105 protein-coding genes and 4 tRNA genes (2 of these 109 only partly in view) are annotated in these 114542 nt (G+C 66.5%); 76 read left to right on the top strand and 33 right to left on the bottom strand.

The genetic code is table 11. From position 1 onward, the window contains the following. A protein-coding gene (locus ACZ6IE_RS12135) for an efflux RND transporter permease subunit (RefSeq protein WP_464608151.1) crosses the window boundary here: on the top strand, positions 1–3670 show its 3' portion. 209 nt of this gene lie to the left of the window's left edge; only the last 3670 of its 3879 coding nucleotides appear in the window; its start codon lies beyond the left edge, outside the window; its stop codon occupies positions 3668–3670. Positions 3671–3722: 52 nt separating this feature from the next. Further along, entirely contained in the window at positions 3723–4193 is a 471-nt protein-coding gene (locus ACZ6IE_RS12130; protein WP_077055004.1) for an NUDIX hydrolase, read from the top strand. Here ACZ6IE_RS12130 and ACZ6IE_RS12125 read toward each other — a convergent pair. Continuing rightward, positions 4190–4822, bottom strand: a complete 633-nt coding sequence (locus ACZ6IE_RS12125; protein WP_079728542.1) for an antibiotic biosynthesis monooxygenase — start codon at positions 4820–4822, stop codon at positions 4190–4192. The two genes, ACZ6IE_RS12130 and ACZ6IE_RS12125, sit on opposite strands and share 4 nt — an antisense overlap. 167 nt (positions 4823–4989) lie before the next feature. Between ACZ6IE_RS12125 and ACZ6IE_RS12120 the strand changes: the two genes are divergently transcribed. Together ACZ6IE_RS12120 and ACZ6IE_RS12115 are read left to right on the top strand one after the other, a co-directional pair. Then, entirely contained in the window at positions 4990–5214 is a 225-nt protein-coding gene (locus ACZ6IE_RS12120) for a hypervirulence associated TUDOR domain-containing protein (RefSeq protein WP_464608150.1), read from the top strand. After that, positions 5211–6206, top strand: a complete 996-nt coding sequence (locus tag ACZ6IE_RS12115; protein ID WP_464608149.1) for an SDR family oxidoreductase — start codon at positions 5211–5213, stop codon at positions 6204–6206. The genes ACZ6IE_RS12120 and ACZ6IE_RS12115 overlap by 4 nt, the downstream gene beginning before the upstream one ends. Position 6207: 1 nt before the next feature. Here ACZ6IE_RS12115 and ACZ6IE_RS12110 read toward each other — a convergent pair whose 3' ends face one another. Further along, entirely contained in the window at positions 6208–6708 is a 501-nt protein-coding gene (locus ACZ6IE_RS12110; RefSeq protein WP_464608148.1) for a GNAT family N-acetyltransferase, read from the bottom strand. Positions 6709–7000: 292 nt separating this feature from the next. Between ACZ6IE_RS12110 and ACZ6IE_RS12105 the strand changes: the two genes are divergently transcribed. After that, positions 7001–9331 carry a DEAD/DEAH box helicase gene (locus ACZ6IE_RS12105; RefSeq protein ID WP_464608147.1) on the top strand — a complete coding sequence of 777 codons (2331 nt, stop codon included), beginning with the start codon at positions 7001–7003 and terminating at the stop codon, positions 9329–9331. Between the two features lie 89 nt (positions 9332–9420). Here ACZ6IE_RS12105 and ACZ6IE_RS12100 read toward each other — a convergent pair whose 3' ends face one another. From ACZ6IE_RS12100 to ACZ6IE_RS12065, 8 genes are all read right to left on the bottom strand, one after another. Further along, positions 9421–10605, bottom strand: coding sequence for an Rv2578c family radical SAM protein (locus ACZ6IE_RS12100; RefSeq protein ID WP_464608146.1), 1185 nt, complete (start codon positions 10603–10605; stop codon positions 9421–9423). An 81-nt stretch (positions 10606–10686) separates the two neighbouring features. After that, on the bottom strand, positions 10687–11223 hold the full coding sequence (locus ACZ6IE_RS12095) for an SHOCT domain-containing protein (protein ID WP_464608145.1): 537 nt from the start codon (positions 11221–11223) through the stop codon (positions 10687–10689). 15 nt (positions 11224–11238) lie between these two features. Further along, positions 11239–11721, bottom strand: coding sequence for a DUF6325 family protein (locus ACZ6IE_RS12090; protein ID WP_464608144.1), 483 nt, complete (start codon positions 11719–11721; stop codon positions 11239–11241). A 150-nt stretch (positions 11722–11871) separates the two neighbouring features. Further along, the gene (locus tag ACZ6IE_RS12085; RefSeq protein WP_464608143.1) at positions 11872–12705 is read right to left on the bottom strand and encodes an energy-coupling factor transporter transmembrane component T; all 834 of its coding nucleotides are present in this window, start codon (positions 12703–12705) and stop codon (positions 11872–11874) included. Beyond that, positions 12702–14567, bottom strand: a complete 1866-nt coding sequence (locus tag ACZ6IE_RS12080; RefSeq protein ID WP_464608142.1) for an ABC transporter ATP-binding protein — start codon at positions 14565–14567, stop codon at positions 12702–12704. Before ACZ6IE_RS12080 ends, ACZ6IE_RS12085 begins: the two co-directional genes overlap by 4 nt. After that, a complete protein-coding gene (locus tag ACZ6IE_RS12075; protein WP_464608141.1) occupies positions 14564–15211 on the bottom strand; it encodes an ECF transporter S component in 648 nt (215 codons plus the stop codon). The genes ACZ6IE_RS12080 and ACZ6IE_RS12075 overlap by 4 nt, the downstream gene beginning before the upstream one ends. Positions 15212–15355: 144 nt before the next feature. After that, positions 15356–16321 (bottom strand): pirin family protein, encoded by a 966-nt coding sequence (locus tag ACZ6IE_RS12070; protein ID WP_464608140.1) that lies wholly within the window; start codon positions 16319–16321, stop codon positions 15356–15358. Between the two features lie 16 nt (positions 16322–16337). Continuing rightward, positions 16338–16760: a GNAT family N-acetyltransferase gene (locus ACZ6IE_RS12065; protein WP_464608139.1), complete on the bottom strand. Its 423-nt coding sequence runs from the start codon at positions 16758–16760 to the stop codon at positions 16338–16340. A gap of 170 nt (positions 16761–16930) precedes the next feature. Between ACZ6IE_RS12065 and ACZ6IE_RS12060 the strand changes: the two genes are divergently transcribed. The 5 genes from ACZ6IE_RS12060 to ACZ6IE_RS12040 all read left to right on the top strand — a co-directional run bounded on the left by ACZ6IE_RS12060 (position 16931) and on the right by ACZ6IE_RS12040 (position 23777). Beyond that, positions 16931–17608 carry a hypothetical protein gene (locus ACZ6IE_RS12060; RefSeq protein ID WP_464608138.1) on the top strand — a complete coding sequence of 226 codons (678 nt, stop codon included), beginning with the start codon at positions 16931–16933 and terminating at the stop codon, positions 17606–17608. Positions 17609–17686: 78 nt separating this feature from the next. Then, positions 17687–18436 carry a YcnI family copper-binding membrane protein gene (locus ACZ6IE_RS12055; protein ID WP_464608137.1) on the top strand — a complete coding sequence of 250 codons (750 nt, stop codon included), beginning with the start codon at positions 17687–17689 and terminating at the stop codon, positions 18434–18436. Positions 18437–18439: 3 nt separating this feature from the next. Then, on the top strand, positions 18440–19201 hold the full coding sequence (locus tag ACZ6IE_RS12050; protein WP_464608136.1) for a copper resistance CopC family protein: 762 nt from the start codon (positions 18440–18442) through the stop codon (positions 19199–19201). A 281-nt stretch (positions 19202–19482) separates the two neighbouring features. After that, on the top strand, positions 19483–21339 hold the full coding sequence (gene recQ, locus ACZ6IE_RS12045) for a DNA helicase RecQ (RefSeq protein WP_464608135.1): 1857 nt from the start codon (positions 19483–19485) through the stop codon (positions 21337–21339). Between the two features lie 152 nt (positions 21340–21491). After that, complete coding sequence (locus tag ACZ6IE_RS12040) at positions 21492–23777, top strand: acyl-CoA dehydrogenase family protein (RefSeq protein WP_464608134.1); 2286 nt, start codon at positions 21492–21494, stop codon at positions 23775–23777. Here the strand turns inward: ACZ6IE_RS12040 and ACZ6IE_RS12035 are convergent. Next, complete coding sequence (locus ACZ6IE_RS12035; protein ID WP_464608133.1) at positions 23743–25359, bottom strand: MFS transporter; 1617 nt, start codon at positions 25357–25359, stop codon at positions 23743–23745. The genes ACZ6IE_RS12040 and ACZ6IE_RS12035 overlap by 35 nt on opposite strands. Before the next feature lie 82 nt (positions 25360–25441). Here ACZ6IE_RS12035 and ACZ6IE_RS12030 point away from each other — a divergent pair, with 82 nt between their 5' ends. Beyond that, the gene (locus tag ACZ6IE_RS12030) at positions 25442–26005 is read left to right on the top strand and encodes a MarR family winged helix-turn-helix transcriptional regulator (RefSeq protein WP_464608132.1); all 564 of its coding nucleotides are present in this window, start codon (positions 25442–25444) and stop codon (positions 26003–26005) included. Positions 26006–26116: 111 nt separating this feature from the next. Next, entirely contained in the window at positions 26117–26683 is a 567-nt protein-coding gene (locus tag ACZ6IE_RS12025; RefSeq protein WP_464608131.1) for a TFIIB-type zinc ribbon-containing protein, read from the top strand. A 110-nt stretch (positions 26684–26793) separates the two neighbouring features. Here the strand turns inward: ACZ6IE_RS12025 and ACZ6IE_RS12020 are convergent. The 4 genes from ACZ6IE_RS12020 to ppa form a co-directional block, all read right to left on the bottom strand. Then, positions 26794–26869: transfer RNA gene (locus tag ACZ6IE_RS12020), tRNA-Phe, on the bottom strand. Positions 26870–26923: 54 nt separating this feature from the next. Beyond that, positions 26924–27000, bottom strand: a tRNA-Asp gene (locus ACZ6IE_RS12015). A 147-nt stretch (positions 27001–27147) separates the two neighbouring features. After that, positions 27148–27220, bottom strand: a tRNA-Glu gene (locus ACZ6IE_RS12010). Positions 27221–27398: 178 nt separating this feature from the next. After that, on the bottom strand, positions 27399–27893 hold the full coding sequence (ppa, locus tag ACZ6IE_RS12005) for an inorganic diphosphatase (RefSeq protein ID WP_077055020.1): 495 nt from the start codon (positions 27891–27893) through the stop codon (positions 27399–27401). Positions 27894–27934: 41 nt separating this feature from the next. Here ppa and tilS point away from each other — a divergent pair, with 41 nt between their 5' ends. The 22 genes from tilS (at position 27935) to ACZ6IE_RS11895 (ending at position 47448) form a co-directional block, all read left to right on the top strand. Then, positions 27935–28966 (top strand): tRNA lysidine(34) synthetase TilS, encoded by a 1032-nt coding sequence (tilS, locus tag ACZ6IE_RS12000; RefSeq protein WP_464608130.1) that lies wholly within the window; start codon positions 27935–27937, stop codon positions 28964–28966. A gap of 34 nt (positions 28967–29000) precedes the next feature. Then, on the top strand, positions 29001–29552 hold the full coding sequence (gene hpt, locus ACZ6IE_RS11995; protein WP_077055022.1) for a hypoxanthine phosphoribosyltransferase: 552 nt from the start codon (positions 29001–29003) through the stop codon (positions 29550–29552). Between the two features lie 133 nt (positions 29553–29685). Continuing rightward, positions 29686–31689, top strand: coding sequence for an ATP-dependent zinc metalloprotease FtsH (gene ftsH / locus ACZ6IE_RS11990; protein WP_464608129.1), 2004 nt, complete (start codon positions 29686–29688; stop codon positions 31687–31689). 5 nt (positions 31690–31694) lie between these two features. Further along, the gene (folE, locus tag ACZ6IE_RS11985) at positions 31695–32291 is read left to right on the top strand and encodes a GTP cyclohydrolase I FolE (protein ID WP_464608128.1); all 597 of its coding nucleotides are present in this window, start codon (positions 31695–31697) and stop codon (positions 32289–32291) included. Beyond that, on the top strand, positions 32291–33106 hold the full coding sequence (gene folP, locus ACZ6IE_RS11980; RefSeq protein WP_464608634.1) for a dihydropteroate synthase: 816 nt from the start codon (positions 32291–32293) through the stop codon (positions 33104–33106). Before folE ends, folP begins: the two co-directional genes overlap by 1 nt. Continuing rightward, on the top strand, positions 33099–33506 hold the full coding sequence (gene folB / locus ACZ6IE_RS11975) for a dihydroneopterin aldolase (RefSeq protein WP_464608127.1): 408 nt from the start codon (positions 33099–33101) through the stop codon (positions 33504–33506). Before folP ends, folB begins: the two co-directional genes overlap by 8 nt. Then, entirely contained in the window at positions 33503–34048 is a 546-nt protein-coding gene (gene folK, locus ACZ6IE_RS11970) for a 2-amino-4-hydroxy-6-hydroxymethyldihydropteridine diphosphokinase (RefSeq protein ID WP_464608126.1), read from the top strand. Before folB ends, folK begins: the two co-directional genes overlap by 4 nt. Further along, the gene (locus ACZ6IE_RS11965) at positions 34045–34521 is read left to right on the top strand and encodes a DUF3180 domain-containing protein (protein WP_464608125.1); all 477 of its coding nucleotides are present in this window, start codon (positions 34045–34047) and stop codon (positions 34519–34521) included. The genes folK and ACZ6IE_RS11965 overlap by 4 nt, the downstream gene beginning before the upstream one ends. After that, complete coding sequence (locus tag ACZ6IE_RS11960) at positions 34490–35098, top strand: PH domain-containing protein (protein WP_464608124.1); 609 nt, start codon at positions 34490–34492, stop codon at positions 35096–35098. The genes ACZ6IE_RS11965 and ACZ6IE_RS11960 overlap by 32 nt, the downstream gene beginning before the upstream one ends. Beyond that, on the top strand, positions 35095–36681 hold the full coding sequence (locus ACZ6IE_RS11955; protein ID WP_464608123.1) for a PH domain-containing protein: 1587 nt from the start codon (positions 35095–35097) through the stop codon (positions 36679–36681). Before ACZ6IE_RS11960 ends, ACZ6IE_RS11955 begins: the two co-directional genes overlap by 4 nt. Next, positions 36678–37397 (top strand): Rossmann-like and DUF2520 domain-containing protein, encoded by a 720-nt coding sequence (locus ACZ6IE_RS11950; RefSeq protein WP_077055030.1) that lies wholly within the window; start codon positions 36678–36680, stop codon positions 37395–37397. The genes ACZ6IE_RS11955 and ACZ6IE_RS11950 overlap by 4 nt, the downstream gene beginning before the upstream one ends. Before the next feature lie 107 nt (positions 37398–37504). Continuing rightward, the gene (locus tag ACZ6IE_RS11945) at positions 37505–37768 is read left to right on the top strand and encodes a hypothetical protein (protein WP_464608122.1); all 264 of its coding nucleotides are present in this window, start codon (positions 37505–37507) and stop codon (positions 37766–37768) included. A gap of 33 nt (positions 37769–37801) precedes the next feature. Continuing rightward, positions 37802–39391, top strand: coding sequence for a lysine--tRNA ligase (lysS, locus tag ACZ6IE_RS11940; RefSeq protein ID WP_464608121.1), 1590 nt, complete (start codon positions 37802–37804; stop codon positions 39389–39391). 16 nt (positions 39392–39407) lie between these two features. Then, positions 39408–39554 carry a hypothetical protein gene (locus ACZ6IE_RS11935; protein WP_179100270.1) on the top strand — a complete coding sequence of 49 codons (147 nt, stop codon included), beginning with the start codon at positions 39408–39410 and terminating at the stop codon, positions 39552–39554. Between the two features lie 95 nt (positions 39555–39649). Continuing rightward, entirely contained in the window at positions 39650–39826 is a 177-nt protein-coding gene (locus tag ACZ6IE_RS11930; RefSeq protein ID WP_179100271.1) for a hypothetical protein, read from the top strand. Positions 39827–39905: 79 nt separating this feature from the next. Beyond that, positions 39906–41369, top strand: coding sequence for a cardiolipin synthase (gene cls, locus ACZ6IE_RS11925; RefSeq protein ID WP_464608120.1), 1464 nt, complete (start codon positions 39906–39908; stop codon positions 41367–41369). A gap of 99 nt (positions 41370–41468) precedes the next feature. Then, the gene (locus tag ACZ6IE_RS11920; RefSeq protein WP_464608119.1) at positions 41469–41756 is read left to right on the top strand and encodes a hypothetical protein; all 288 of its coding nucleotides are present in this window, start codon (positions 41469–41471) and stop codon (positions 41754–41756) included. Further along, a complete protein-coding gene (locus ACZ6IE_RS11915; RefSeq protein ID WP_464608118.1) occupies positions 41756–43015 on the top strand; it encodes a putative T7SS-secreted protein in 1260 nt (419 codons plus the stop codon). Before ACZ6IE_RS11920 ends, ACZ6IE_RS11915 begins: the two co-directional genes overlap by 1 nt. A 20-nt stretch (positions 43016–43035) precedes the next feature. Continuing rightward, a complete protein-coding gene (locus ACZ6IE_RS11910) occupies positions 43036–43563 on the top strand; it encodes a hypothetical protein (RefSeq protein ID WP_464608117.1) in 528 nt (175 codons plus the stop codon). After that, entirely contained in the window at positions 43556–44224 is a 669-nt protein-coding gene (locus ACZ6IE_RS11905; RefSeq protein WP_464608116.1) for a hypothetical protein, read from the top strand. The genes ACZ6IE_RS11910 and ACZ6IE_RS11905 overlap by 8 nt, the downstream gene beginning before the upstream one ends. Next, positions 44221–44778, top strand: coding sequence for a hypothetical protein (locus tag ACZ6IE_RS11900; RefSeq protein ID WP_464608115.1), 558 nt, complete (start codon positions 44221–44223; stop codon positions 44776–44778). The genes ACZ6IE_RS11905 and ACZ6IE_RS11900 overlap by 4 nt, the downstream gene beginning before the upstream one ends. A gap of 141 nt (positions 44779–44919) precedes the next feature. Next, positions 44920–47448, top strand: coding sequence for an ATP-dependent Clp protease ATP-binding subunit (locus ACZ6IE_RS11895; protein ID WP_077055606.1), 2529 nt, complete (start codon positions 44920–44922; stop codon positions 47446–47448). 184 nt (positions 47449–47632) lie between these two features. On the opposite strand, the gene ACZ6IE_RS11890 is transcribed toward ACZ6IE_RS11895, so the two are convergent. Then, the gene (locus ACZ6IE_RS11890; RefSeq protein ID WP_179100272.1) at positions 47633–47806 is read right to left on the bottom strand and encodes a hypothetical protein; all 174 of its coding nucleotides are present in this window, start codon (positions 47804–47806) and stop codon (positions 47633–47635) included. A gap of 168 nt (positions 47807–47974) precedes the next feature. On the opposite strand from ACZ6IE_RS11890, the gene ACZ6IE_RS11885 reads away from it, so the two are divergent. The 3 genes from ACZ6IE_RS11885 to ACZ6IE_RS11875 all read left to right on the top strand — a co-directional run bounded on the left by ACZ6IE_RS11885 (position 47975) and on the right by ACZ6IE_RS11875 (position 54626). Further along, entirely contained in the window at positions 47975–48499 is a 525-nt protein-coding gene (locus ACZ6IE_RS11885; RefSeq protein ID WP_464608114.1) for an amino-acid N-acetyltransferase, read from the top strand. A gap of 253 nt (positions 48500–48752) precedes the next feature. Continuing rightward, positions 48753–53792 carry an ExeM/NucH family extracellular endonuclease gene (locus ACZ6IE_RS11880; RefSeq protein WP_464608113.1) on the top strand — a complete coding sequence of 1680 codons (5040 nt, stop codon included), beginning with the start codon at positions 48753–48755 and terminating at the stop codon, positions 53790–53792. Positions 53793–53933: 141 nt separating this feature from the next. Then, entirely contained in the window at positions 53934–54626 is a 693-nt protein-coding gene (locus tag ACZ6IE_RS11875) for a hypothetical protein (protein WP_464608112.1), read from the top strand. A 24-nt stretch (positions 54627–54650) separates the two neighbouring features. On the opposite strand, the gene ACZ6IE_RS11870 is transcribed toward ACZ6IE_RS11875, so the two are convergent. Together ACZ6IE_RS11870 and ACZ6IE_RS11865 are read right to left on the bottom strand one after the other, a co-directional pair. Continuing rightward, positions 54651–55778 carry a tyrosine-type recombinase/integrase gene (locus tag ACZ6IE_RS11870; protein WP_464608111.1) on the bottom strand — a complete coding sequence of 376 codons (1128 nt, stop codon included), beginning with the start codon at positions 55776–55778 and terminating at the stop codon, positions 54651–54653. Further along, positions 55775–56350 carry a helix-turn-helix domain-containing protein gene (locus ACZ6IE_RS11865; RefSeq protein WP_464608110.1) on the bottom strand — a complete coding sequence of 192 codons (576 nt, stop codon included), beginning with the start codon at positions 56348–56350 and terminating at the stop codon, positions 55775–55777. Before ACZ6IE_RS11865 ends, ACZ6IE_RS11870 begins: the two co-directional genes overlap by 4 nt. A gap of 88 nt (positions 56351–56438) precedes the next feature. Between ACZ6IE_RS11865 and ACZ6IE_RS11860 the strand changes: the two genes are divergently transcribed. The 9 genes from ACZ6IE_RS11860 (at position 56439) to ACZ6IE_RS11820 (ending at position 60131) form a co-directional block, all read left to right on the top strand. Continuing rightward, positions 56439–56663, top strand: coding sequence for a helix-turn-helix transcriptional regulator (locus tag ACZ6IE_RS11860; protein WP_464608109.1), 225 nt, complete (start codon positions 56439–56441; stop codon positions 56661–56663). Positions 56664–56680: 17 nt separating this feature from the next. Further along, positions 56681–57040 (top strand): hypothetical protein, encoded by a 360-nt coding sequence (locus tag ACZ6IE_RS11855; protein WP_464608108.1) that lies wholly within the window; start codon positions 56681–56683, stop codon positions 57038–57040. Then, positions 57033–57548, top strand: a complete 516-nt coding sequence (locus ACZ6IE_RS11850) for a hypothetical protein (protein ID WP_464608107.1) — start codon at positions 57033–57035, stop codon at positions 57546–57548. The genes ACZ6IE_RS11855 and ACZ6IE_RS11850 overlap by 8 nt, the downstream gene beginning before the upstream one ends. Further along, positions 57545–57718, top strand: coding sequence for a hypothetical protein (locus ACZ6IE_RS11845; protein WP_464608106.1), 174 nt, complete (start codon positions 57545–57547; stop codon positions 57716–57718). Before ACZ6IE_RS11850 ends, ACZ6IE_RS11845 begins: the two co-directional genes overlap by 4 nt. Positions 57719–57796: 78 nt before the next feature. Then, on the top strand, positions 57797–58420 hold the full coding sequence (locus ACZ6IE_RS11840; RefSeq protein WP_464608105.1) for a hypothetical protein: 624 nt from the start codon (positions 57797–57799) through the stop codon (positions 58418–58420). 25 nt (positions 58421–58445) lie between these two features. Beyond that, entirely contained in the window at positions 58446–58811 is a 366-nt protein-coding gene (locus ACZ6IE_RS11835) for a hypothetical protein (RefSeq protein ID WP_464608104.1), read from the top strand. 49 nt (positions 58812–58860) lie between these two features. Next, entirely contained in the window at positions 58861–59184 is a 324-nt protein-coding gene (locus tag ACZ6IE_RS11830; RefSeq protein WP_464608633.1) for a helix-turn-helix domain-containing protein, read from the top strand. A gap of 67 nt (positions 59185–59251) precedes the next feature. Next, the gene (locus ACZ6IE_RS11825) at positions 59252–59578 is read left to right on the top strand and encodes a hypothetical protein (RefSeq protein WP_464608103.1); all 327 of its coding nucleotides are present in this window, start codon (positions 59252–59254) and stop codon (positions 59576–59578) included. A 13-nt stretch (positions 59579–59591) separates the two neighbouring features. Beyond that, the gene (locus tag ACZ6IE_RS11820; protein ID WP_464608102.1) at positions 59592–60131 is read left to right on the top strand and encodes a hypothetical protein; all 540 of its coding nucleotides are present in this window, start codon (positions 59592–59594) and stop codon (positions 60129–60131) included. Between the two features lie 100 nt (positions 60132–60231). Here the strand turns inward: ACZ6IE_RS11820 and ACZ6IE_RS11815 are convergent, their stop codons facing one another. Next, the gene (locus ACZ6IE_RS11815; protein ID WP_464608101.1) at positions 60232–60948 is read right to left on the bottom strand and encodes a hypothetical protein; all 717 of its coding nucleotides are present in this window, start codon (positions 60946–60948) and stop codon (positions 60232–60234) included. 35 nt (positions 60949–60983) lie between these two features. On the opposite strand from ACZ6IE_RS11815, the gene ACZ6IE_RS11810 reads away from it, so the two are divergent. From ACZ6IE_RS11810 to ACZ6IE_RS11785, 6 genes are all read left to right on the top strand, one after another. Further along, a complete protein-coding gene (locus ACZ6IE_RS11810) occupies positions 60984–61409 on the top strand; it encodes a hypothetical protein (RefSeq protein ID WP_464608100.1) in 426 nt (141 codons plus the stop codon). Between the two features lie 86 nt (positions 61410–61495). Then, entirely contained in the window at positions 61496–61768 is a 273-nt protein-coding gene (locus ACZ6IE_RS11805; protein WP_464608099.1) for a hypothetical protein, read from the top strand. 114 nt (positions 61769–61882) lie between these two features. Continuing rightward, positions 61883–64558 (top strand): phage tail tape measure protein, encoded by a 2676-nt coding sequence (locus ACZ6IE_RS11800; protein ID WP_464608098.1) that lies wholly within the window; start codon positions 61883–61885, stop codon positions 64556–64558. A gap of 750 nt (positions 64559–65308) precedes the next feature. Then, the gene (locus ACZ6IE_RS11795; protein WP_464608097.1) at positions 65309–65821 is read left to right on the top strand and encodes an ImmA/IrrE family metallo-endopeptidase; all 513 of its coding nucleotides are present in this window, start codon (positions 65309–65311) and stop codon (positions 65819–65821) included. Continuing rightward, entirely contained in the window at positions 65814–66251 is a 438-nt protein-coding gene (locus ACZ6IE_RS11790) for a hypothetical protein (RefSeq protein WP_464608096.1), read from the top strand. Before ACZ6IE_RS11795 ends, ACZ6IE_RS11790 begins: the two co-directional genes overlap by 8 nt. A 314-nt stretch (positions 66252–66565) precedes the next feature. Continuing rightward, positions 66566–67987, top strand: coding sequence for an ATP-binding protein (locus tag ACZ6IE_RS11785; protein WP_464608095.1), 1422 nt, complete (start codon positions 66566–66568; stop codon positions 67985–67987). A 248-nt stretch (positions 67988–68235) separates the two neighbouring features. Here the strand turns inward: ACZ6IE_RS11785 and ACZ6IE_RS11780 are convergent, their stop codons facing one another. Next, on the bottom strand, positions 68236–68457 hold the full coding sequence (locus tag ACZ6IE_RS11780; RefSeq protein ID WP_464608094.1) for a DUF2188 domain-containing protein: 222 nt from the start codon (positions 68455–68457) through the stop codon (positions 68236–68238). Positions 68458–68541: 84 nt separating this feature from the next. On the opposite strand from ACZ6IE_RS11780, the gene ACZ6IE_RS11775 reads away from it, so the two are divergent. Further along, positions 68542–69405 (top strand): hypothetical protein, encoded by an 864-nt coding sequence (locus ACZ6IE_RS11775; RefSeq protein WP_464608093.1) that lies wholly within the window; start codon positions 68542–68544, stop codon positions 69403–69405. Positions 69406–69446: 41 nt separating this feature from the next. On the opposite strand, the gene ACZ6IE_RS11770 is transcribed toward ACZ6IE_RS11775, so the two are convergent. Both ACZ6IE_RS11770 and ACZ6IE_RS11765 read right to left on the bottom strand, forming a co-directional pair. After that, positions 69447–69710, bottom strand: coding sequence for a hypothetical protein (locus ACZ6IE_RS11770; RefSeq protein WP_464608092.1), 264 nt, complete (start codon positions 69708–69710; stop codon positions 69447–69449). Between the two features lie 200 nt (positions 69711–69910). Then, the gene (locus ACZ6IE_RS11765) at positions 69911–70258 is read right to left on the bottom strand and encodes a hypothetical protein (RefSeq protein ID WP_464608091.1); all 348 of its coding nucleotides are present in this window, start codon (positions 70256–70258) and stop codon (positions 69911–69913) included. A gap of 177 nt (positions 70259–70435) precedes the next feature. Here ACZ6IE_RS11765 and ACZ6IE_RS11760 point away from each other — a divergent pair, with 177 nt between their 5' ends. Further along, positions 70436–70867, top strand: a complete 432-nt coding sequence (locus ACZ6IE_RS11760; protein ID WP_077055037.1) for an SseB family protein — start codon at positions 70436–70438, stop codon at positions 70865–70867. A 76-nt stretch (positions 70868–70943) separates the two neighbouring features. Here the strand turns inward: ACZ6IE_RS11760 and radA are convergent, their stop codons facing one another. Continuing rightward, the gene (radA, locus tag ACZ6IE_RS11755) at positions 70944–72299 is read right to left on the bottom strand and encodes a DNA repair protein RadA (protein ID WP_464608090.1); all 1356 of its coding nucleotides are present in this window, start codon (positions 72297–72299) and stop codon (positions 70944–70946) included. Between the two features lie 94 nt (positions 72300–72393). Between radA and ACZ6IE_RS11750 the strand changes: the two genes are divergently transcribed. Continuing rightward, positions 72394–72483, top strand: a tRNA-Ser gene (locus ACZ6IE_RS11750). 23 nt (positions 72484–72506) lie between these two features. Here the strand turns inward: ACZ6IE_RS11750 and ACZ6IE_RS11745 are convergent. Continuing rightward, positions 72507–72707: a hypothetical protein gene (locus tag ACZ6IE_RS11745; RefSeq protein WP_464608089.1), complete on the bottom strand. Its 201-nt coding sequence runs from the start codon at positions 72705–72707 to the stop codon at positions 72507–72509. Between the two features lie 82 nt (positions 72708–72789). Between ACZ6IE_RS11745 and ACZ6IE_RS11740 the strand changes: the two genes are divergently transcribed. Next, on the top strand, positions 72790–74715 hold the full coding sequence (locus tag ACZ6IE_RS11740) for a hypothetical protein (RefSeq protein WP_464608088.1): 1926 nt from the start codon (positions 72790–72792) through the stop codon (positions 74713–74715). A 70-nt stretch (positions 74716–74785) separates the two neighbouring features. Here ACZ6IE_RS11740 and ACZ6IE_RS11735 read toward each other — a convergent pair whose 3' ends face one another. Next, complete coding sequence (locus tag ACZ6IE_RS11735) at positions 74786–76126, bottom strand: peptidoglycan DD-metalloendopeptidase family protein (RefSeq protein WP_464608087.1); 1341 nt, start codon at positions 76124–76126, stop codon at positions 74786–74788. A 189-nt stretch (positions 76127–76315) separates the two neighbouring features. Between ACZ6IE_RS11735 and ACZ6IE_RS11730 the strand changes: the two genes are divergently transcribed. Both ACZ6IE_RS11730 and ACZ6IE_RS11725 read left to right on the top strand, forming a co-directional pair. Continuing rightward, positions 76316–76471 carry a hypothetical protein gene (locus ACZ6IE_RS11730; protein ID WP_179100273.1) on the top strand — a complete coding sequence of 52 codons (156 nt, stop codon included), beginning with the start codon at positions 76316–76318 and terminating at the stop codon, positions 76469–76471. Positions 76472–76551: 80 nt separating this feature from the next. Beyond that, the gene (locus tag ACZ6IE_RS11725) at positions 76552–77454 is read left to right on the top strand and encodes a hypothetical protein (RefSeq protein WP_464608086.1); all 903 of its coding nucleotides are present in this window, start codon (positions 76552–76554) and stop codon (positions 77452–77454) included. Positions 77455–77470: 16 nt separating this feature from the next. On the opposite strand, the gene ACZ6IE_RS11720 is transcribed toward ACZ6IE_RS11725, so the two are convergent. After that, positions 77471–78040, bottom strand: a complete 570-nt coding sequence (locus ACZ6IE_RS11720) for an NUDIX hydrolase family protein (RefSeq protein WP_077055041.1) — start codon at positions 78038–78040, stop codon at positions 77471–77473. Between the two features lie 101 nt (positions 78041–78141). On the opposite strand from ACZ6IE_RS11720, the gene ACZ6IE_RS11715 reads away from it, so the two are divergent. The 3 genes from ACZ6IE_RS11715 (at position 78142) to ACZ6IE_RS11705 (ending at position 84619) form a co-directional block, all read left to right on the top strand. Continuing rightward, entirely contained in the window at positions 78142–78939 is a 798-nt protein-coding gene (locus ACZ6IE_RS11715; protein WP_464608085.1) for an alpha/beta hydrolase, read from the top strand. A gap of 81 nt (positions 78940–79020) precedes the next feature. After that, positions 79021–83850 carry an Lhr family ATP-dependent helicase gene (locus ACZ6IE_RS11710; protein ID WP_464608084.1) on the top strand — a complete coding sequence of 1610 codons (4830 nt, stop codon included), beginning with the start codon at positions 79021–79023 and terminating at the stop codon, positions 83848–83850. Then, a complete protein-coding gene (locus tag ACZ6IE_RS11705) occupies positions 83843–84619 on the top strand; it encodes a DNA-formamidopyrimidine glycosylase family protein (RefSeq protein WP_464608083.1) in 777 nt (258 codons plus the stop codon). The genes ACZ6IE_RS11710 and ACZ6IE_RS11705 overlap by 8 nt, the downstream gene beginning before the upstream one ends. A 209-nt stretch (positions 84620–84828) precedes the next feature. On the opposite strand, the gene ACZ6IE_RS11700 is transcribed toward ACZ6IE_RS11705, so the two are convergent. Further along, positions 84829–86478: a DEAD/DEAH box helicase gene (locus tag ACZ6IE_RS11700; protein WP_464608082.1), complete on the bottom strand. Its 1650-nt coding sequence runs from the start codon at positions 86476–86478 to the stop codon at positions 84829–84831. A 293-nt stretch (positions 86479–86771) separates the two neighbouring features. Next, a complete protein-coding gene (locus ACZ6IE_RS11695; protein WP_464608081.1) occupies positions 86772–87353 on the bottom strand; it encodes a hypothetical protein in 582 nt (193 codons plus the stop codon). Between the two features lie 169 nt (positions 87354–87522). Here ACZ6IE_RS11695 and ACZ6IE_RS11690 point away from each other — a divergent pair, with 169 nt between their 5' ends. From ACZ6IE_RS11690 to ACZ6IE_RS11680, 3 genes are all read left to right on the top strand, one after another. Beyond that, positions 87523–87996, top strand: coding sequence for an EVE domain-containing protein (locus tag ACZ6IE_RS11690; protein WP_464608080.1), 474 nt, complete (start codon positions 87523–87525; stop codon positions 87994–87996). 42 nt (positions 87997–88038) lie between these two features. Continuing rightward, a complete protein-coding gene (locus ACZ6IE_RS11685) occupies positions 88039–88584 on the top strand; it encodes a 2-phosphosulfolactate phosphatase (protein ID WP_464608079.1) in 546 nt (181 codons plus the stop codon). 98 nt (positions 88585–88682) lie between these two features. Beyond that, a complete protein-coding gene (locus ACZ6IE_RS11680) occupies positions 88683–88985 on the top strand; it encodes a DUF427 domain-containing protein (protein ID WP_464608078.1) in 303 nt (100 codons plus the stop codon). 234 nt (positions 88986–89219) lie between these two features. Here ACZ6IE_RS11680 and ACZ6IE_RS11675 read toward each other — a convergent pair whose 3' ends face one another. The 5 genes from ACZ6IE_RS11675 to ACZ6IE_RS11655 form a co-directional block, all read right to left on the bottom strand. Further along, positions 89220–89831, bottom strand: coding sequence for a DUF1697 domain-containing protein (locus ACZ6IE_RS11675; protein WP_464608077.1), 612 nt, complete (start codon positions 89829–89831; stop codon positions 89220–89222). Then, complete coding sequence (locus ACZ6IE_RS11670; protein ID WP_464608076.1) at positions 89828–90325, bottom strand: SprT-like domain-containing protein; 498 nt, start codon at positions 90323–90325, stop codon at positions 89828–89830. Before ACZ6IE_RS11670 ends, ACZ6IE_RS11675 begins: the two co-directional genes overlap by 4 nt. 61 nt (positions 90326–90386) lie before the next feature. Then, positions 90387–90905 (bottom strand): hypothetical protein, encoded by a 519-nt coding sequence (locus ACZ6IE_RS11665; protein ID WP_464608075.1) that lies wholly within the window; start codon positions 90903–90905, stop codon positions 90387–90389. Positions 90906–91091: 186 nt separating this feature from the next. Continuing rightward, a complete protein-coding gene (locus tag ACZ6IE_RS11660) occupies positions 91092–91946 on the bottom strand; it encodes a spermidine synthase (RefSeq protein WP_464608074.1) in 855 nt (284 codons plus the stop codon). An 833-nt stretch (positions 91947–92779) separates the two neighbouring features. After that, positions 92780–93892, bottom strand: coding sequence for a hypothetical protein (locus ACZ6IE_RS11655; protein ID WP_464608073.1), 1113 nt, complete (start codon positions 93890–93892; stop codon positions 92780–92782). Between the two features lie 118 nt (positions 93893–94010). Between ACZ6IE_RS11655 and ACZ6IE_RS11650 the strand changes: the two genes are divergently transcribed. From ACZ6IE_RS11650 to ACZ6IE_RS11595, 12 genes are all read left to right on the top strand, one after another. Further along, positions 94011–96035, top strand: a complete 2025-nt coding sequence (locus ACZ6IE_RS11650) for a hypothetical protein (protein WP_464608072.1) — start codon at positions 94011–94013, stop codon at positions 96033–96035. Positions 96036–96172: 137 nt separating this feature from the next. Continuing rightward, positions 96173–96943, top strand: coding sequence for a DUF5819 family protein (locus ACZ6IE_RS11645; protein ID WP_464608071.1), 771 nt, complete (start codon positions 96173–96175; stop codon positions 96941–96943). Further along, on the top strand, positions 96940–98265 hold the full coding sequence (locus ACZ6IE_RS11640) for an HTTM domain-containing protein (RefSeq protein ID WP_464608070.1): 1326 nt from the start codon (positions 96940–96942) through the stop codon (positions 98263–98265). The genes ACZ6IE_RS11645 and ACZ6IE_RS11640 overlap by 4 nt, the downstream gene beginning before the upstream one ends. A 200-nt stretch (positions 98266–98465) precedes the next feature. Continuing rightward, a complete protein-coding gene (rpoB, locus tag ACZ6IE_RS11635) occupies positions 98466–101957 on the top strand; it encodes a DNA-directed RNA polymerase subunit beta (RefSeq protein WP_464608069.1) in 3492 nt (1163 codons plus the stop codon). A gap of 48 nt (positions 101958–102005) precedes the next feature. Beyond that, a complete protein-coding gene (locus tag ACZ6IE_RS11630; protein ID WP_077055055.1) occupies positions 102006–105887 on the top strand; it encodes a DNA-directed RNA polymerase subunit beta' in 3882 nt (1293 codons plus the stop codon). A 170-nt stretch (positions 105888–106057) separates the two neighbouring features. Next, positions 106058–106828 carry a hypothetical protein gene (locus ACZ6IE_RS11625; RefSeq protein ID WP_464608068.1) on the top strand — a complete coding sequence of 257 codons (771 nt, stop codon included), beginning with the start codon at positions 106058–106060 and terminating at the stop codon, positions 106826–106828. Between the two features lie 99 nt (positions 106829–106927). Next, on the top strand, positions 106928–107614 hold the full coding sequence (locus ACZ6IE_RS11620; protein WP_464608067.1) for a hypothetical protein: 687 nt from the start codon (positions 106928–106930) through the stop codon (positions 107612–107614). Between the two features lie 213 nt (positions 107615–107827). Beyond that, positions 107828–108640: an amino acid ABC transporter substrate-binding protein gene (locus ACZ6IE_RS11615; protein WP_464608066.1), complete on the top strand. Its 813-nt coding sequence runs from the start codon at positions 107828–107830 to the stop codon at positions 108638–108640. A 258-nt stretch (positions 108641–108898) separates the two neighbouring features. Next, a complete protein-coding gene (locus ACZ6IE_RS11610; RefSeq protein WP_464608065.1) occupies positions 108899–109561 on the top strand; it encodes an amino acid ABC transporter permease in 663 nt (220 codons plus the stop codon). Beyond that, complete coding sequence (locus tag ACZ6IE_RS11605) at positions 109548–110369, top strand: amino acid ABC transporter ATP-binding protein (RefSeq protein ID WP_464608064.1); 822 nt, start codon at positions 109548–109550, stop codon at positions 110367–110369. Before ACZ6IE_RS11610 ends, ACZ6IE_RS11605 begins: the two co-directional genes overlap by 14 nt. 93 nt (positions 110370–110462) lie before the next feature. Then, on the top strand, positions 110463–111746 hold the full coding sequence (locus tag ACZ6IE_RS11600; RefSeq protein WP_464608063.1) for a hypothetical protein: 1284 nt from the start codon (positions 110463–110465) through the stop codon (positions 111744–111746). A 57-nt stretch (positions 111747–111803) separates the two neighbouring features. Continuing rightward, a protein-coding gene (locus tag ACZ6IE_RS11595; protein ID WP_464608062.1) for an FtsK/SpoIIIE domain-containing protein crosses the window boundary here: on the top strand, positions 111804–114542 show its 5' portion. It continues 1800 nt past the right edge of the window; only the first 2739 of its 4539 coding nucleotides appear in the window; the start codon lies at positions 111804–111806; its stop codon lies beyond the right edge, outside the window.

Raw genomic sequence — 114542 nt, 5'->3', positions numbered from 1 at the left:
GGCCATCCGCGGTGTGCCCGACCTCGAGTCCACGAGCGCCACGTCCAGCACCAACCAGTCGGTCGTCTCGGCCACCTTCACCTACGGCACCAACCTGGCCACGGCCGAGCAGAAAATCGATCAAGCGATCAACCGCATCGAGTCGCAACTGCCCGACGGTGTCGACCCGCAGGTCATCTCGGGCAGCATCGACGACCTCCCCGTCATCCAGATCGCGGTCACGTCGAACGCCGACACCAAAGAGTTGGCCACCCAGATTCGCGAGAACGCGCTCGCCGAGATCGAAGACACCGAGGGTGTGCGCGAGGCGCAGCTCATCGGTGACGTCGGGCAGCGCATCACCATCACGCCCGATCAGGGCAAACTCACCGAGCGCGGCCTCTCCACGCAGGCCATCTCTGACACGCTCGACGCCAACGGTGTGCTCATCCCCGCGGGTGACGTCACGCAAGACGGCAAGACCTTCTCGGTGCAGACGGGCTCGAAGCTCGGATCGGTCGACGACATCGCCGGCCTGCCCCTGCTGGCTACCGACCCGCAGCCCGGCCAGGCCGTCACCAAGCTCAGCGACGTCGCCACGGTCGCGTTGACCGACGACCCGCAAACCTCCATCTCGCGCGTCAACGGCGAGCCCGCCCTGACGATCGCCGTCACCAAGTTGCCCGCCGCCAACACCGTCGAGGTGTCGAAGGCCGTGCGCGCGCTGCTGCCGAGCCTCACCGACTCGATCGGCTCCGACGCCAAGCTCACGATCGTCTTCGACCAGGCGCCCTACATCGAGCAGTCGATCGAGACCCTCACGGTCGAGGGCCTGCTCGGTCTCGTGTTCGCGGTGCTCGTCATCCTGCTCTTCCTGCTCGACATCCGCGCCACCATCGTCACGGCCATCTCCATCCCCACGTCGGTGCTCATCACCTTCATCGGGTTGCAGGCGGCCGACTACACGCTCAACATCCTCACGCTCGGCGCCCTGACGATCGCCATCGGGCGCGTGGTCGACGACTCCATCGTCGTGATCGAGAACATCAAGCGCCACCTGGCCATGGGGTCGCTCAGTGACCGCTCGCCCGAGAAGCGTTCGCGCGCCGTGCTCGAGGGCGTGCGCGAGGTCGCCGGTGCCATCACGGCGTCGACCATCACGACCGTCGCGGTGTTCCTGCCGCTCGCCTTCGTGGGCGATGTCACGGGCGAGCTGTTCCGGCCGTTCGCGCTGACCGTGACGATCGCGCTGCTCGCGTCGCTGCTCGTCGCGCTCACGATCGTGCCCGTTCTGGCTTACTGGTTCCTGCGGGCACCCAAGGCCAAAAAGGTTGCGGCAACCGATTCGGCATCCGCCACGTCGCCGTCTGAGACCGGCACCCGTGCAGCCGGCGGCCCCGATTCCGCCTCGCCCACCACGTCGTCCATTCCGCTGCCCGGCTCTCGCCGCGCGCGTCGCCAGAGCGAGGACGACGTCGACGATCTCGACCACCCGACGCGCCTGCAAAAGGGCTACCTGCCGGTCATCCACTGGACGATCAAGCACTCCGTCTCGACGCTGCTCATCGCCGTGTTCGTGCTCGTCGGCACGTTCGCGCTGACACCGTTCATGAAGACCAACTTCCTGGGCGACTCGGGGCAGAACACCCTCACGGTCACGCAGACGCTCGACGTGGGCGCCAGCCTGCAGGCCCAGGATGACGCGGCTTCGGCGGTGGAAGACGAGCTGCGCACCATCGACGGCATCGACACGGTCCAGCTGTCCATCGGTTCCAGCGGTTCCACGCTGCGCGACGCCTTCTCGGGCGGCGGCGCCGGTGCGATCACCTACTCGATCACGTCCTCGGATGACGTCGACCAAGAGGCGCTGCGCAACACCGTGCGCGACGAGCTCGAGAAGATCGACGGCGCCGGCGAGATCGAGGTCTCCGGTTCGGCCGGCTTCGGCGGCTCGAGCGATGTCGAGATCGACATCGAATCGCCCAACAGCGACGACCTCACCACCGCGAACGACACGCTCGTCAAGGCCGTCACGGGTCTCGAGGGTGTCACGCAGGTGGTCAGCAACCTGAGCGAGACGCGCCCCTACATCGGCGTGCAGATCGACCGTGACAAGGCGGCCGAGGCAGGCTACTCCGAGGTCGCCCTCGGCGGTTTCGTCGCCCAGGCCACGCAGCCCACGACCGTCGGCACGGTCGAGATCGACGGCACAACGCTGAACATCTACGTGCAGTCCGACAACCCGCCCACGACCGAGGCCGAACTCGCCGAGCTCACCATCCCCACCGTGACGGGCCCCGTGCGCCTCGACTCGCTCGCGACCGTCGGCCTCGTCGACGGCCCGGCGTCGATCTCCTCCTCCGAGGGCAAGCGCACCGCGACCATCAGCGCCACACCGGCCAGCGACAACATCGCGGCCGTGAGCGCCGAAGTGCAGACCGCCATCGACGATGCCGACCTGCCCGCCGGTGTGACGGCGTCGCTCGGCGGCGTCTCGTCCAGCCAGTCCGACGCGTTCGGCCAGCTGGGGCTCGCGCTCCTCGCCGCCATCTTGATCGTCTACATCGTCATGGTGGCCACGTTCCGGTCGCTCCGCCAGCCGTTGCTGCTGCTCATCTCGGTGCCGTTCGCGGCGACGGGCGCCATCGCGCTGCAGGTCGTCACGGGCATCCCGCTCGGTGTCGCCTCGCTCATCGGTGTGCTCATGCTCATCGGCATCGTGGTCACCAACGCCATCGTGCTCGTCGACTTGGTCAACCAGTACCGCCGACGCGGCATGACGGTGGCTCAGGCGGTAGAGCACGGTTCGGCCCGACGGCTCCGCCCCATCCTCATGACGGCCTTGGCCACCATCCTGGCGCTCACGCCCATGGCGCTCGGCATCACGGGGCACGGCGGCTTCATCTCGCAGCCGCTCGCCATCGTGGTCATCGGCGGCCTGCTGTCCTCCACGGTGCTCACGCTCGTCGTGCTGCCCACGCTCTACAACCTCGTCGAGGGTGCCAAGGAGCGCCGCAACGCGAAGCGCGCCGCACGCGCCGACCAGGTCGCCCGCTCGCGCCCCATGCTTGCGGTCGAAAGCGGCCGTCGGTCCGGCGCGGAGCACGTGCCGGCCCATGCGGCCGGTGTGGTTGCGGGCGCGGGCGCCGCTACGGGCACGGTCGATGCGCCGCGCGCTGCTGACGCTGAGCCGGGCGAACGTGTCGTGCAGGCTGACGACGCGGAGCAGGCTGAGGACGCGGAGGAGGCGAAGCAGCCAGAGCAGGCTGAGGTCGCCGGTGGCACGGAGCAAGCCGAGACCGCTGCGCACATCGTCGAATCCGAAAACGATGAGGTCGTCGAAACCACGGACGAGCATGTCGACAACGCAGCCAGCGGCGTGCACGCGGATCAGCAGGCGAGCGACGTCGACAACGGCGAGCGAGCTGACGAACATGCAGAGAACCTCGGCCACGTCGAGGACCCCGAGCACCCCGAGCACCCCGAGCACGCCGAGCACGCCGAGGATGCCGATCACGCCGAGCACGCCGAGGATGCCGACCAAGCCGAGCACGGTGAACACCTCGAGCAGGCCGACAACGCGGATCAGGCCGACCAGCCCGACACTACCGAGCGCGTCGACCAGCCCGAGGACGGCGAGCAATCGGGCGACGACGAGCACCGCGAGGGTGACGAGCGTCACGAGCACTAGCGGCTGAGCTGGAGGGCGGCGGAGAGACATCCGCCGCCCTTAGGCTTGTCCCATGGCTACCCCGGACTTCATCCTCGAGCTGCGCGCGAAGATCGGCACCCACCCTCTGTGGCTGTCGGGCATCACGGCGGTCGTGCAGCGCGACAACGGCGACCTGCTGCTCGTGCGCCGGGCTGACAACGGCAACTGGACGCCCGTCACGGGCATCATCGACCCGGGCGAAGAGCCCGCCGTCGCCGCCGAACGCGAGGTGCTCGAAGAGGCCGACATCCGCGCCACCGTCGTGCGGCTCGCCAGCATCCAAACCACGGCCGAACACGTGTACCCGAACGGCGATCGCGCGCAGTACATCGACTTCACGTTCCTCTGCCGCTACGACGGCGGCGAACCCGCCCCCGCCGACGGCGAGAACCTCGAAGCGCGCTGGTTCGGCCGCGACGACCTGCCGCCCATGCCACCCGAGTTCGCCGAACGCCTCGATGCCGCACTGAGCGGCGAAGAGGCCGCCCGCTTCAAGCGCTAGGCCTCGAGCTGACCGCGCGAACGTGAGGGTGCCTGCAACCATGGTCGCAGCATCCGCGTCACCCACGGCAGCACCCAGTAAGCCATGATCGGCGTCAGGACGAGAGTCGACACGAGCACGTGCAGCAGCACGCCCCACGTCTCCCACCCGGGCACCAGCCACGTCACGAGGAACGTGAAGACGAGGTTGACGGGGAAGAAACCCAGCCAGATGCTCACGGCCTGCTTCCAGCGCGGGGGCGCCAACGGCACGGTCACCTGAGTTCCCGTCGCTTCGGGGCCACCTGGCCCGTGCGCGGCCGAGACGCTCGTGGCGAAGGGGGCGTCGAACCAGCCCTCGATGCCCGTGCGCTTCTCGCTGCGGCGATGCTGCATGAAGTCCTTGCCGCTCGACAGCCACCAGGCGCGTTCGGAGGAGTTCTCCCACGCCAGCAACGTCTCGTCGTCACGGAACCGGTACAGCATGTACCAGATGTCGGATGTCTCGCCGGCCCTCACCCAGCCGGAGCCGAGGAAGCCGGGGTACTTGTTGGCGAGGTTGATGCCAGCCTGTACCCAGATGGTGGCTTCACCGATGCGGGCGGGGTCTACCGTCCGTTCGATGGAAACCGTAATGGGTTCGTGTTCCATGCCTCCAGCATGCCGGATGACTGTTTCGGCGCGGTAACGGAAGCGTCCCCGGGGTCAACTAGTCGAGCGTGCCTCAACTCACAAGGGGCTGGCCCCGAAAAATGCTCGGCGTAGCGTGGGGTGCACCCCTTCCCATCCGCCCCGCACCACCGAAGCGAAAGGATGCCATGAGCATCAAGATCGGCGACCGCGTGAGCTGGTCGACGCCGCAAGGTCGCACGCAGGGCGTCGTGCGCGAGAAGAAGGACAAGGACTTCACGTTCGACGGGCAGAAGTTCACCGCGACGAGCGATGAACCGGCCTACATCGTCGAGTCGGAGAAGTCGGGAAAGAAAGCGGCCCACAAGGGTTCCGCCCTACGCACGTTGAAGAAATCGGAGAAAAGTTCATGAGCCGTGGAGTCGCAGTCGTCACCGGAGGGTCCGCCGGACTCGGTCGCGCCATCGTGCGCGAGTTGGCCGCCCGTGACTGGGATGTCGCCATCCTCGCGCGTGGCCAGGAAGGTCTCGACGGTGCCGTCGCCGACGTCGAAGCGCTCGGGCGCCGCGGCCTCGGAGTGCCCACCGATGTTGCAGACCGCGAGGCCGTCGACAGAGCGGCCGACCGCGTCGAAGCCGAACTCGGCCCCATCGACCTCTGGGTCAACGACGCCATGGTCGGCGTCTTCGGCGAATTCATCAGCACTGACCCCGAAGACTTCGAGCGCGCGTTCGCCGTCAACTTCTTCGGCTTCGTGAACGGAACGCGAGCCGCGCTCGCCCGGATGACGCCGAGGAACGCCGGCCACATCATCCAGATCGGTTCGGCGCTCGCGCACCGCGGCATCCCGCTGCAGGCCTCTTACTGTGCCGCCAAGCACGGCATCCAGGGCTTCACCGAGTCGGTCACGGCCGAGCTCACGCACAACAAGTCGAACATCTCGATCTCGACCGTCGACATGCCCGCCATGAACACCATGCAGTTCAGCTGGGTGAAGTCGCAGCTGCCCGACCACCCGCAGCCCGTGCCGCCGATCTCGCAGCCCGAGGTGTGCGCCCGCGTCGTCGCCGACGTAGCCGAGAAGCCGCGCAAGCGCACCTGGGTCGGCGAGGCCACCGTCGGAACCGTGCTCGGCAACCGTTTCGCGGCCGGTTTCATGGATCGCTACCTGGCGAACTCCGCCTACAGCGGCCAGCAGGCGCCCGAGAAGAAGAACCCCATGCTGCCGACGAACCTCTACGAGCCCACGCCCGGTGACCACGGCGCGCACGGCATCTTCGACGACAAGGCGCACGGCGAGACGGTTCAGACGTGGGCGATCCGCCACCGTCCGCTCGTCTACTCCGTCGCGGCCGGCGCCGCTGCTGTGCTCGCGGCAACGGCAGCGAAGGTCTTGCGCAAGTAGCTCAGGCGGCGGGGTGAAGCGACTTCGCCATGCAGAGACTCGACGCTGCTCCCACATAGGGGCCGTATTGCGGGATCTCGACGTAACCGCAGCGCGTGTAAAGCGCCTGCGCCGCGTTATGGAGCGTCCCCGTCTCGAGCACGACACGCGTGAACCCGGATGCCGCGGCGTCGGCTTCGAGGCGATCCATCAGGGTCGTCGCGATGCCCTGGCCGCGGCCGTCCGGGTGCACGAACATCCGCTTTACCTCGGCTTCGGTCTCGCCTGGAGTGCCCGTGCCTGAGGTGTCGTCGGTCAGCGGAACGAGCGCCACCATCCCGAGTGCGCGGCCGCTGTTATCGCGGGCGACGTAGACGATGATGCCCGGCACCTCGAGTTCCTCGACGTCGAGGAGGAAGTTCTCCTCTGGCGGGTACAGGCTGTGTGCATAGGCCGCGCCCGCCTCCATGAGCTCGACGAGTTCGGCCTGGCGTGCGGGTTCTGGAGTGATCGTGATGCTCATGGTCACCAGCATGGCGCAGACATGTTTCGCGGCGGTTTCCGTCGGGGTGATGACATCCGTGCCCCGCTCGTGTAACGTATGTAGGTCGGCTCTAGACACCGCGGTTGTGACGCGGAGAGGGTTTGTAAGTCTGGTGGGCCGGTTTCACTGCGAGAACGCAGATGAATTTCACACGATGTGAACGGTCCCCGGCCACTGATCGCCCGGGTATGAGAGAGATTGCCGCGCTTCACGTATGCGGCTCTTCTTGCTTGCTGTTTTCACGCAAAAAGAGATAACCCGGAAAAGTATCATGCCTAAAAAGAAGCCTGTCGGCGGACGACCCGCCAAGAACTACGACCCCAACTACGCCGCAAAGCGCCCCGCCGGAAAGCCGGGCAGCCTCAGCGAAGGCCACCGCGGATTCCGCGCCGCCGATCCCAACGCCCCCAAGAAGGCCCGCTGGAACGCCGACGAGCGTGCCGCGAAGCACGCCGGCCGCTACTCGGACGAGCCCCGCGCCAAGCGTTCCGACGACGACCGCGCCCCGCGTTCATTCGACCGTGACGACCGCGCGCCCCGCCGCGACAACGACGCCCCGCGCTCGTTCAACCGCGACGACCGCGCCCCTCGCCGTGACAACGACGGCCCCCGCCGTTTCGATCGGGATGACCGCGCCCCGCGCTCGTTCAACCGTGACGACCGCGCGCCCCGCTCGTTCAACCGCGATGACCGCGCGCCCCGTCGCGACAACGACGCGCCTCGCCGTTTCGACCGCGATGACCGCGCTCCGCGTTCGTTCAACCGTGACGACCGTGCTCCCCGTCGTGACAACGACGGCCCGCGTTCGTTCAACCGTGACGACCGTGCGCCCCGCTCGTTCAACCGTGACGACCGCGCCCCGCGTTCGGCCGGCCGGGATGACCGCGCTCCGCGTTCGTTCAACCGTGACGACCGTGCGCCCCGTTCGTTCAACCGTGACGACCGTGCGCCCCGTCGCGACAACGACGCTCCCCGCCGTTTCGACCGCGATGACCGTGCTCCTCGTTCGTTCAACCGTGACGACCGTGCCCCTCGCCGTGACAACCACGCTCCCCGCTCGTTCAACCGCGATGACCGTGCTCCGCGTTCGTTCAACCGCGACGACCGTGCTCCCCGTCGTGACAACGACGCTCCGCGTTCGTTCAACCGCGACGACCGCGCGCCCCGCCGCGACAACGACGGCCCCCGCCGTTTCGACCGCGATTCCAAGCCCGCGTTCCGCGACGACAAGCCCGCCTTCCGCGACGCCAAGCCGCCCCGCACCTTCACGCGCGACGGCCGCCCCGAGAACGAGGGCCGCGCGAGCGACTTCTACCCGAAGCGCGACGCCGCGAACCGCCCCGGCTTCTCCGGTGACGAAGACGTCGTGCTCGAGCGCCTCGAGGCCCAGGCCACGACGGCGACCGACGTCGAGGGTGTGACCTTCCAGGACCTCGGTCTCGGCGGCAACATCTCCGGCGCCCTCGCCGAACTCGGCGCGGCAAGCCCGTTCCCCATCCAGGCCGCCACGATCCCCGACGTGCTCGCGGGACGCGACGTGCTCGGCCGCGGCCGCACCGGCTCCGGCAAGACCATCGCCTTCGGTGCTCCGTTGGTCGAGAAGCTCATGGAGAACGGCGGCGGCAAGCGACGCGAAATGGGCCGCAAGCCCCGCGCGCTCATCCTGGCCCCCACGCGTGAGCTCGCCCTGCAGATCGACCGCACCGTGCAGCCCATCGCCCGCAGCGTCGGCCTGTTCACCACGCAGATCTACGGCGGCGTGCCCCAGGGCCGACAGGTGGGTGCGCTGCAGCGCGGCGTCGACATCATCATCGGAACGCCCGGCCGCATCGAAGACCTCATCGAGCAGGGTCGTCTCGACCTTTCCGAGGTATCCATCGTCGTGCTCGACGAGGCCGACCACATGTGCGACCTCGGGTTCCTCGAGCCCGTTCAGCGCATCATCCGCGAGACCGCTTCGGGCAACCAGAAGCTGCTCTTCTCGGCCACGCTCGACAAGGGTGTTGCAGCCCTCGTCAACGAGTTCCTCGAGAACCCGGCCGTGCACGAGGTCGCCGGTGAAGACCAGGCCTCCTCGACCATCGACCACCGCGTCCTCGTGGTCGAGCACCGCGACAAGGATCAGCTCATCGAGCAGCTGGCCGACCGCGAGGAGAAGACCCTCATCTTCGCCCGCACCCGCGCCTACGCCGAGCGTCTGACCGATCAGCTCGAGGATGCCGGCATTCCCGCCGTCGCCCTGCACGGTGACCTGAACCAGGCCCGCCGCACGCGCAACCTCGAAAAGGTGACCAGCGGTCGCGTCAAGGTTCTCGTGGCCACGGATGTCGCAGCCCGCGGCATCCACGTCGACGACATCACGCTCGTGGTGCAGGCCGACGCGCCCGACGAGTACAAGACCTACCTGCACCGCTCGGGTCGCACGGGCCGCGCCGGCAAGGAGGGTGTCGTCGTCACCCTGATCCCGCGCAGCCGTCAGCGTCGCATGACCGAGCTTCTCGGCCGCGCCGAGATCGAGGCCGATTTCGTCGAAGCCCGTCCGGGCGACGACATCATCGAAGGTCTCGCCGGCCGCATGACCCTCGCGGACATCACGGCGTAACACCCGCGTTTCGCACAAGAACGGGCCGTCCTTCAGGGGGCGGCCCGTTCTTGCGTTGATGAGGCGCTAGCTGACTCTGCAGCGGGCCTTCAGAACAGGGTGGGCGGCGGCTCTTCCGGGTTGGGTTCGAAGCGCGGCCCGCTGGGCACGGGTGCCCCCACCGTCTTGGCGCCCACCGTCTTGGCGCCCGCAGATGTCGCCGCCGACGACCACGCCATCTTCGACGGATCGGAGCCGGCCGGGCGCCGTCGACGTTCGCCGTCGCCGCCCGTGTACATGCCGAGCGCGGCGGAACGGATGCCGCCCGTCACGGGGTCTTCCTCGCCGCGCGTGAGCCCGTGGGTGCGCATCAGCGGCCCCATGCGCTCGGACAACCACCGCCGGTACTCTTTCGGCGCATACGACGACTCGGCGTACATCTCGGTGTACGAGGCCACGAGGTGCGGATGATTGCGTTGCAACCAGTGCATGAACCACCCCTTCACGCCCGGCCGCAGGTGTAGAGCCGTGTAGAGCACCGACGTCGCACCCGCTGCGGCGCACATGCGCAGCGCGTTGTCGAGGTGTTCTCGCGTGTCGGTGAGGTGCGGCAGGATCGGCATCAGGAACACGCTGCACGGCAGGCCGGCCTCGCGTGCCGCCGTCACGGTGGCGAGCCGGGCCGTGGCCGACGGGGTGCCCGGCTCGATCGACTGCTGCAGCTCGGGGTCGTAGATGGCGATCGACATCGCCAGATCGACGGGGATGGTTTCGGCCGCCTGGGCCAGCAACCCCAGGTCTCGCCGCAGCAACGTGCCCTTGGTGAGCATCGACAGGGGAGTGCCGCTCGCCGCCAGGGCCTCGATGATGCCGGGCATGAGCGTGTATTTGCCCTCGGCGCGTTGGTAGGGATCGGTGTTTGTGCCGAGAGCCACCGGATGGTGTCCCCAGCTGGGCTTGGCGAGCTCGGTGCGCAAGACATCGGCCACGTTGACCTTGACGACGACCTGGTTGTCGAAGTCGGCGCCCGCGTTGAGGTCGAGGTAGGTGTGCGTGGGGCGGGCGAAGCAGTAGACGCACGCGTGCGAGCAGCCGCGGTAGGGATTGATGGTCCAGCCGAACGGAACACTCGACTGCGAGTGGACTTTGTTGAGCGCGGACTTGGCGAGCACCTCGTGGAAGGTGACGCCGGCGAACTCGGGAGTCTGCACGGTGCGCACGAGGTTGTTGAGCTTGGCGAGGCCGGGAAGCGCGTCGGCGTCTTCCGTGGCGATTGCCTGCGCGTTCCATCTCATACGTCTAGTAGAACATATGTTCGATGGAATTGCGCGACGGAAAGAGACGCGGGGTCGAGCGCGTTGCCTGAGTCAAGCAACCTACAGGCCGAGCAGTTTGCCCTTCGCGGCGGCGAACTCCTCGGCGGTAAGCGCGCCCTGCTGGTGCAGGGCCGCGAGCTGTTCGAGTTGCTGCATCAGGTCGGCACCGCCGGCATTGCTCCCAGAACCGGTAACTGGTCCGGGGCCACCACCCACGGTGCCGGTGAAGCCATCCACACCGGCGTCTCCGCCCGCAGCCGCCGTGCCCGCGGGATCGTGCTCAGCCGCCTGAGCGGGCGTCGGCAGCGTGCCAGAGGCGGGCTGGCCGTAACCCTGCTGGCCGTAGCTCTGCTGGCCGGAACCCTGCTCGCCATAGCCCTGCTGGCCGTAACCCGGTTGCGCATAACCCGGTTGCGCATAGCCCTGCTGCCCGCCGCCCTGCGGCGCTGGTTCGGCGGCAGGTGCCTCGTCGTAGCGGTCGCGCTCCTGAAAGCGCCTGATGCCGCCCGATACGGCCGTGGCGGTGCCTGCAATGACGGCGGTCCTCGCGGCGGCCTGCAACAGACCCCCGCGTCCGATGCGTCTCAGGAAAGGCATGTTCGTCTCGTTTCGTCAGAGTCCGGATGCTTCGGCGACGATCTCGTTGACCACGGCCGCCGGGATCGTCTCGACGTGGCGGATGGCTCCGCCGCCCGCCGAGATGGTCGCCGCCAGTTCCTTGGCCCACAACATTTCTACGACCAGTATGGCGGCCGATGAGCCGGCGGTCACGAGGGGAGCGAGGTCGGCGACATCCGTTTCGCCGGTGAGGCCGTGGGCGGCCAGGTCGAGTGCCGCCACGATGTCTCGGAACGCCTCGAAGTCCTCGGGCGCGTTGTGGTGGAATTCGTCCCATTCGAGGATCGACACCTCGCCTGCCTCGGATTTGCTCACGAACACGAGGTCGAGCAGTCGCACCGAGTCGACATCGGCGAGTTGTGCCACGGCCTGGGCGACGGAGGGCCCTGGCCCCGCGTCGGGGAAGGCGAGTACGAGGACCTCGACGGGGCCATAGTCGTTTGCGGGCACTGATGCGGCGTCGCTGTGCTCGGTCATGGTGTCCCCTTGCTGGCTTCGTCGTGTTGTCGTCCGTTGCTGGGGACTGTAGCACCGGCGGGAAGGCAGCCGCTGACTTTTCTCGGATGTTGGCGCAGCGCGGGCTCGAATGCGCCGAGGTCACCGCTCACAGAATGAGGATTCGTCGCTTCAGCGAGACGCCAGGAAAAAGATGGCTACCGTCGCGAGCAGCACGATTGCCACGAATACGGTGTCCCGGTGTCGCCAAGGAACCGAGTAGCGCTCAGTTCTGTGCCGAGAGGCGCCGAACGCTCGAGAATCCACGGCGAAGGACATCCGCTCGGCGTGTCGGATGCCACCGGCCAGGAGTGGCACGACCATGCCGACGCTGCGCCCCACCCATCCGACGGGCCCTCGCCGAACCACCGAACCACGGACGCGACGGGCCGCCCGCAGCTGCTCGAGGTCCCGCCCGAATCGTGGCACGAACCGATAGGCCGCCAGCGCCGTGTAGCCGAAGCGGTAGGGCACCCGCAGATTCTGCACGAGCGACCGCACGAGGTCGGGCCCGGCCGTCGTCAGACCGGCAATCAGCGACAGGGTCAGGATGCTGCACAGCCGCAACGAGGTGGCCAGCCCGACGCCCAGCGCGGCCACGGTGTAGCGGTAGTCGCCGAGCTGCAGGATCACGGTGTCGGCGGGCGCGCCGAACAGGCCCTTGGGCAGGAGTGTCGAGCGCAGGGCGGCCGCCGGGTCGGTCCACGCGCCGAAACCCAGCGCGAAAACGACGATCAGGGCGGGCAGCGCGACGCCGAGCAGCAGGGCCGTGCGCCGGCCGACCCGAGCGCCCGTCACGATGACGATCAGGGCGAGGGCGAGGAAGAGCAGCGGGGTCAGGATGTCGCGCGTGAACAGGAGTGCCGCCATGGCGGGCAGCACGGCCACCAGTTTGGCGAGCGGATTCAGGGCGTACAGATAGTGGCGGGGACGGGCCGATGTGAAGCTGCGGTAGGGGTCTGTCACGCGTCGGCCCTCCGGCCGCTGGTGCCGTGCTCGCCGCCGCCGTGACCCGCTGTGCCCGCGATCTGGTCGAGCCGCCGCACCTGTCGCCACTCGGTATGCGTGGTCACCGCCTGGAACGCGCGCGCGAGCGGCGGCAGGCGCAGTCCGTTGCGCTCGAGGATCGCCTCGTCGCCGAGGATCTCGTCGACCGTGCCCGCCTCGACGAGCCGCCCGTCGGCCATGACGGCGAGGTGATCGGCGTGATCGACCGCCAATTGCAGGTCATGCGTCACGACGACGACGGTCGTGCCCGCGCGGTTCAGTGACCGCAGCAGGTCGAGCAGTTCGTCGCTGCGCTCGCGGTCCTGCCCGAACGTGGGTTCGTCGAGCACCAGGGTGGAGGCACCCGCGATGAGCGCCGTGCCCACCGACAGCCGCCGCTTCTGCCCGCCCGACAGAAGGAATGGATGCACGTGGGCGGCGTCGGCCAGACCGAAACGCTCGAGCATCCCGGTCACCTGGCGCTCGATGGTCGACTCGTCGACGCGCCGCGCCCGCAAACCGTAGGCGAGCTCATCGAACGCGGTGTGGGCGACGAATTGGTGTTCGGGGTTCTGGAAGACGAATCCGACGTGTTCCGAGAGGCGGCGCGCGTCGGTTCGGGCGGGGTCGAAACCGTGCACGCGCACGCGGCCAGAGGAGGGTGCGGTGATGCCGACCATGGTCTGCACGAGGGATGACTTGCCGGCCCCGTTGACGCCGACGATCGCCCAGAATTCGCCCCGCCCGATGGTCAGCGAGACGTCGTGCACGATGCGGGTGCGGCGGCGCGTGACCGAGACGCGGTCGAGCACGACGGCCGGCTGCGGATGTTCGGGCGCGGCGTTCGTGGCGGCCGTGATCGCTCGTGCCGAAGCCGGAGCTGAAGCCGGAGCCGACGTTCCGGCTGCCGCCGGGGCGGGCAATGAGGCCAAGGCGCGCCCCCGAGGCACCGTGTCCAGAGCCGTCGTCAGCTCCTCGCCGGTCAGTGGCAACGGCTCGTCCGCATCGAAAACCCCGGCGTTCCGCAACCGCCGCCCCGCCTCGGTCGCGGGCGGCAACCACACGCCCAGCTGGTGCAATTCGTCTGCGCGCCCCGCCAGCACCTCGCGCGGCGTGCCGTCGGCCACCGGATGCCCGTCGCGATCGATCACGATGACGCGGTCGACGATGCGCACGGCGCGGTCGAGGTCGTGTTCGATGAGCACGAGGGTGTGCCGCCCGTCGGAGGCGATCTCGGCGAGGGCGTCGTACACGTCGTCGGCGCCGGCCGCATCGAGGTTGGCGGTCGGTTCGTCGAGCACGATGGTGTCGGAGTCGAGCGCGAGTGCCGCGGCGATGGCGACCCGCTGGCGCCCGCCGCCCGACAGGATGTCGGGGTTGCCGACCCGCCGCTCCCACAGGCCCACGCGGCGCAGGGCGGCCTCGGCACGGCGCAGGATCTCGGGCACCGGCAGGCTCAGATTCTCGGGCCCGAAACACACCTCGTCGAGCACGCTGCCGGTCACGATCTGGGCGTCGGCGTCTTGGAACACCATGCCGACGCGCTCGCTCAGGGTCGCCACCGAAGCATCCCTCGTGTCGACGCCGTCTACGCGCACGCTGCCGTGCATCTCGGCCGGAACGGCGTGCCGCACCAGCCCGTTGAGCGCCAGCGCAAGCGTCGATTTGCCCGAACCGCTCGGCCCCATGAGCAGGACGACCTCGCCCGCCCGCAGGGTGAACGTCACGCCGTCGGGGCTGAAGCGGTCCCGTCCGTCGTGGCGGATGCGCAGCCCGTCGACGACGAGCCGCGGCCCGGACGTCTGCGGGACCTCGGGCGCGGGGATGAAGGCATCCGTCACGTGTGAGCCAGGCGGGGGAGGCGCGAACCGGGACCGGAACCTGAGCCCGAGCCCGTACCCGTGCCTGTGCCCGAGCCCCTGCCGGACGTCCGCGACGGACGGCGATCGATATCGTGCTGCAACCCTCGCGCGGCACCCGTGCGATCGATGCCCGCGGCCACGAGACGCGCCAGCCACGTGACGAGGAGCGGCGTCAGCACCCACACGGCGATCGAGACGATCTCGGCGACGGGCGCGAAGTGGTCGACGCCCAGCGCGATCAGCACCACGCCGCCGAACACGACGCCCGCGATGGCGGCCGCGAGGTAGAACACCCACGCCTTCCAGTAGCGGTAGCGCGACAGGGCGAACGGCAGCTCTTGCAGCAAGCCGATCAGCAGCCCCGTGCCAATGTGCCGCCACACGTTGGTGGGGTTGAACGCCGAGGCGGTCAGCCCCGCGATGACACCGGTGACGACGGCGACGCCCGGGCGGCGCAGCAGCGATTGAGCGACGACCCCGGGGAAGAAGTAGACGCCGATGAGCACGCCATAGACGACGGGGATGGTGGCGAGCACGACAACGTGCAGGTAGCCGGTGACCGCGAACACCAGGCCGCCACCCACGCCGATAGCTGCACAGGTGAGAAGGAGGCGGGTGTTCATGCTCGTCATGGTGAGTCCTGGTGTCGAGGCGGGGGCGCGTTCATCCAATGTAGTTGAGGCCTGTGACCGGAGCCACGGAGAGGGTCGCGCGCGTGTGGTCTGACCACAGTTTACGCCCAATCATCCCCGCCTGCCAGGGCGAGATCAGACGGCGCGGGGACGGCGGCGACGCCGCGGAGTCAAACGCACATTCGGCAGCGGCGGTGCCGGAATCCGCGCACCCGCGTGCCCCTCGACCTGCCCGAAACGGCCGTCCTGCGCCTCCCAGTCATCCCGAGCGCTCACGATGTCGTCGTGGCTGCGGCCCACGAAGTTCCACCACATGATCAGGTCCTCGGCGAAAGGCTCGCCACCCAGCAGGATGAAGCGGGCGTCACCCTCTGCGTGCACGGCCACGTGATCGCGGCCCAACCCCAGGTAGAGCATGGGCCCCGAGGCGAGCAGGGCGTCGCCCACGCGCAGCGCGCCCGACAGGACCGCGATCGCGTATTCGAACCCGGGGAGGAGGGGGATGGTGGCGCTCGCCGCATCAGACAACTGCGCGTCGGCGCCCACGATCGGAGTGTGCGTCGTGGCGGGGGAGCTCACGCCGCCGAGTTCACCGAGGAAGACGGTGGCCCGCAGTGCGCCGTCGACGAAGACGGGCAGGTCGGCATGTGTCTCGAAGGCGGCATCGCCCGCGGCGGCCTCGGGCGGCAACGCCACCCAGAACTGCAGGCCCTCGAGCGGCCCAGCCGTCTCGCCGATCGAGAACTCTGAGTGCGACACTCCACGCCCACTCGTCATGAGGTTGAGCTCGCCCGGCCGCAGCGTCACATCGCTGCCCACGCTGTCGCGGTGCCGGATATCGCCCAGCAGGGGCCACGTCACGGTCTGCAGACCCGTGTGGGGGTGCGGCAGAACGCGCATGAGCGCCTGTTCGTCGAAGCGGTCGAAGAAACACCACGCACCCACCATGGGTAGCGCGCGCTGCGGCAACAGACGATGTACCTGGATGCCGCGCACCCCGCCCAGCGGAACCTCGCGCGGCTCGAGCAGCAGCATCTCGGGCCCCTCGACGTCGGGGCGCCGGCTCACGCTCTCGGTGTTGTGCCCGTCGAGCCTCGTCATCGCGCTGCGCCCGCCATCAGAGGGTGTCGGGCGAGACCAGGTGCTCGTCGAATTCGTGGTGCTCGGCCACGTAGTCGGCGACGAACGAGCAGCCGGCGACGATTTTCTCGCCGCGTGCCACGGTGTCCTCGAGGGCGGCCTTGACCAGGATGGAGCCCGCCCCGGCGCCCTGGAACTCCGGGCGGATTCCCGTGTGGGTGAAGACCGTCGCGCCACCCATTTCGCGCACGTCGGCGACGCCGACCAGGGTGTTGCCACGCCACAACTCGTAGCGCTCACGCTCGTCGTTGCGCACGACGCGCTCGTCATCGGTGGGCGACTCGGTGTTCGACTCGGCGTCGGCGTCGGAGTTCGCCGCGCTGGTCGCCTCCGGGCTCGCTGAGCCGTCGGTCTCGATGCCCGTCTCGTTACCCCGGTCGGGCGATGTTTCGTCAGTCATGTTGCACGCTCCTTCGTGTGCCACAACCTACTCCGCGCGGTGCTTGTTCCGAACGGGTTGCGCTCGGCACCCACCCATCCACGCTATCCGCTCCGAATCAAGCCCGACCCGTCGATGTCTGGCCCGAACCCGCCCTCGACTATCGTTGACGACAGGAACAGGAGGAACGGATGCATTCACGCCCAGCCCGCGTGGCACGTGGCCTCGTCGCCGCATCCGTTTCCACTTTCGTCGCCGCCCTCTCGCACGCGGCCGCCGGGTCGCAGGCTCCCAGCCTCGTAGCCGTGGCGCTGTGCCTCGTGGTCGCGTCGTTCGCCTGCATCGCGCTCGCCGGCCACCGCCTCACGCCCTGGCGCACGGCCGCCGCGGTTCTCGTCAGTCAGGCCGTCTATCACGCGCTCTTCACAGCCATTCCGGCGGTGTCGGGCAGCGCCGAATCTGTGTTCGGGATGTCGGGGGCGCACGTTCACGGGCAGGCTCACGCCGCGGCATCCCCGTCGTCGTTGTCGTCATCGGCTGCCGACGCCGCCATGGGCATGGGTGCCGCGGGTCCTCACGCGCATGCGGCAGGCCACTCCGACGCACTCATGTGGGCCGCCCACGGTCTCGCGGCCCTCGTCACGGTCGCCGTCGTGCTGCACGGCGAACGCGTCTTCTGGGGCCTCTTCGACACCCTGCGCCTCACCTTCCTCACACTCTTCCGACCCCTCGCCGCGGCCAGCACGCCGTTGTCGGTGTCGGTTCCCGTGGTGGTGCGCCGCATCCTGGCACCCATTGCACCTCCCTTCTTGTCCTCTGTGAAACATCGCGGTCCGCCGTGCGGAGTCTCGGCTGCCTTCGCGGCCTGACCCGCACGTCGCATCATCCCCATTTCACAGTTATCGGTCGCAGGCTCTGCCGTGACCACCAGACAAGGACTTAATCGCATGAAGAAACGCACCCCCCTGCTCGCCGTCGGCTCCCTCACGGCCGGCGTCGCCCTCGCGCTCGGCGCCCCGCTCGCCGCGAGTGCCCACGTATCGGTCACCCCGTCCGACACGGCCGCCGGTTCTTACACGGTCCTGAGCTTCGCGGTCGGCCACGGCTGCGACGGCTCGCCCACCACGAAGCTGAGCTTCGACATCCCCGAGGAGATCGTCGCCGTCACGCCGACGGTCAGCCCGAACTGGGACATCGAGAAGCAGATGACCGACCTCAAGGACCCGATCACCGACAGTCACGGCACGTCGCTGGCCGAGCGTGTGGGAACGGTCGTCTACACGGCCAAGACGCCGCTGGCCGACGGTTACCGCGACACCGTGTCGTTCCAGGTGCAGCTGCCGGAGGATGCCGCCGGCAAGACCCTCAGCTTCCCCGTCGTGCAGACGTGCGAGCAGGGTCAGACCGACTGGACCCAGGTCGCGGAAGACGGCCAGGACCCCGAGGAGCTGGAGTCGCCCGCACCGCAGGTGACCGTCACCGAGGCGTCGGCAGCGGGAGCCCACGGGCACTCCGACGCCGATGGCGATGAGGATGCTTCGGCCGCTTCCGCATCATCTGAAGCTGCTGCCGCCACCACCGCCGAAGCCGGCCCGGATGTCGTCGCCCGCACGCTCGGAATCCTCGGAATCGTCGTCGGCGCCGCCGGTGTCGTCACGGCCGTCGTCGCCACCCGCCGTCGCACCCAGAAAGGCTGACGTATGACTGTCACCACTCGAAAGAAGTCCGGTCTCGCTCTCGCCGGGGCGCTCGCGCTCGCGGTCGGCACGCTCCTCGGTGTGTCCCCGCTCGGCGGTTCGGCGGCCGAGGCGCACAACTACCTCGTGTCGTCCAGCCCGGCCGCGGGTTCGACCGTCACCGAGCAGCCGGGCCAGATCGTCATCACGACGAACGACGCCCTGCTCGATCTCGGCGGCGAGAGCGGCTCGAACCAGCTGCAGCTGAAGGGCCCGGGCGAGACCTTCTATGGTGACGGTTGCACGACGGTCAACGGCCCGGCGCTCACGATGCCCGCGCAGCTCGGGCAGCCGGGGGAGTACACGGTGATCTGGCAGGTCGTCTCGACCGACGGGCACCCGATCTCCAACGAGTTCACGTTCACGTGGGCCCCCGATGCCGCCCAGACGCTCGCCGAGGGGCAGACCAGCGCCCCGGTGTGTGGCCAGGCGTCGTCCCCGGCGGCGTCCGAGCCGTCGACGGATGCTGCCACGACAGCGCCTGCGCCCGACGCGACGGATTCGGCGGCCCCGGCTCCCGAGCCCGAGATGACGACCCAGACCGACGCGGCGGCGGGTGAGCAGTCGCAGGCCGCTGGCGACATCCTGTGGATCGGTGGTGCCGTCGCGGTTCTCGTGATCGCGGGTCTGATCGTGCTCGTGGTGCTGCGTCGCCGCAAGCCGGCGGGTGTCGCGGATGATGCGGGCGCAGCGTCGTCGCATCCCGAAGAGCCCGGCGAGCGCTAAGCCCTCGGCTCGGTCGCATTCTGTTCTCCACAGGTGTGATCGAGCCGATCTCTCCACGGATGCGGGGGAGCCGACCTCTCGGGGTGGGCTCCCCCGTATTTTCGTCTCACGGGGTGCCGCACGGTGCTCCTGCAGACGAGGAGAACACCATGGGCAGCCCCACCGTTCGAGCGCCGCGCCGCGCCTTCCCCCGCGTTCTCGATCTCACCGAGCAGCGGCGGTCAGCCGAGGAGCCGACCGGCCCACCCGCTGGATCGCCTGCTTCGCCCGCTGAGACAGTGATGTCGGTAGAAGGAGGTAGCGTTATGGGCGTGACGCCCGCCCTCGAAGTTCTGCACCGTGTCTTCGGGTACGACGAGTTCCGCGGCGAGCAGGCCGAGATCGTCGAGCAGGTCGCGTCGGGCGGTGACGCCGTCGTGCTCATGCCAACGGGTGGCGGCAAGAGCCTCTGCTACCAGATCCCGGCGCTCCTGCGCGAGGGCACGGGCATCGTCGTCTCGCCGCTCATCGCGCTCATGCAAGACCAGGTCGATGCGCTGACGGCCGTGGGCGTGCAGGCGGCGTTCCTCAACTCTTCGCAAGACGCCGCCGAGCGTGAGCGCGTCGAGCGTGCCTACCTCGACGGCCAGCTCGATCTTCTCTATGTCGCCCCCGAGCGGCTCTCGTCCGAGTCGACCAAGCGGTTCCTCGCCAACGGAAAGGTCGCGCTCTTCGCGATCGACGAGGCGCACTGTGTCTCGCAGTGGGGCCACGACTTCCGCCCCGACTACCTGTCTCTGGGTGACCTGGTTCAGCGGTGGCCCGATGTGCCGCGCATCGCGCTCACGGCCACGGCCACCGATGCCACGCACCGCGAGATCACCGAGCGCCTGCACCTCGAGCGCGCGCAACACTTCGTGGCCAGCTTCGACCGGCCCAACATCCAATACCGCATCGTGCCGAAGAACGAGCCGCGCAAGCAGCTGCTCGACTTCATCCGGCGCGAGGGCTCGGGCGAGGCCGGCATCGTCTATGCCCTCAGCCGCAACACGGTCGAGAAGACGGCCGAGTTCCTGAAGCAGAACGGCATCGACGCCATGCCCTATCACGCGGGCCTCGACCAGGTCACGCGTGCCCGCACGCAGGCCCGGTTCTTGCGTGAAGACGGTGTCGTCATCGTCGCCACGATCGCCTTCGGCATGGGCATCGACAAACCCGATGTGCGCTTCGTGGCACATATCGACCTGCCGAAGAGCGTCGAGAGCTACTACCAAGAGACCGGTCGTGCCGGGCGAGACGGCCTGCCCTCGGTGGCCTGGCTGGCCTACGGCCTGCAAGACGTCGTGCAGCAGCGTCGCATGATCGAGCAGTCGCCCGGCGACCTCTCGCACCGCCTCAAACTGCAGAAGCACCTCGACTCCATGCTCGCGCTCTGCGAGACCGTCGACTGCCGCCGGCAGAACCTGTTGCATTACTTCGGCCAGGACGCCGAGCCGTGCGGCAACTGCGACACGTGCATCGAGAAGCCCGAGACGTGGGACGGCACCATCCCCGCCCAGAAGCTCCTCTCCACGGTCGTGCGCCTCAAGCGTGAGCGCAACCAAGAGTTCGGTGCCGGCCAGATCGTCGACATCCTGCGCGGCAAGCGCACTCCGCGCGTCGAGCAGTTCGGTCACGACCAGATCGCCACCTTCGGCATCGGTCAAGACCTTTCCGACCAGCAGTGGCGCGGCGTCGTGCGTCAGCTGCTCGCCGCCGATCTCCTGGCGGCGCGGGGCGAATACGGCACGCTCGTCATCACGCCGGCGAGTGCCGAGGTGCTGAGCGGCAACCGCACGGTGCGCATGCGCAACGAGCCCCTCCGCCAGGCCTCCTCCGGCCGGTCGTCGTCGTCCTCCCGCCGAGCGGTCGTCGATCTCGCCGAGGCCGACATTCCGCTGTTCGAGGCGCTGCGCGCCTGGCGTGCGGCCGAGGCCAAGGAGCAGGGCGTCCCCGCCTACATCGTCTTCGGAGACGCCACCCTGCGCGCCGTCGCCGAGTTGCGCCCGCGGTCCCTCTCCGACCTCGACGGCGTCAGCGGCATCGGCGAAAAGAAACTCGCCGCCTACGGCGAGGGTCTCTTGAGCGTCGTCGCCGAGCAGGCCTCCGCCTCGGCCTAGCTCACGCCGGTGTCGCCCGCATCCCTGTAGAAATCGACAGCGACGGCCGCGAGCGGTTCACGCGCATTTGTGGCAATCCCACGGGTCGCTTCACGGATCGTTAGCGGACTCCTACTATCGACACAGATTTCAGTGTGGAAAGGCAGATCTCAATGAGCAACCGAACCAACGCAACCCCCAACGACCTCGCCGCGGAAAACACGGGCCCCGAGGCATCCGGCAGCGCATCGGCCGAGGCGACCGCCGCCGGCGCATCCGAAACCGTCGCCCCCGACGCGCTCGTCGACCCCGAAACGGTTGCCCACCTCCCCGGCCCCGGCAGTGTCGACGCAGAAACGCCCACGCGGGCCGCCACCGAAGCGCCGGCGCCGTCGCGCTCGCGTTCCTCCGCCTCAGGTGATGCCGGCGACGGACCGCGCGTCGACATTCCCTCGCTCGCCCACACGCTCCTGGGCAGCTGGCCCGAAGCGCGCCTCGCCTCGCGCGCCCTCGCCGGTCGCCCCGACATGCAACGCGACGAAAGCCTCGGCATGGTCGAGCACCGCCAGCGGGTCTTCGAGCAGCTGCACAAACTCGTCGAGAACGGCCAGGTGCACCGCGCGTTCCCGACCCGCCTGGGCGGCCACGACGACCACGGCGGCAACATCGCCGGTTTCGAAGAGCTCGTGCTCGCCGACCCGTCGCTGCAGATCAAGTCGGGAGTGCAATGGGGTCTCTTCGGCGCCGCAATTCTGCACCTCGGCACCGAGAAGCACCACACGGCGTTCCTTCCCGGCGCCATGAGCCTCGACGTTCCCGGCGCGTTCGCCATGACCGAAACGGGCCACGGCTCGGATGTCTCGAGCATCGCCACCACGGCCACCTACGACCCCGACACCCGCGAGTTCGTCATCCAGACCCCGTTCCGCGCCGCCTGGAAGGACTACCTCGGCAACGCGGCCGTCCACGGCACCGCCGCCACGCTCTTCGCCCAGCTCATCACCAACGGCGTCAACCACGGCGTGCACTGCTTCTACGTGCCGCTGCGCGACGCCGACGGCGCCTTCCTGCCCGGTATCGGCGGCGAAGACGACGGCCTGAAGGGCGGCCTCAACGGTATCGACAACGGCCGACTGCACTTCGACGGTGTGCGCATCCCGCGCGAGAACCTCCTCAACCGCTACGGCGACGTCGCCGAGGACGGCACCTACAGCTCGCCCATCGCGAGCCCCGGCCGACGCTTCTTCACGATGCTCGGCACCCTGGTGCAGGGGCGCGTGTCGCTCGACGGTGCGGCTACCGCGGCATCCGCCCTCGCCCTGCAGATCGCCATCACGTATGGCAGCGAGCGTCGGCAGTTCAATGCCGGCAGCGACACGCACGAGGAAGTCATCCTCGACTACCAGCGTCACCAGCGCCGGCTCCTGCCCCGCCTCGCCACCACCTATGCGCAGATCTTCGCGCACGACGACCTGCTCGTGAAGTTCGACGGCGTCTTCAGCGGGGCCGCCGACACCGACGACGACCGCCAAGACCTCGAAACGCTGGCGGCGGCGCTCAAGTCGCTGTCCACGTGGCACGCGCTCGACACCCTGCAAGAGGCGCGCGAGGCCTGCGGCGGCGCGGGCTTCCTCGCCGAGAACCGGCTCACCGGCCTGCGCGCAGACCTCGACGTCTACGCCACGTTCGAGGGCGACAACAACGTCCTCCTGCAGCTCGTCGGCAAACGCCTCCTCGGCGACGTCGCCAAGCGTTTCAAGGGAGCCGACGCCAAGGTCCTCGCCAAGTACGCGGCCGGTCAGGTCGCCGACCGAGCCGTCCACGGCACGGGACTCCGATCGCTCGCCCAGACGGTCGCCGACCTCGGCTCCACGGCGCGGTCCGTCGGACACCTCCGCGACACCGACACGCAGCGCGAACTCCTCACCGGCCGTGTGGAGACCATGGTGGAACAACTCGCCGCCAAGCTGCGTCCCGCCAGCAAGCTCGGCCCCGTCGAGGCCGCCGCGCTCTTCAACGACAACCAGAACGAGCTCATCGAGGCAGCGCGAGCGCACGCCGAGCTCCTGCAATGGGAGGCCTTCACGGCCGGGCTCGACAAGATCACCGACACCGACACCCGCCAGGTGCTCACCTGGGTGCGCGACCTCTTCGGCCTCGGACTCGTCGAGAAGCACCTCGCGTGGTACCTCATCGCGGGGCGCCTCTCACCGCAGCGCGCGGGCGCCGTCGGGCCCTACATCGACCGGCTCATCGCGCGCCTCCGACCCCACGCCTCCGACCTCGTCGAAGCCTTCGGCTACGGTCCCGAGCACGTGCGCGCACCCATCGCCACGGGCGCCGAGCAGGCCCGCCAAGAGGAGGCCGCGAGTTACTTCGCCCGCAAGCGCGAAGCCGGCGAGCTGCCGATCGACGAGAAGACGCTCAAGGCTCGCGCGAAAAAGATTCAGGTGAGCTGACGTCGTCACGCTCTCGCGCCGGTCGACCGGACCCTAGCGAGAGCGTGGCGATGAAGCCGAGGGTCAAGAAGCCTGCGGCGGCGAACGCCGAAAACTTCGTGCCCTCGCTGAAAGCTTCGCGTGCGTCATCCGCAATGGCAGCTGTTCGCGGATCGTCTGCCAGACCGGGAAGGGCCGAACCCGCGCTGTCGACCACGGCGGCCACAACGTGGTCGCGCTGATCGGCGGGCACCCCGGCATCGTCGAGCTTGCCGCCCAGAATGCCGCCCGTGCTCGTGAACAGGATCGTGCCGAGAATCGCGATGCCGAGAGCCGAACCCACCTGGCGCGCTGTGGACTGCGTGCCCGAGCCCTGCCCGGAACGCTCCACCGGCACATCGCGCAACACCACACCCGTCAGCTGCGCGGTCGCGAGGCCCACGCCGAATCCGTAGACGAACAGGAACGGCACGAGCGCCGCCCACGACGTATCCACACCGATCACGAACCCGAGCCCCGCGACGCCCACGATCTCGGCCGCCAGGCCCACGCGCACGATCGTGACGGCCGGGATCTTGTTGCCGAACGCCCCCGCGAAGCCGCTCGCCACGAACGACCCGATAGCCAAAGCGAGCAGCACGAGACCCGTCTGCAATGCGCTGTAGCCGACCACATTCTGCAACCACAGAGGCAGCGACAGGATGATGCCGAACTCACCCAGCGACACGATCAACGCCGCGATGTTGCCATTGCGGAACGACGGGATGCCGAACAGTCCGACACTCAACATGGTCGGTTTGCCCGCCCGCTCCTTGCGCCGCTCGCTCCACACGAACAAGAACCCGGCCACAGCGGACACCACGAAGGCCAGCGGAATGGGTGACAACCAAAACGGCCACACCCAGTCTCCGAACGCGAGGCCGTCCTCGGCTTGCCACCACCCGAACGTGCGCCCCTCGATCAAACCGAACACCAGCGCGGCAAACGTGATCACCGACAGCAGCGCACCCACCAGGTCGACCCGTGTCTGCCCCGAGCCCCGAGACTCCTTCACGGTGACGACGACGCCGATGACGATCAGGATGCCGAGAGGAATGTTGATGCCGAACGCCCAGCGCCACGACGCATACGTCGTCAGGTAGCCGCCCAGCAGAGGCCCGAGCGCCGTCATGCCGCCGATCGTCGACCCCCACACGGCGAACGCGATCGCGCGCTCCTTGCCGCGGAACGTCGCGTTGATGAGAGACAACGTCGTAGGAAGCACCATCGCGCCGCCCACACCCTGCACCACGCGCGTCGCGATGAGGAAACCTCCGGTCGGTGCCAAGGCCGCGGCAATCGACGCCACCGCGAAGATCGTCACGCCGATGAGCAGCATGCGCTTCCGGCCGATGCGATCGGCGAGGGTTCCGAACACGAGCAGCAGGGATGCGAAGACCAGGGTGTACGACTCCTGCACCCACTGCACCTCGGTCGAACTGATTCCGAGGTCGTCGACGATCGAGGGGATGGCGACATTGACGATCGTGGAATCGACGATGATGAGCGCGACGGCGATGCTGATGAAAACCAACCCGAACCAGCGGGTGCGCGGAGAACTCACGGTGTGCCTTTCCGGCCGACGGGGCGTCGACGTGAAAATAGTAAGCCTGCTGACTGTTTATTACCAGGAGTACATTAGTCTCATGACATCCGAGCCGCGCAACACCCCTCAACAGGGCGTTGCCGCGGGTTCTGCGCCGCACGACGCGGCGTCGTCACCGTCATCGCCTTCGCCCTCGCCCTCCCGCACACCGCCAGCCGGCGTGAACCCCGAGGGCGGCCCGATGGATGCCTGGCCCACCGGCCGTCTCCTGTCCACGGCCTCGCGCCTCGTGGAACACGCCTGGGCCGAGGCGCTCGAAAGCCACGGACTCACGCACGCGGGCCTCATCGTGCTGCACTTCCTCTCGACCGGCCCCGCCAGCCAGATCGAATTGGCCCGCCGCGCGCGCGTGCAGACGCAGACCATGTCGCGCACCCTCGACAGGCTCGAGCGCGACGGCTACGTGGAACGCAGCGCCGATGCATCGGACCGCCGTCGCCACGTCGTCGTGATCACGCCAGAGGGTGCGGACGCGTTCCGCCGCGCACACGATCTCGAGGCGACGATCTTCCCGGAGTTGCCGCAGCACGACGTTCTGCGCGAGGCGCTCCTGCACCTCATCGCGGCGAGCGAGACCCGCCGCTGGGGCGACGTCGACGACTGAGGTTGCGGCAGTCCGCCTCCCAGCGGTTTCTGAGTCCCTCCTGATTAGATTCGGTGAACGCACAACCGCGTCACCCCGCGCATCCCGCGCCACTTCAGTGAGGAATCCGCAATGAACTGCCCGGTCGACAATGTACCCCTCGTCATGAGCGAACGCTCAGGAGTCGAGATCGACTACTGCCCCACCTGCCGTGGTGTGTGGCTCGACCGTGGCGAGCTCGACAAGATCCTCGACCGCGCCAGCCGCGAGTTCGGCGGCGCTGCGGCTGCCGCGTCGGCCGAGGCGGCCTCGGTGCAGCAGGCGCCGGCAAGTGGCCTGCCCGGCGGCCACACCGATGCCCCCAACCCCTACACGGGCCTTCCGCGCGACGCCGACCGTCCGTTCCCGGGCCGAGGCTCCGACCGCTGGGACGAGGGCGGTCGCGGCTACACCGACGGCCGCGACAACCGTCCGCCGCGCGACCGTGACGATCACCGCCGCCGCGACGACAGCGACGACTTCGGCCGCGGGGGACTGGGTGGCCTGCTCGGCGGCATCACGGGCAACCGCGACAATAACGGCTACGGCAGCCGTGACAGCGACCGCCGCTACGACGACGACCGCCGCTACAACAACGACAACCGCAACGGCCACGGCCGCAAGCGCAAAGACAACTGGCTCAGCGAGCTCTTCGATTGATCGGCGCCTGCCTCGCGAGACGTCGTTCCTGGCTCGCGAGGCTTCGTTAACGAGAAATCCCCCGGCGCCGCGAGGCGTTCGGGGGATTTCACATTCTGGCGTTTTCGCTGTGGTGGCTCCGACGGGCGTCGATCCCGTGACCTCTCGATTTTCAGTCGAACGCTCTACCAACTGAGCTACAGAGCCGAAGGCTGTCGCCTCCATGGTGAAATGCCCCTCCAGAAGGAGAGGCATTCGACCTGGCGACCCTGACGGGACTTGAACCCGCGACCTCCGCCGTGACAGGGCGGCACGCTAACCAACTGCGCTACAGGGCCTCGATATTGTGTTGCTGTGTTGCTGTGTTGCTGTGTTTTCGTGCTTTTCGCACCTGACCATTATGCCGTATGTTTCCCTCCGTTTTTTACACGGGGGTTTCGAGCTGTTTTGTGCGGGTGTTGCTGTTCTTCAGTGTAGTAGTACCGTGACCCCAACGGGATTCGAACCCGTGCTGCCGCCGTGAAAGGGCGGTGTCCTAGGCCACTAAACGATGGGGCCGGTGTGCCCGAGGGCACTGAACTACCGGGGACCAAGCATACGGATTCGGCGGCACTTTGGCAAAACGTATCCCGCGGGTGCGGGGAGCGCGAGCGCGGCTGCTTCTGAACGGGTGCGTGAAAACACGGATGCCCCCGCCGCAAACGCGAGCGAGGGCATCCGAGAAGAAAGCCAGCGACTAGTGGCCGCCCTCTTCTTTCAGCTTGGTGAAACCGTCTTGCACGATCTGCTCGGCCTCGGCCGCGTTGCCCCAGCCCTCGATCTTGACCCACTTGCCGGGCTCGAGGTCTTTGTAACGCGTGAAGAAGTGCTCGATCTCGTTGCGCGTCTGCTGCGGAACGTCGTCGATGTCCTGGATGTGGCTCCAGCGCGGGTCTTTCACGGGAACCACGACGACCTTGGCGTCGGAGCCGGCCTCGTCGCTCATGTTGAGAACGCCGACGGGGCGAACCTTGACGCCCACGCCCGGGAACACGGGGTATTCGAGCAGCACGAGCGCGTCGACGGGGTCGCCGTCGAGGCCCAGCGTGTTCTCGAAGTAGCCGTAGTCGGTCGGGTAGACGAACGACGTGAACAGCACGCGGTCGAGGTAGACGCGACCGGTCTCGTGGTCGACCTCGTACTTGTTGCGGCTGCCCTTGGGAATTTCTACGACGACGTCGTAACCTGCCATGAGTTTCTCCTTGCTCGTGAAGTCTGGAATAACGTTACTGGATGCCTCCCTCCGCGCGCCCTGAACATCGCCGTCCTCTCGATCCGGCAACGGCCGAGGTGCGCGCGGCCGTGCGGCGTTCGCTGGCCGCCCACGTCGCCGAAGAGGGCAGCCCTCTCGTCCTCGTCGCCCTCAGCGGTGGCCCCGATTCTCTGGCCCTCGCGGCGGCGGTCGCGTTCGAGGCGCCCAAGCTCGGCATCCGCGCGGGCGCCGTCATCGTCGATCACGCCCTGCAGTTCGGGTCGGAGGATGTCGCGGCTCGTGCCGCCGAGCAGGCGGCGTCGCTCGGTCTCGCCCCCGTCGTCGTCAAGAAGGTCGTCGTGTCGTGGGGTTCTGGGCCCGAAGAGGCGGCCCGTCGGGCGCGCTATGACGCTTTCGCTGAAGTGTTCGCCGAGACGGGGGCGTCCCACATCCTGATCGGCCACACGCTCGACGACCAGGCCGAGACCGTGCTGTTGGGTCTCGCCCGGGGTGCCGGGCCGGCGAGCCTGCGGGGGATGTCCGAGCTCACCGACAGCTACCTGCGACCGCTCCTCGGGGTGCACCGCGAGACCACGCACGCCTCGTGCGACGCCCTGGGCCTCGACGCGTGGACCGACCCCCACAACGACGAACACCGTTTCAGCCGTGTACGCGTGCGCAAGGCCGTGCTACCCGTCCTGGAGCGCGAGCTCGGGCCGGGCGTGGCCGAGGCGCTCGTGCGCACCGCCGACATCCTGCGCGAGGACAGCGAGGCGCTCGACCGCATGGTCGACGAGATCATCGAGGAGATCTGCGAGCCGGCCGAGGCGGGCATCGCCGTCGACGTACGCACCCTGGCCGTGAATCCCGCGGCACTGCGCAACCGCATCATCCGCGTGGTCGCCGCGGGCGAATTCGGCCAATATCTGAACCGCGCCCACACTCTTGAGATCGCCCGCCTCGTCACCGACTGGCGCGGCCAGGGCCCCATCGACGTGCCGGGCATCAGCGTCACACGCGAGGGCGCACTCCTCGTCTTCACGGCGCGCACCTCGGACCCTGACCACCCGTAACCCAGGACGCCCGAGACATCCGTACACTCGAATCATGGAATCGACGGACGTTCAGGGCGACCTCGCCCAAGTTTTGGTGACCGAGGAGCAGATCCACGACAAGCTGCGCGAGCTGGCGCGGCGCATCGAGGCCGACTACGAGGGGGAAGACCTGCTCCTCGTGGGTGTGCTGAAGGGTGCCGTCATGGTGATGGCCGACTTGAGCCGCGAACTGCGCAACCACGTCGAGATCGACTGGATGGCCGTTTCGTCCTACGGCAACAGCACCAAGTCGTCGGGTGTCGTGCAGATTCGCAAGGACCTCGACACCCCGCTCGAGGGCCGCCACGTGCTCATCGTCGAGGACATCATCGACTCCGGCCTCACGTTGTCGTGGCTGCTCGAGAACTTCGCTTCGCGCGGTGCCGCCTCCATCGAGGTGTGTGCACTTCTTCGCAAACCGGATGCCGCCAAGGTCGAGATCGACTGCCGCTACGTCGGTTTCGACATCCCGAACGAATTCGTCGTGGGCTATGGCCTCGACTACGCGGAGCGTTACCGCAACTTGCGCGATGTGGCCGTGCTGGCGCCGCACGTCTACGCCTGATCCGGGCGCTTTACGCCCACGGGGAACACAGAGTGGGCGCTCAGACTCTTAGAGATACCCTGGTGCGACACGGGCGATTGTGGCCCTCTTCGACCCACCTGCAGAAAGGTGACGGGCTGCGGCCCGGAGCAACATGAATTTCAAGCGCATCTTCAAGGGACCGCTTCCCTACATCCTGCTCGCCGTCGTCGTGTTCTTCGTCGGTTCGAGCCTGCTCAACATCAACGGGTTCAAAGAGGTGTCCACCGAGCACGGTCTGCAGCTCTTGAAGGACGACAAGGTCAAAGAGGTCATCCTCACCGAGGGTGACAACCGAGCCGACCTCACGCTTGCATCGGCCGATGGCGACAACGGCACGATGGTGCAGTTCTACTACCTCAACGCGCGCGCCGCCGATGTCGTCGATGCCGTCGACTCCGCCGCGCCCGCCGAGGGCTTCAACGACAAGGTGCCCCAGCCCAGCTGGTGGGGCAGCCTGCTGAGCCTGCTCATCCCGCTGCTGCTCATCGGTGTCTTCTTCTGGATCATGCTGTCGAGCATGCAGGGCGGCGGCAACAAGGTCATGCAGTTCGGCAAGTCCAAGGCCAAGCTCGTGTCGAAGGAAGCCCCCAAGGTCACCTTCCAAGATGTGGCCGGCAGCGACGAAGCCATCGAAGAGCTCGAAGAGATCAAAGACTTCCTGAAAGACCCGGCCAAGTTCCAGGCCGTCGGCGCCCGCATCCCCAAGGGTGTGCTGCTCTATGGCCCTCCCGGAACGGGTAAGACTCTGCTCGCCCGCGCCGTCGCCGGCGAGGCTGGCGTGCCGTTCTACTCGATCTCGGGTTCCGACTTCGTCGAGATGTTCGTCGGTGTCGGCGCGAGCCGCGTGCGCGACCTGTTCGAGCAGGCGAAGCAGAACGCCCCCGCCATCATCTTCATCGACGAGATCGACGCCGTCGGCCGTCACCGTGGTGCCGGCATGGGCGGCGGGCACGACGAGCGCGAGCAGACGCTCAACCAGCTGCTCGTCGAAATGGACGGCTTCGACCCCAAGGCCAACGTCATCCTCATCGCGGCGACGAACCGCCCCGACATCCTCGACCCCGCTTTGCTGCGCCCCGGCCGCTTCGACCGCCAGATCGGCGTCGACGCACCTGACCTGCAGGGTCGCCGCCAGATCCTCGAGGTCCACGGCCGCGGCAAGCCGCTGTCGAAGAACGTCGACCTCGAGGTCGTCGCGCGCAAGACGCCCGGCTTCACGGGTGCCGACCTGGCCAACGTTCTGAACGAGGCCGCGCTTCTCACGGCCCGCTCCAACGCGCAGCTCATCGACAACCGCGCGCTCGACGAGGCCATCGACCGCGTCATCGCCGGCCCGCAGCGCCGCACGCGCATCATGAACGACCGCGAGAAGCTCATCACGGCCTATCACGAGGGTGGCCACGCGCTGGCCGCCGCCTCGATGCGCAACACCGACCCGGTGACCAAGGTCACCATCCTGCCGCGCGGCCGCGCCCTCGGTTACACGATGGTGCTGCCGCTCGAGGACAAGTACTCGGTCACGCGCAACGAACTGCTCGACCAGCTGACCTACGCCATGGGCGGTCGCGTGGCCGAAGAGCTCGTGTTCCACGACCCCACCACGGGTGCGTCGAACGACATCGAGAAGGCCACGGGCATTGCTCGCAAGATGGTCACCGAATACGGCATGACGACCGATGTGGGCGCCGTGAAGCTCGGCCAGTCCTCGGGCGAGATGTTCCTCGGCCGCGACATGGGCCACCAGCGCGACTACTCCGAGTCGATCGCCGAGCGCGTCGACCAGGAGACGCGCCGCCTCATCGAGCAGGCGCACGACGAGGCGTGGCAGGTCATCACCGAGAACCGCGACATCCTCGACCGCCTCGCCGCCGAGCTGATGGAGAAGGAGACGCTCGACCACACCCAGCTGGCCGAGATCTTCACCGACGTCAAGAAGCTGCCCGAGCGCCCGCAGTGGCTGTCGAGCGACAAGCGTCCCGTGTCAGACCGCCCGCCCATCGTGGTGGCTGCGAAGACCAAGATCCCCGTCGACCCCGGTGTGACCGACGGCGGCGTGGAGTCGGAAGAGCGTCCCGACCTGCGGACGAATCCCAACCCGCGTCCCGCGACGGCGTAAACCGCATGACGGGCGTCGACAGGCCCCGGATCGAGGCGGCCGTGCGCGAGCTCCTCGCCGCTATCGGTGAGGATGTCTCGCGCGAAGGTTTGGCCGAGACCCCTCGCCGCGTGGGCGAGGCGTACGCCGAGTTCTTCGGTGGACTGCACGTCGACGCCGAGGCGTTTCTCGCCAATACGGTGCCCGTCGGCGACCGCGCCGGTGAGGTCGTGCTGGTGCGCGACATCGCGTTCCGGTCGATCTGCGAGCACCACCTGCTGCCCTTCCTCGGCACGGCGCATGTCGCCTATGTTCCCGGCGACAACGTAGTGGGGCTCGGCAGCCTGCCGCGCGTGGTCGACGCCATCGCGTCGCGCCCGCAGATGCAGGAGCGCCTGACCGAAGAGATCGCCGACACGCTCGAACGCGGGCTCCAGGCGCGCGGAGTGCTGGTGGTGCTCGACGCCGTTCACGGGTGCGTGGTCGCGCGCGGGCAGCAGCAGCGAGACAGCTCGACCGTTACGGTCGCAAGCCGTGGAACGCTCAGCGACCCCGCCGCACGGGCCGAGATCTTCGCGCTGATCGGTGCGCGTCCAGCGCCGGATGCCGGGGCGACACCGTGATGACATCCGAGACGCCGCACGTGATGGGCGTCGTCAACGTCACGCCCGACTCGTTCAGCGACGGCGGCCAGTTCGTCGACGCCGACGCCGCCCTCGCGCATGCGCTGCAACTCGCCGCCGACGGTGCCGACATCATCGACGTGGGCGGCGAATCCACCCGTCCAGGAGCCGACCGCGTCACACCTGCCGAAGAACAGCGCCGCGTGCTGCCGCTCGTCCGCGCCCTGGCCGGCCGCGACATCGCCGTGAGCGTCGACACCATGAACGCCGAGACGGCGGCGCGGGCCGTGCACGAGGGTGCGGTCATCGTCAACGATGTGTCGGGCGGGCTCGCCGACGCCGGCATGGCCGCCGCTATTGCATCCACGCCGGCGATCTTCGTCATCGGGCATTGGCGCACGCACTCGGCCACCATGAACGCCTTCGCCGACTACGACGACGTCGTCACCGAGGTGCGCGACGAACTCTCGAAGCGGGTCGACGACGCGCGGGCCGCCGGCATCTCGGGCGACCGCATCGTGCTCGACCCGGGGCTCGGGTTCTCGAAAAACGGCTCACACAACTGGCAGTTGCTGGCCCGCCTCGACGAGCTGCTCGAACTCGGCTACCCCGTTCTCGTGGGCACGAGCCGCAAACGGTTCCTCGGCGCGCTGCTGCCCGACGACGCGCCCATGACCGAACGGGACCTGCCGACGGCTGTCACGAGCGTGTTGGCCGCGCAGGCGGGGGCGTGGGGGGTGCGCGTGCACGATGCATCCGCCACCCGGCTCGCCCTCGACACCTGGCGCGCATGGCAGAGTGGTCGACGTGGCTAGCCTCGACACCATCCAGCTGACCGGCCTGCGGGTGCGCGCGCACCACGGCGTGTACGACTTCGAGCGCGAGAACGGGCAAGACTTCGTCATCGACGTGACGGTGTGGCTCGACCTGGCGCGGGCCGCCGCGAGCGACGACGTGTCGACCACCATCCACTATGGCGAGCTGGCCGAGAGCATCGCGCGTGCCGTGGCCGCCGACCCCGTCGACCTCATCGAGACGGTCGCCGAACGTGTGGCGACGCTCGTGCTGGGCTACCCGGCCGCCGAGCGCACACGCGTCACGGTGCATAAACCCGACGCTCCCATCTCGGTTCCCTTCGCAGATGTCGCGGTGAGCATCGAGCGCGCGCAGAAGGCGCGGTCGACGCGTGACGATCGAGCGGATGCCGACGCATGACGCCCATCGCCAAACCCCCCGTTCACCCGCCCGTGCGCCGGCCCTCGCAACTCTCGCTCGGGGTGACGAGCGCCGTCGTGGCCTTCGGCGCCAACCTGGGCGACCGCGAGGAGACCATCCACCACGCCCTCGCCGACCTCGACGCCACCGGCGGCATCACGGTCACGCGCGTATCGCCGCTGCAAGAATCGGTCGCGGTCAAACCCGACGGCGAAGACCCCGACGCGCCCGGCTACCTCAACGGCGTCGCCCTGCTCTCGACCACCCTCAGCCCCCGAGCCCTGCTCACCGAACTGAACCGCGTCGAACGCGAACACGGCCGCGTGCGCGCCGAGCGGTGGGGTGACCGCACGCTCGACCTCGACATCGTCGCCTTCGGAACCCTGACGGTCGACGAACCCGACCTCACCATTCCGCACCCCCGCGCCTCCCAACGTGATTTCGTGCTCGCGCCCTGGCTCGACGTCGACCCGGATGCCGCGCTCCCCGGTCTCGGGCGCGTCGATGCCCTGCTCGCCGCCCTGCGAAAGGACCGCACATGACCCGAACGCGCGCCACGCCCATCATCGGCCTCGCCATCGTCGGCCTGGCCATCGGCTACCTCATCGAATACGCCTCCGCCGCCGGGGGACGCCCGCTCGTCATCCCGCCCGTCACGTTCTCGGCCACGCTCGTCGCGGTCGCCGCCATCGTGGTCGGTTTCGCCATCCCGATTCGCCGCGCCGTCACGGGCAAGGCGCAACGCATGATCGACCCGTTCCGGGCCATGCGTGTCGTCGTCCTCGCCAAGGCGTGCAGCCTGGTCGGCGGCCTGCTCATCGGCGTGACGCTCGGGGCGCTCGGCTTCCTCCTCACCCGGCCGGTGATGCCCGCGGTAGGCTCGACCTGGTTGACGATTGCCGCACTCGCAGCATCCGCGATTCTGCTGGCGGCCGCCCTCGTCGCCGAGCACCTCTGCACGCTTCCGAAGGATGATGACGACGATGACACTGCCGGAGCCGCACCCTCACACTGAGCCCGCCTCGAGCGGCGAGTTCGCGCCGCAACCGGCCGGCGGCGCCGTCGACGAGACCGCCCGTGCGGACCTCGCCGCCCACACGCCCGACGACCTCGGCCGCCTCGACCTGCCGCACGCGGGCTGGCAGCGCGTCTCGAAGCGCTACATCGTCGTCGAGCTGATCGGGTCCGTCATCACGCTGGCCGTGCTGGCGGCTGCCGCGATCTTCATCGCCGTGATCAGCGAGGCCGTCTGGCAGTGGTGGGTCGCGGGCCCGATCGCTCTGATCACCCTCATCTACATGATCTTCACGCCCCGCCGCGTGCGCTCCATCGGTTATCTGCTGCGCGACGACGATCTGCTGTTCCGCCGCGGCATCATGTGGCAGCGTTTCGTGGCCGTGCCCTACGGCCGCATGCAGCTCATCGACGTCAACCGCGGGCCCGTGGCGCGTGCGTTCGGGCTGTCCGAACTGAAGTTCGTCACGGCATCCGCCACCACGGGTGTCGTGTTGCCGGGCCTGCCCGCCGACGAAGCCGACCGCCTGCGCGACCACCTCGTCGCGGTCGCCGAGACCCGACGGACCGGCCTGTGACAAACGAGGCCCCCGAGCGCCCGTCCTCCTCGCACATCCTGGCCGACGGCGAATGGCACCGCCTGCACCCCGCAACACCCCTCCTGCGCGGAGGAATCTTCTTCATCGCCGTTGCCGGTTTCGTCATCGCCAATCTGCGCGAGCGCCTCGTCGAACTCTTCCTGCCGCAGTTCGGCGACGAGGAGTACCGCGAATACGGCGACCCCGTCTCGTTCGTCTGGGAGCAAGGCCTCGTCGGCTGGGCGCTCCTCGCCCTCCTGGTGCTCCTCCTGGTCATCATCGGCACCTTCTTCCTCTCCTGGCGTATGCACACGTTCCGCATCACCAATGAGGCCGTCGAGGTGCGTTCGGGCATCGTGTTCCGCACCAACCGCAAGGCCAAGCTCGACCGCGTGCAGGGTGTCAACATCAACAAGCCGTTCCTGGCCCGCCTGCTGGGCGCCGCCAAGATGGAGGTCAGCGTTGCGGGCCAAGACGCCAACGTCAAACTCGAATACCTCTACGCGCGCGATGCCGATGGACTGCGGCGGGATGTCCTGACCCTCGCCTCGGGTGCCAAACTCGCCGAGCGGGGCAGCGCTCCGGTCGTGAGCGTGGGCCCGGCGGGCCTGGTGCGCAGCGACGACCCCGCCATCAGCCGCGTCGTCACCGAGCGCGTCAACGACTTCTTGTCGCCCGAGCTCGACCCCGATCAGGCGCCGCCCGAGTCGGTCGTGCGCATTCCCGTCGGCCGCCTGGTGGCCTCCACGATAATCGGATGGCCCACCCTCATCGGTCTGGCCGTCATCGTCGCCGCGGCCATCCAGATCGCCAACGACCAGATCTTCACCCTCTTCTGGACCATCCCCGCCGTCCTGGGCGTCGCCGGCTACATCTGGTCGACCATCACCAAATCGCTGCGCTACTCGATCGCGGGAACCCCGTCGGGTGTGCGCGTGGGCTTCGGCCTGCTCTCGACGAGCAACGACACCATCCCGCCCGGCCGCGTGCACGCCATCGAGGTGACGCAGTCCATTCTGTGGCGGCCGTTCGGCTGGTGGCAGGTGCGCATCAACAAGGCCGGCGTCTCGCTCACCGACGCCAACGCGGCCCGGGGTAACACCACCATCCTGCCCGTAGGAAAACTCGACGACGTGACCCGCGTTCTCGGCCTCATCGTCGACGACGCGCAGACGGATGGCCTGCTCACCGACCTGCGCGCGGCCATCACCGACCCCGCCTCCCACGGTTTCACTATCGCGCCTCGCCGCGCCCGCTGGCTCGACCCCTTCGCCTGGAAGCGCACCGGTTTCGCGTTGCGCGGGGGAGTGCTGCTGTTTCGCCGCGGCGTGGTGTGGCGCAAACTCGATGTGCTGCCACTCGCGCGCCTGCAGTCCATCCAGGTGACGCAGGGGCCGCTCGAGAGGCTCTTCCGGTTGTCGTCGGCGCAGGCCCACACCGTCATGGGCCCCGTCACGGCGACCGTTCCCACGATGTCGACGGCCAACGCCGTGCTCTTGCTCGAGACCGTCTCGGAGGCGGTGGTCCGGGCTGCCGCGGCCGACCGCAGCCACCGCTGGAGCGAGAACGGCGAGCAGCGATGAGCGCACGCGCCGGGCGTCTCGGCGTCGGCATCATCGGCGCCGGCCGGGTCGGTCCCGTTCTGGGCGTCGCCCTCGCGGGTGCCGGCCACGCCATCGTGGGTGTCAGCGCCATCTCCGACGAGAGCCGTGACCGCGCCGAGGCCATGCTGCCGGGCGTGCCGGTGCTCGACATCCCCGTCATCGTCGAGCGCAGCGAACTGGTGATCCTGGCCGTGCCGCAGAGCGAGTTGCCACAGCTGGTCGCCGGCCTCGCCGCATCCGGAACCTGGCAGCCAGGGCAGCTCGTCATGCACACGGCGCCGCTCTACGGCATCGGGGTGCTGCAACCCGCGCTGGCGGCCGGCGTCATCCCACTCGCCATTCACCCGGCCATGGAATTCACGGGCTCGAGCATGGATGTCTCGCGACTCACCGAGACCTCGTTCGCCGTCACCGCTCCCGCTCCTGTTCTGCCGATCGCGCAGGCCCTCGTCGTCGAGATGGGCGGCGAACCGGTCGTCGTCGACGAGAAGGACCGCGCGGCCTATGCCGAGGCCGTCTCGATCGCCTCGGAGTTCTCGCGGTCGATCGTCACGCAGGCCACGGGCATCCTGGCCGGGATCGGTGTCGACAACCCGGGCGGCTTCCTCTCCTCCCTCGTGCGTTCGACCGTCGACAACGCCCTGCGGCGCGCCACGCCGCCGGGCGCCCTGCCGGGTCTCGACGAGCTGCGCTGACGCAGCACCCGCTCGGAGTCGAAGCCGCGCCCGGCGAGGTCGTGCGGCCGGGGCCCCTGCGCCGAGGCGCGGTCCGGGGCGCGACCCGCCTCGACTACGATCGGCCTGTGCCCCACTCCGAAACCCCGCCCCTCCGCACCGCCCTCGACGCCGCCGAATCGGCCGCCGACCGGGGTCTCGACGCCGTCCTCGCCGCCGCGCAATCGGCCATCATGGGCGAGTCCCATGTCACGCTCACGCGCTTGGCCCTCGTCAACCCCGAGACGAACTCACCTCTCGACGACGGCTACCGCGGCGTGGTGCGCGCCGTCATCCAGCTCACCGTCGGCGGGGAACGGGTCGACGGCTCCCGCGACTTCTACGTCAACTAAACTGTGGTGACCCCACAAGGAGACGCTTCCGCAATGAGTGACGACCGCCACGACGCCCCCCGCACCCCCGCCCAGGCCGACGCCGCCGCATCCGACCCCTCGACTGCGACCGGAACCGCCGCCGCCACCGACAACGGCTTCACGGCCGAAGAGGTCAGCGAGCAGAAGGCCGTGCGCCTGCAGAAGCGTGAGCGCCTCATTCGCGAGCGAGCGGATGCCGCGGGTGGCGCTTATCCCGTGCAGCTGCCCATCACCACCACCATCCCTGCGGTGCGCGCCGAGTTCGGCCACCTCGAGGCAGACGCCACGACGGGTGTCACGGTCGGACTCGCCGGGCGCCTCGTGCACCTGCGCAACACGGGCAAGCTGTGCTTCGCGTCGCTGCAATCGGGCGACGGCAGCCGCATCCAGGCCATGGTCTCTCTCGCCAACGTTGGCGAAGAATCGCTGGCCGCCTGGAAGGAACTCGTCGACCTGGGCGACCACGTCTTCGTCACGGGCGAGGTCATCTCGAGCCGACGCGGCGAGCTGTCGATCATGGTCAGCGACTGGGCCATCGCATCGAAGGCCCTGCTGCCACTGCCCAACCTGCACAACGAGTTGAGCGAAGAATCGCGCGTGCGCAGCCGCTACCTCGATCTCATCGTGCGCGACCAGGCCCGCCAGACCGTGCGCGCCCGCGCCAAGGCCGTCGCCTCGCTGCGCGCCACGTTCGACGCGCACGACTTCCTCGAAGTCGAGACGCCCATGCTGCAGACCATCCACGGTGGCGCAGCGGCCCGCCCGTTCTCCACGCACTCCAACGCCTTCGACACCGAGCTCTTCCTGCGCATCGCGCCCGAGCTGTTCCTCAAGCGGGCGGTCGTCGGCGGCATCGACCGTGTGTTCGAGATCAACCGCAACTTCCGCAACGAGGGTGCCGACTCCACGCACAGCCCCGAGTTCGCCATGCTCGAGGCCTACCAGGCCTACGGTGACTACAACCAGATCGCCGACCTCACGCAGGAGCTCATCCAGAACGCGGCGCACGCGGTCTCGGGTTCGCACGTGGTCACGTGGGCCGACGGCACCGAATTCGACCTGGGTGGCGAATGGGATCGCCTGTCGATGTACGAGTCGCTCTCCAAGGCATCCGGTCGCACCATCACGCCGCAGACACCGCTCGACGAGCTCAAGGCCCTGGCCGACGAGGTCGAGCTCGAGGTGGGCGTGCCCACGCACGGCAAATACGTCGAGGAGCTGTGGGAGCACTTCGTGAAGGGTTCGCTCGAGCGCCCCACGTTCGTCATGGACTTCCCGCTCGACACCTCGCCCCTCGTGCGCGAGCACCGCTCGATTCCGGGTGTCGTCGAGAAGTGGGACCTCTACATCCGCGGCTTCGAGCTGGCCACGGGCTACTCCGAGCTCGTCGACCCCGTCATCCAGCGCGAGCGTTTCGTCGAGCAGGCGAAGCTCGGCGCCAAGGGCGATGCAGAGGCCATGCGCCTCGACGAAGAATTCCTGCGTGCGCTCGAACACGGCATGCCGCCGTCGGGTGGCATGGGCATGGGCATCGACCGCCTCATGATGGCGATCACGGGCCTCGGCATCCGCGAAACCATCCTGTTCCCGCTGGTCAAGTAGGCGAAGGAGCCTCAGCATGAGCTATCTGCCGAAGAACGAAACCGAGCCGGGCGACCCCAAGAAGCCCACCAACGCGCGCGTCATGATCTGGATCGTGGTGGGCGGCATCGGCCTCTACCTCATCGTCACGGGTGTCTACGGCGGCCTGACCGGCGGCAGCTAGGCGCTCGCCTGGGCACTCGCCTCGGTGCTGACTGCGGCGCTCGCCTAGGCGCTCGCTCGGCGTGTCCCGGCCGGAGGGCGTATCCTTGAGGAGTCATGGATAACTTCTGGGTCGCAGCCATCTGGTCACTCACCCCCACGGTCCTCGTGGGCGGTGTGTTCTGGTTCCTGATGCGCGCCATCATCCGGTCCGACCGCAACGAGCGCAAGGCATATGCCGAGATCGAGGCCGAAGAGCGCGTGCGCCTGGGCCTCCCGCCCGCGGGCAAATAGCGCCGCCCCAATCATCCGTGCACTGTGCGCACGCTAGGCTAAGGCCGCAAACGGGCCGAGTCGAGCGTGAGGAGAGCCGGTGACCACATACGGCTTCACGGGCTGGTTCGGCGTCGCGCTGCTCATCCTCGACCTGGCGGTCCGCGTTCTCGCGGTCATCATCGTGCCGCGCAACCGCCGCCCGACGGCCGGCATGGCCTGGTTGCTCGCGATCTTCCTCATCCCGCTCGTCGGCATCGTCGTCTTCTTGCTCATCGGAAACCCGAAGCTGCCTCGCAAACGGCGGCGCAAACAGGATGACATCAACGTCTACATCCGGCAGACCACCCGCGATCTCGTGCGGGCGAACCTCACCGACGAATCGCCGCCGTGGTTCGCGAGCGTCGTCGCCCTGAACCGTCGTCTCGGCTCCATGCCCCTGCAGGGCGGCAACGACGCCACGCTCATCGCCGACTATCAGGCATCTCTCGACGCCATGACCGAAGAAGTGGGCCGCGCGACGCGTTTCGTGCACGTCGAGTTCTACATCCTCACCTGCGACCAGACCACCTACCCGCTGTTCGACGCGCTCGAGGCGGCCGTCAAACGCGGCGTCACGGTGCGCGTGCTGCTCGACCACTTCGCCAGCTTCCGCACGCGCGACTACAAGAAGACTCTGCGGCGCCTCACCGAGATGGGCGCGGACTGGCACCTGATGCTGCCCCTGCAGCCGCTCAAGGGCAAGTTCCAGCGCCCCGACCTGCGCAACCACCGCAAGCTGCTCATCGTCGACGGTGCCGTCGGCTACATGGGGTCGCAGAACGTGATCGACCGCAGCTACAACAAGTCCAGCAACATCAAGCGGGGCCTGCAATGGCAAGAGCTGGTCACGCGCATCGAGGGCCCGACGGTCGCGGCCCTCAACGCCGTGTTCCTGAGCGACTGGTACTCCGAAACCGATCAGATCCTCACCACCGAGACGGGCATCCTGGATGCCGCCACCAACGCCGGCGACCTCGAACTGCAGGTGGTGCCCTCCGGTCCCGGTTTCGACGGCGAGAACAACCTGCGCCTCTTCCTCGCGCTCATCTACAACGCGCAGCACCAGATCAACATCACGAGCCCCTACTTCGTGCCCGACGAGGCCATGCTCTACGCCGTCACGACGGCCGTGCAACGCGGCGTGCCGGTCAACCTGTTCGTCTCCGAGATCGGCGACCAGGCGCTCGTCTACCACGCGCAGCGCTCCTACTACGAAGAGCTGTTGCGCGCGGGCGTGCGCATCTGGATGTACCCGGCGCCCTACATCCTGCACGCCAAGCACTTCACGATCGACGACGAGATCGCCGTCATCGGCTCGAGCAACATGGACATGCGTTCCTTCGGCCTCAACATGGAGGTCTCGCTCATGGTGCGCGGGGCGGACTTCGTCGACGAGATGCGCCAGGTCGAAGAGCACTACCGCAGCGTCAGCCGCGAGCTCACGCTCGACGAGTGGCTCACGCAGCCGCTCCGCTCCACCATCCTCGACAACATCGCCCGCCTCACCTCCTCGCTGCAATAGCGGACGACGCGCCCGAGTTATCCACAGGGGAGCCCTCCCCATGGCTTCGTCGTTGTGACCTCGATACCGTGGACGGACGACGAACGAGAGGGGCGGGGCGTGGATAAGGTTGTCATCGACGGGGCGATGCTCGACGACATGGTCGCGAGCCTGGCGCGCATCCGTGCAGAGTTCGACGGAGCCAACGGTGAGAGCCACGACGTCGCCGTCGCGGTGGGCCACATGGCTTTGGGGGAACGCGTCCTTGCTTTCGCCGAAGGATGGGATCACCGCCGGTCCGAGCTGAGTGAACAGCTCACCTCCCTCGGCGAGCAGCTCACGAGCGTACGGGACGGCTTCGAGAGCGTGGACAACGACCTCGCGGCGGCACTCACGGAGGAGAACTGATGGCACGCCCCACTGACTGGACGGCACTCAATTACGGGGCAGATCCCGTCCCCGGCGATCCGACTGTCGTGACCAGTGCCGGCAACGGCTACGTCGCGATGGCAGAGACGATCAAGCAGACCTCGCAAAACCTTCGCACGCTGCTCGATGACAAGGCGACCGTGAGTGAGGCAGTGGACGCCTTCCGCGAGGTCGCCGAACAGGTCGCGGGTCGCATCGATCGGGCCGAGCAGCGATACCGAGGCACGGGCGACGCTCTCCTCATTTACGCGCCCGAGCTCACCTCGGCCCAAGAGACCAGCGTGACGGCTCTGACACAGGCGCAGACCGCTGTCTCGTCGACCGAGTCCTCGGGTTCGGAGGCCACGGCCTATGAACGCCAGCTCGACGACCCGGCCCTCGAACCCGCCGACCGCACGCGCATCGAGGGATTGCGCGACGGTGCACGTTCGGAAGCCGACGGGGCCGCGGCGTCATTGCAGGCAGCCATCTCCCTGTTGCAGGAAGCGATCGACGCGCGTGATACCGCCGCGACGACCGCCGAGAATGCCATCCACGACGTCGAGCAGGCGAGCGACCTCAACGACGGCTTCTGGGAGGACGTCGACCAGTTCTTCGAGGAGAACCCGTGGATCGATACGGTTTTGACCATCGCCGGAGTTGTCGCGGGCATCCTGGCCGTTGTCGCCATGTTCGTTCCCGGGCTCAACCTCATCGTGGGCGCCATCGTCGTGATCGTCGCCGTCGCTACCGCGCTGAACGCCACCATGCAGGCGCTCACGGGCAACAAGTCCTGGGTCGATGCGATCACCGAGATCGCCCTCGCCGTCCTCCCCTTCGGGGCGGGCAAACTCATCAAGGGCGGGCTCGCGGCGACGAGGGGTGCCACGGCCAGCGCCGCCGCGACCTCGCAGATGGCCTCCGCCGCCGGAAGCGGCGTCTCGGGCGTGACACGTTCTGTAGCCGTCGAGCTCGTCGAGACGGCCGCGCGCGAAGGTGTCGAGAACCTGCGGTTTGCGCCCGTCATCGGGTCCGAGGCGCGCGCGCTCGCCGAGACGGCGATCATCGCGACTATGACGCTGAGAAGTGGAGCCACCTCGGCGGCCGCCGTTGCCGCGAGCAACAGCCGATTCCTGTGGGGCAGCGGCTACGTGGGCAATGCCGTCCTCCCGGCTGTCATTCCGCCGGCTATTTCGGCCTTGACCCCCTCGACGACGCATGAGGCGAACACGTCGACCGTGCGAGACCTCAATTGGTGACGGCGACCGAGAGGGCGAGGGTGAGTCACACTCCGGGGCGCCGCACCGCCGTCGTGGTCGCGCTCAACACCCTCGCCTATCTGCTCTACGGCCCCGTGCTCCTCGTGGTCAATCTCGTTTTGGCTCTCATGTCGGGAGCACCTGGTCGTTCGTCCCTTCCCGACAATGCGGGGCGCATCGAACAGGTCGCCGGCGCACTTCCGCTCCCGGCTCCATGGTGGCTCTTTCTGTTGTTCCCCGTGGTGATGGCATGCGCGCTCGCCGCGGTGTGGAATCCGTGGCGGCAATACCGAGATACGTTCACCAAACGACTGGTGCTGTGGGCGTCACCCGGGTCGATCGGCGCTCTGACCCTGCTGCTCGGCGGTGCGCTCACCCTGCTTTCGGGTCTGTACTACTCGGCGGGCACGGGCTTCGGCCTGTGGGCGCTCCCCGTCCTCCTCAGTGTCGTCGTGGGCGGCATCGGTCTCGCCCGCGCGTGGAAGACCCTCCCGGGTAACTCCGGGCGTAGCGCCCGTGCTGCAGGCAGGGGAGCGAAGAATGGTTGACCGACTGCCTTACTGGCTCGCGGTGCCCGAGGGGTGGCGTCGCATCCCTCTCGACATCACCACATCGGGGAGCGACCCCGCCGGGAGTGCCGTAGGAGACATCGTCCGGTCCGTCGGTCGCGAGCTGCCCCCTCATCAAGCGACGCGGGCGCGCTCCATCGTTCGGGCCGCGCTCGATTCGGCGGTCGCTCAGGCGAGAGGTGCCGGTGGCGTCGACCTGTATGTCCCGCTCGACCTGGTCGCCGGGGCGCCCGTGCCGCTCGGGATCGTGGTCTCCGAGCCCGTTCCTCCCGCCGATAGTGGCACACCTGAGGAAGTCCTCCTCCGGTTCGCGGCCCGGGGCGAGTCGCGCGCGACCGAGATCGGCGGGGTGCTCGCGGTGCGACGCGTGAGCGACGAGAAACCGCGCACGGGGCCCGATGGCATCGACGTGCCGCCTACCCGTCGCATCTCCTACCTGGCCGCCGTGCCCGGCACCAGCCGCTGGTTGAGCGTGACGGCCAGCATCGCTCGATTCGACATGCCCGACGGCAAGCGGGTATCGGCGGCCGTCGAGGAACTGTTCGACGCCATCGCCTCCACCCTGCGGTTCCGGCGCTATGCCCGCGACATCGGAGTCAATCACGGCAACTCGGCCAGAAAGGCAGAACCCAGATCGTGAGCGTTTTCGTCACTCATCCCGACGCCTGGATCGGCATTCCCTCGGAGTGGCCGTTCGATCGGTGGCCGACCGTGGCCGCTTGGGCCGACGCTCTCATCGCCGAACTCGTGGCGCAGGGGCGCCTTTCATCGGCCGACGCGGCCGCCCATGCCGAGACGGCCCGCATTGTCGCGTCGACGCGCGCAGAACGTGGTGCATCGCGGAGCTTCCTCGCGTTCGCGGGGGGAGACGCCTACCTGGCCGATCTGGTGCTCGAAGCCCGTTCCGAGTTCGATGTGCGCGACCTGGCCGCTCTCGCGGGCGCTAACGACCCGACCTCCATCGAGAATCCGATTGTCGAGTCGATCCACAACGTCGACGGGGTCGAGGGCGTGCGTGTCACCCGCTACCTGGACCTCGACGATGGCACGAGTGCCGTGGTGGCGCGCACGGACTACCTTTTCGCGGTGGGGTCGGAGGTCGCTCGCCTCTACACGGCCAGCTACGATCTGGTCGTCTTCGAGCGCATGCGCCAGCTGCTCGACGACCTTGCACGCACCGTCACGTTCCGCTGAGGCATCCGCGACCCCGGCAGGATTACCGCCCGGATGCCGGGGGTCACGCCCACGGCGAACAGCGGACTTTTTGGCAGATTCCGCGGTTACTCTCTTTGTATCGGAAGCCACCTCCCTGTCTGGCCTTCCCAAGGAGTGAACATGTTCGAGAGATTCACCGACAGAGCTCGGCGCGTTGTCGTTTTGGCCCAAGAAGAGGCCAAGATGCTCAACCACAATTACATTGGCACAGAGCACATCCTGCTCGGCCTCATCCACGAGGGTGAGGGCGTTGCGGCGAAGGCGCTCGAGTCGCTGAACATCTCGCTCGACGCCGTGCGCGAGCAGGTGCAAGACATCATCGGCCAGGGGCAGCAGCAGCCCACCGGCCACATCCCCTTCACGCCGCGGGCGAAGAAGGTCCTCGAGCTGTCCCTGCGCGAAGCGCTGCAGCTCGGCCACAACTACATCGGCACCGAGCACATCCTGCTCGGCCTCATCCGCGAGGGTGAAGGCGTTGCCGCCCAGGTTCTGGTGAAGCTCGGCGCCGACCTCAACCGCGTGCGCCAGCAGGTCATCCAGTTGCTCTCGGGTTACCAGGGCAAAGAGACCGCTGCCGTCGGCGGTGCCCCCGCCGAGCAGCAGGCTCAGGGTGGCTCGCAGATCCTCGACCAGTTCGGGCGCAACCTGACGCAGGCCGCACGCGACTCCAAGCTCGACCCCGTTATCGGGCGCGAGAAGGAGATCGAGCGCGTCATGCAGATCCTGTCGCGCCGCTCGAAGAACAACCCCGTCCTCATCGGTGAACCCGGAGTAGGTAAGACGGCCGTCGTCGAAGGCCTCGCCCAGGCGATCGTCAAGGGCGATGTTCCCGAGACGCTGAAAGACAAGCAGCTCTACTCGCTCGACCTCGGCTCGCTCATCGCGGGCAGCCGTTACCGCGGCGACTTCGAGGAGCGCCTGAAGAAGGTCACCAAGGAGATCCGCACGCGCGGCGACATCATCGTCTTCATCGACGAGATCCACACCCTCGTGGGTGCGGGTGCCGCCGAGGGTGCGATCGACGCGGCCTCCATCCTCAAGCCGCTCCTGGCCCGAGGTGAGCTGCAGACCATCGGCGCGACCACGCTCGACGAGTACCGCAAGCACTTCGAGAAAGATGCCGCGCTCGAGCGTCGGTTCCAGTCGATCCAGGTCGCCGAGCCGTCGCTCCCGCACTCGATCAACATCTTGAAGGGTCTGCGCGACCGCTACGAGGCCCACCACAAGGTGTCCATCACCGACGGTGCCATCGTGGCCGCCGCCAACCTGGCCGACCGCTACATCAGCGACCGGTTCCTGCCCGACAAGGCCATCGACCTGATCGACGAGGCCGGCGCCCGCCTGCGTCTGTCGATCCTGTCGAGCCCGCCTGAGCTGCGCGAATTCGACGAGAAGATCGCCAAGGTGCGCGAGGCCAAGGAAGCCGCCATCGAAGACCAGGACTTCGAGAAGGCCGCATCACTGCGCGACGAGGAGAAGAACCTCCTCGGCGAGCGGCTGCGCCTCGAGAAGCAGTGGCGTTCGGGTGAAGTCAAGACCACCGCGACGGTCGACGAAGGTCTGATCGCCGAGGTCCTGGCCCAGGCCACCGGCATCCCCGTGTTCAAGCTCACCGAGGAAGAGTCCTCGCGACTCGTCTTCATGGAGAAGGCCCTGCACCAGCGCGTCATCGGTCAGGAGGAGGCCATCTCGGCGCTCTCCAAGACCATCCGACGCACGCGTGCCGGCCTGAAAGACCCGAAGCGTCCGAGCGGTTCGTTCATCTTCGCCGGCCCCACGGGTGTCGGAAAGACCGAGCTCGCCAAGGCGCTCGCCGAGTTCCTGTTCGACGACGAGGGCGCGATGATCTCGCTCGACATGTCCGAATACGGCGAGAAGCACACCGTTTCGCGTCTGTTCGGTGCCCCTCCCGGGTTCGTCGGCTTCGAAGAGGGCGGCCAGCTCACCGAGAAGGTGCGCCGCAAGCCGTTCAGCGTCGTGCTGTTCGACGAAATCGAGAAGGCCCACCCCGACATCTTCAACTCGCTGTTGCAGATTCTCGAAGAGGGCCGCCTGACCGATGGTCAGGGTCGCGTCGTCGACTTCAAGAACACCGTCATCATCATGACCACGAACCTCGGTTCGAAGGGCATCGCCGGTGGGCCGGTCGGCTTCCAGGTCGAGGGCGATTCCTCCACCGGGTACGACATCATGCGCGGCAAGGTCAACGAAGAGCTGAAGAAGCACTTCAAGCCCGAGTTCCTCAACCGTGTCGATGACACGATCGTGTTCCCGCAGCTCTCGAAGCCCGAGTTGCTGCAGATCGTCGATCTGTTCATCAAGCGTCTGGGCGAGCGCATGCTCGACCGCGACATGACCGTCGAACTCACGTTGCCCGCCAAGGAGCGCCTGATCGAGGTCGGCTTCGACCCGTCGCTCGGTGCCCGACCGCTGCGTCGCGCCATCCAGCACGAGGTCGAGGACTCGCTGTCCGAGAAGATCCTGCACGGCGAGCTCGGTGCCGGCGACCACGTCCACGTCGACTTCATCGATGGCAAGTTCGTGTTCACGACGAGCCAGCGCGAAGGCTACGCGTCGACGAACGTCAACGCGGGTGCGGCGCTCGGCACGGGGGCATCCACCCCCGACCTCGCGATCACCAGCGAATAGTCGGCACGGTCGGCATCCGTGCTGACCGCCCGTAACGCCGAATGCGGCGACCGAACCTCAGGGTTCGTGTCGCCGCATTCGGCGTTTAAGGGGGATCCGGCCGGTCTGTTCAGAACGCACGGTTCCGGGCCGACGGGAGGGGGCCTCGGCGAAGAGCCTGACGACCCTGGCCGGCCGGCGGGGCCTATTTGTCCTCGAGGCCGTTCAGGTCGGGGTCGGCGTCGCGGTCGGCCGCATCGCGTTTGGCCGGGGCATCCTGCTCGCCGGCCGGCTGGTCGGCCACGAGGTCGGTGTCCTGGGGGATCGAGAAGTCGGAGTAGGGGTCGTTTTCGGTGGGCTTGTCGTGTGCATCGCTCATGCGGCAACGGTACGCCCGGGTGCGGGTTGCCGCCAGCGCTTGCGCGTGGCCCCGAACTCGATGCGCAACCCCGAATCGTGTGAGCGAGCCGGGTCTAGGCTGGAAGACGGCTACCGGCGCACGGAGAATGCATCACGGTGACGCCGGCGAGGCGGATGGAGGCGGCAGATGACGGAACAGGCAGCGCGCACCGAGTACACGGTGCGACGGGCCCGCACGAGCGATGTGCCGAAGATCCAGGCGCTCATCGAACCCCTCGTGCAGGAGCGCATCCTGCTCGGCAAGGAACGTGTCGTCTTCTACGAGGCCGTGCAAGAGTTCCGCGTGGCCGAGACGCCCGACGGCGAGCTCATCGGATGCGGCGCGCTGCACGTCATGTGGGAGGACCTCGGCGAGGTGCGCACGTTGGCCGTCTCGCAGAAGCACCTGCGCGCGGGCGTGGGCGGAGCCATCCTGGCCCGGCTCGAGGAGGACGCGCTCGAACTCGGAGTGACCCGCCTGTTCTGCCTCACCTTCGAGGTGCCGTTCTTCGAGCGGCACGGCTTCCTGCCCATCGGCGAGACCGTCGTCGACCCCGAGGTCTACTACGAACTCATTCGTTCTCGGGATGAGGGTGTGGCCGAGTTCCTCGACCTGGCCCGGGTGAAGCCCAACACGCTCGGCAACACCCGGATGATGAAGACCATCGTCTGACGCTGCGGTTGTCGGCCCGAGCATCCGCTCTCTGCTCTTTAGTGGCAACCTTAGCGCGTGTCGCTGCTCATCTGTTGCAGCCCCGTTGGAGTGTCACCCGTTGGGGTTACTTTTTTACCAACTGTTCATCTGTCAGACGCAGAGCGGTTATGGCGGCTTCCTAGCCTGACTAGGTCGCCGCCCGAGTTGGGTGCGCGATGGCGCGCACCCTCGACTCGCGTGCTCACCCGTCGCATCATCCCCAGGGAGACCCATGTCCGAGCCCCAACGCCGAGGAAGACTCCTCGCGTTCGCGACCCTCATCGGCCTCGCCGCCGCACCATTGTCGGTGCTTCCGGCGCAGGCCGCCCCAGACGGAACGGGGGTGGTGATCAACGAGGCTTACCTCAGTGGTGGCAGCCGCGGCGCCGCTTTCACCAACAAGTTCGTCGAGCTCTACAACCCGACCGACGCCCCCATCGACATCAGCGGCTGGTCGCTGCAGTACCGCAAGGCCACCGGCACCGAGGCCGACAGCTTCGGCGGTGTGACGCCCCTCACGGGCTCGATCGCCCCGAAGGGCTACTACCTCGTCTCGGGCAACAGCAACAGCACGACGGCCCCCACAGGCGCAGCGCTCCCCACCCCGGATGTCGTGGGCACCATCGCCCCGAGCGGCACGACGGGCACCCTCGCCCTGGTCAAGAGCACCACCCCCGCAACGGCGCCCGCCGGCGACACGTCGGCCAACCCGCTGTTCGCCGACGTGCTCGGCTACGGCGCCTCGCAGACCTTCGAGAAGGCCGTCGCCACGGCGCCCGCCAGCAACACCGACGTCAAGTCGCTGAACCGCACGGGCTTCGCCGACAGCGATGACAACGCCGCCGACTTCACCCTCTCGGCCACCATCACGCCGACGAACGCCGCCGGCGAGACCGCTGCACCGACGCCGACCGACCCGGCACCCACTCCCACGCCGACGGTCGCACCCACCGGCACTCCCACGCCGACCCCCACCGAGACCCCGGCTCCCGGCACGCCCGCCGAGCTCACGGCCATCAAGGACATCCAGGGCACCACCGACGCCAGCCCCCTCGTGGGCAAGCGCGTCGCGGCGCGCGGTGTCGTCACGGCCGCCTACTCCGACGGCGGCTTCAGCGGCTACTACATCCAGACGCCCGCCACGGGCGGCAAGCTCGACCTGACGAAGCACCTCGCCTCCGAGGGCCTTTTCGTCTACTCGCCGTCGACCGTCGCCTCCGTCACCATCGGTGACTACGTCGAGGTCACGGGCGCCGTCTCCGAGTACTTCGGCCTGACGCAGGTCACGGTTGCCGCGGCATCCGACCTGAAGCAGCTCGACAAGGCCGGTGTCGTCGCCCCGACGCCCGCCGAGGTCGCCTACCCCGCCACCGACGCCCAGCGCGAGGTGCTCGAGGGCATGGTCATCAAGCCGCAGGGTGCCTACACGGTCACCGACAACTACGCCGCCAACCAGTACGCCGAGATCGGCCTGATGGTCGGCACGACGCCCGCGATCAACCCGACGGTGCTCGGCAAGCCGGGTTCTGCCGCCTACGACGCCGAAGTGGCCCGCACCAAGGCCGGCCTCGTCAAGCTCGACGACGCGTCCACGATCAACTTCCTGCCGCGCGACGACCAGCCGCAGATCGGCGAGAGCATCCCGCTGCCCTACCTGTCGACCACCAACCCGGTGCGCGTCGGTGCGGCCGTGACGTTCACGAAGCCCGTCATCCTCGACTACCGCAACAGCTCGTGGAAGTTCCAGCCCACATCGCAGCTGACCGACGCCAACGCGGCGACCGTCCAGCCCGTCACGTTCGCCAACACGCGCGAGGCAGCCCCCCGCAACGTTGGCGGCAACGTGCGCCTCGGCACGTTCAACGTGCTGAACTACTTCTCGACCACGGGTGACGAGGTCGCCGGTTGCACGTTCTACAAGGACCGCGCCGACAAGCCCGTCACCGTCAATGGTGGCTGCAACGTGCGCGGCGCCGCTAACGACGCCAACCTCGAGCGTCAGCAGGCCAAGATCGTCGCGGCCATCAACGGCCTCGGCGCCGACGTGATTTCGCTCGAAGAGATCGAGAACTCCGCAGCCGCAGCCGGCAAGCCCCGTGACGAGGCGCTCGGCGTTCTTGTGGCGGCGCTCAACAAGGCAGCCGGCTCGGATGTCTGGGCGTTCGTCCCGTCGCCCGCCAAGCTCCCCGCCAAGGAAGACGTCATCCGCACGGCCTTCATCTACAAGAAGGCCGTCATCGAGACGGTCGGCGAATCGACCATCCTGACCGATTCGGCCAACTTCTCGAACGCTCGCCAGCCCAATGCCCAGGCCTTCAAGCCCGTCGGCGACCCGGCATCCAGCACCTTCGTCGTCATCGCCAACCACTTCAAGTCGAAGAGCACATCAGACGCCGCCACGGGTGACAACGCCAACACGGGTCAGGGCGCCTTCACGGGCGACCGCACCCGCCAGGCCACCGACCTCGTCGCCTTCGCCGAGAAGATGAAGACGCAGGCCGGCACGAAGAAGGTCTTCCTCGTGGGCGACTTCAACGCCTACGCGGCCGAAGACCCGATCGACGTCATCAAGAAGGCCGGCTACATCAGCCAGGAAGCCAAGACGGGCGAATACACCTACGCCTTCGGCGGTGCCGTCGGCTCGCTCGACCACGTGTTCGCCTCGCCCGAGGCCGACCAGACCGTGACGGGCGCGGATGTCTGGAACATCAACTCCGTCGAATCGGTCGCCCTCGAGTACTCGCGCTTCAACTACAACGCGAAGAACCTGTACGACGCCTCGCCGTTCCGTTCGAGCGACCACGACCCGGTGGTCGTCGGCATCAACACGGGAACGTCGGCCACCACGAGCATCAACCTGCTGAACATCAACGACTTCCACGGACGCATCGACGAGAACACCGTCAAGTTCGCCGGAACCGTCGAGGGTGCCAAGTTCGGTTTCGGTGACAGCCGCTCGCTGTTCCTCTCGGCCGGTGACAACATCGGTGCCTCGCTGTTCGCCTCGGCGGTCGACAAAGACCAGCCCACCATCGACGTGCTGAACGCCCTGGGCCTCGCCGCCTCTGCCGTCGGCAACCACGAGTTCGACGGCGGCTTCGCCGACCTGACCGACCGCGTGATCGACGGTGGCAAGAACGCCGCCTGGCCCTACCTCGGCGCCAACGTCTACAAGAAGGGCACCACCACCCCGGCGCTCGACGAGTACACGGTCATCGACGTCGACGGCGTGAAGGTCGGTGTCATCGGTGTCGTCACCGAAGAGACCGCGACGCTCGTCTCGCCCGGTGGTATCGCCGACCTCACGTTCGGTGACCCCGTCGAAGCCGTCAACCGCGTCGCCGCTCAGCTGAGCGACGGCAACGCCGCCAACGGCGAAGCGGATGTCATCGTCGCCGAGTACCACGAGGGTGCCGGTGCGGGCACGCCCGAGAAGGCGACGCTCGAACAGGAAGTCGCCGCCGGCGGCGCCTTCGCCGACATCGTCACCAAGACGAGCCCCGAGGTCGACGCCATCTTCACGGGCCACACGCACAAGCAGTACGTGTGGGACGCGGCCATCCCCGGCAAGCCCGGCAAGACCCGCGCCATCGTTCAGACCGGCAACTACGGCGAGAACATCGGCCAGATCACGCTCGACGTCGTCAAGGCGACCGGTGAAGTGACCGCGCACACGGCGAAGAACATCGCCCGAGTGACCACCTCCGACGCCGCCCTCGTCGCCGCCTACCCGCGCGTGGCCGAGGTCAAGAAGATCGTCGACGCGGCCCTCGCCGCGGCCAAGGAGGTCGGCGAACAGCCCATCGGTTCGATCACGGCCGACATCACCCGCGCCTTCGCGGGTGGCAAGACCGACGACCGCGCCTCGGAGTCCGCCCTCGGCAACTTCGTCGCCGACTCGCTCGTGTCGTCGCTGTCTTCCGCCGAACGCGGTGGCGCCGAGATCGGCATCGTCAACCCGGGCGGCCTGCGCGCCGACCTGATCTACGGCACGGACGGCGTCATCACGTACGCCGAGGCCAACGCGGTACTGCCGTTCGTGAACAACCTCTGGACCACGTCGCTCACGGGCGCACAGTTCAAGACCGTGCTCGAGCAGCAGTGGCAGACGAACGCCGACGGCACCGTGCCGAGCCGGCCGTTCCTCAACCTCGGCCTGTCGAAGAACGTGACCTACACCTACGACGCCTCGCGCGCCGCCGGCGACCGGGTCACGAGCATCTCGGTGAACGGCGCGGCCATCGACCCCGCCAAGAGCTACCGGATCGGCTCCTTCAGCTTCCTGCTGCAGGGTGGCGACAACTTCCGCGAGTTCGGCAACGGCACCAACACGCGCGACTCGGGTCTCGTCGACCGCGACGCGTGGATCAGCTACCTGAGCGCCAACAAGGGTGCATCCCCGTCGTTCGACCGCCGCGCGGTCGCCGTCACGGGTGTTCCCACCGCGGCCGTCGAGCCGGGCTCCACCGTGACCTTCGAGGTCTCGAAGCTCGACCTGACGTCGCTCGGCGCCCCGGTCAACACCCAGCTGGCCGTCACGGTCGGCGACACCGCCGTGGCGACCGTCCCGGTCACCGCCGGTGCGGCGACCGTCACCTTCACGGTGCCGGTCAATGCCTCCGGCGCCCAGACGGTCACGCTGACCGCCGCCGAGAGCAAGACCGTCGTGCGGGTACCCCTGCAGGTCACCGGCGCCACCGTTCCCGGTGAGCCGACCACGCCGCCGGTTCCCGCCGGTGTCGACGCTCTGATCGACGCGCTCAAGGACCTCATCACCACGGTGAAGGAGTTCCTGGCCGGCAAGACGATCGTCATCAACGTCGGTAGCGACTGGATCGGCAAGTGGGTCTCGGTCTGGCTGTACTCCGAGCCCGTCCTGATCAGCGACGGCTGGACGCAGGTGGATGCCGACGGCAACGTGACGGTCACCGTTCCGGCCGGCACCGAACCTGGTGCGCACCGCATCGCGGTGCAGGACGCATCCGGCGCGGTCATCGGCTGGACCGATGTGACGGTGCTCGCTCCGACCCCCGGCACCGACCCCGGTGTCGACCCGGGCCAGAACCCCGGAGCGGGTGCCGGCGCCGGCACCGGCGCCGGCACGGGTTCGGGCACGGGCACGGGTGGAACGGGTGCGGGCAACGGCACCGGTTCGCTCAGCAACACGGGTGGCGAGTTGACCCAGGGTCTTCTGGCCGGTCTGCTTCTGCTGCTCGCCGGTGGCGGCGTCTTCGCCGCCGCTCGCACACGCCGCACCCGCCAGAGCGGCTGAGGCGACGTCGTAGGGCCTGGCGGGTTTTCCCGCCGGTTTAGCTGAACACATAACTGAACACACACATCGGAGGGCCGTCGATCTGGCGACCCTCCGATGTCGTGTTCGGAGGCAGCCTGACCGCGTCGTTACGATTCACGTATGACTTCCTCCGAGCGCCCCGGCGGGGCCACGAACGACCGGCTGCCGGCATCCGTCTACCGTCGGCGCCGCCTGTTCGTGCTGCTCGGAGTGCTCGCGATCATCGGCATCATCGCGCTCGTGATCTGGAAGCCGGGTTCGAGCTCGGGGCGCTCGACCGACGTCTCGGCCGCGACATCCACGCCCGTTCCCAGCGCGGCCGCAACAGATGCCGCCGATTCGGGCGGTAACGACGAGCCCGAGGCGACCCCGACGCCCACCCCCGCCGAAACGGGCGTGAACGACGATGGCACGTGCAAGCCATCCGCCGTCAAGGTCGAAGCGCTGACGGATGCCTCCACCTACGCCGCAGGGGCCAACCCGCAGCTCTCGCTCTCGGTGACGAACACGGGCACGCAGCCCTGCCGCCTGAACGTGGGCACATCGCAGCAGGTGTTCACCATCACGAGCGGCACAGATCAATACTGGACGTCGACCGATTGCCAGAAGGACCCGGCCGACGCCGAGGTCGACCTCGAGCCCGGCAAGACGGTCACCTCGAGCACCCCCATCACGTGGGACCGCACGCGCTCATCGGCCGACTCGTGCGACGGCGAGCGCGATCAGGCGCCCGCCGGGGGAGCGTCGTATCACCTGAAGACCTCGGTGGCCGGCGTCGAGAGCACGACATCGAAGCAGTTCATCCTGAACTAGCGGTATAGCTCGTTCTCCCCGTATTTACGCGGAGCTTGTCCGCAAGCTGTCCGCAGTGCCCCCCAGAGCCTGCCGCATGATCGCTTCGGCTGCGCCTCTGGTCCGGTCTTCCGCGGTGGGCCAGAGGTGAGAATACGTGTTTAGCGTGATGCTGGGGCTGGAGTGTCCTAAAGCTCTTTGCACCGTCACGACATCACACCCGGCAGCAATGAGACCTGATGCATAGAAGTGTCGAAGGCTGTGCGGAGTGAAGTTCTCCCATTCTTGGCTCTGGGCCGTGCGCTTCCAGGCGTCCAGTACGCGGCCATAACGCGGGGGTTGGTGACCCGAACCGCGAAATAACCACTGGGCCTCACCTGCGGTGCCGTGTTTGGCGACATATGCGCCGATGGCTTCAATCAGGTCGCTTGCTGCATACACGTCCCGCTCCGAACCGTGTTTAGGCGGCGTCGTTGTGACTACGGGGCCGGTCGCTCTGGTCACTTGGCGACGCACTCGAATGATGCGTCGCAGGAAGTCGATATCCGTCAATTGCAACGCTTGTGCTTCGCCGACGCGCAGACCCGCAAACGCGCAGACCTTGAGCATGAGCTCGAACCACTCTTCGGCTTCATCGAGAAGGGCGGAAACCTGCGCGGGTTCTGGAATGACCATGGAGACTTCGCTGCGTCGTTGCCGCGGTAGCTGCACCCCGTCGAGAGGATCGAAGGCCAATGACCGATCTCGGACCGCTGCGCGAAGGACAGTGCGCACATTGCTGACACGAGTTCGGATAGTGGAGGGCTGCAGGTCCGCTATCTGCATGGCTTTTACCCAGGACTCACCGTGTGACCTGCGAAGCTTTCGAAACTCGACGTCCGTGAAAGTGCAACTGTTCATGGCTGTGTTCATCGCCGGAATCGTGCTCGCTGCCCAAATCTGCCGAGGAGCCCAGTCACTGTAGAACGTCTTCAGGGTGTGTCGCGATTCCCGAGGGTCGATGTATGTTCCGCTGACGACCGACGCGGTGACCGTATCCAGCCAATGCTGGGCGCTGTTCTCAGGGTCATTCGGATTGTTCTTGAAACGGAAATGCCGGGCGTGCTCTTTACCCTCGCTGTCGCGGTAACGCGCACGCCAAGATCCATTAGGCCTCTTTTTGATGCTGCTCATCGGTTGTCCATGGGTCCGACATGCGAATCCACCGCGGATGCCGCAACGGTAGCGAGAACCTCGACAACGCCGTCACGAAGCTCCTCAGTCTCGAATTGCGCGCCGATGCCGTTTAGTACGAAGTTGTCTTCCCACTCACGCACCTTCCATCTCAGAAGGCCCTGGACATCTGAGACCGGATCGGATGACGGAAGGTCGGCCAGCACCTCTGGGTATAGCTCGGCGATGAAGGCGAGTCCATTCAATTCCTCCGCGGCCAAAATAAGCGACTGGTGCGCGGAGCGCAGTGCGGTGTCGACCTTCTCTTCTCGACGTTTGAAATCGTCAGCCGGCGGTACCGCGTCTTCGAAGTCGGCCAGAGAGAAGCCCAGCACTTGTGCAATCGTGATCGCTTCGCTTAACCGCAGCGCACGGGTGCCCTTTTCAATCCGAGACACTGCCGAGTTGTCGAGCGTAAGGCCCTTGTCTGCCAACAGTGTCGAAACATCCTTCTGACTCATGCCGAGCGCCTGGCGGCTACTCAGCACCATTGACCCGAAGCGCTGCTCGGCCGTCCACTCGTTGTTATGCATAGTTGCAGCCTATTGCAGTTTGGACGAAACGGTGTAAAGTTGCGATACCGCAGATCCCTGCGAATTCGCATACGAGCTGGAATGGCATATGACAATTCAACCGCCCGAACCCGCACACCGCCTTCGCCGTCTTCTCACTCTCGAGGAAACAGCCGAGGTGCTCCGCAAGACACCGTCGCAGCTGCGCTGGCTCATCCACGTAGACAAGGCACCCCCGAGCGCGCTGGTTGGCGGTAGGAGGCTCTTCGACGCCGACCGTGTTGCCGCATGGATTGACTCTCAATTCGAAGACGCGCACAACAGGGGTAACTAGTCGTGGATACAACTGGAATGGATCTCGGTCTTCCGGCACCTGCCTATGGCGACCCGACAGGGGAGACCGCTGTCCGAAACCTGATGCGTGACATCGAACACGCACCTCGAACCGACTGGCGGCTCAGTGGTCCCCGCAAAGTGGTCGACGGCGACGAACCTGAACTGTCGCGCCACTCGGTGACGGTTCTTCTCGAACCTGCGGTAGTGGTCGCCTTTCTTCGATTCCTCAACGAACACGGAGAAGTGAACGAGAGCCGATCAGGGAAGTCATACCGAGCGCGACTCACGAAAAAAGCCCCCGGAATGAGCTGGAACTCATCCGAGGGCAACAACCGAAGCACCAACTGCGAAGAAGGAGAACGATCGAATGTCTAGCGTACAGATCACAGATTACACCCGCCAGGTAGGAGAGCCCGGGGCTGCCGGCTTCGAGCTTTGCATCAGCGGCCACACCCCGATCACGCTCGAGTCACCCGAACAGTGTCTCGAGCTGGTGGATGCGCTGCAGGACACCGCCGCAAAATTCATCCGTGTCGAAGCCGAGAACGAAGGCCGCGACGTCCGAGAGCTCGAAGTCGATCGCGTCAAACTCATCATCCCCGGCGCTTTCATGCACGTCATGAAGGTGGTCTACAACTCCGACATCTACGAACCGGGAAAGCTAACCGTCATCGAGCAGCCCAGCCCCGACAGCCTCACCGGACATGCTGCGGCACACCCCGGCATCCGACCCGGCGACCAAATCGTCTATGACGCTGAGGACGACGGTGATCCCTGGATCTGGGAACACGTGGGATTCTTCCGAACCCTGCACATGCTCAATTCCGTTCCCGGCAAACACCAGTTCAACGTGCTTGTCGAGGAAGTCGAGGTCAACGCATGATCCACATCACCACTGGCCTGAACCTCGAATCGCGAGAGCCGCTCACGGTCGCAATCCGGCTGACCGAGAACCCCATTCATCTGACACCTGACGAAGCGCGCGCGGCCGGCGTGCGTCTCATCGAAGCGGCACACAAGATCGAGCAGAAGCCGAAGTCAGAGTGGCCCTAATCAACGATGAGCAACGGTCTCGCCATAACTCCGTGAAACACCCAGCCGTTACCCCCGCGACCCTAGGAAAGGAGAATCGTGACCGACCTACGAGTGCCTGAACGATATCTCATGGACCGCCGGATCGCGCGTCTTCAACCAGCCGACTTCTGCTCATTCGTCATGGCCAGCCTGTGGAGTGTTTCTAACCGCACTGACGGAGCGCTAGAGCCCGAGGATCTCCCTCTCGTGCCGATGTTCAACAATGCGTCAATCCCGGCGCTGGTCGAACGAGGCCTATGGAACGAGGTGGCAAACGGGTGGGTGATCGCCGACTACGCGAAAGACCAGACCAGCAAACACGATCTCGAAGTGCTCGAGAATGCGCGTCGTGCTGATCGGGAAAAGAAGGCGCGACAAAGGGCTCAGGCGAAAGCCGACAAACAGCCCTCCTTCTCAGATGGTCCCCGGGACACTCCCCGGGAAATATCCCCGGGAGGACACAGGACAGGACAGGCAAGGGAAGGCGAGGGATATGAAGAAGCAACTGTTGATGAACGAACAGGCGAAGTCACAGACACAGCAGTGCCATCTTGGCCAGTCGCAGCTATCCCTCAGAGCAAGAGCTGCCGAGTATGTGGCACCTACCTTGAGCCTGATTTTCCTTTGACCGTTTGCCCGAAACAGGACACGCAACATGCAGCGGCACGTTCGTCTGCCTAATCACGAACCCTGGAAAGGGGAGCAAATGAACTACCTCAAACAGTTCCAAGACATCCTCAATAATCGCCCCATCCTTTTCACCGATTCGAGTGGAAACCCGTCAGGCGTGGCGGGGCTCGGCGATGTGTCCGAAGGCGGGTTTCATCTCGGACTCGACCTCGCCGCGCATTCGAACGGCACCGCAGACGAGATCAGTGCGGTGCTGACGAAGCACCTCGAGAAGGTCGGGCAGGGAGCATTTCACGCAGTCCTCGTGTCAGCGACGTTCTCGATGTTGGCTCACTATCTGAGTCCCGCTATTGACCAGATCGATGAGGCGGCTGACGAAAATTTGCGCGAGACGCTGCTAGTCGGGTTGGCCGCATACGAGCGGGGTGATCGTCACGTCTGAGAACGAGAGGCCGGCTAAGTTCGTCGCTGGTGTCTTCGTGAACCAGCGGATGGCGCATGTGCTTGACCGGATCACGAACTTCACGGAGATACGAAGCCGCAACCGCGGCCGAGATTCCGAGTTCGATGAAACGCTGATCGCGTTGCGTTACGCCGCCCTCAGTTGGGAAGGTTCCGTCAACAGAACTCCCTCACGGGAATTCACGGAACCGCTGGCAAACTGGTGTACACCAGACCAGATCGCATCACAGCTAGGCATAACCCCTAGTGCGATCAGGAAAGCGATCCGCGCCGGCACTCTCCGCGGACAGAAGCACGAAGGCAGATGGCGAATAAGCCGCGCCGACTACGAGAACTATCGACGCGCCCGCTAACAACTCAACACATCGAAGCCCCGCAGCCATCAAACGCTGCGGGGCTTCACTCACTTAAGGACACCGCATGAACGGCACCACTCCGGAAGGAGCAACCCTCGCCCGGCCCAGCCGCCGCACGTACCTCGAACACAAACTGTTCGGGCTCCCCGCAGACTCCAACTCTGAGACAGCTATCTCGTACCGTGACGCTGCAGACCGGGCCTCGTACCTGGGCGCTGAGAGCGAAGCAGTTGACCTCCTCGAACGAGCTCAGCGATCGACGGACGACATCCTCGCTCGCGCCATCCTCGAGGTCGCTGTTGCTCGGAACTGGACCGAAGTCGTCAACCGCTGGAACGCAGACCCCGCCGGGACAGCCGACCTCATCGAACTCATCAACCTCACCCACTAACCAAGGAGAACCCATGTCAACCGCACACATCGCCGAGCAGATCAAAGCAGTCCGAGCCCGCGCCGAAAGCACATCGAATGTCGGCTACGGCGAGATCCAGCAGATCGACAAAGACCCCAACCTGAGTGATACGTACCGGAAGCAACTCCGAGGTGAGAAGGCAGCAGCGGTGAAAGAGCGGCTTGCTGCGCTTCGTGACGAAGAGAAGAGCATCATCACCCGTGCAATCACCGAAGCCGAGCGCACTCTCGACTCCAAGGTTGGCGGCTCAGGTGCAGACCTCATCGCGTTCCGTGACGCGCAGGACCGAGCCGAGCGTTTGCAGGATCAGGACTCGGCGCGGCAGATGCTCGCCCGCGCTCTCCGCAACGACGACCACACTCTCGCGCACGCCGTGTTCCGTCGTGGTGTTGACACTGGTTGGCAGGACGTCATCAACCTGTTCAAGCAGGAGAACCCCAACAGTGCATCAGCAGCGACGGACTTGCAGAACCTCCAAGAGGAACTGAGCAACGGCATGTCCCGAGCGATGCACTACGCGTTCCTCGTCTAGACCCAGGGGGAGGGCTCCCGTCGATCACTCCCCAAAACCCTCCGGGAATAGACATGATCCCTCCCCGGCCTTTTTTCCACCCAAAGGCCCCTGGTCTGCCTCATTTCATGCGCTTCAGAATCGTCCCAAGATCTTGAATATCACGCGAAATGCGACGCAGCGAATCGGTTTCCATGATGGTGGGGCCGAGGATTGCGAGATTCAGTTGGTAGTTCTCAGCGAAGGAATGGGACTCGTCCATGGTGCTGTATGACGTAGCCACTTCGTATTCGCTCGGGAGATCATTCTGATTGCTCATATAGCCCTTTACCGTGTCGAGCGGATAAGCAATTGACGCACCAGGGGCCAGCGTTTTGAAGACAATGTCCCCACCGAACGCCGTATTGATCTTCGCCATTACATCTGAATTCGATTGCTCATCGGCGTACTTTGCGCCGGAGGATCGGAAATTAGGGCTGACGTTCAACCTCACATTGCGTGCTGTTGTCTGACCCGTATTCCTAACTCGGATCGTTATGGTTCCGTCAACGATGTTGAAGTTCTTCGGTAATTCCTGCTTCCGAACGTCGACATCGACCACGACATACGGGCGGTATAGCGCGAGGTTTGACTCCGCTGTGTCCCGGTTGGCGTCGGTGAGGGCATGGTTCGACTCGACAACCAGGCGCAGTTGATGGAAGGCAATGTAGACGGCTGCTAGGGCAGCGAACGCAGCTACTGCAGCGAACAGGACGCTGAGAGCTGCCCAGAAAGCTGACCATTCCTCAGCCGTTGGCCAGCCGTCTCCGCGCCACCACTCATTTCCCCACATCGCCACAGCGTATCTAAAAGCCAAAACCACAAGGAGCAATCGTGTCTACATTTCGAGAACGTCTCGACGCCGCGAAAGCAGAGCCAAAGGAACGAAGCCAGATAGTTTCGGTTGTAGTTGGTGGGGAACTCGCAGAACTTGTCTTCTACCGAGCTGATTCGAGTGAGTGGGCTGAGGTGACATCCCGCCACCCTGCGCGGCCAAAGACTCTGATCGATCTGCGCTATGGCTACAACTTCCACGCCGTGTGCAAAGAGATTGCACCGTCAACGGGCCGGCTACTCGAGGACGACTCCGAGACGGTCCTAGACGCTGCGGCATGGAAAGACATCCTTGAGGTCATCTCAGGTTCTGAGTTCGCCGCTATCACGGACGCTATCTGGGCGCTGAACGAGTACGACCCGGAACAGCGGGTGAAGCAGCTAAAAAAAGCATCAGCGGGCCGCTCGGAGACGAAGCCCGCCTAGCCCTGAGTCTCGGTATCTCTGTCCGCCGTTTGCGCGGTTGGGAGCCCGCCGAGGAAACGGTCTACGAGTATGACGATGCCGGACGGGTGATCGCCGCAGTGACTTCATCGGAGCCTGAGTTCACGCCGACAGAAGTCGCTCTACTGCTTGCCGCTCGCGCTCGTGATCGGGAAATCGGGCCGCACGGCGTGCCAATGGATATCGCAACCGATCCCTCGATGAGAGATCGAATACGCGTCGACGCGACGGTCGATTTCGTGGCACAGAAGATCGCACAAACCAGGAAGTCCTACGAGCAGGACTACCAACATCAAGACCTCTCTGGGGTCTTTTTTTCTGCCTCCATGACGGCGGACTAGCAGCTCACCTTTATTCGACAAATCTCCGTGGGGCGGAAACGGAATGAGCTATTGGCTCAGGAAAGAACAACCAAAGTAACTCTCGTAGCAAATGTCTCGCAGTATCTCGCGGGCATGAAGCAGGCTGCGGACAAGACCCGAGAGACGGGCACTGAGGCCGAGAAGCTGGCTCAGAAATCACAGGCGTTCGATCAGGTCGGCCGCTCGCTCTTAGCAGTCGGGGCGGTGGCGGGCGTCGCCGTTGGTCTCGCTGTTGCCAAGTTCGCCGAGTTCGACCAGGCGATGTCCTACGTCCAGGCCGCGACGCACGAGACCGCAGACAACATGGGTCTACTGCGGGACGCAGCGATTGAGGCCGGGGCCAGCACCGTCTATTCGGCCACTGAGGCTGCCAACGCAATCGAGGAGCTTGCTAAGGCTGGCGTTTCTACTGCAGACATCCTCGGCGGGGGTCTCAAGGGCGCTCTGAACCTGGCGGCTGCCGGCGGTCTGGGCGTTGCTGAGGCAGCTGGAATTGCCGCCACGTCGCTCAAGACGTTCAACCTGCAGGGCTCGGATATGAGCCACGTCTCTGACCTCCTGGCCGCTGGTGCAGGTAAGGCGATGGGTGACGTCACTGACCTGTCTGCGGCACTCGCGCAGGGCGGCCAGGTTGCGAAGAACACAGGCTTGTCGATCGAGGAGACAACGGGTGCACTCGCAGCGTTCGCATCACAGGGCCTCTTGGGTTCCGACGCGGGTACTTCGTTCAAGGCGATGCTGCAGCGACTCACGCCGCAGTCAGCGGAAGCAAAAGCCAAGATGGACGAACTCGGAATCTCTGCTTACGACGCTCAAGGACAGTTCATCGGCCTGTCGGAGTTTGCCGGCAATCTGCAGGACTCCCTCCGCACTCTCACACCGGAGCAGCGCAACTCGGCGATGGCTACCATTTTTGGTTCTGATGCGGTTCGCGCTGCGACCGTTCTCTACGCCGAGGGTGCTGACGGTATCAAGGAGTGGGAGAACGCGGTCAACGATCAGGGTTACGCCGCCGAGACGGCACGTCAGCGTCTCGATAACCTCCGTGGTGACGTTGAGGCATTAGGCGGCGCTTTCGATACGGCCCTCATCCAAACGGGTGCCACTGCCAATGACACGCTGCGTTGGATGACTCAGGCGGCGACGAACACCGTCGACGCCTACAACGACCTTCCTGAGGGCATCCAGGGCACAGCGATGGCTTTGGGGGGCATCGTGACCGTCGCAGGTCTAGCCGGCGGAGCGTTCTTCACAGCGGTGCCGAAGGTCGCGGCGTTCAAGACTGCTGTCTCGGAGCTTGGCCCCGGTGCGCAACGTGCGGGTGCTCTCTTGACGTCCTCATTCGGTCCCATCGGGCTTGCGATCGCTGCGGCGACGTCGCTCCTAGTCCTGTATGTGGGGGCGCAGGCTCAGGCCAGTGCAGTCGTGCAGGAGCTGACGGACACGTTGGATGAGCAGACGGGCGCTTTCAGTGAAAACACCCGCGCTGTAGTCGTGAAAAAGCTGCAGGATTCTGGCGCATTCGACATCGCTAAGAAGCTCGGCTTGTCGCTCGAGACCGTCACCGATGCTGCGATGGGCAACACGCAGGCGTACGCCGAAGTGAAGCAGGCTGCAGACGACGCATACGGCAGTATGTCCGCCTGGGACCAGTTCTTCGCCGGGTGGAGCATCGACCCCCTGGTCACCGACGTGGGCAGTCTGTCGGGCGCCCTCGACGATTCACGTGAGGCGTTCGGGAACCAGGCTGCTGCTGCGGGGGAGTCCGAGGACAAGACCACCGACGCGGCCACTGCTTACATCGAAGCCGCCACGGAGGCTTCGGGTCTCGGTGAGCAGCTCACGCAGCTCATTGACACGATGAACGCGGCGAACGGTGTGGGGCAGGATGCGGTTTCGTCCAATGCGGCCTACCGCCAGTCAATTGCTGACGCGGATGAGGCTATCCAGAAAGCGCGCGAGGGGGTCGACGGGTACAAGGTCAGTCTCGATGAGACGACAGTCGCCGGCTCAGCGAACGCGGACATGTTGCGTGGTGTGGCTGAGAAATCTCAGGAGGCGGCGAAATCCCAATTTGATCTGGACAACAACACCGCGAACTACAAGGCGACGCTCGAGGCTGGGCGACAGGCGATCTACGATCGCGCTTTGGCCCTCTCTGGGAACGCGGACGAAGCGCAACGTCTGACCGACAAGATTTACGCCATCCCTACGGAGCGTGAGTTTGAGATGTTCGCGAAGACTCAGGATGCCGCTGTGAAGCTGCAGCGCATCCAAGATCTCATCAACGGAATCGGTGCGACGGCTCAACTGCATGTTTCGACTGGACCCGGTGGCGCGGGTGGCATCACGCAGTCAGAGGGTAGTGTGCTCAGCTTCTACGCCAACGGTGGTCTGAACGAGAACCATGTCGCGCAAATCGCGCCAGCCGGGTCGTACCGGGTGTGGGCCGAGCAAGAAACCGGGGGAGAGGCTTACATTCCTCTCGCCGCCTCCAAGCGTGACCGGTCCCTTGCCATCTGGGCTGAGACAGGGAAACGGCTCGGCGTGGACAACTACGCCGACGGGTCCCCGATCTACGCGTCGAGCGGGACTTCGGCACCGATGAGCGTACAACCGACGTCCGTCTCGCTGGAAGGCGCAACACTCATGGTGCGGGACGCCGATGGGTCGCTCATCGGCCGCATGCGTGTCGAAGCAGACGCGCGCATCAAACGCGCCGCCAGCGATTATGACAGGCGAGTTAGGAACGGATGGCATAAGCGCTGAAAGCCAAAATGTCCCGAAACCGGTGTGGAAAAAACGTCGTGAATAGACGGTGCCTACTCCCGGAGGGGCTAGGGGATGCGGAGTGAGGGCCCCTGCCCCTGGGGATGGTTCGTAAGTTCAGAGCCACGGCCAGTCCGTTGTTACCGCGATTAGCAATGCGCTCAGACAGTTACCTATCATCCCCATCACCCCTTTCAGATGTGGCTTCCAACCGGAAACAAATAGTGCGAGTTCCGTTGTCACTACAGCTATAAAGGTTGCAGCTATTGCTGCGACTGGCCCTGTCTCGCCACTGAAAGCGACTCTCAACCGGCGAACGACTTCACCGTATCAGGCCCAAAACGCCCCCTATTCTCTGTGTGTGAAAACGGTCTATCCCCGGAGGGTTTGGGAGGAAGGGTTAGGGGGAACCGGCCCCTGGGTGTCTAGCCGAGCGAACCTGACCGGCGGACGATTGGGGCGACGAGTCTTGCTCGCAAAGTCTCGTTTTCAAAAGGTGTGGTTGAGGACGCCCAACTATGCACTGATCTAGGTCGCGGTGCGGTACAGGAAGTTTCTCGGAGGGTGAAACGTTTGAAATGGAAGATCGCGCTCACCGCCGTGTTCTCGATGTGGCATCCCAATAGAGTCATACGCTCGTTCAGATGTCGAGTAACGGCCGGTCATTGCGCTAAGGCCAAGCAGTACGCGCTAGTGTCAAGTGACATCGCGGCTCGAGAAGCACAACCTGCTTCTGTTCGAGGAGGGAGGATGACCATGCCCAGGAACATGTCTGCGCCACATCAAGCGGCGCGCCAAGTGCGCATTGACAAATGGAACGTCGATGGGAGGGTGAAGCTCCCCATTGACCCACACGTGATTGCCAAGAACCTCGGCATACAGGTCCATGTGGTGGCCCTGGAACCGAACGTCGCTGGCTTCTTGCTACGGCAAGACGGGGGGCCTGCGGAGGCTTACCTCAGCGAGTCGGACTCACCGAAGCGTCGAAAATTCACCCTCGCTCACGAAATCGGTCATTTCATCCAGAATGAGAACAACGACACCATCGGATATGTCGAGAATCGCGATGAGTTGTCTTCGCAGGGAACGGACCCTCACGAGCGGTGGGCTAACCAATTCGCCGCGGAACTGCTTATGCCGGCGTTCCTTCTCAACAAGTGGTGGGCAGAGGGGTTGTCGCCGGAGACAATCCGACTCAAGCTCGATGTATCCAGCCAGGCCTTAGCCTTCCGGATGAGAAACCTTGGCCTCTTGAATGGCTGATGATCAAGGGTTCTCCAAATTCCTTGAGGAGAGGCTTCGAGTAGCGGCTGAGATCGAACGGGCGCAAAAAAGAGCAGCGGATCTAGAGGCGGCTGCGGCGTCCAAAGACGCTCAAGGGGCTGTCGAACCGGAGGAATCGTCTGCGGAATCGCTGGCTGCCGTCAAGCTTCGTCAGCGCCAACAGCGGATCGCCTTACGTAAGAAGTTGGCCGACTACGCGATTTGGATAGTGATCGTGCAACTAGGTCTGGCAAACCTATTCTTCGGGTTTTACCTCTACATGAATGCGGTAAATCCAGAACCGACAGTAATGGTCGCGTGGCTGTCAGCGACGGTGGTCGAAGTAATTGGCATCCTCTGGGTCATCGCTCGCAGCCTTTTCCCGTTCCAAGACAAGAGCCTTCGGTCGGACAGAGCAGCTACCAAATAACCTGAGTTGTCCGAGTTCCTCTCATAGTTATCCACAGGATATTCCACCCATCAGAACGCGTTTCGATTCGCCGTAGGGCTGTGGATAACTACATCGCTGTAATTCGATTTCGGGTCTCGGAATCGTGTTTTGGAATCTAAGTGCCTGGTTTTCCCCTGCAATTACGCCCCCGGGGATTGCATTCCGGGTACCGGTAGTTATCCACAGGTGCGGCGTTTCTATAACTCAAAATGTCGCAGGTTGGTCTAGATCACGCTGAGAGGCCGGAAACCCGCGCTACATTTACTTCAACGATTTTTCACGGGGGAGATTTGATGACAGAGCGGTCCGCTGACGAGATTTATATTGACCAGTACATCTCGCAACCGAAAGAGCATCGGACTCTCGAGTTCAAGGCCGCTCGGAATTCTTTTTCCTTCGATGAGACCCTCAAGTACTGCGCGGCCATTTCAAACGAGGGGGGCGGTGCGCTCATCCTCGGAGTCTCGGATAGTTACCCGAGGGTTGTGCATGGAACCGCGGCATTTCGCAGCTCAGAGAAGACCGAATTTGATCTCTTCAAGAAGTTGAATTTGAAGGTCATGATTCAGGAACGGGTCTACGAGGGTAAGCGGGTTTTGGTCTTTCAGATTCCAAACCGCCCCTCTGGTTATCCCATACACGTTGATGGGAGCTACTGGATGCGGTCAGGCGAGAGTCTTGTGCCGATGTCACAAGACGAACTCAGAAAGATCTTCGATGAACCAAAGGGGCATTTCCTAAAGCGCATTGCGAGGGACGGGCTCAGCTACGCAGACTTGGGGCTCTTGCTGGACATTCCCGAATTCTTCACGTTGGCATCGCTTCCGATGCCATCGGATCCAAGCGAGGTTGTAGCTCGACTGGCGTCCTGGAAGTTTGTGTCCGTCGCCCCTGATTCTTCCATTGGGATCACCAACATGGGGGCGCTGCTCTTTGCTCGCAATCTTGAGAACTTCCCCGACTTAGAACACAAGCGGTTGCGCATCACGAAGTACGACGGTGATACCAAAGTAACGGCGGTGAACGACCATTTCGAGAATGGAGGATACGCAGCCAGCTTTGCGAAGGTTCTGGCATTGCTAGCCGCAATGCTGCCCGTCAATGAGGACATCAAGACTTCGCTTCGAGCCACGGTCCCGCTATACCCCGAGGTTGCTCTCCGCGAGTTTTTGGCGAACGCATACATTCACCAGGACTTCGAACAAATCGGGGTGGCGTTGTCCATCGACATTTACGCGAACAGGCTTGAGATTGTGAATCCTGGGAAGCCGGTTATTCACGTGACTCGCTTCGTGGACGATTCGCAGTCGCGCAACCCAGAACTCTCATCGGCGATGTTGAAGCTCGGCATCTGTGAATCCCGGGGTAGCGGTATAGACCGGGTGCTGGGAGAACTCGAGTTTCACCAGGTCGCTGCGCCGCTGTTCTCAGAAGGCAGCAGTTCCACTCGGGTTACGTTGCTGAGCCGCCGAATGTTCGAACAGATGACCCCTGAGGAGCGCGTGTGGAGTGCGTTCCTTCACTGCTGCCTTCGTTACGTGAGCGGAGGTTTCATGACGAATTCAACGCTCCGAGCCCGCTTTGGTCTGAACGCCAATAAGTCGACGCACACATCATTGGTCATTGCGAATGCCATTGATGCAGGACTCATCAAGCTTGATCCGGCTGTGTCCTCTGCTAAAAAGTCCGCGAGATATGTACCTGAGTATGCCTAGCTCGGTGAAATACGCATCAATCGAACCGAACCCACGCCATCGGGTCGTGCGCTAGCCGATCGCCGCACCCTATGCATGAGAGCTTGAAAGGCTTTTCCGAGGGCGCTCCGAGCTGGACCGACACAGGCTCCCCGCACACCTTGCATGTTGCCCCAAAGTCGCTCATGACTTCACCATAGTGAGTGCGTTGTTACACATCGAGAATTGGGGCCGGCAGCAGTATTTAGTCCGTCCGGCCCCAAACGGCTTCAGCCCTTCCGATTACGCGGATCGTTGCCGGGATAGATGGTGTCCTTCGCCCTGATTGCACCATTCGTGCCGTGAACGATCAGTTCACCCCCGCCGTGGTTTTGCAGATAGATGCGGGCGCTGTCCCAAGCGAGGCTCTGCGTAGAGTGATTCGACAGGGCGTTTCCGCCCACCGAGACTTGCCACAAGGGCCCGTTCGGTACTACATGTGCTGACGCCATCGTCAGACTCCTTTCGTTGCGCTGAGGCTAGCCCGACCGTAAGCCAAAGGAAAGGACGAATAACCCATGCGGTAGTGTCCAGCCATGCGCGTCGGTGAGAGCTGGGCCTATAGGGCGAAGAAGGGTGCTGTGCTAACCGAAGCCGAGGTGACGCGGCTCATTGCAGACCATCCACCACGCGCACGGGTGCTCTTCCTATCGGGACCTGACGAAGGCCGGGAGAAGTGGGTGCCGGCGGGCCGTCTCAAGACTCTCTGGTCTGACCGGGTTGAGTTCCTGGATCGGGAAGCTGTTTGGGAACGCTTGGAAGCTGACGGGCGGCCCGACTCGGCCGAGCAGGACGCCGCTTGGGCGATGTTCGAACAGGTACGCCCAGGGTTCATCACTATCTATGGCAGCGTCGATATGGGCATAGGTGCGGTTCGAGATATGTCCGGCCTTTGCCGATTCCTTGGTTGGGAAGAGAGCCGAATCACTAACGATGGCGAACCTCCCGTCAGCGAGGAAGGCTTACTGATCCGATGGGGCATCACCAAGACGATTGCTCAACGAATGGCCGAGCTCTCGCCAGATGAGGTGTTCGATCTCTACGACGGCGAAGTGAAGCGTGCCACCGAGCGCGGTGAGGACTTCGTATTCGAGTACATGCAAGCAGCGCACGTGCGGGAACCGGAGGCAAGGGAGTTCGCCCGGCAGCGTGGTCACCTCGAGGTGCCCGCAGGTGTCGCCCTTCTCGCGCGGTGGGCCGGTGTTGATGGCCCGGGGGCGGCTGTTACCCGTCTCGCGCTGGAACGCGACTACGACCGCTTGGCCGAGTTCGCTCTACGTGCCCTTCCTTACCTCGAGAAGCGATCGCAGAAGCAGACGCAGATTGGGTGGGACATCGAAGAGGCTATTCGTAGGCACCGAGCAGGTCTCGAAGAAGCTGACAAAGCCGCGGAGTCGTAACAAAACTCGGGCCGCGCTTGAGAACTGTCTGGCACAAAGCGTCATGAAAGAGGCGGCGCGTACTTACTCATGAGAGAGCCCAACTGGGCCGCTGCGTCGTCCTCGTCGTCCATCTCGATGATCACCGGAACGGCAGCAGACACGAGCAGGTAGGAAACAACACGTTCACCGGCATCAGTCAACGATATGTGTGGAAGCCACTCCGTTCGTGACTGCGTAACGATCGAGCGGATAACGTTCCTGTAGGCCCCAGCCTCGAGGTTGCTGATCTCATACGAGGTGCCGGCGTAGTTGATAGAAGCCATACCCAACGGTAGGCGTAGTCCGCATTCAGTCCGCAACAGCATCCATTCGAGGCCGTGAGTGCCAGCCACCCACAATCACCGCAGCCCCGGAAAGTCGCGACTCCCAACTCGTGTCTACAACTCGCAACCACCTATGTCCAGTTCATCCTGAACTAGCTGGCCACGCTGCGGCGAGGCGTGGCGCCTGCACGCGCCGAGTCTCAGAACTCGTCGGAGTACTGAACGGGCAAGGCCTCTTCGGCCTTCACCGGAACGGCCGTCGTCGACCAGTTGCTGATGCGCCCGCGGATATCGCGCAGGGACGCCTCAACGGCCTCATCGTTCGCCGAATCGTCGTCGATGTCGAGTTCGACGGGAATAGCGACGAGTTCGCTGGATGCGTCGAGCGTCATCTTCGCCTCGACGCGCTTGCCGGTTTCGGTATAAGCGGGCACGCTCACCGCTTCCGAGTGCGCTGCGCGACCGATCGAGGTGACGAGGTCGAGCAGGGCGTCGGAGATGGCGTCCGTGGTGACGAAGGTCTTGGACGCGTAGGTGATTTCTTGCATACCTGAATCTTGTCCGATGGTGCAGTTTTCGGATAGGCGTTGCCGATTCATGCCGCGCCCGGTATGCGTTTTCGTCTGCGACCGGCCGGGTTGTGGTGGCTGTCGGCATTCACGTCGCCGATTCAGCCCTCAGCGAGGTCGGATGTCGCGGCGCCCGCTCTTTGGCAGAATGCTGTCATGGCCAAGAAACCTTCCGTGTCGTTCCGTTCCGATCTGCTCGCCGAGGCGCTCGAGAAGCAGGACATGGCCCAGGTGGCGCTGGCGCTGCGCAACGACCGCCTGGTGGTGCCGCTGTCGAAGCCGGCGCCTCGCGACAAGCCGACCGCTCCGGGCGAGGTGTGGATGTATCGTCGCCCTGAGGATGGCCGCCTCGCGTTGCTCGTCTTCTCCGACGCTAAGAACAAGCCCGAAGCCCTGCCGCCTTTCGTCGCAGCCCAGGATGGCGCGTGGTTGCACGAATTCTTGCGGGTGCACGGCGACGAGATCGAGACGGTCTTCTTCGACATCGCGGGCCCGCACCCGATGCAGGCTCACCCGGCCGAGTTGCTCCGCGTGCTCGACCTCGATGGCGGTTCGCCGCCGCTCGACCCGGGTGTCGTCGCGCCGTAGTAAGTCGTGCGCGTCGGCGTGCCCCGTCGCGCCACCTGGAGCTCGCCGTGCGGCGCCTGGAGCCCCCTGGGCGTCGCTAGAAGGCGGCGTCGAGTTCTCGCTCACGCGGCGTCGATGCGGCTCTCTGTGCGAGCCTCAGGGCCTCCCGTAGAGTCGATGCCTCGGCATCGATGATCGTTTTGTAGCCGAGCCGCTGTGCCTCTGATCGCCGTTGCCGCGCGCCGTTCACGGGACGCACCTCGCCCGCGAGGCTGATCTCGCCGAACGTGGCGACATCGTGGGGGATGGCCAAATCCTTGACGGCCGATGCCACGGCGATGGCGATCGCGAGATCGGCGCCGGGCTCGGCCAGCCGCACCCCGCCGACCGTCGACACATAGACGTCTTTATCGGCCAGCTTCACGCCGGCGCGCCGCTCGAGCACGGCCAGCAGCATGGCCAGCCGCGAGCCATCGACTCCGTTGGTCACTCGACGCGGGTTGGGTGTGGAACTCGGCGCCACGAGCGCCTGCACCTCGACGGGCAGCGGCCGCTTGCCCTCGAGTGCGATGGCGACGGCCGTGCCCGACACCGCGAGCCCCCGGCTGAGGAACAGGCTGCTGGGGTCGGGGACCTCTTCGATGCCGTCGCCCGTCATCTCGAAGCATCCGACCTCGTCCGTGGGCCCGAAGCGGTTCTTGAGCGCCCGCACGAAGCGCAGCGATGTCTGTCGGTCGCCCTCGAAGTGGCACACGACATCGACCAGGTGTTCGAGCAATCGCGGCCCGGCCACGGTGCCGTCTTTCGTGACGTGCCCGACGATGAGAACAGGCAGGTTGCGCTCTTTGGCGACACGGATGAGGGTGGCCGCCACTTCGCGCACCTGCGCCGGCTGCCCGGCCAAGCCGTCGCTCATCGACGACGACACGGTCTGCACGGAGTCGACGATCAACAAGCTCGGCTCGACCGCGTCGACCTGCCCCAGGATGGTGGCGAGATCGGTCTCTGCCGCCAGGAACAGGTTGGGGGTGAGTGCGCCCGTGCGGCTGGCGCGCAAACGCACCTGGCCCACCGATTCTTCGGCGCTCACATAGAGCACTCGGGCGCCCTGGGCCGCGCGCGCGGCCACCTCGAGCAGCAGCGTCGACTTGCCCACGCCCGGCTCTCCCGACAGCAGAATGGCCGCACCGGGAACGATGCCGCCGCCCAGCACGCGGTCGAACTCGCCGATTCCACTCGCCCAGCGCAGGAATTCGGTCTCGGGCAGATCGGTGATGGGCCGCGCGCTGCGGGCATCGCTGACGCGCACCGGCGCCAATCGGGCGAGCTGGCCGATGTCGTTGGTGCTCTCGACCACGGTGCCCCATGCCTGGCACTGACCGCACCGGCCGACCCATTTGATCGTCTTCCAGCCGCACTCGGTGCAGGTGAATTGGGAGCTGGGTTTGGCCATACGAGGAGCCTAACCGGCACCACCGACAACGAGCGGATGTCGTCATCCCGGCTCGATTCGCGCTCGACCGCTTCGGTCAACTACACTCTTTCTCGGTGGCGTGTCCGAGCGGCCTAAGGAGCACGCCTCGAAAGCGTGTGAACGTGAAAGCGTTCCGTGGGTTCAAATCCCACCGCCACCGCCACGAGCCCCTGACTCTTCCGAGAGTCAGGGGCTTTTTGCATCGGCCAGTACATCGGCCAGTACATCGGCCAGTGCATCGGCCAGTGCATCGGCCAGTGCATCGGCCAGTGCATCGGGGGTGCAGCCGGGAGATGGACCCGGGAGCAGCACATGTGCAACTCTGATATTCTGAAAGTACAGAGCCGCAATGCATTCCGCGCCCACCGGCGCCCGAAGGAGTTCCATGTTCACACCCGAACCCCCCGCCCTGTCCGCCCGGTCCGCCCTGCGAAGGTCCCCCAGGTCGCGTCGAAAACGAGCGGCCGTCGTGCCGCTCGGCGCCTTCGCTCTCATGTGCGGCCTCGCCGTCCCCCTCGCCGCCGCATCCCCGGCTCCGGCCGAAGCGGCCGTACCCCGCGAGACGACTGCCGCAAACGTCGAAGAGGCGCGTCTCAGCGCCGTCGTGCCGGGCGGGTCGGTTCCGACATCCCAACAGTTCATCGAGTCGAGTGGTCTGCGGCCCGTCCTGGCCGCCTTCGACGAGCGTCTGTCGACAGCATCCTCGGCCTCGGCCCCGCAGATCGTGGCCGAGGCGGGTGCCCAGTTGTGGACCCGTGCGGTCGCGACGGCGCGGGGCGACAACGCGGCGGCGAGCGGCGACCGCTACGACGACCGGGGGCTGTACTGGGCGCGGCTCGCGGCGCGTATGTCGATCAAGTCCTGGGTCGCCGCCGATCCGGCGCGCGGTGGTGCCCTCCTCGCGGATCTTCTGCAGGCGCTTGAGCGCTCGTCGCGCGGTTTCGACGATGTCGCGCACACGGACATTCCCGGCACACGACGCATCCTCACGACCGGTTTCGACCCGTTCCAGCTCGACCAGGTGGGGCAGCGTTCGAATCCCTCGGGTTCAGCCGCACTCGTCCTCGATGGGACGACGATCGACACGCCGACCGGTCCGGCTGTCGTCCAGGCGGTCGTCCTGCCCGTCACCTGGTCGGCTTTCGACACCGGCATCGTCGAGGATGTCTATGGCCCCGGCCTGCGCTACGGCGCACGCAGCATCGACATGCTCGTCACGATCAGCCAGGGGCGTCCGGATGGCTTCGACATCGAACGGTTCGCCGGGGTGTGGCGGGGCGGCTTCGACGACAACCTCACCGAGGGAGTAGCTCAGGGCTATCGTCAGGAGGTGCCTGCAGCACCTGCGGCGCTCGGCTGGCCACAGCCCGTGACATCCCCCCAATTCATCGAGACGACGCTTCCCTGGGAGGCCATCGTCAACGCCACCACCGGCCCCGCACCCGTTCGTCTGAACAAGCGGATCTGCATCTCCCCGACGGCGGTCCGCGAACCCGCGGCGACCCGGTGCGGTGCGGTGCCCGCGATCAAACCCGAATGGTTCGCCGTCGAGGGCGGCGGCGGTGACTACCTCTCGAACGAGAGCATGTATCGCGCTAACCGCCTGCGCCTCGAGATGGGGCGCACGGATGTCGCAGGCGGTCACCTGCACACCAAGTCGCTGGGCTATGAATCCATTCCGGCCGGGCATGTCACCTCGGCGACGTTCGAGTCCGCTCGTGCAGCCGTCGTCGACCAGACCGTCGCGATCTTCGGGGCGGCGGCCGAGGCGCTCAGGCCCCCGGTGGCTGCCCATGCGACGGTCACCCCCGCCGAGGCCGGTGTCGGTGAGAGCGTATCCATCACGATCGAGGGTCTGCTGCCCCGTGAACCGTTCGTCTTCGAGCCGCCCGCGGGCCCGTCGCAGACGGTCGTCGCCGGCGAAGACGGCTCGGCCGCGGTGACGTGGGCGGTTCCTCGGGATGCATCGGCGGGGCCGCACACCCTGACCTTCGTGCGTCAAGACGGGTCGAGCGTGTCGTCATCGGTCGTCGTGCGCGGGGCGGTAATCCCGCCGACCGCCACTCCCACTGCAACGCCGACCGCGACGCCGACGGTGGCGCCCACCTCGGGGCCGACCGCTGCGCCTCCCGTGGCTCCAATCGCATCGGCATCTCCGGCATCTCCGGCATCTCCGGCGCCTGCGGCCGGCACGATCGCGAACGGCAGCGGCTCCGCGGCGGGTGATCGCTCCGCTCCCGACGCTGCCCACCACTCATCGCCGCAGAGCGCGCTCGCTCAAACCGGTCCGTTGGATGCCAGCCTGCCGCTGGTGCTCGCGGCCGTCGCAACCCTGTCGGGTGTGATGCTGACTCTTCGGCGCCGTCGTTCGAGCGCCGCCGGGCGTCAAAACTGACGGTGACACGCAGAGAGGGGGTCCTCGTCGATCGACGAGAACCCCCTCTGGGTAGAAGGAGCGGTGAAGCCTAGACGACGACCCCGCGTGCGCGCAGGTAGGTCGCCGGGTTGGTGTGGGCCCCGCCGATCAGCACCTTGAGGTCGAGGTGGCACCCGGTGGCGACACCCGTGCGGCCGATCGCGGCGATCGCCTGACCACCGGAGACCTGCTGGCCGACACTGACGCGTGTCGAACCACCGAGGATGTGGCCGTAGACCGTCTGCACTCCGCCGCCGTGGTCGATGATGACGCGGTTTCCGAAGGCACCGGCGTTGCCGACGAAGGAGACCCGTCCGCTCGTGGCCGCCTTGATCGTCGATCCGCAGCCGCCACCGAAGTCGATGCCCTGGTGGAACGACGTGGAGCAACCCGTGCCACCGCAGAGGATCTGACGGGGACCGTACCAGGAGGTGATGCCTCCGGCGGCCGGACGCCACCAGCCCTGTGCCGAGGGGGAGAAGAATGTTCCGGTGCCGCTTCCGACTCCGCCACCGGGCGCGGGAGCGGGGGCAGCGCCTCCGCCGCCTCCACCTCCTCCGCCGCCGCCACCGGCGTTGGCCTGGGCGGCGGCCGCTGCGGCAGCGGCGCGACGGGCTTCGGCGGCGCGAGCGGCTGCTTCCGCGGCGGCGCGGGCGGCCGCCTCGGCTGCGGCCTTACGGGCGGCGACGCCGTCCTGATAGCCCTTCTCGACCTCGGCCGTCGTGCCTTTCAGGCTCGCGAGCTGCTCGGTGAGTCGGTCTTCGTTCTGTTCCTGCTCGCTCAGTGCATCCTGCGCGGCGGACGCGGCGTCGTTCGCCGCTTGAAGTTTCGCTTCGGCGTCGGCGCGGAGGGCTTCGAGCTCGGTGGCCGCGACCTTCGCCTGGTCGGTCAGCGCGGTGACCTGGTTGGCGTCCTTCTTGGCGTTCTCGAGGACGTCGGCGCTGCGGCTCGTCAGCTGCGAGAGGGCGCCGAGTTTGTAGAGGGTCTGGTCGGCGTTCTTGGCGTCGACGAAGATGCCGGCGCTGGAGTCGCCGTTGTTCATGCGGCCGAGTCTGGCGAAGAGTGAACCGGCCTGCTTCTGCGAGGCGGCGGCCTTCTCGGTCGCGGCGGCGAGCTGCGTCTCGAGTGTTGCCTGGGCTTCCTCGGCGGCCGTGGCCTTGTCGAGCGCCTCTTGATAGGCGTTGGCCGCGACGACGGCCGCGGACTGGGCTTCGGCGACCCGGGTCGAGAGTTGATCGATGAGGCCGTTGATCTTGTCGATCTCCGCCGCTTTCGAGGTTTCGTTCTGGCGCGCTTTCTGCACGTCGTCCCAGCTCGGGTAGTCGTCGGCGAATGCCGGTGACGCGATCCCCATCGAACTGAAGACGAGTGCGAATGCTGCGATCGCCACGACGGCACGCCTGCGTAGACTCATCAAATAATCCCTAACCTTCGAGCTTTCGTTTAATCTTCACATGCGAAGGGGTGGTCTGTCGCATTTGTCGGGCGCGCCGTTCGAGCCTCATCACAGGACAAGAGGTGGGTGCAACCCCCGTGGCGGCGTTTTGCCGCGGTTCCCGACGGGTGGATAGTGGAGGTCATGCCTCTTCTCATCGCACTCATCGTCATCGGAATCATCCTGCTCATCGTCGGCGGTGTCGTCGCCACGTTGAAGTTCCTGATCTGGCTGGGTCTCGCGCTCGTGCTCATCGGCGCGATCATCTGGCTGCTGCGTTACATCCGCAGCCGCGCCTGAGCTTCTCGGGCCCCCGCTGTCCTCTGACGGCCCTCGACGTGTGTCGGGGGCCGTTTCGCGTGCGCCCGTAAACTGGCGATATGACGACACCTCCGCCCCTTGGTCTGCTGCTCGACGTCGACGGCCCGATCGCCAGCCCCGTCACGCGCACCATGGCCGTTCCGAGCATTGCGACCGATCTGGTGGCTTTGGCCAACGCGGGGGTGCCGGTCGCTTTCAACACGGGGCGATCGGATGCTTTCATCCGCGACGTCGTCGTACCCGAGTTGCGGCGGGCCGGCCTGGCCGAAACCGCGCGTGTCTATGCGATCTGCGAAAAGGGTGCCGTGTGGTTCCGCATCCCCGCGGCCACCGAGCACATTGCCGAAGAGGACATCTTCGTCGACGCATCGCTCGCTCTCGATGACGATTATTCGCGCGAGATCGAGCAGCTGGTTGCCGACCGGTTTGCCGACAGCATGTTCTTCGACCGCACCAAGCGGGCAATGGTTTCGGTCGAGCAGCATGTGGGTGTCGAATCGGCGGAATACTTAGCTGTGCAACCCGTCTTCGACGAAGAGGCGATGCAGCGTCTGTCGGCTCGTGGCATCGGCGTGCTGCGCAATGACGATCACCGACCGGATGCCGAGGGGCTCGTCACGGTGAGGATCGACCCGACGATCATCTCGACCGACATCGAGTCGGTGCGGGTCGGCAAAGACCTGGGCGCGGCGCGTCTGGTCGAATTGCTCGAGCAGGATGGCGTGATGATGCCGGTGTCGTGGCGCACCATGGGTGACTCGCGGAGCGACTATGCGATGGCCGATTGGTTGCACGAACACGGGCACGATGTGGCTCACATCGATGTTCGCCCCGCTGATGGGGTGCCCGAGAAGCCCTACCCGATCTATCACCACGACTCGCTCATCCACGACGAGGCCGGTGCCGTGTTCCTGACGAAGTGGGTGGCTATCGCCCGGGGCGAAGACATCCGCGACGCCTGAGCGCTTCGCTGTTACGTCAGCGCAGCGCGCCGACGGAGGCGAGAGCCGCGCGCACGAGTGCCCCGCGGCCGCCCTCCATCTCAGAGGCCACATCGTCGGAGGCGGCCTCTTCCGGCGTCATCCATGTGATCTCGAGGGCGTCTTGCCGAGGCTCGCACGTGCCGGTCACGGGCACGACGTAGGCCATCGACACGGCATGCTGTCGGTCGTCGGTGTAGGCGCTCACGCCGGGGATCGGGAAGTATTCGGCCACCTGGAACGGCACCGACGAGGCGGGCAGCAACGGGAAGGCCATGGGCCCGAGGTCTTTCTCCAGGTGCCGGAAGAGCGCGTCGCGCAGGGTCTCGCCATAGAGCACTCGGCCCGAGACGATGGTGCGGGTCATCTCGCCCAGCGCGGTGGCGCGCAGCAGCACCCCCACCGACGTGACGTTGCCCAACCCGTCGACGCGCACGGGCACGGCCTCGACATAGAGCAAGGGCAGGCGGCGGCGAATCTGCTCGAGTTCGACATCGCTCAGCCACCCGGCGTTGGTGTTGCCACCGGGATCGGGCGTGGGGTCGGGGTCTGGGGTGCGAACGGCCATGGTCCATTCTTACCCCCTCGGGCGAGCGGAAGCGACGTAGGCGGTGTCGGTGTGGATGGATATGCTGCCTGACAGGCTGTGGAGAACGATGTGGAGGCGGCATGGACGACGTACGGATCGATGAGAGCGCCGTCCTGTGGTCGGCCGGCCCGCAGCAGCGAGCGGGGCGCCCACTCCTCGTCATCCTGCACGGTTATGGGTCGAACGAAGCCGACCTTTTCTCTCTGTCCCCCTACCTCCCGCTCTCTCCCGTCATCGCTTCGCTGCGGGCCCCCTTCACGGCGCCCTGGCCAATCGACGGCTACTCCTGGTTCCGCTTGAGACGACCAGCGGATGTCACCCTCCCCGGTCTGGCGCCAGACGACGACATCGATCCGCCCCACGTCGCCGATCCCGACGGTGGCGATATCGGCGTCGACGACACGGATGGAAACACGGCCATGCACGGTCTCGACGACACGGCCGAGCCCCGAACGCGCGCCGTTGCCGCGGACGCCACGCCCGAGGCATCCATCGACGCGGTTCTGGCCTGGCTGGATTCTCTCGAGACCCCGCCCGCGCAGATCGGCCTGCTCGGGTTCTCGCAGGGTGGTGTCATGGCCATCGAATTGATGCGCCGCCAACCCGAGCGGTTCTCCTTCGTCGTCAACCTGTCCGGTTTCGTCTCTGAGGGCGAACGGCCTGGGGATGTCGCGCTCGCCGAGTCGCTCCCGCCCGTGTTCTGGGGCCGCGGCACTCAAGACGACGTCATCACCGAGGCCGCCATCGTGCGCACGACCGACTGGCTGCCGGCGCACAGCACCCTGAGCGGCCGCATCTATGAGGGGCTCGGGCACGCCGTCTCGCCGCAGGAGCTCACCGACATCGCCGGGTTCGTGGAGCGCGGTTTCACCGTCTGAGTCGCTAGTGCACGGCGGTGCCTCGCACAAGGTGTCTGCCGCTCCCCGACGAATGTCAGTGGTCGGGGGCAGGATGGTCACATGGGCGACGTGCTGCAACGGTTCTCCCCCGCGACCAGGGAATGGTTCAGTGGGGCATTCCCCGCGCCCACCGCAGCCCAGGCCGGCGCGTGGGACGCGGTGTCGCGCGGCCACAACGCCCTTGTCGTGGCTCCCACCGGTTCGGGCAAGACGTTGTCCGCGTTCCTGTGGTCGCTCGATCGGCTGATGGCCGAGCCGCGTGAGCAGCCGGGCACGCGAGTCCTCTACATCTCTCCGCTCAAGGCACTCGGCGTCGACGTCGAGCGCAACCTGCGCGCACCGCTCGTCGGCATCACGCAGACGGCCAAGCGCCTGGGCCTCGAGCCGCCGTCGGTCACGGTCGGCGTGCGTTCGGGCGATACGGCTGCCAACGACCGGCGGGCGCTGCTCAAGCATCCCCCCGAGATCCTCATCACCACGCCCGAGTCGCTCTACCTGATGCTCACGAGTCAGGCGCGCGACACGTTGACGGGCGTCGAGACCGTCATCATCGACGAAGTGCACGCCGTCGCGGCCACGAAGCGCGGGGCGCATCTGGCCCTGTCGCTCGAGCGCCTCGACCGGTTGCTCGAGAAGCCTGCGCAGCGCATCGGGCTGTCGGCCACCGTGCGGCCGCGCGAAGAGGTGGCGAGATTCTTGGGCGGGCGGGCCGAGGTCGAGATCGTGGCGCCGCCGTCCAACAAGAAGTTCGATCTGCGCGTCGTCGTGCCGGTCGACGATATGACCAACCCCGGCGTGGTCGACACGTCGCCGCGCGAAGGTTCGGCCGGGGGAGTCTTCACGCCCGAAGAAAACACGGGTTCGATCTGGCCGCACGTCGAAGAGGCCATCGTCGATCGCATCCTCGAGCATCGATCGACCATCGTCTTCACCAACTCGAGGCGGCTATCCGAGCGGCTGACCGCTCGGCTCAACGAGATCTACGAAGAGCGCCTTTCTCTGGGCGCTGCATCCAGCGCTTCGGCCGAAACGGACGCCGCGGGCACGGGTTCCCGGTCGGCAGACGCGCTGACCGCCTCCGTCGCATCCGGTGCCCTAGTGGCCGCCGGCGTCGGTGCTCAACCTGGTGCTGGGGGCGACGCTGCCCCCGGCTCGAGCTCTGTCGACGCTCCGGGGTCCACCGCGGTGGCCGCACGTCGCGCGCCCGCCGAGATGATGGGCGGCAGTGGTCAGACGCAAGGGTCGCGCGCCGGTGCATCCACGGCTTCGGCCGAGGGCGACGACACGCCCGTTCTCGCCCGCGCCCACCACGGCTCGGTGTCGAAAGAGCAGCGCGCCGTCATCGAAGACGACCTGAAGACGGGTCGGCTGCGGTGCGTGGTCGCGACCTCGAGCCTCGAGCTCGGCATCGACATGGGCGAGGTCGACCTGGTCGTGCAGGTCGAGTCACCGCCGTCGGTCGCCAGCGGCCTGCAGCGCGTCGGCCGTGCCGGCCACCAGGTGGGCGAGACGTCACGCGGCATCCTCTTCCCCAAGCACCGCGCCGACCTCGTGCACACGGCCGTCGCCTCCGAGCGCATGGTCGATGGTTTGATCGAGTCGCTGCAGGTGCCCACCAACCCGCTCGACATCCTGGCCCAGCAGACCATCGCTGCGGCCTCGGTCGACGACCTGGACGTCGAGGACTGGTTCGAGACCGTCCGCCGCAGCGCGCCTTTCCAAAATCTTCCCCGTTCGGCCTACGAGGCCACTCTCGACTTGCTGGCCGGCCGCTATCCGTCCGACGAGTTCGCCGAACTGCGCCCGCGCATCGTCTGGGATCGCGATGCCGGCACCATTTCGGGTCGGCCCGGCGCAAAGCGCCTGGCCGTCACATCGGGCGGCACGATCCCCGACCGCGGTCTCTTCGGCGTCTTCATGGTCGGCGAGGCCGTGCCCGGCGAGAAGAGCACGACAGGCGTGGGGCCGGGTGCGCGCGTCGGCGAGCTCGACGAGGAGATGGTGTACGAGTCCCGGGTCGGAGACATCTTCGCTCTCGGCGCGACCAGTTGGCGCATCCAAGAGATCACGCACGATCGCGTGCTCGTCACTCCGGCCTTCGGTCAGCCCGGGCGGCTGCCGTTCTGGAAGGGCGACGGCCTGGGTCGTCCGGCCGAGCTCGGCCGGGCCGTCGGCGCCTTCATCCGCGACATCGACGGAGCGAAACCCGACGAGAGCACGCTGCGGCTGCAGGCAGCCGGCCTCGACGAGAAGGCCATCGGCAACCTCACCACCTTCCTCCGCGAGCAGCGCGCGGCGACGGGGCATGTGCCCACCGATAAAACACTTGTGGTCGAGCGCTCCCGTGACGAGCTGGGCGACTGGCGCGTCATCCTGCACTCGCCCTTCGGCATGCAGGTCCACGCCCCGTGGGCCCTGGCCATCGGGGCGCGCGTGCAAGAGCGGCTGGGCGTCGACGGGTCGGCCGTCGCCAGCGACGACGGCATCATCGTGCGCATCCCCGACAGCGACCAAGAGCCCCCCGGTGCCGACCTGTTCGTCTTCGAGCCCGACGAACTTCAGCAGATCGTCACCGAAGAGGTCGGCGGGTCGGCCCTGTTCGCCTCGCGCTTCCGCGAATGCGCCGCGCGGGCGCTGCTCCTGCCCAACTATTCGCCCGGCAAACGATCGCCGCTGTGGCAGCAGCGCCAGCGCAGCGCCCAGCTGCTCGACGTGGCGCGAAAATACCCCACGTTCCCGATCATCCTCGAGACCGTGCGCGAGGTGTTGCAAGACGCCTACGACCTGCCCTCGCTGCTCGGCATCGCGCGCGAGATCGCGAGCCGCGCCATCCGCATCGTCGACACCACGACCGACGACCCCTCACCCTTCGCGCGGTCGCTCCTCTTCGGCTATGTCGGCGCTTTCATGTACGAGGGCGACAGCCCCCTCGCCGAACGCCGTGCCGCCGCCCTCACCATCGACAGCACCATGCTCGGCGAGCTCCTCGGCCGGGTCGAATTGCGAGAGCTGCTCGACCCCGGAGTCATCGAGCAGACCGAGCTCGAGCTGCAGCGCCTCGCCCCCGAGCGGCAGATGCATGGCATCGAAGGTGTGGCCGATCTGCTGCGTCTGCTCGGCCCGCTCGGCGTCGGAGAAATCGAGGCGCGCCTCACCGAGGAGGATCGGCCGAACGCGCTGCAGCACCTCACGGCGCTCGCTTCGAGCAAGCGCGCGCTGGCTGTGACCTTTGCCGGGCGCGACTCGTGGGTCGCCATCGAAGATGCGTCCCGCTTGCGCGATGCGCTCGGCGTTCCCCTGCCCATCGGCGTGCCCGTCGCCTTCATCGAGCCGGTCGCCGATCCCGTCGGCGACCTCGTCGCGCGCTATGCCCGCACCCATGCCCCCTTCACCACGCACGCGGTAGCCGAACGCTTCGGCCTCGGCGCAGCCGTCGTGCAGCAGACGCTCAACCGGCTCGCCGCCGACCGCCGCGTCATCAGCGGCGAATTCCTTCCGGGCGGGCGAGCCGGGCTCACGGCAGACGCGGCCGGTTCCACCGAGTGGTGCGACGCCGAAGTGCTGCGCCGGTTGCGCCTGCGCTCACTGGCGGCACTCCGACACGAGGTCGAACCGGTCGACCAGCAGGCGTTCGGTCGATTCCTGCCCGCCTGGCAGCACACGGGTGGGCGCCTCAAGGGTGTCGACGGGGTTGCGGCCGTCATCGAGCAACTGGCCGGCGTGCCCATCCCCGCATCCGCCTGGGAGTCGCTCGTCCTGCCCGAGCGCGTCGCCGACTACTCGCCCACCATGCTCGACGAGCTCACGTCGACGGGCGAGGTCGTCTGGTCGGGGGCGGGCACCCTCGCCGGCAACGACGGATGGGTCAGCCTGCACCTCGCCGACACGCTGTCACTCACCCTGACCGATCAGCCCGAGCACGCGCCCAGCCCGTTGCAGCAAGAGATCCTCGGCACTCTCGGGGGAGGCGGAGCCTACTTCTTCGGGCAGCTCGCCGAGGCCACCGGGTCGACGGACGACAAGATGCTCGTCGAAGCGCTCTGGGATCTCGTCTGGGCCGGGCTCATCACGAACGACACGTTCTCGCCCCTGCGCACGCTCCTCGGCGGAGGAGGAGCTCACCGCACCGCCAGGCGCACGCCGCGCGCCCGCATGTATCGCGGCCGCAGCGTGCCGCGTCCCACCATGGCGACGCGCATCGGTGGCCCGACCCTCGGCGGCCGCTGGTCGATCCTGCCCCTCGCCGAACAAGACACGACCGTCCGCGCGGCCGCTACCGCGGACTTCCTGCTCGAGCGCTACGGGGTCGTCACGCGCGGCTCGGTCGTCTCCGAGGGCGTGCCCGGCGGGTTCGCGCTCACCTACCGCGTGCTGTCAGGATTCGAGGAATCTGGGCGCTGCCGCCGCGGCTATTTCGTCGAGAAGCTGGGCGCGGCCCAGTTCGCCTCATCAGGCACGATCGACCGGTTGCGCAGTTTCTCGCGGCCCGTCGACAGCACCACTGAAAAGCCCGAACTCCACGCGCTCACCCTCGCCGCCACCGACCCCGCGAACCCCTACGGCGCGGCCCTCGCCTGGCCCGGCAGTGAGGCCACGGGCGTCAAACACCGGCCCGGACGCAAAGCCGGGGGCCTTGTCACGCTCGTCGACGGGGCGCTCGTGCTCTACCTCGAACGTGGTGGCAAAACCATGCTCGCGTTCACCGACGACGCCGACGTTCTCCACGCCGCCGCACTGTCGCTCGGGCGCACCGTCACCTCCGGTCGGGTCGACAAGCTGGCCATCGAAAAGGTCAACGGCGACTTCGCCCTCGGCGCACCCATCGCCATACCCCTGCGCGAGGCCGGGTTCACCGAGACGCCGCGCGGATTGCGGATCCGACGTGCCTGAGGGCGATACCGTCTACCGGTCCGCCCGCAGCCTCGACCGGGCGCTCGCCGGGCGGACCGTCACAGGCTTCGACCTGCGCGTGCCGCGATTCGCCACCAGCGACCTCACGGGCGACACCATCCACAATGTCGCCAGCCGTGGCAAACACTTGCTGCACCGCATCGGCACGCACACGCTGCACAGCCACCTCAAAATGGAAGGCGAGTGGCACCTCTACCATCCGGGCACGGCATGGAAGCGGCCCAACTATCAAGCCCGCGCCATCATCGAGACCGACGAATGGGTGGCCGTCGGCTTCGACCTCGGCATCGTCGAGCTGCTCGAAAGGCGCGACGAAGACGAAGCCGTCGGATATCTCGGGCCCGACCTGCTCGGAGACGACTGGGATGCGGCCGAAGCCCAGGCCCGCCTGGCAGCCGAACCCGAGCGCCCCTCTGCCGTCGCCCTGCTCGACCAACGCAACCTCGCCGGCATCGGAAATGAATACGCCAACGAGATCTGCTTCATCCGCGGCATCCTGCCCACCCGGCCCATCGGAGACACCGACATCGCGGCAGCAGTCGAGCTGTCCCACCGGCTACTGCACGCCAACCGCGACAGGCCCCGGCGCATCACGACCGGCAACCAGCGGCCCGGGCAAGAGACCTGGGTGTACGGCCGAAAAGGGCGTCCCTGTCGCCGCTGCGGAACGCCGATCCGCAAGGGTGAGCTCGGCGCGACGGAACTCGAAATGCGCGTCACCTACTGGTGCCCGCGCTGCCAGACCTGAGAGCCAGCACGCCTGCGCAGCGCGCGCCGCGCAGCATCCACGCCCGCGCAGCACCCACACCCGCGCGGCGTGCCCGCCCGCGCTGCACCCACGCCCGCGCTGCACGCCAAGGCGGCGCTCCGCGGTTCAGCAGAACGCCTCACGCCGCCCGCATCCGGGCACGAAAAAGCGGGCCCCGGTAAAAAACCGAGACCCGCTCTTCGTCATGCTTATCGGCGACCCGAACCGCGCGTGTTCACGACCTGGCCGACGCCGAGACCGCCACTGCGACCACCGGAGTGGCTGGCGCGACGCGAACCCGTGGGGCGGCTGCGCGTGGCGGAAGCATCCGATGCGCTGTCGTACTGACGAGACGAGCCCGAACCAGCGCCCGCACCGTTCGCGGGGGCACCGGTCGAGGTGCTGTAGTTCTGAGTCGCGGCACGACCGCCGCGGCCCGAGCTCGAGCCCTGGCCGGACGAGGCGCCGGAACCCGAACGCGCCGGGCGACCCGAACGGTCGCGACGCGGCTCACCCGAACGAGCGGAGCCGCCACGCGACTCGCCGCCGCGCGAACCGGAACCGGCCGTCGAGCCATCACGGGCACCACGAGCGGCGCGCTTGCGTTGCGCGTTCGCACCGGTCGACGAACCGCCACCCTGCGAGGACGACGCCGCACGCGGCGCGGGCTTCACATAGGCAGCCACATCGCCGACAAGGGCGGTGACCTCGGGCGAGGTAGGTGTGACCTGCTGCGGAACGACCTGGATGTCGGCCTTGCGCATCAGAGTCTTGAGGTCGCTGCGCTGAGCCGGGGTGATGATGGTCAGAACATCGCCCGCGCTGCCGGCACGAGCCGTGCGGCCCGAACGGTGCAGGTACGCCTTGTGCTCGGTGGGCGGGTCGACGTGGACGACCAGCTCGACATTGTCGACGTGCACGCCGCGCGCCGCGACATCCGTTGCGACGAGAACGCGCACCTTGCCCTCGCCGAAAGCGGCGAGGTTGCGGTCACGGGCGGCCTGCGACAGGTTGCCGTGCAGGTCGACGGCGGGAATGCCCGAGTCGGTCAGCTGCTTGGCGAGCTTCTTGGCGTGGTGCTTGGTACGCATGAAGAGGATGCGGCGGCCGGTGCCCGAGGCGACGGCCTGCACGAGGTTCTTCTTCTGGTCGAGATCGCTGACCTCGAAAACGTGGTGCGTCATGGCGGCGACGGGGGAGTTGGCCTCGTCGACCGAGTGCAGGACCTCGTTGTGCAGGTAGCGCTTGACGAGCTTGTCCACACCGTTGTCGAGCGTGGCCGAGAACAGCAGACGCTGTCCGTCGGTCGGGGTCTTGTCCATGAGGCGCGTGACGACGGGCAGGAAGCCCAGGTCGGCCATGTGGTCGGCCTCGTCGAGCACGGTGATCTCGACGGCGTCGAGCGATACGAAGCCCTGCTTCATGAGGTCCTCGAGGCGGCCGGGGCACGCGACGACGATATCGACGCCGGCCTTGAGAGCGGCGACCTGGCGGCTCTGGTTGACGCCACCGAAGATGGTGGTGGTCTTCATGCTGTAGGCAGCGGCGAGCGGTGCGAGCACGGCATCGATCTGCGTTGCGAGCTCGCGGGTCGGGGCCAGAATGAGGCCAACGGGGCGACCGGGGCGACGACGGCCACCCGAGAGTGTGGTGCCGAGGCGGGCGGCCATCGGGATGCTGAAGGCCAGCGTCTTGCCCGAGCCCGTCTTTCCGCGGCCGAGCACATCGCGACCCGACAGCGTGTCGGGCAGCGTGTCGACCTGGATGGGGAAGGGCGTGGTCTTGCCATCGGCGATGAGCGCGTTGACGAGGGCAGTGGGAACGCCGAGAGCGGCGAACGTGGTGTCTGTTTCTGTCATGGGGTTGTGCCTTTCAGGCAGGCACCCTGTTCGTGACGCACGCATACCTCGGCCACGCCGCCTTCGGTGCCTGTTCGAATGAACCGGTGCACGGCGAAGAGGTGGGGCAGTGGTCGAACGGCAGAAGGAGCTGCCGGGCGATCCGGTGATGCGTGCTCTGGCACGACGGGTGGATGTGGCGAAAGCGTCGGAAGACGCATCCGTTCGCCGTATGAAATCCGTGAACCGGCCGAGCCGGTGTGAAAGCGTTCTACGACGCAAGGGGCACCGCAGCGCCCACAAGTCCTCCCAGACTACAGCGTCGAGTCGTCGGCGTCGAATCTGGTTCCGTCGTCCGTGGGGGCACCGGCTGCGGCATCCCCGGTATTCGCGCCGGGTTCCTCGTCCTTCTCCAGCTCGGGGTCGAACGCCCAGGTCGGTGCCATCTGCACCATGCGTGCCCCGCGCCACTGCCACAACGACCACAGCGGGTACCACAGCGCCGGCGCCACGGCCCCCGAAATCTCGAGCCTGTCGCGATACAGCGTCTTGGTGGGGTCGCCGGGCGCCGGCGCGATCGCCATGCGGTGGTCCCAGCGCGTCAGCAACGTGAGCGGACCACTCAATGGCGCGCCGCTGTCGTGCATCATGCGTACGCCGTCGGCGCGGTGTTCCTGGAAGTCGAGCCGGATGTCTTGGCCACCGACCGGCACGAGCCCGAGCGCCTTGAGCGTGACGGCGTGGGAGCCGGGCCCCCAGATCGTGGGGAACGCGCCCTCCTGTGATTCGGGCTGCAAGAGCGGCCCATACAACTCGGTCAGCACCGTCGGCGACTTGATTGCGCGCCAGGCGGCATCGGGGTCACAGTCCAGGATCAACTTCAGCTGTACATGCATATCCCCATACTGCTCCGCCGGATGCGCTCGCGCAGGGCCTTGCGCCCGGACATCCCGCGCATCCACAGTTTTCTCGCCCGACCATCCATCCCTCCTCCTACATCGCTCGACGCTCGTTCGGCACGCGCGCCGTGGACGCGCGGCCGCCCCGGTGCGGTAAACAGGTCACGTGGCGATCCGATACTGGCTGGTGGTCGCGCCCCTCGACCGGGTGCGTCGCTTGCGCGCGGCCGGCGTCGTCGAGATGACGTTCGGCGGCCGAGACGGTCTCGAGGATTTCTCCGAGGCCGACGGCATCGTCTTCTACTCCCCGCGCTACGAATCGCCCGAGGGGGAGCGTCTGCGCGCGTTCACGGCCATCGGTCGTATCTCCGACGGGCGGATGTTCCTCGCCGATCAGTCCGCGGGCTCTCGCTCCTGGCGGCGCCGCGTCGACTTCATGGACGACACGGTGTTCCAACCCGTCCGCCCGCTCGTCGGGCTGCTGGAGTTCACGCGCGATCGGCGGATGTGGGGCCAGCAGTTGCGTCGAGGCATCCTCGAGATTTCGCGTCTCGACTTCGAGACCATCCGTGACGGGATGCGGCTGCCGTCCGCCGATGAGAGGCCCCCGCGTTCGCTCACAGACAGGGTGTGGTACTGACGCCGGTTCGCGGGCATGTTTCGGCGGGGTTACGATATCCGGATGAGCGTTCAGCAGACCGTCGTATCCCCCCTCACGCAGACGAAGTACCAGGTGCGCCTCGACTTCGGCAAGCCGGGGCTCAAGCGCATGACCGATGCCGACGTCATCATCTGGGTCGACTCGCTCGGCCAGTTCGAAACGATGAGCGTTCAGGCCTGCGCCGTCGAAGACGCCACGATCATTGCCGCCGACCTCACGAACCGCACGGCCGCGGCGCAGTGGGTGCTCGAGCACCAGGTGCGCCTGGGCCGTCGCGTGACCATCGCGGTCGTCGCCGCGGGACGCGAGGGTGCCTTCGCGAGTCATGACGCGCTCGCCGCCGGGGCCGTTATCGACGCACTCGCGACGGCCGGCATCGACTTCACCTCGCCAGAGGCGGCCGTCGTCTGCGCCGCCTTCGAAGGCCTGCAGAAGGCCGTCGGCCACCTCTTCACGGCCTCCGTCGTGGGCCAGGAGATGATCGTCGCCGGCGAGCGCGAGAAGGTCGTCCGCGCCTCGCAGGTCGACACCCGCACCGATGTGAAGGTTCTGCGGCTCGCGTCCTGACGCCTCGCCGGGTCCGCGCGCGGCGACTCCTGTGTGAGGCTGCTGAGAGCGTTGTCGAGGCCCTCGCATTCACGCCGGCGTCGGCGTAGTCTCGCGCCATGAAAGCAACTCTGAATGACACGGTCCTCGCCGAAGCCGAGCAGGACGATCTGATCAAAATCGAAGGCAACTGGTACTTCCCGCCGGCGAGCCTGAAGAAGGAACTGTTCGAAAGCTCCGACACCCCGTACACCTGCCCGTGGAAGGGTGAGGCTCAGTACTGGAACGTACGTGTCGACGGCGACGTCCACGCCGACAAGGCCTGGAGCTACCCGACCCCTTACGACGGCGCCGCTTCGCGCGTCGGCAAGGACTTCGCCGGTTACGTCGCGTTCGACCCCTCGGTCACGGTCTCGGCCTAGCCCTGCAGTGGTGACTGGGTCGGGCGCGAGAAGCACGGTTGCGCCTGGCCCGGTCCCTCTCTACGACGGATGCCCTGCCTCCCGCACCCGTCGCCCGTGTTCGCTTCTCGCATCCGCATCCGCATCCGCATCCGCATCCGCACCCGCGCCGCGCCGCAGGCCCGCCACGCGGGCCCGTCCCGGACCGTGACGCCGCGCACGGCGACGAGGCCCAGGCGGCCCCGGCCGAGAGGCCTACCAGACCAGTTTTCGCAGTGTGCGCAGATTACGCGTCGTCACCGTCTCGGCGCCGCTGCGGTAGGTCGACCGGGCGGTCAATCTCGCGAAAGGGCTGTCGGTGCTCGACCCTTTGGTCACCTCCCAGTAGATGACCTCGTCGCCACCCGCCAGGCGCTCCACGTCCGCGGTATCGCTCTGGCCGACCACCCGCTGGCCAGACGTGGCGCCTGCGAGATCGTCGAGCGCCCCCCAGTAGCCCGGCAATCGAGACGCCTCGTCGATGAGGCGCGTCATGACTGATCGATCGGTCGCAAACGTGACATATGGATGCTTCTCGGCCACCTCGTCGAAGGGGTAATCGGCGATGATGCGCTGCAGTTCGTCCGATGTGAGTGCCACGACGGCGACGCCGTAGCCGTAGCGCTCGTCGATCGCCCGTTCGATCAAGCCCCTCACCGCAGACCGGTCAGCGTCTTCTTCGGCTTCTACCAGGAGGTTGCCCGAGGCGAGCACGGCACGCGCCCGCCGAAAGCCGGCTGCGGTCACGGCTTCGACGAGGTCGGCGGATCGAATCGTGTTGCCGCCGACGTTCACGCCCCGTAGCAGGCCGATCCAGGTGGTGGTCACGCGCGACCCTCCGCCGCTGCGGCCCGGCGTCGCGTCGCTGCCGAGATCTCGCGGCGTGCCCAGGTGATCTCGAAGGCCGGGTCGAACCGCTTCGAGCACACGGCGCACGAACTCGTCCGGGCGGGTCGCCGGTGCCGGTAGAGCGTGTGCCCGTTCGGGCAGGTGCCCACCCAGGGTGCCAATTCGTCGGCGGTCTCGCCCGAATGCAGCCGCGACCCTTCGTAGCCGAGCTCGGCAGCTGTTTTTCGCCATTGGGGACCGTGCCCCGCGCGCGACCCTGCCACGGCGTGCGCCACCTCGTGCAACAGAATCTGATGGATCTCGTCGTCGTCGTATCGCGCCGCGAGGTAGCGCGATACGGTGATGCGCTTGTCGGTGTAGTTGCACAGACCGGCGCGTCGCTTGGCATTGTCGAAGTCGAACGACCAGCCGGGGTCGAGGTGGAGCGCGATCAGGGCATCGGCCCACACGCGCACACGGGCGAGATCAGACATGGCAGAAGGCTACCCCGCGGCGCCGACATCCGATATCGATGGGAAGCGAGACGGCCTCGGCTTACGCGCTCTCGCTGAGGAAAGATTCGGTCACGGCGATAGCGATGAGGGATGGCTCGAGCTCGCTCTCGCTGGCCCCGGCCTGCGTGCGCAGGAAAACGGCCGCTTTGAAATCGGCCAGCGCCGCCGCATACTCGCCCGCGTCGAAAAGCACACGGCCGCGGTGCTGCAGCGCCACGGACTCGAGGATCGGCCAATTCTGCGTGTTGGCGTCATCGGCACACAGGGTCAGTTCGTAAATGGCCTCGTCATACCGTCCGAGGTATTGCAGCACCTGAGTGCGCAGGATGCGGGGCAACAGCAGGTCGCGACGGTTGCCCGTGAACCGGGCGAGACGGACCGCCTGGCTTGCGACATCCAAAGCCTCATCGAGCTGGCCGGTCACTTTGAGCAACCAGGCCCGCTCACTCAAGGCCTGCAGATTGCGCATGTCGCCCAGCTCGGCCAGACGCTCGCCGGCGGCGCGCAGGTCGACTTTTTCTCGAAGGGTGACGGCGTCCCAGCCGAGCAGGATCTTCATGGGTGCCCCCGGGGTGTGGCTCGAATAGCGGTCTCGCGTTCCGCTGGATGGTGGTGTTCCGACCATAACTCGATTGGCCGTCCCCGCCCGGCAGCCGCTCCCGCCTGTCGAAGATGAGCGCTCTCGATGGCCCCATCCGCGCCGCGTGGGACGGACTCTCGAGGCCGACACGCCGGTCGGCGGGATTTACTTAGCGAGGAACACGGAACGGTTCGGCGGCGGCGAGGGCACGGCGGTCTGATCGGTGACGATCGGTGCACTCCGCGTGAACTCGGCGAGGGCAGCGCCGTGCACCGCTTGTGCGGGATGCGGGCCGCCGGCGAGAAGCCGCGGGATGTAGTCGAGGGGGAGGGGCGCGGCTGACCCGAGCACGACCACGTTGCCAAAACGCCGACCCTTCAGCACCTGCGCTTCGGCCATTGCGGCCACGTGCGGCAGAACCGATGCCACGGTGGCGACCTGACCGCGCGCGAAAGCGAGCCCGGGTCCATCCGCGATGTTGATGGCCATGATGCCATTGGGCGCCAGAAGTGACGCTGCCTTCTTGTAGAACTCCTGGCTCGTCACGTGTGCTGGCGTGCGGGAGCCGGCGAAGATGTCGACGATCACGATGTCCGCGGTGCCGAAGAGGCCCGTTGGCAACTTGTCGAGCGAGGCGCGCGCGTCGCCGTATCGAACCTTGATGTTCGCTCGTTTGGGCAGCGGAAGGTGCTCGCGCACGAACGGCACGAGATCGGTTTCGAGCTCGAGCACCTGCTGGCGGCTGCCGGGTCTCGTCGCCTCGATATAGCGCGGCAGGGTGAGCGCCCCGGCGCCGAGGTGCACGGCGGTGATCGGCGCGGATGGTTCGCCCAGCTCGTCGATGATGTGCCCGATGCGCTGGATGTATTCGAAGTGCAATTGCGAAGGATCGCCCACGTTCACATGCGATTGAGGCGTGCCGTCGACGACGAGCTGAAAGCTCTCCGGCACGAATCGGTCCTCTTCGATGATGGCCCGATAGCCGCTGATGCCGAGTGTGATTGCGGGATTCGTCGTCATACAGCGAGCGTAACCGTCGCGGCCGACCTCGCAGCCGTTGTGCTTCATCCAGTGGATATGTATGTTGATATATTGAGATTGGGTAGGCCAGCTGGCCTGACCCCAGAGACCCGCGGGCCCTGATTTGACGCCAGACATCCGCACACGAACACAGACGGAGCACTTCGTATGAAACCCACATCGCAACAGAACGGTCGCTCGAGAGGCGACTCACCCGGCACGACCGGCGCGTCCGGCTCGAGCTTCCGCAAGTCGGGCCGAACGGTCATGGTCGGGGCGGCCGTGGTCGCGATGGCTGCGCTTTCGCTTCCCGGTATCTCCCCGGCAGCCGCCATCTTGGCCACGGGCTGGACGGGTGGAACCGGAGCCGGCGCGACGCAGACGGCTACGGTCGGCTCGACGGTCGTCTCCATCACCACGGAAACCCCCGCCAATGGCAAAGGCGTGCGCATGGAGCCCGCTCAGGGCGAAGTGGGCATCCGGACCACCGACGGGGGTGAGCTCGGCCTGAACGTCATCGGAATGGACGAGGGGTACCCCTGCAAACTCGAACAGGACTGCTACCGCGGCGACGTGGTTATCAAATTCAACAAGCCGGTGACGAACCCCAAGATCTCCTTCACAGACTTGGGTGGTGGCGTGTGGACGATCCCTCTCGTCGGTTTCTCCTATGGCGCCGCTAAGTACAACTTGAAGACGCCCGGGGTATCGCTCTCGGCTGTGTCCGGGGATCTCGCCGTGACGTCGAACACGGTGTCGGCGCCGGGGGCCAAGGCGCACACCGGAGTGGTCCAGGCCACGGGCACGGTGACCGAGCTCCGTTTCGGTGTCGATCAGCAGACGGAATCGAGCGGACCGCTCGGCAACATCGCGCTCAAGTCCCCGCAGGACAGCCACCGGCTCAACGTGGACATCACGGAGACGCCCGCTGCAGCCGACGCCACCACCAACGCTGACGGAAACCCGGCGACCGAGGGCACCACCTCCACGACCTCGACGGGCACAACCACCTCGACGGGTACTGCTGACGCGAACCCGACCGGCACGACCACGTCTACCGGTACAACCACGTCCACAGGCACGACCACCTCCACGGGTACGACCACTTCGACGGGTACGACGACGTCGACGGGTACTGCTGACGCGAACCCGACGGGCACGACCACGTCTACCGGTACAACCACGTCCACAGGCACGACCACCTCCACGGGTACGACCACTTCGACGGGTACGACGACGTCGATGGGTACTGCTGACGCGAACCCGACGGGCACGACCACGTCTACCGGTACAACCACGTCCACAGGCACGACCACCTCCACGGGTACGACCACTTCGACGGGTACGACGACGTCGACGGGTACTGCTGACGCGAACCCGACGGGCACGACGACGTCGACGGGTACTGCTGACGCGAACCCGACGGGCACGACGACGTCGACGGGTACTGCTGACGCGAACCCGACGGGCACGACCACCTCGACGGGTACTGCTGACGCGAACCCGACCGGCACGACCACTTCGACGGGTACGACTACCTCGACAGGCACGACTACCTCGACGGGTACTGCTGACGCGAACCCGACCGGTACGACCACTTCGACGGGTACGACCACCTCGACGGGTGCTGCTGACGCGAACCCGACCGGTACGACCACGTCGACGGGTACTGCTGACGCGAACCCGACGGGCACCACCACGTCGACGGGTACTGCTGACGCCAACCCGACGGGCACCACCACCTCGACGGGTACTGCTGACGCGAACCCGACGGGCACGACCACGTCGACGGGTACTGCTGACGCGAACCCGACGGGCACGACCACGTCGACGGGTACTGCTGACGCGAACCCCGCAGGAACGACCATCTCCACGGGAACGACCACCTCGCTCGCGAACTCCTCGAGCGCGACGAACCCGCAGGCCTCGAGCACCACGGACCCCACGGGAACCACCACGTCGGTCGCGAACGCGACGTCCGCATCGCAGGCTGATGCCAACAGGAACGCTGCGGCGTCGGCGTCGGCGGACTCGAAGGCGAACGCATCGGCTCAGGCGGCCGCGATGGCGGATGCCACCACGCAGGCTTCCTCGGCCGCCAACCCGGACGCGAGCATCGCGGCGCAGGTTGCCAGCAAGGCGGACGCTTCACGCGATGCGTCCTCCACCTCGAAGACGAACGCCAACGCGGCGTCGATCGCGGCGGCGAAGACCTCGACCAACGCCGACAACTCCTCTAACACCAACGCGCAGACGTCGGCGGCGGCGAACGGTGACAACTCGTCGGCGTCGAAGGCTGCGTCGATCGCGAACTCGTCGACCGATGCATCCATCAACTACAACGCCAACGCGTCGACCACGGCGACCGGTGATGTGAACAAGAACGCTGCCGCTTCGGCATCGGCCGACTCCAAGGCCAACGCCGCCGCTCAGGCTGCTGCTCACGCGGATGCCACCACGCAGGCTTCCTCGGCTGCCAACCCGGACGCAAGTATCGCGGCGCAGGTTGCGAGCAAGGCGGATGCGTCTCGTGACGCGTCGTCGACCTCGAAGACGGATGCGGATGCAGCCTCGGTTGCCGCCGCTAAAACCTCGGCCAACGCGGACAACTCCTCGAGCACCAACGCGAAGGCTTCGGCCGCCGTGAACGGTGATCACTCGTCCGCGTCGAAGGCGGCTTCGATCGCGAACTCGTCGACCGATGCATCCATCAACTACAACGCCAACGCGTCGACCACGGCGACCGGTGATGTGAACAAGAACGCCGCCGCTTCGGCATCGGCCGACTCGAAGGCCAACGCCGCCGCTCAGGCTGCTGCTCACGCGGATGCCACCACGCAGGCTTCGTCGGCCGCCAACCCGGACGCGAGCATCGCGGCGCAGGTTGCCAGCAAGGCGGATGCGTCTCGTGACGCGTCGTCGACGTCGAAGACGGATGCGGATGCAGCCTCGGTTGCCGCCGCTAAAACCTCGGCCAACGCGGACAACTCCTCGAGCACCAACGCGAAGGCTTCGGCTGCCGTGAACGGTGATCACTCGTCGGCGTCGAAGGCGGCGTCGATCGCGAATTCGTCGACCGATGCGTCCATCAACTACAACGCCAACGCGTCGACCACGGCGACCGGTGATGTGAACAAGAACGCTGCCGCTTCGGCGTCGGCCGACTCGAAGGCCAACGCCGCCGCTCAGGCTGCCGCTCACGCGGATGCCACCACGCAGGCTTCTTCGGCCGCTAACCCCGACGCGAGCATCGCGGCGCAGGTTGCGAGCAAGGCGGACGCGTCTCGTGACGCGTCGTCGACCTCGAAGACGGATGCGGATGCAGCTTCGGTTGCCGCCGCGAAGACCTCGGCCAACGCGGACAACTCCTCGAGCACCAACGCGAAGGCTTCGGCTGCCGTGAACGGTGATCACTCGTCGGCGTCGAAGGCTGCGTCGATCGCGAACTCGTCGACCGATGCATCCATCAACTACAACGCCAACGCGTCGACCACGGCGACCGGTGATGTGAACAAGAACGCCGCCGCTTCGGCATCGGCTGACTCGAAGGCCAACGCCGCTTCGAAGGCTGCTGCGATGGCCGACGCCACGACGCAGGCCTCTGCTGCCGCCAACCCCGACGCGAGCATCGCGGCCCAGGTCGCGAGCAAGGCGGATGCGTCACGCGACGCATCCTCCACGTCGAAGACGAACGCCAACGCCGCGTCGATCGCTGCGGCGAAGACCTCGGCCAATGCCGACAACTCGTCGAGCACCCAGGCTCAGGCGTCCGCCGCTGCCAACGGTGACAACTCGGCGGCGTCGAAGGCTGCATCGATCGCCGATTCGTCGACCGATGCCTCGGCCGACCACGCGGTGAACGCCTCGAGCTCGACCAACGGTACTTCGGCGTCGACGGTCTCGGCTGCGTCGTCCACCCAGGGATCGGCCACCGCCAACGGCGTGCGCTACACGTCGCTCTCAGCGACGGGCGCCGACGATGTCAACGGCTTCGCTGCCGCGGCTGCTGCTCTTCTCGGCGCGGGCGGCCTCTTGGGCCTCTTCGCCGCGTCGAAGCGTCGTCGCACCCAGTCGGCCTCGCAGAAGTAGCGATACCGCAGGGCATCCGGGCGGGGCGCACACGTATCGAGCGTGTGCGCCCCGCTTCTCTGTCGATACTCGCTTAAATACTCTGAAATATATATACTCAAATACGAAGTTAGTCCCGCCTCTACCTGGAGTGTCTGATGAAGCGTTCAACCGTCCGCCCACGCGGGCCCCTCGTGCGGGGTGTCCTCACGATGGCCGTGCTCGTCACGGCCTGGCACGTGTTCGCCAGCTTTCTGTGGATCGCGCCCGTTACCCCGTTGCGCGAACTGGTGCCGGGAAACCTGCTCATGAGCTACATGATCCCCTGGTACGGCCAGAGCTGGAGTGTCTTCGCCCCCGAACCGATCAACGGTGATTACCGCTTCAAGGTGCGCGCCGTCCTGATCGATGAGGCCGGCGTCGAGACCGAGACTGACTGGGTCGTGACCACCGACGTCGAGCTCGCCCTGTCGCGCCACAATCTCCTTCCCCCGCGCGCCGCCGGCCTCGGCACGCATCAGTCGTCGCTGCTGAAGTCGGCCTACGACCAGCTCTCCGATGAACAGCGCACGACTGCCGCACTCAACTATTTCGACGGCGATGCCTGGCTCGGCCGCATGCAGGCGGCCATGAACGAGCAGGGTGCCGATGAGAACGTCGTCGTGCGCTACATCGTGCAGGAACGCTATTCGGATGCCTATGCCACCCAGGTGGCACGTGCGATCTGGGGCGACTCGGTCGCTCGAGTGCAATATCAGGCCGCGCGCCAGAACATCGTCCCGTTCGCCGAGCGCAACAACCCTGACGCGCAACGTCCGGAGGAGCAGGTCGCGCTCACCGGATGGCGGGGCCTCATCACGCTTCCCGACCAGTCGGCGTCGGACTTCGCCGACGTCTTCCTTCCCGGCTACGAAAGGCTCGAGAAATGACCCGCGTCTCCCCGGCGAAGACCCCAGACACGTCCCTCGCCAAACCCTCCGCCGAGCCTGCTGCGAAGCCCTCCGCCGAGCGTGCTGCGAAGCCCTCCGCCGCGTCCGAAGCAAAGAGTCCTACACCGGCGGACCGTCCCGCCCCCGGCGACGCATCCACCCCCCGCCGAGGTCGCCCCGTGCGCCGTGCTTTCCGTGTCGCGACGGACCTCTCGCGGCGTGGCCTCTCCGGTGCTGCCGAACTCGTCGGCCGCCTCTTCGCGCAGGGCGAGGACTGGCTGCTCGACCGCAAGCGCGCCACCTACGGGTTGGCGGTCACGCGCATGCTGCTCGGTGTGATGATCCTCGGAACCCTCGCCTCGAACTTCTCGACACGGCTGTACACCTTCGGTGCCGGCGCCGCGTGGACCGGACAGCTCTCCTATCCGAGCAGCGAATTCGCTTCGATCTGGCCGTTCAACATCTTCCCGAGCGTTGCCGCGAACGACATCGCGTTCACCGAGCTCTATCTTCTGCTCGCGCTCTGCGCCGTCCTGTTCACGATCGGCTATCGCACCCGCATCGTGATGATCCCGCTGTTCATCCTCTGGGTCGGCTTCGTCGAGATCAACGAATATGTCAGCGACCAGAGCGACAACCTCACGCGCATCGCCCTGATCGCCATGTTCTTCACGTCGCCGGCCGAGCGATGGTCTCTGGATGCCGCACGCCGCCGTCGCACGGTCGGCAAACCGGGTGTGTGGCCCCTGCGTCTGTGGCGCTTCCAGCGCGTCCTGCCCGAGTGGTCGACGAATCTGTCTCACAACCTCGCGATCGTGGTGCTCGCTTGCCAGGTCTCCTTCATCTACGTCTCCGGCGGCCTCTACAAGGCCGGGGGTGCGCCGTGGTCGGGTGGCTGGGCCATCTACGATCCGATCCACGTGGCTCAATTCGGCACGTGGCCCGAGATCTCTGCGCTCATCACGGCATGGGCGCCCGGTGTGGCGTTCGCGACGACGCTCACGTTGCTCGTCCAGGTCTCATTCCCGTTGCTGCTCTTGCGGCGGGGCACCCGCATCTTCGCCCTCATCGTGATGCTGGGCTTTCACCTCGGGATCGCGTTCCTCATGGGGCTGCCGTGGTTCTCGTTGGCGATGATCGCCATCGACTCGATCTTCATCCGTGACGTGACCTGGCGGGCCATGTCTCAGGGGCTGCGCCGGGCCTGGCTGAGAACGGCGCCGCCTCGCCCCGCCGCGCCTGAGCGTGCGGAAAACCCCGCGCTCACACCCGTCGAGGCTCATACAGAGGGCTATGCAGAGGCCCATATACAGGAGAAATGAAATCGGGTCAAGGAAGTAACTGGACACGGCGCGTCGGAAGGCATACACTTGACCTTTGCGCTCTTAGACATCCCTCTGCCTTCATATTGCGGTCGGCTTTCGGGCTCGGACATCATGTCCGGTCGGCTTTATCGCGGGGTCTACGAGTTCTCCATTACTAACAGTAACTTGACCCGACGGGGTCCACGGAGGTTATTTCCTTGGCTGCTGCGCGCAACGCATCCACCAACTCACCCAAGAACGGCCGCGGGGCTTCCCGTCTGTCGTTCGCTAAAATCACCGACACGCTGACGGTTCCGGATCTGCTCGCTTTGCAGACCGAGTCGTTCGACTGGCTGGTGGGCAACGACGTGTGGAAGGCACGCGTCGAAGAAGCCACCGCGCAGGGTCGCACCGACCTCGCGAGCCACTCGGGTCTCGAAGAGATCTTTGAAGAGATCTCTCCGATCGAAGACCTCGGCGAGACCATGCAGCTGTCGTTCGCCAACCCCTACCTCGAGCCCGAGAAGTACTCGATCGACGAGTGCAAAGAGCGTGGCAAGACCTACGCCGCTCCTCTCTATGTCGAGGCCGAGTTCATGAACCACCTCACGGGTGAGATCAAGACTCAGACGGTCTTCATGGGCGACTTCCCGCTCATGACCGAGCGCGGCACGTTCATCATCAACGGCACCGAGCGTGTCGTCGTCTCGCAGCTCGTCCGCTCGCCGGGTGTGTACTTCGAGCGTCAGCAGGAGAAGACGTCCGACAAGGACATCTACTCGGCTCGCGTCATCCCGAGCCGTGGTGCTTGGCTCGAATTCGAGATCGACAAGCGCGACCAGGTCGGCGTCCGCATCGACCGCAAGCGCAAGCAGTCGGTCACGGTGTTCCTCAAGGCTCTCGGTCTGACGACCGAAGAGATCATGGAGGAGTTCAAGGGCTTCGAGTCCATCGAGCTCACCCTCGAGAAGGACACGATCCTCACCAAGGAAGATGCCCTCCGCGACATCTACCGCAAGCTCCGTCCGGGCGAGCAGGTCGCTGCCGAGGCTGCGCGTGCGCTGCTCGACAACTTCTACTTCAACCCGAAGCGCTACGACCTGGCCAAGGTGGGTCGTTACAAGATCAACCGCAAGCTCGGCATCGATGCGCCGCTCAGCGACTCGGTCCTGACCGTCGAAGACATCGTCGCGACGATCAAGTACCTGGTGCGCCTGCACAGCAACGAGACCACCTACTCCGGTGTGCGCGATGGCAAGGGCGTCGACATCCGTCTCGACGTCGACGACATCGACCACTTCGGCAACCGTCGCATCCGTGCCGTCGGTGAGCTCATCCAGAACCAGGTGCGCACCGGCCTCAGCCGCATGGAGCGCGTCGTCCGCGAGCGCATGACCACGCAGGACATCGAGGCCATCACGCCGCAGACCCTGATCAACGTGCGCCCCGTCGTCGCCGCGATCAAGGAGTTCTTCGGAACGTCGCAGCTGTCGCAGTTCATGGACCAGAACAATCCGCTCGCCGGTCTGACGCACAAGCGTCGTCTTTCCGCGCTGGGCCCCGGTGGTCTGTCCCGTGAGCGCGCCGGCGTCGAGGTGCGAGACGTTCACCCGTCCCACTACGGCCGCATGTGCCCCATCGAAACCCCTGAAGGCCCCAACATCGGTCTGATCGGTTCGCTCGCCTCCTTCGCACGCATCAACGCGTTCGGGTTCATCGAGACCCCGTACCGCCGCGTCGTCGACGGCGAAGTCACCACCAACATCGATTACCTCACGGCGAGCGAAGAGGACGACTTCATCGTCGCCCAGGCCAACGCTCCTCTGACGGCCGACGCGCGCTTCGCCGAAGACCGCGTCCTGGCTCGTAAGAAGGGTGGCGAGGTCGACCTCGTTCCCGCTGAAGAAATCGGCTACATGGATGTCTCGCCGCGCCAGATGGTGTCGGTCGCGACCTCGCTCATCCCCTTCCTCGAGCACGACGATGCGAACCGCGCCCTCATGGGTGCCAACATGCAGCGTCAGGCCGTCCCGCTGCTGCGCAGCGAGTCGCCGCTCGTCGGAACGGGTATGGAGGGCTACGCCGCCGTCGACGCCGGAGACGTTGTCACCGCGCAGAAGTCGGGCGTCGTGTCCGAGGTCTCCGCCGACGTCGTCACCGTGCAGCTCGACGAGGGTGGAACGCAGGAGTACTACCTGCGCAAGTTCGACCGCTCCAACCAGGGCACCAGCTACAACAACCGCGTTGTCGTCACCGAGGGTGACCGCATCGAGGCCGGCGAGGTCATCGCCGACGGCCCCGCCACCGAGAACGGTGAACTGGCCCTCGGAAAGAACCTCCTCGTCGCCTTCATGACGTGGGAAGGTCACAACTTCGAAGACGCGATCATCCTGAGCCAGAACCTGGTGAAGGACGACGTGCTCTCCTCGATTCACATCGAGGAGTACGAGGTCGACGCCCGCGACACGAAGCTCGGCAAGGAAGAGATCACGCGTGACCTTCCGAACGTGAGCCCCGACCTGCTGAAGGACCTCGACGAGCGCGGCATCATCCGCATCGGCGCCGAGGTTCGCCCCGGCGACATCCTGGTCGGCAAGGTCACGCCCAAGGGTGAGACCGAGCTGAGCGCCGAAGAGCGACTGCTGCGCGCGATCTTCAACGAGAAGAGCCGCGAAGTCCGCGACACGAGCCTCAAGGTTCCCCACGGTGAGCGCGGCACGATCATCGCGGTCAAGGAGTTCAACTCCGAAGACGGCGACGACGAGCTGGGCTCGGGCGTCAACCGCCGCGTGGTCGTCTACATCGCCCAGAAGCGCAAGATCACCGAGGGTGACAAGCTCGCCGGTCGTCACGGCAACAAGGGTGTCATCGCCAAGATCCTGCCGGTCGAGGACATGCCGTTCCTCGCCGACGGAACTCCTGTCGACATCATCCTGAACCCGCTGGGTATCCCCGGTCGAATGAACTTCGGCCAGGTGCTCGAGACCCACCTCGGTTGGGTCGCCAAGCAGGGTTGGGATGTCGAGGGTTCGCCCGCCTGGGCGAAGAAGTTGCCGAAGGAAGCGCACAGCGCGGCCCCCGGCACCAAGGTTGCGACCCCCGTGTTCGACGGTGCCTTCGAGGAAGAGATCGCCGGTCTGCTCGATTCGACGACCCTCACCCGCGATGGTGAGCGCCTGATCGACTCGACCGGAAAGACGCGTCTGTTCGACGGCCGCTCCGGAGAGCCCTTCCCCGCCCCGATCTCGGTCGGCTACATGTACATCTTGAAGCTCCACCACCTGGTGGACGACAAGATCCACGCCCGTTCCACTGGCCCGTACTCCATGATCACGCAGCAGCCGCTGGGTGGTAAGGCGCAGTTCGGTGGACAGCGATTCGGTGAGATGGAGGTGTGGGCGCTCGAAGCATACGGTGCCGCCTACGCCCTGCAGGAGCTCCTGACCATCAAGTCGGACGACATCCTCGGCCGCGTGAAGGTGTACGAAGCCATCGTCAAGGGTGAGAACATCCAGGAGCCGGGTATCCCCGAATCCTTCAAGGTGCTCATCAAGGAAATGCAGTCGCTGTGCTTGAACGTCGAGGTCCTCTCGGCCGACGGCACCGCGGTCAGCCTGCGCGACACCGACGACGACGCATTCCGCGCCGCCGAAGAGCTCGGCATCAACATTTCCTCCCGGTTCGAGTCCTCGTCCATCGACGAGATCTAAACCAGGCCCCTGTAAAGAACTCACGAGTTTTCTTAAGTAGGAGAGAAATTGCTCGACGTAACCACTTTTGACGAGCTTCGCATTGGCCTGGCTACCGCTGACGACATCCGTCGTTGGTCGTACGGTGAGGTCAAGAAGCCCGAAACCATCAACTACCGCACCCTGAAGCCCGAGAAGGACGGTCTGTTCGGCGAACAGATCTTCGGACCGTCGCGTGACTGGGAATGCTCCTGTGGCAAGTACAAGCGTGTCCGCTTCAAGGGCATCGTCTGTGAGCGCTGCGGTGTCGAGGTCACGAAGTCGTCTGTGCGCCGTGAGCGCATGGGCCACATCGAACTCGCCGCCCCCGTCACTCACATCTGGTACTTCAAGGGCGTCCCGTCTCGCCTCGGTTACCTGCTCGACATGGCGCCGAAGGACCTCGAAAAGGTCATCTACTTCGCCGCCTACATGGTGATCGACGTCGACGACGAGGCCCGCCACGCTGACATGCCCGGTCTGGAGAACGAGCTCCGTCTCGAGATCAAGACCCTGGGTGACCAGCGCGACAGCCGCATCGCCGACCGTCTGAAGAAGCTCGAAGACGACCTCGCGGCCCTCGAGGCCGAAGGCGCCAAGAGCGACCAGAAGCGTCGCACCAAGGACGCCGCCGAAAAGGAGATGAGCCAGACCCGCAAGTCGTACGACGAGCAGATCGCTCACCTCGAGCGCGTCTGGGACGACTTCCGCAACCTGAAGGTCGGCGACCTGAAGCCGGAAGACGCCGTGTTCCACGAGCTGCAGGACCGTTTCGGCCTGTACTTCGACGCCTACATGGGCGCCGAGGCCATCAAGAAGCGCCTCCTCTCGTTCGACCTCGTGGCCGAGGCCGAGTTGCTGCACCTGCAGATCGCCGAGGGCAAGGGTCAGAAGAAGATCCGCGCCATCAAGCGCCTGCGTGTCGTCAACTCCTTCGTGCAGACCGGCAACTCGCCGGCCGCCATGGTGCTCGACGTGGTCCCCGTGATCCCGCCCGAGCTGCGCCCCATGGTCCAGCTCGACGGTGGCCGCTTCGCCACGTCCGACCTCAACGACCTCTACCGTCGTGTGATCAACCGCAACAACCGTCTGCGTCGTCTGCTCGACCTCGGTGCCCCCGAGATCATCGTCAACAACGAGAAGCGCATGCTTCAAGAGGCTGTTGACGCGCTGTTCGACAACGGTCGTCGCGGTCGCCCCGTCACCGGTACCGGCAACCGTGCCCTCAAGTCCCTCAGCGACATGCTGAAGGGTAAGCAGGGTCGTTTCCGCCAGAACCTGCTGGGTAAGCGCGTCGACTACTCGGGTCGTTCGGTCATCATCGTCGGCCCGCAGCTGAAGCTGCACCAGTGTGGTCTGCCCAAGCAGATGGCCCTGGAGCTCTTCAAGCCGTTCGTCATCAAGCGCCTGATCGACCTGAGCCACGCTCAGAACATCAAGGCGGCAAAGCGCATGGTCGAGCGTTCGCGCGCCGAGGTGTGGGATGTCTTGGAAGAGATCATCCGCGAACGCCCCGTGCTGCTGAACCGCGCACCCACGCTGCACCGTCTCGGCATCCAGGCGTTCGAGCCTCAGCTCGTCGAGGGTAAGGCCATCCAGCTGCACCCGCTCGTGTGTGCTGCGTTCAACGCAGACTTCGACGGCGACCAGATGGCTGTCCACCTCCCGCTGTCCGTCGAGGCCCAGGCCGAAGCGCGCATCCTGATGCTCGCCTCGAACAACATCCTGAAGCCCTCCGACGGCCGCCCGGTCACCCTGCCCTCGCAGGACATGATCATCGGTCTGCACCACCTCACCACCCTCAAGTCGGGTGTCGAGGGCGAAGGCCGCGCGTTCTCCTCCGTCGCAGAAGCAATTCTCGCGAAGGACCAGGGCTCGCTCGACCTCAACGCCAAGGTGCGCATCCGTCTCGAAGGCGTTCACTTCGCCGAAGGACAGACGCCCGAAGACTTCGACGAGAGCAAGCCGTACCTGCTCGAGACGACGCTCGGTCGCGCGCTCTTCAACGAGGCCCTGCCCTACGACTACCCCTACATCGAAGACGTCGCCGACAAGGGCCGACTCTCGACGCTGGTCAACGACCTCGCCGAGCGTTACCCCAAGACGGTCGTCGCTGCCACCCTCGACAACATCAAGGACGCCGGTTTCCACTGGGCGACCCGAAGTGGTGTCACGGTCGCTCTCTCCGACATCCTCACTCCGCCGAACAAGCGCGAGATCGTGGGTGCCTACGAGAAGCAGGCCGCCAAGGTGCAGTCACAGTTCGAGAAGGGTCTGATCACCGACTCCGAGCGTCGTCAGGAACTCATCCAGATCTGGACCGAGGCAACCGACAAGGTCGCAGAGGCCATGCGTGCGAACTTCCCCGAAGACAACACCATCAACCGCATGGTGTCGTCGGGTGCACGTGGTAACTGGCTGCAGATCCGCAACATCGCCGGTATGCGAGGCCTGGTGAACAACCCGAAGGGTGAGATCATCCCTCGCCCGATCATCTCGTCCTACCGCGAGGGCCTGTCCGTGGCCGAGTACTTCATCGCCACGCACGGTGCCCGTAAGGGTCTGGCCGACACGGCGCTTCGTACCGCCGACTCCGGTTACCTGACGCGTCGACTCGTCGACGTCTCGCAGGACGTCATCATCCGCGACGAGGACTGTGGGACCACCAAGGGCCTCACCCTCACCATCGCCGCGAAGGATGCCGACGGCACCCTGGTGCGCGACGCCAACGTCGAGAACTCCGTGTTCGCTCGTTCGCTCGCCGCCGAGGCCGTCGACCCCCAGGGCACCGTGGTCGCCGAAGCCGGAGACGACGTCGGAGACGTTCTCATCGACAAGCTCGTTGCCGCTGGCGTCGAGACGATCAAGGTCCGCTCCGTGCTGACCTGTGAGTCCAGCGTCGGTGTCTGCGCCGCCTGCTACGGCCGTTCGCTGGCCACCGGCAAGCTCGTCGACATCGGTGAGGCCGTCGGTATCATCGCGGCCCAGTCGATCGGTGAGCCCGGAACGCAGCTCACGATGCGTACCTTCCACACCGGTGGATCCGCGTCGGCAGACGACATCACGCAGGGTCTTCCCCGCGTGCAGGAGCTGTTCGAAGCCCGTACCCCGAAGGGTGCGACCCCGATCGCCGAGGCGCCGGGACGCATCACCATCGAGGAGACGGACAAGAGCCGCAAGGTCATCCTGACGCCCGACAACGGCGACGAAGCAGTGATCTACCCGGTGCTGAAGCGTGCAACCCTCCTCGTCGAGGACGGACAGCACGTGGAGCTCGGTCAGCCGCTGCACATCGGTGCCGTCGACCCGAAGGAAGTCCTGCGCGTGCAGGGCGTCCGCGAAGTGCAGAAGCACCTCGTCGGTGGCGTGCAGGGTGTCTACCGCTCGCAGGGTGTCCCCATCCACGACAAGCACATCGAGGTCATCGTTCGTCAGATGCTCCGCAAGGTGACTGTCGTCGATCACGGTGACACCGACCTGCTGCCCGGTGAGCTCGTCGACCGCATGAAGTACAACGAGCTGAACCGTGCCGCTCTCACCGAGGGCAAGCGCACGGCCTCGGCCCGTCAGGAAGTCATGGGAATCACCAAGGCGTCGCTGGCCACCGAATCGTGGTTGAGCGCGGCTTCCTTCCAGGAGACCACGCGTGTTCTCACGCAGGCCGCCATGGAAGGCAAGTCCGACCCGCTGGTCGGCCTCAAGGAGAACGTCATCATCGGTAAGCTCATCCCCGCCGGAACGGGACTCGCGAAGTACCGCGACGTCACCGTCGAGGCGACGGAAGAGGCGAAGGCGGAGCGTTACCCGAACCGCATCTTCGCGTCCGATGGCGCGTTCGATGAAGCGGACCTCGGATTCGTCGACTTCGACACCTTCTCGAGCGACGACTTCACTCCCGGCACCTACAACTAAGCAGCACCCAACGCCCGGCTTCGGCTGAGTGTGTGAAGAGGGCCCCGGCATCTGCCGGGGCCCTCTTTTCGTGCGTTACGAGACCGTTATGGCGGCATGCTGCTGCGCGAATATGCGGGCTGACATGATGTGGGAACACGCAGCGAGCGTGGCGTGCCAGGGGAGCAGAAGTGAGCAACGACGACGGACGGACCGAGCGGTTCGACAACAATCGCAGCGGGGGCGAGGACGGCTCGGCCGACAGCCTGACCGCGCCTCGAAAGAGCCGCACCGGCTGGATCGTCGGCGGGGTGCTCGCGGCGGTCGTCGTCGTCGGAGGGATCGTGACCGCTTCACTCCTCGGAGCCTCGAACAGCGGCGGCGATGCTGCAGGCGCGGGCGCGCCGAGCGCTGTGGCAACGGAGACGGCTCAGACGCCCGGTACGTCGCAGACACCCGGGCCCGCCGCATCCGCTCAGCCGACCGACGACGCGAGCGGTGCCGTGGACCAGGTGGCTGTGCCGACCGACTGTGAGGCCATCTACACGCCGCAGCAGTGGAGCGAGCTCTCGAATGCGACCGACCTGCCGTTCAATCACCCGGGAGTGGTCTCTGACGAACGCTTGACGATGTACGACGATGTGAACGCGCTTCTCGAAGCGAATGACAAGCTTGCGTGCTCCTGGGGCGGGCCGAGTGAGTACGGAATCCAGACGTGGGTAGTCCAGGTGACGCCCGAGGAGAGCGCCGAAGCGGTGCGAGCTCTCGAGGCCAACGGCTCTGAGTGTGGCGATCAGTTGGGTGGAATCCGGTGCACGCAAGAGTTCCGCGACGACGAAGCTGGAACAGGTGTCGCGGGTTACTCGCACGTGTTGCGAGGGAATCTCTGGATCGCGACCCACTGGGTCAACGTGGCGCCGGAGAACTACAGCGAAGGCATCGTCGAGACGCTGTTCTCGTAACCGCACGGGTTCCCGCGCTCGGGACGGCGCAGGTCGCGGCCCAGCTCGGTGCAGCTTGGCTGGGTAAGGTGAAGGCATCGTGAACCGAGGAGATCGACCGTGACCGCAGACAGTGCAGCCCCCACGCCGAACGACCGCGTGCGTCGCCGCAACATCACGCTCGCCATCGCCGCGGGCATCGTGTTGATCGTCGTGCTGGTGGCCGGTGTCCTGGTCGGTATGCAGGGGCTCGGAGGCACGAACGCCGGTGGGTCGGATGGGGGAGCGGGCGGTTCGAGCTCCGGCGCAGGTGGTTCGAGCGAAACGGCGCGGCCGCAGCCCAGCGAGTCCGCGGCCGCCGCGCCCGTGATCACCGGACCGAATCCGCAGAGCTGCGACCAGGTCTACAGCACCCGCATGTTCGCCACGCTCGAAGCGGGCGGCCCGCTGAACGACGAAACCATCGCCGAAGAACCCGCGAGCTCGACACCCGCCGTCGCGGCGCTGCTCGCCGACCTGCCCGGTCTGCGCTGCAGCTGGGGTGAGGCCGGCGAATTCGCCATCATCACCGAGGTCAAGCAGGTCACCGCCGAACAGTCCGCGGCCGCCCTGGCCGCCCTGCGCGCGGCCGACTTCTCCTGCTACGCCGAGGCGGGTGGCACGCGCTGTGTCGTGCAGGACGACTCCGAGGGCGGATCGTCTGGGCAGTCGCATTTCCTGCGGGAGAACGTCTGGCTCGCGACCGACTGGCTGAACTGGCCGCAGGCCGGCTACACGGCCGATATGGTCCGCACGCTCTGGGGCTGAAAAAAGTCGCTCGGCCCAGGAATGAGCGGGGGTGCGCGCGCGTTGCAGCACGAGGTCGAGCTTTCCGAGCCGGTCGTGCCGAGGCCTGGTGCGACGACACGGCGGAGGCTGCCGTAACACCGCGACATCGAGTCGCGGGGGCGGTTCGGGCCACGTAACTTGTGCTGAGGCATCCGCTGGTCGTTGCGGGTGCGAACGAGAGGAAACATCCCCATGTCGTCACGTCGTATTTTCGCCGCAGTGGCCGCCGGTGCGCTCGCCCTCGGGCTGAGCGCGTGCTCGTCGGGTGGAGCAGACTCGGGTTCGGGCAGCACAGAGCCCACGAGCCTCGAGCAGATCAAGGATGCCGGCTCGATCGTCGTCGGAACCGAGGGCACCTACCGCCCGTTCAGCTACCACGAGGGTGGCGCTGGCGACCTCACGGGCTACGACGTCGAGGTCGTGACCGCCGTGGCCGACAAGCTGGGCGTCGACGTGAAGTTCGAAGAGACCCAGTGGGACGGCATCTTCGCCGGCCTCGAGGCTGGCCGCTTCGACATCATCGCGAACCAGGTGTCGATCAACGACGAGCGCGAAGAGAAGTACACCATGACCGAGCCTTACACGATCTCGCCCGGTGTGGTCATCGTCGCCAAGGACAACAACGACATCTCGTCGCTCGACGACCTGTCCGGCAAGACCACGGCTCAGTCGCTCACGAGCAACTGGCACGATGTGGCCACCACGGCCGGTGCCAACGTCGAAGACGTCGAAGGATGGGCGCAGGCCGTCGAGCTGCTGCAGCAGGGCCGCGTCGACGCCACCGTCAACGACAAGCTCACCTACCTCGACTACCTGAAGCAGCAGCCGGATGCGGGCATCAAGGTCGCCGCCGAGCTCGACGACGTGTCGCGCAACGCCTTCGCCCTGAAGAAGGGCAGCGACGACCTGGCCGACGCCATCAACAAGGCCCTCGACGACCTGCGCGCCGACGGCACGCTCGCCGAGATCTCTGAGAAGTACTTCGGCAGCGACGTCAGCCAGTAAGCACGAACGGAGCGCTCGGCCTGGCCGGGCGCTCCTGCCACACACCGCTCGGCTGGGCCGGCCGCCGGACACGGGCGCGGAGGGCAGACTGTTCACACCCAGAGAGGCGCGCTCGTTCAGAGCGACGTCGCGGCGGGCGAAGAGTCATCTCGAGCGCAAGCCCGGTGCGACGTGCAGCCGCGGCTGCGAGGATAGACCGATCGGGGCTTTTCGCCCAGCGTGTGATCAACGAGCGAAAGAAGAGAGGCGAGGCATCCGATGGACAATCTCGAGCTCTTCTGGACCTCGCTCTGGCCGATCGTCTCGGGCGCCATCATGGGCACCATCCCGCTCGCGCTCGTCTCGTTCGTCGTGGGCCTCGTGCTCGCCCTCGGCGTTGCCCTCATGCGGCTGTCGAAGAACCGCCTGCTCTCGGGCATCGCGCGCGTCTACATCTCGATCATCCGCGGCACGCCCCTGCTCGTTCAGCTGTTCGTGATCTTCTACGGACTGCCGTCCCTCGGCATCAAGCTCGACCCGTGGCCGAGCGCCATCATCGCGTTCTCGCTCAACGTGGGCGGCTATGCGGCCGAAGTCATCCGCGCGGCCATCCTGTCGGTGCCGAAGGGGCAGTGGGAGGCCGGGTACATGCTCGGCATGTCACCCGCCAAGACCCTGCGCCGCGTGATCCTGCCGCAAGCCGCGCGCGTGTCGGTGCCGCCCCTGTCGAATACGTTCATCAGCCTGGTGAAAGACACTTCGCTGGCCTCGCTGATCCTCGTCACCGAGCTGTTCAGGCAGGCCCAGCGCATCGCCGCGTTCAGCCAAGAGTTCATGCTGCTCTACCTCGAAGCGGCCCTCGTCTACTGGATCATCTGCATGGCCCTGTCGACCGGCCAGAACGTTCTCGAGAAGAGGTTGGACCGCTATGTCGCACACTGAGCCGGCCCGGCGCCCCGGGCAAGTGAGCCAACCTCTGCTGCGTGTCTCGGGTCTCGAGAAGCGTTTCGGCGAGAACCGCGTGCTGCGCGGTGTCGACCTGGATGTCGCGCGTGGCCAGGTGCTGGCGCTCATCGGTCCGTCGGGCTCGGGTAAGACGACGCTGCTGCGATCGCTCAACGGCCTCGAACGCCCCGAAGCGGGTGTGCTCGAGATCGGGTCCGACGTGCGCGTGGACTTCGCCGACCGCGACATCCGCCAGGGTGTGCTGGCCGCGCGCAACCGCACGTCCATGGTCTTCCAGCACTACAACCTCTTCCCCCACCGCACGGTGCTCGAAAACGTGATCGAGGGCCCCGTGCAGGTGCAGCGGATGTCGAAGCAACAGGCAACGGCAGAAGCACTCGTGCTGCTCGACCGCGTGGGCCTGGCGGACAAACGCGACTCCTACCCGTTCGAGCTCTCGGGCGGCCAGCAGCAGAGAGTCGGAATCGTGCGAGCCCTCGCCATGAAACCCGATCTGCTGCTCTTCGACGAGCCCACGTCGGCGCTCGACCCCGAGCTCGTCGGCGAGGTGCTCGCCGTCATCGCCGAGCTCGCCTCCGAGGGCTGGACCATGGTCGTCGTCACCCACGAACTCGCGTTCGCGCGGGAGGTCGCCGACGAGGTCGTGTTCCTCGACGGTGGCGTGATCGTCGAGCGCGGGGCGCCGCGACAGGTGTTCCAGTCGCCGCGTGAAGAGCGGACCAAGCAGTTCCTGCGGCGCATCCTGCACCCCTTCGGCAGCGACGACCCGGTCGCCGACGCATAAATCGCCTCGCGGCGCCACCTCGTGCGACCCGCCCGCGCCCGGCAGTAGAGTGGGCGCCACGCGGGCCCGGCCCGGAACAGCGAGGAGCACGACATGGCGACGAACGAGCACGACGCACAGAACGACCGCGGCAACCACGACGTGAACGGTGAGCAGCAGCCCCCCGTGACACAGCCGCAGCCGGGCGAACAGTATGTCGTCGACTACGACGCCGTGCCCGCCGAAGAGGACCGCACCGTGCGTGAAACCGAGATGTACGATCCCGTCGTCGACGAGCAGGCCGCAGCGGGCACCGCTGGCGGCGCGCGGTCGGGCGATGCGCATGACGCGCACGCCGACTCGAGCCCGGCCGCACCTGTCGTGCCCGTTGAGTCACACGAGGAGACGCACGAAACTCACGAGTCGCCCCGGGCGACGCAGGCGGACGCGACCGACAACCTGAGCGCATCCGATCACGACGCCGCGGCTTCGCACACGGGACACGACGGCACGCTCGACGCCGACCGTGCCTCCGACGCGCGCGTGCGCGACGAGGACACGCGCGACCACAGCTTCGCCCCGGCCGCCGCGGGTGTCGCCGGAACCGCGGGTGCCGCATCCGTCGCTGCCGCGCGCCACGACGACACGCGTCGCGACAACGACTCGCGCGCCGACCGCACAGGCGACGCCGACCGCGCCGCGAACACCGACAACACCGCGACCGCCGCGCACATCGACGGCGACCTCACCGACCGCGAGCGTGCCGCCATCCGCGACGAGCGCGGCACGACGACCACGACCGCGCACACGGTCAACGACGAGGAGCGCCGCTCCATCCAGGTGCAGGCCCCGACCACGCCCGTGAAGCGCAGCAACCGCGGCTTCGGCATCGGCGTCATGCTGCTCTCGAGCCTCGTCTTCGCGGCCATCTATGGCGCGATCATCTACCTCGTCACCTTCTTCTTCCTCGACCCGTCCGTCGACGACGGCACGCAGGGCGTCCTCCAGGCCCTCGGAACACCCGTCTTCTGGGTGCCCGTGCTCGTCTACCTGGTGGCTTGCATCCTCTGGGTTCTCATCGTGAACCGGGCCGGCGGATGGCTGCACGTGCTCTTCGGCCTCATCGTCGGTGTCCTCGCCTACGCGAGCGTCGTGGCCGTGCTGTCGGTCACGGCCTCGCTCGCCGAATCGCGCCCCGAGGACTTCACGGACTTCGTCTTCCGCTCGCTCATCGACTCGCGCGCGCTGCTGGCCTTCATCGTCGCCCGTGAGCTTCCGATCTGGTTCGGAGCCTGGGTGGGTCGCCGCGGACGCAAGCTGCGCGAACAGCACGCCGAGGCGCGCCGCGTCTACGACGACGAGTTGGCGGCGCAGAGCGACCGCTCACGGGTAGGGTAAGACCGTCCCGGGGTGAGACATGCCGCCGGGCCTGCCCGGTGAAAGGTACGACACCCCATGCGACTGAAGCTCACTCTTGCGCGATCCTCGGGCAGCACTGAAGACATCGTCGTCACGACCGATGCCGCCGCCACCATCGCCGAGGTGGCGGCGACGATCGCCCGCGTCGACCCGGCGTCACCGTTCCAGGCGGACGGCAACGCCGGCCCGAGTGTTGGTGCCGGGGCTCCCGCATCCGGTCTCGTGGACGACGCCCTGCCCGATCTCACCCTGCAGGCGGCGCTGCCCGGGCACAGCGAGTGGCTCACGCTGCCCCCCGATGCCCCCGTGGGTGAAGCCTGGATCGGCTCGGGCGCTACGGTCGCGCTGACCGAGGCCGGCCGCTACTTCTCGCCCGCCAAAACGGGCAACGCGCCCACGCTCGCGACGCTCGAGATCCTGACGGGATCGGAAAAGGGCCGCACCCTGTCGCTCAGCGAGGGCAGCGTGACGATCGGCCGCGAAGACGTGTGCGACATCGTTCTCGACGACCGCATGGTCTCGAAGAAGCACGTGCGGCTCGAGGTCGGCGACGGCGTCGATGTGATCGACCTGGGCTCGGCGAACGGCGTCGAGGTGGATGGCGGCATCGTCACGCGCCTGCACGTGCGCGACGTCGACACCATCCTGCTCGGCGAGACCGAACTGCGCATCCGCGTGCACGAGAGCGTGGCGGGTGCCGGCGCGCCCAAGGCCGGGCCCATCTTCTTCAACCGGTCGCCCCGCGTCGAGCGCCGCTATGCCGGGCAGGAGTTCGCAGCGCCCGAGGTGCCGGCCGAGAAAGAGAACCAGCCGTTCCCGTTGCTGGCCATGCTCACGCCCATGCTGCTCGGCGGGGCCATGTTCCTCATCACGAAGAACCCCATCTCGCTGCTCTTCGTGGCCATGACGCCCATGATGCTCATCGGCAACTACCTCACCACGCGCACGCGCGACAAGCGCCGCCTGAAGAAGGCCATCGCGCAGTTCGACACGCATCTCGAAGACCTCGACGAACGCTTGCAGCGCGAAGCCATCATCGAGCGCGAGATCCGGCTCGCCGAAGCGCCATCGACGGGGGAGGCGCTCGAGCAGGCCATGCGCCGCGGACCGGCCCTCTGGACGCGTCGCCCCGAGCACTGGGCGTTCCTCAACGTGCGCCTCGGCGTCGGTTCGATGCGTTCGCGCAACTCGATCAAGACGAGCGAACGCGGCGATCTGCTGCCCAAATTCCAGGAACGCCTCGACGCCCTCATCGAGAAGACCGCGTTCGTGCCGGGCGTGCCCCTCATCGACAACCTCTACGACTCCGGCGCGCTCGGCGTCGCCGGAAAGGGGGCCGCGGCGGCGGGTGCGCTCAACAGCATCCTTGTGCAGTTGACGGCCCTGCACTCGCCCGGCGAGATGGCGGTCGCTGCCCTCGTGAGCCCCGCCTGGTCCGAACGCCTGACCTGGCTGAAGTGGATGCCGCACACCTCGTCGCCGCAGAGCCCCATCGAGGGCATCCACCTCGCCGACGGCGCCTCGAGTGCCGCTGCCCTGCTCTCGGAGCTCGAGGGTCTCGTGCAGCAGCGCGCGGCGGACAAGCGCAAGGCCGCGAAACGTGGAGCCCTGCGCATCGACCGCGCCGCCATCGAACGCGGTGCGGATGTCGGCGATGGTCAGGACGACGGCGTCGATGCGCCCCTGCCCGCCGTCGTCGTCATCATCTCGGACGACGTGTCGGTCGACCGCGCGCGCCTCGTGCAGCTTGCGGAACAGGCCGCGGATGTCGGCATCTACCCGATCTGGGTCGCCGACGACGTGCCCGCGCTGCCCGCCGTCTGCCGCACCTACCTGTCGCTGCCGAACGGCGACGAGAACGCCGTCGTGGGGCTCGTGCGCCTGGGTGAGACTGTCGACGACGCCGTGACCGAGCTGATCGACGAGACGGTCGCGCTCGACTACGCCAAGCGCCTCGCATCCGTCATCGATGCGGGCGCCATCGCGGCCGACTCGAGCGACCTGCCGCGCTCGGTGTCGATGGTGAGCCTGCTCGGGCACGAACTCGTCGAACAGAGCGAGGCCGTGATCGACCGGTGGCGCCAGAACAACTCGATCCACGACAGGCGCCCCGGCGTCGAGCCGAAGAAGCGCCGTGCCGGCAAGCTGCGTGCGACGGTCGGATCGGCCGGTGTCGAAGCCATGCACCTCGACCTGCGCACGCAGGGCCCGCACGCCCTCGTGGGTGGCACGACGGGTGCCGGCAAGAGCGAGTTCCTGCAGGCCTGGGTGCTCGGCATGGCCGCCGAGTACAGCCCCGACCGCGTCACGTTCCTCTTCGTCGACTACAAGGGTGGTTCGGCCTTCGCCGATTGCGTCACGTTGCCGCACTGCGTGGGTCTCGTGACCGACCTGAGCCCCCACCTCGTGCGCCGCGCCCTGACCAGCCTGCGCGCCGAACTGCACTTCCGCGAGCACCTCCTCAACCGCAAGAAGGCGAAAGACCTTCTCGAATTGGAGAAGCGCGGCGACCCAGACAGCCCGCCGGCGCTCGTGCTCGTGATCGACGAGTTCGCCGCCCTCGTGGGCGAGGTGCCCGAGTTCGTCGACGGTGTCGTCGACATCGCCCAGCGCGGACGTTCGCTCGGCATCCACCTCATCATGGCCACGCAGCGACCCGCCGGCGTGATCAAGGACAACCTGCGCGCCAACACCAACCTCCGCGTGGCCCTCCGCATGGCCGATGAGAGCGATAGCCAAGACGTCGTGGGCGTGAAGGATGCCGCGCACTTCGAC

The sequence above is a fragment of the Okibacterium sp. AC114 genome, assembly GCF_979253355.1.
The sequence above is the reverse complement of the archived record's forward strand: the minus strand, read 5'-3'. Positions and strand labels throughout refer to the sequence as shown.

Bases quoted from the DNA above. Each gene is read 5' to 3' on its own strand.
- ACZ6IE_RS12130 (WP_077055004.1), top strand. From the start codon at position 3,723: ATGGCTACCCCGGACTTCATCCTCGAGCTGCGCGCGAAGATCGGCACC.
- ACZ6IE_RS12125 (WP_079728542.1), bottom strand. From the start codon at position 4,822: ATGGAACACGAACCCATTACGGTTTCCATCGAACGGACGGTAGACCCC.
- ACZ6IE_RS12120 (WP_464608150.1), top strand. From the start codon at position 4,990: ATGAGCATCAAGATCGGCGACCGCGTGAGCTGGTCGACGCCGCAAGGT.
- ACZ6IE_RS12115 (WP_464608149.1), top strand. From the start codon at position 5,211: ATGAGCCGTGGAGTCGCAGTCGTCACCGGAGGGTCCGCCGGACTCGGT.
- ACZ6IE_RS12110 (WP_464608148.1), bottom strand. From the start codon at position 6,708: ATGAGCATCACGATCACTCCAGAACCCGCACGCCAGGCCGAACTCGTC.
- ACZ6IE_RS12105 (WP_464608147.1), top strand. From the start codon at position 7,001: ATGCCTAAAAAGAAGCCTGTCGGCGGACGACCCGCCAAGAACTACGAC.
- ACZ6IE_RS12100 (WP_464608146.1), bottom strand. From the start codon at position 10,605: ATGAGATGGAACGCGCAGGCAATCGCCACGGAAGACGCCGACGCGCTT.
- ACZ6IE_RS12095 (WP_464608145.1), bottom strand. From the start codon at position 11,223: ATGCCTTTCCTGAGACGCATCGGACGCGGGGGTCTGTTGCAGGCCGCC.
- ACZ6IE_RS12090 (WP_464608144.1), bottom strand. From the start codon at position 11,721: ATGACCGAGCACAGCGACGCCGCATCAGTGCCCGCAAACGACTATGGC.
- ACZ6IE_RS12075 (WP_464608141.1), bottom strand. From the start codon at position 15,211: ATGAACACCCGCCTCCTTCTCACCTGTGCAGCTATCGGCGTGGGTGGC.
- ACZ6IE_RS12070 (WP_464608140.1), bottom strand. From the start codon at position 16,321: ATGACGAGGCTCGACGGGCACAACACCGAGAGCGTGAGCCGGCGCCCC.
- ACZ6IE_RS12065 (WP_464608139.1), bottom strand. From the start codon at position 16,760: ATGACTGACGAAACATCGCCCGACCGGGGTAACGAGACGGGCATCGAG.
- ACZ6IE_RS12060 (WP_464608138.1), top strand. From the start codon at position 16,931: ATGCATTCACGCCCAGCCCGCGTGGCACGTGGCCTCGTCGCCGCATCC.
- ACZ6IE_RS12055 (WP_464608137.1), top strand. From the start codon at position 17,687: ATGAAGAAACGCACCCCCCTGCTCGCCGTCGGCTCCCTCACGGCCGGC.
- ACZ6IE_RS12050 (WP_464608136.1), top strand. From the start codon at position 18,440: ATGACTGTCACCACTCGAAAGAAGTCCGGTCTCGCTCTCGCCGGGGCG.
- recQ (WP_464608135.1), top strand. From the start codon at position 19,483: ATGTCGGTAGAAGGAGGTAGCGTTATGGGCGTGACGCCCGCCCTCGAA.
- ACZ6IE_RS12040 (WP_464608134.1), top strand. From the start codon at position 21,492: ATGAGCAACCGAACCAACGCAACCCCCAACGACCTCGCCGCGGAAAAC.
- ACZ6IE_RS12030 (WP_464608132.1), top strand. From the start codon at position 25,442: ATGACATCCGAGCCGCGCAACACCCCTCAACAGGGCGTTGCCGCGGGT.
- ACZ6IE_RS12025 (WP_464608131.1), top strand. From the start codon at position 26,117: ATGAACTGCCCGGTCGACAATGTACCCCTCGTCATGAGCGAACGCTCA.
- ppa (WP_077055020.1), bottom strand. From the start codon at position 27,893: ATGGCAGGTTACGACGTCGTCGTAGAAATTCCCAAGGGCAGCCGCAAC.
- tilS (WP_464608130.1), top strand. From the start codon at position 27,935: ATGCCTCCCTCCGCGCGCCCTGAACATCGCCGTCCTCTCGATCCGGCA.
- hpt (WP_077055022.1), top strand. From the start codon at position 29,001: ATGGAATCGACGGACGTTCAGGGCGACCTCGCCCAAGTTTTGGTGACC.
- ftsH (WP_464608129.1), top strand. From the start codon at position 29,686: ATGAATTTCAAGCGCATCTTCAAGGGACCGCTTCCCTACATCCTGCTC.
- folE (WP_464608128.1), top strand. From the start codon at position 31,695: ATGACGGGCGTCGACAGGCCCCGGATCGAGGCGGCCGTGCGCGAGCTC.
- folP (WP_464608634.1), top strand. From the start codon at position 32,291: ATGACATCCGAGACGCCGCACGTGATGGGCGTCGTCAACGTCACGCCC.
- folK (WP_464608126.1), top strand. From the start codon at position 33,503: ATGACGCCCATCGCCAAACCCCCCGTTCACCCGCCCGTGCGCCGGCCC.
- ACZ6IE_RS11965 (WP_464608125.1), top strand. From the start codon at position 34,045: ATGACCCGAACGCGCGCCACGCCCATCATCGGCCTCGCCATCGTCGGC.
- ACZ6IE_RS11960 (WP_464608124.1), top strand. From the start codon at position 34,490: ATGACACTGCCGGAGCCGCACCCTCACACTGAGCCCGCCTCGAGCGGC.
- ACZ6IE_RS11950 (WP_077055030.1), top strand. From the start codon at position 36,678: ATGAGCGCACGCGCCGGGCGTCTCGGCGTCGGCATCATCGGCGCCGGC.
- lysS (WP_464608121.1), top strand. From the start codon at position 37,802: ATGAGTGACGACCGCCACGACGCCCCCCGCACCCCCGCCCAGGCCGAC.
- ACZ6IE_RS11935 (WP_179100270.1), top strand. From the start codon at position 39,408: ATGAGCTATCTGCCGAAGAACGAAACCGAGCCGGGCGACCCCAAGAAG.
- ACZ6IE_RS11930 (WP_179100271.1), top strand. From the start codon at position 39,650: ATGGATAACTTCTGGGTCGCAGCCATCTGGTCACTCACCCCCACGGTC.
- ACZ6IE_RS11915 (WP_464608118.1), top strand. From the start codon at position 41,756: ATGGCACGCCCCACTGACTGGACGGCACTCAATTACGGGGCAGATCCC.
- ACZ6IE_RS11905 (WP_464608116.1), top strand. From the start codon at position 43,556: ATGGTTGACCGACTGCCTTACTGGCTCGCGGTGCCCGAGGGGTGGCGT.
- ACZ6IE_RS11895 (WP_077055606.1), top strand. From the start codon at position 44,920: ATGTTCGAGAGATTCACCGACAGAGCTCGGCGCGTTGTCGTTTTGGCC.
- ACZ6IE_RS11890 (WP_179100272.1), bottom strand. From the start codon at position 47,806: ATGAGCGATGCACACGACAAGCCCACCGAAAACGACCCCTACTCCGAC.
- ACZ6IE_RS11885 (WP_464608114.1), top strand. From the start codon at position 47,975: ATGACGGAACAGGCAGCGCGCACCGAGTACACGGTGCGACGGGCCCGC.
- ACZ6IE_RS11880 (WP_464608113.1), top strand. From the start codon at position 48,753: ATGTCCGAGCCCCAACGCCGAGGAAGACTCCTCGCGTTCGCGACCCTC.
- ACZ6IE_RS11875 (WP_464608112.1), top strand. From the start codon at position 53,934: ATGACTTCCTCCGAGCGCCCCGGCGGGGCCACGAACGACCGGCTGCCG.
- ACZ6IE_RS11870 (WP_464608111.1), bottom strand. From the start codon at position 55,778: ATGAGCAGCATCAAAAAGAGGCCTAATGGATCTTGGCGTGCGCGTTAC.
- ACZ6IE_RS11865 (WP_464608110.1), bottom strand. From the start codon at position 56,350: ATGCATAACAACGAGTGGACGGCCGAGCAGCGCTTCGGGTCAATGGTG.
- ACZ6IE_RS11860 (WP_464608109.1), top strand. From the start codon at position 56,439: ATGACAATTCAACCGCCCGAACCCGCACACCGCCTTCGCCGTCTTCTC.
- ACZ6IE_RS11855 (WP_464608108.1), top strand. From the start codon at position 56,681: ATGGATCTCGGTCTTCCGGCACCTGCCTATGGCGACCCGACAGGGGAG.
- ACZ6IE_RS11850 (WP_464608107.1), top strand. From the start codon at position 57,033: ATGTCTAGCGTACAGATCACAGATTACACCCGCCAGGTAGGAGAGCCC.
- ACZ6IE_RS11845 (WP_464608106.1), top strand. From the start codon at position 57,545: ATGATCCACATCACCACTGGCCTGAACCTCGAATCGCGAGAGCCGCTC.
- ACZ6IE_RS11835 (WP_464608104.1), top strand. From the start codon at position 58,446: ATGAACTACCTCAAACAGTTCCAAGACATCCTCAATAATCGCCCCATC.
- ACZ6IE_RS11830 (WP_464608633.1), top strand. From the start codon at position 58,861: ATGGCGCATGTGCTTGACCGGATCACGAACTTCACGGAGATACGAAGC.
- ACZ6IE_RS11825 (WP_464608103.1), top strand. From the start codon at position 59,252: ATGAACGGCACCACTCCGGAAGGAGCAACCCTCGCCCGGCCCAGCCGC.
- ACZ6IE_RS11820 (WP_464608102.1), top strand. From the start codon at position 59,592: ATGTCAACCGCACACATCGCCGAGCAGATCAAAGCAGTCCGAGCCCGC.
- ACZ6IE_RS11800 (WP_464608098.1), top strand. From the start codon at position 61,883: ATGAAGCAGGCTGCGGACAAGACCCGAGAGACGGGCACTGAGGCCGAG.
- ACZ6IE_RS11795 (WP_464608097.1), top strand. From the start codon at position 65,309: ATGACCATGCCCAGGAACATGTCTGCGCCACATCAAGCGGCGCGCCAA.
- ACZ6IE_RS11790 (WP_464608096.1), top strand. From the start codon at position 65,814: ATGGCTGATGATCAAGGGTTCTCCAAATTCCTTGAGGAGAGGCTTCGA.
- ACZ6IE_RS11785 (WP_464608095.1), top strand. From the start codon at position 66,566: ATGACAGAGCGGTCCGCTGACGAGATTTATATTGACCAGTACATCTCG.
- ACZ6IE_RS11780 (WP_464608094.1), bottom strand. From the start codon at position 68,457: ATGGCGTCAGCACATGTAGTACCGAACGGGCCCTTGTGGCAAGTCTCG.
- ACZ6IE_RS11775 (WP_464608093.1), top strand. From the start codon at position 68,542: ATGCGCGTCGGTGAGAGCTGGGCCTATAGGGCGAAGAAGGGTGCTGTG.
- ACZ6IE_RS11770 (WP_464608092.1), bottom strand. From the start codon at position 69,710: ATGGCTTCTATCAACTACGCCGGCACCTCGTATGAGATCAGCAACCTC.
- ACZ6IE_RS11765 (WP_464608091.1), bottom strand. From the start codon at position 70,258: ATGCAAGAAATCACCTACGCGTCCAAGACCTTCGTCACCACGGACGCC.
- ACZ6IE_RS11760 (WP_077055037.1), top strand. From the start codon at position 70,436: ATGGCCAAGAAACCTTCCGTGTCGTTCCGTTCCGATCTGCTCGCCGAG.
- radA (WP_464608090.1), bottom strand. From the start codon at position 72,299: ATGGCCAAACCCAGCTCCCAATTCACCTGCACCGAGTGCGGCTGGAAG.
- ACZ6IE_RS11745 (WP_464608089.1), bottom strand. From the start codon at position 72,707: ATGGAACTCCTTCGGGCGCCGGTGGGCGCGGAATGCATTGCGGCTCTG.
- ACZ6IE_RS11730 (WP_179100273.1), top strand. From the start codon at position 76,316: ATGCCTCTTCTCATCGCACTCATCGTCATCGGAATCATCCTGCTCATC.
- ACZ6IE_RS11725 (WP_464608086.1), top strand. From the start codon at position 76,552: ATGACGACACCTCCGCCCCTTGGTCTGCTGCTCGACGTCGACGGCCCG.
- ACZ6IE_RS11720 (WP_077055041.1), bottom strand. From the start codon at position 78,040: ATGGCCGTTCGCACCCCAGACCCCGACCCCACGCCCGATCCCGGTGGC.
- ACZ6IE_RS11715 (WP_464608085.1), top strand. From the start codon at position 78,142: ATGGACGACGTACGGATCGATGAGAGCGCCGTCCTGTGGTCGGCCGGC.
- ACZ6IE_RS11710 (WP_464608084.1), top strand. From the start codon at position 79,021: ATGGGCGACGTGCTGCAACGGTTCTCCCCCGCGACCAGGGAATGGTTC.
- ACZ6IE_RS11700 (WP_464608082.1), bottom strand. From the start codon at position 86,478: ATGACAGAAACAGACACCACGTTCGCCGCTCTCGGCGTTCCCACTGCC.
- ACZ6IE_RS11695 (WP_464608081.1), bottom strand. From the start codon at position 87,353: ATGCATGTACAGCTGAAGTTGATCCTGGACTGTGACCCCGATGCCGCC.
- ACZ6IE_RS11685 (WP_464608079.1), top strand. From the start codon at position 88,039: ATGAGCGTTCAGCAGACCGTCGTATCCCCCCTCACGCAGACGAAGTAC.
- ACZ6IE_RS11680 (WP_464608078.1), top strand. From the start codon at position 88,683: ATGAAAGCAACTCTGAATGACACGGTCCTCGCCGAAGCCGAGCAGGAC.
- ACZ6IE_RS11670 (WP_464608076.1), bottom strand. From the start codon at position 90,325: ATGTCTGATCTCGCCCGTGTGCGCGTGTGGGCCGATGCCCTGATCGCG.
- ACZ6IE_RS11665 (WP_464608075.1), bottom strand. From the start codon at position 90,905: ATGAAGATCCTGCTCGGCTGGGACGCCGTCACCCTTCGAGAAAAAGTC.
- ACZ6IE_RS11660 (WP_464608074.1), bottom strand. From the start codon at position 91,946: ATGACGACGAATCCCGCAATCACACTCGGCATCAGCGGCTATCGGGCC.
- ACZ6IE_RS11650 (WP_464608072.1), top strand. From the start codon at position 94,011: ATGGCGGATGCCACCACGCAGGCTTCCTCGGCCGCCAACCCGGACGCG.
- ACZ6IE_RS11645 (WP_464608071.1), top strand. From the start codon at position 96,173: ATGAAGCGTTCAACCGTCCGCCCACGCGGGCCCCTCGTGCGGGGTGTC.
- ACZ6IE_RS11640 (WP_464608070.1), top strand. From the start codon at position 96,940: ATGACCCGCGTCTCCCCGGCGAAGACCCCAGACACGTCCCTCGCCAAA.
- ACZ6IE_RS11615 (WP_464608066.1), top strand. From the start codon at position 107,828: ATGTCGTCACGTCGTATTTTCGCCGCAGTGGCCGCCGGTGCGCTCGCC.
- ACZ6IE_RS11610 (WP_464608065.1), top strand. From the start codon at position 108,899: ATGGACAATCTCGAGCTCTTCTGGACCTCGCTCTGGCCGATCGTCTCG.
- ACZ6IE_RS11605 (WP_464608064.1), top strand. From the start codon at position 109,548: ATGTCGCACACTGAGCCGGCCCGGCGCCCCGGGCAAGTGAGCCAACCT.
- ACZ6IE_RS11600 (WP_464608063.1), top strand. From the start codon at position 110,463: ATGGCGACGAACGAGCACGACGCACAGAACGACCGCGGCAACCACGAC.